Raw genomic sequence first — 105,489 nt, 5'->3', positions numbered from 1 at the left:
TGGGGTATAGTTCCCAATTATAAAAGCCCAGAGGACATTAAACCTTATTATAAGGAAGCTGTAAAATATGGTTCAGGTTTGAATGCGCAATCCGAAAAGCTGTTTAGTCATTTCATGTATCGGGAATCCGTCATGACCAGGCGATGTGTTATCCCTGTAGATGGCTTTTTTGAGCCTCACGAACACAATAAGAAAAAATACCCTTTCTACATAAAAGAAAAGACTGATAAAGGCTTGGCTTTAGCCGGTATATATACTGTTATTGGCACTTATATCACCTTTAGTATCTTAACCAAAAAGGCCAGCCCTTTATTTGAGAAGATACACAATTTGAAAAAACGGCAACCTGTTATTCTAAGTTCTGAAAATATTGATCATTGGTTTTCTGAAAGCCTTAATGAAGAGGATGTAAAGGAATTAGTTAATTTCAATTTTCCTGAAGAACGATTAGATGCCTATACCGTAAGTAAAGATTTGTTTAGCCCTAAGATTGATAGTGATATTGAAACTATTTTGGAAAAAATTAATTATGAGGAATTAGTAGATGATTTTTAATACTTTTTAAACATTTTTTTTCAACCTCTATAAGCAGTGGTGTTTCTCGCAAAGAAAAATATATTTTATCGTTCTTTTTAATTATTTCGATCATCATAAGCGAATAATCATTATTCTCCCCTATAGAAACAGTATTAACACTTTCTTGAATCCATTTTTTATTATCAAGAAACTTCAATTCTTCTAAAAAAGGAGGTATATCATCTTTAAAAGACAATCTAAATATGCCATTTTCATTAAATTTGAATTTAGCACTTTCAAACCTTTCTTTTATAAGATTGAGCATTTTTAACTGTTCTGTTTGCTAATCTACTTTAGATGTTATGGAAGCTCTTTTAACAGTCCATTCACTAATTATTTCTATGTTCTCTATTGGTGTTTTGGTTGTGAAACCAAATAGCAATATGATGGTTTAAAAAAAATCATATATTAAATAACGGTTAGGCTATGGCTTGTGCCGGGCGGTTTTAATGCTGGTTTCGACAGGGAAGGAAGGCCAGATTGTGTTTATGAATTTATTGTTTTTGAAGTAAGAACCTAGCCATGAGCTATAGCTGATGTTGGGTTTTAGTGCATTTTTATTTCAAATAATATATTTTATAATTTGATCAATCATTTTATAATTTAATTGCATAGACTAATCTTACATTCGCATATGCTCCATTATTAAAATTAGAGTTTTCATTTAGCTGAGTTCTATCATCACCAATTGTTACAAGTGGTAATGCTAAATCAATTTTATCATCTTGATTATATTGTTTGTAACTTCTTCCTAAAGAATACCCATATCTACCTTCCACATGAATTCCACCTACAATTTTATACCTGACAAAAAAACCTAAATCAATGCTTCTTCTTTCTATATAGTCATTCTGATAAGCTTCTTCTCCTAAACGATATGAAGTTACCAATCCGAAATGATGTATTCCCAGGTTTAAATTTTTGTTTACTTTGTATTTAATTTTAGAGGAAATTGGAAGTAATCCTGACATAGACCATCTATCAGAAATTTTCCACTCCAGGTTCAACAAAGGAGTAACATTAGCGCCAAATACTTCTTGGTTATACAATACTCCATAGCCGATTTTCAATCTCTGGTGATATATTTTTTCATAAATAAATGTGCCTCCAAATTGGAAGTGTTTATTATTTATATTTTTGAAATCAGTCATTAGCCTGGGAATAAAAACTAATTGAATAGAATTGCCGTTTGAAAGTTTCTGGATCAATCCTGATCTTAAAATAAGTCCATATACATTGATTGGGTTAGCTATATCATTAGCCATCTCAATATCATTATTGACATTCCACTGCATATAGTTGACACTATTATACCAAGTTTGTTTTTCGTTCAATACAATTGGAACATTCAAATTAACCATAGTTCCTCTTTCTGTTGTTTTTCCGGTATAAGTAGATTCGGCTTCAAAAGGTTGTGGTGTAGCAAAATGTCCAGCTATTGTTAACATATCAAACGTTTCTTGAGCAGTAGCGAATGACACCGACCCAATAATCAATAATAAAACTAAAATACTTTTCATATTGACTGTTTTGAATTTTTTCAGGTTACTTCTTTTGTTGTTTTTAAAAGAATTAAACATTCAATTTAATGGAGATTTTAGCATTAAACCCAACGACCAAACTATTGAACTAAAATAAGCAATGTTTTTTAACTCAGTTCTTTGTTACCCACTGGTTTTTTAATTATTTATCTTTTTCCAAGATATTTTTTCAATTCTTTTAACATATTCTATTCCATAATTTTCCTCACGGAGATATGAATCTGAGGTCAGTTTGCCTTTTATTTTACTGTTATAAAAATCCCATGGGCTTGCTGTCATTTTCCAAATCACTCGTGAGTCTTTAAAGTAAAATATTTTCTCAATCGGAGAGTTTTTTCTTTTACCATGATAAAAATTCACATTCAATTTGGCAAAAACTAAATCCTCATTTTGATAGAAAAATTCAAACTTTTGATATGTTTTATAACCAGTTTCGCTGTATTTAATTCGGAAGGGAAGATGGTCATTTTGTTCTTTGTATAAATAATTGGCCTCCCAACTTCCATTTTTTCTAAATATACTTTTGTTAATAATTGAACCTCCTTTAATACATTCGAAGTAGCTTTTTCCGTTTTGTTAGTCAAGTCAATAACAGAGTCAATTCTTTTAATTTCGCTTTCTAGTCTACTAAACCGTTTAGATTCAAAGTTTTGACCATAAATCAAGAATGGAATAAACAGAAGTCTGATAAAATATGTGATTTTCATTGTTTTCAAACTTGTGGCTAACGGTCTCGTATAACCGTCAGTTACGAGTTAATATGCGTGATTATTCAGTATAGAACAGACTTTGGCAATTCCGATTGGATTCGGACGTAGTCGAATTCGCCGTAATTGCGGTTATACATTTTTGTAACATGTGCCATAATCATATAATTATCTCATATTCTCTATAATTTCTTTCCCTAATCCAGATGATAAGATGCTTAACAAAATTGCATAGCTTATAAAAAACCAAAGTAAACCAATTATGGTTGCCCAATACACTTTGCGCGATTTGTAAATGTCATAGATTAATAATGTAAGGAGCAATATTAAGACACCTCCCAAACCATAGATGGCTTCATTCTTCATGAAATCTTCACTAATTCGCATAAAAGAATGTCTGCCCATACGCCCAAGGGCTGGCCCTAACATAGATATAGAAGCTAAAAGAAAGAAACGCTTGTGGTTTTGTGGTTTGTTCCTATAAAGGTATCCCAGAATAATATAAGCCGAAAAAGTTAGTAGAATAAGGTTATTACCCCAAAAAAGTCCAGAAATTCCAAAAGTTGCATCATTTGTTACATAATAAATTTGTAAAGTGGAGTATATTACAAAAATCCCAGATAACACTACAGCTATAGCAAATAAGCTCCAAAATTTACCATTAGTTTTATGTTGGATTATTTTTCCTTTCAACGCTAACCAATTTTGCCATATAAATGCAATGTACCAAAGGGTAAACAAAATTGCATGAAGTATTAGATAATTTGGTAACGGTTCTCTATCAGTAAATGAACGAAAGAAGAAGTGATTTGAAAAACCAAAAAAGACAATCATAAATAGTATTATACTCATAGTGAAAAAAAATGAGTGGTCTGATATTTTCCTGCGTTTATTCATAATTCTCTCTTTGTTAAATTATTAAGCAATCTTTATTGGCATGTCTAGTCCTGAAATATGGCTACAGGTTAAACATAGTTTTAACCAACTAATTTAGCAAATACAAACCAAATAGAAAATCCGCGAGTATTTTTGTAAGCAGGCGAGTACAAGCAATGATATCTATGACATTTTCAAATTAAAATCGTATAATTTTTGATTTTTAGCCATTGCAAATATTCTATGTATCAATTTGTTTCTAATCGTGTTAATTACAGATATTTTGTTTTTTCCTTCTTCTATTTTTCGAATATAATAAACCTTTAAGTCATTATCAAGCTGTATGGCTCTCATAGCCGCCATATGTAATAGCTTCTTTATATTCTTATCAGCTAAATGTGATATTCTGGCTAAAGGTTCCTGATCTTTGAGAGAAAGGGGCAATACCATAGGCCTAAAGCAGGCTAATCAATGTATGCAACTATCCGCGATTGCTTATAACCTTAAAAAGTACCTGAAATTTATAGAAAACACAGTAAAAGTGGAGCAACAAGTCTAAGTTTTTTTTTTATCGCTTTAAAGCAGACATAAAAGGCATTTTAAGCCCTAACAAACAGTTTGAATTTAGATTGTAATCACATTCAAAAACAACAAACGCCCTTAAAATGGGCGCTTATGTATCATGTTTTTACAAAATTATGGGCTTGTGCAACGGCTACCGATGTTAGCAACTGTTTTTTATATAGTCTTCAATTTTCTTTTCATCATTCAAGTCGTAGTATTCGGATTTAAACCAGTCAATGCCAATAAACTCGAATTGCTTTCCAATTTCTTGAAGCCCTTGTTTTAAGTTTTGTCTTTCTTGATCGGTTTCTGTACTACCAGTTATCCAAATATTTTCCAACACCCCTGATTTATCTTCAATTATTACAGCGAATTTGTTGGAGCCGTAACCCAATGGTGCTTTATCTCCTTCTAAAAGTCCAACCCCTTGCATCACTACCTTTTCAATTCTATGTAGGTCGGTTTCACTAAATATTTGCACCACTTGACTAGTTGGAATTTGCCTATCAAATGTCTTGAATGGCTTTTCCCTAATTATTGTGATGTCTGTAAATCCATTCACTTCAAAATGTTCCTGTCCAAATTCGTCAATTCTTTTATTCTCATTTTTAACGAACTCTAAATTTTCTTTTGGAAGCAATTCAATCATAAGATAATCGTCTTCCCACAGATGAAGGACATCTGCATGCTCATATGGTTTTTTATCTTTTGATTGAAGTCCGAATAATTTTCTCAGGTTCATTTTAAAAGTTGCTAACGGTTTGTGTATGAGCAGTAGCGGATTATAAGCAACTACTTTTCATTTTGTAAAATACTTGATATAAAGCAAAACGGTTCAGGAAAACTCCTAAACCGCTATTGCTTATACATTTTGTTGTAGCACGTTATCTTTTTAGTTTAATATTCACTTCTTCTATTTTACCCTGAAATTGGTTAACAGAATATTCTTCGGTAACTGGTGAGCCTGTATCCACACCAATTCCAAAAGTGTCAATGCCAAATCGACCGCCTACGGTGGCTTCTAATCGACCTTCACCTACTTTTCCGTTGTTAACATAAAGAACTACAGTAGCTCCTTTGCCTACTCCACCACCATCATAAATAAAATCCACTTTGATGTTTGATAATCCATCGGGAAGTTTCTTGGACGACTTGATGGTCATGATATCGGCTTCGAAGAAGTTATACAAGAAAGTTGGGTATCCGTCTTTTACAAAAAGCGTATAACCAGCACCTAATCCGCCTATTGCATTAATGACACCATCTTTGGCACCACTTTGAGTAGTAACCATCGCTTCCATGGTCCAAGATGTATTTTTTGTGTTAGGTGCTGCTGTTTCTGGAATTCTTGTAGCTCCTTCATAGAAAGTGAATTCTGTTCTATCTCCCAAGGGTGAAGGTTTAGGCACGGCCAAACGCCCTGCACCACGGTCATCTAGAGGGAAGACATGGTACTTTTCAGCTTCTTGTTCCCAAATTGCCTTCAACTCTTCTAGTTTTTCCGGGTATTGTTCGGCTACATTATTTGATTCGGAAAAATCTTCTGCGATGTTATAAAGTTCCCATGTTTCATCTTCATACCCAGGGGCCAAATCCTGACGCCAAGGGAAGGTGTGTTGATGCGCAGCTACCCATCCTTCATGGTACAAAGCTCTGTTGCTAAAGACTTCAAAATATTGGGTAGTACGAATTTCTGGTGCATCAGCATCAGTAAAGGTGCTCATAAACGATTTTCCGTCAATAGGGCGTTGCTTGACACCTTCAACATATTCGGGCATGTCTATCCCTGTAGCTTCCAAAATGGTTGGAACTACATCTATAAGGTGCAGAAATTGTGACCTAATGCCTCCTTTATCCTTAATAACTTTTGGCCATGATACTACCATTGGATTTCTCGTTCCGCCAAAATGGGATGCAACTTGTTTCACCCATGGAAAAGGTGTGTTTCCTGCAAATGCCCAACCAATCGGGAAGTGGGGCTCTGTATTTGGGCCACCAATTTCATCTGCTTTTTTCAGATTTTCTTCAATGCTAGTTGGAATACCATTTAAGGCTTTAACTTCATTTACGGTACCTTGTAAGCCGCCTTCTGCACTGGCCCCATTATCACCCACAATGTACATCACAAGTGTATTTTCTGCATCTGGAAGTTCACTAATCGTTTTTAATAGACGGCCTACTTCATGGTCTGTAAATGCCAAGTAACCTGCAAAGTTCTCGTACAACAGAGTGTAAAATTTCTTTTCTTCATCATTCAATGAGTCCCAAAGTGGTACGTGTTCATTTCTTTCAGATAATTTAGCTTCTTGGGGAATGATACCCATTTCTTTTTGACGAGCGTAAACAATCTCTCGTTCCTTATCCCAACCATGATCAAATTTTCCTTTGAACTTATCACTCCATTCTTTTCTTACATGGTGTGGTGCATGTACTGCTCCTGGTGCATAGTACATAAAAACAGGCTTGTCTGGTGATATTGATTTTTGGATTCGAAGCCATTCAACAGCCCTATTGGTCATATCCGTTTGAAAATGGTAACCTTCTTCTGGAGATTTTTCAGGTTCAACAGGGACGGTATTCTCAAAGATTACGGGATAGTATTGATGTGTTTCTCCTGCATTAAAACCATAAAAATAATCAAACCCAAGTCCTGTAGGCCAACGGTCAAAAGGCCCTGCAGCTGAAGTTTCCCAGTCGGGCGTATTGTGATTCTTTCCGAACCAGGATGTATTAATCCCATTATACTTCATCACTTTTGCAACAGTAGCTGTAGCTCTCGGAATCATTGTGGTGTAGCTAGGATAACCTGTAGCCCATTCCGCTAAAAAACCGCTGCCAGCATTGTGGTGATTTCGACCTGTGATGAGCGCAGCACGGGATGGCCCACATATAGCCGTGGTATGAAAGCGATTATAGCGCAGCCCTTGATTCGCAAGGGAGTCTAAATGAGGAGTAGGGATTGAGCCTCCAAAGGTACTTGTCATACCAAACCCAACATCATCTAATAGTATTACAATCACATTGGGAGCATCTGCTTTGGGACTTGGCAAATCTGGCCAATCCATTTCTGAATCCTGATAGGTTCTGCCAATCTTACCTTTAAATTCGGGGTCGTCATAAGGAAGTCCTGTGGCTTCTTTTGAGTTTGACTCTTCTTTTTGGGTTTGTTGACATGCCGTCATCATAAAAAGACAGGCAAGAACAAACAGATGAAATCGAATGGTTTGTTTGACTCTCATAATTTTAGTTTTAATGTGCTACAACGGTTTGCATATGGCTTGTTGCGGAAAATCAGTTATGATTTTCCGTTGTAGTACTAAGATAGCAAAAAGTTATGAATTTCCGCAGGAAATTCAGCCGCAATGAGCTATACATGTTGTTAGGGCTGGCCTTTAATTTTTGATGTTCCTAAGTGCTTTCCTAAATGAATCAACAGATCTGTTCACATCTTCCTCTGTAGTTGCCCAGGAACAAACACTAATCCTGATAACATTACGTCCTTCCCAACTGGAACCACCAACCCAGCATTCCCTCATTTCTTGTATCTCTTTAAGAACTTTATCTGTTAATGTATCATTATCACATTGCACAAGAACTTGATTATAAACGACCTGATTCAGCACATAAAAACCCTTTTCTGAATTCAATAATTCAGCAAATTGTACAGCCCGTTTGTGTAAATTATGTATCAGTTCTTCTATACCAGTTCGGCCCAGATATCTCAAAATAGCCCAAAGTTCAATAACTCTGCTTCTTCTTGACATTTCTGGTGCGTAATACATGCCATTTCTTTCATTCTCATTTGGCAGATAAGCAGCATTTATATGTAGAGAGGAAATTAGTGCCTCCTCATCGGTACAAAATATAATACCAGAGTCGTAAGGCGAGTTTAATGTCTTATGTGCATCAACTGCCCAGGAACTTGCATGTTCATACCCGGCAGTAAGAGGTTTGAAATGCTGCGTAGCACCCGCCCATAGTCCAAAGGCACCATCTATATGGATCCATGCCCCTTGTTCTTTAGCTTTCTTACAAATTAATGCAAAGTCGTCAAAAGCACCAGTGTTTACGTTTCCTGCCTGTAGAGATAAAATGGTGGTATTATCAAGTTCAGGAATTTTATCTGCCAATATCCTTCCCTGGTCGTCAACCTCCACTAATTCAATATTGTCAATTCCAAAACCAGCCAGAGAAATTGCCTGCAGCATGGAGGAATGAACCTGTCGGCCAGCTACAACCCTAATTTTTGGGGCATTAAATAGTCCTTTTTTAGTTACGTCCCAGTTCAAATTCTTTAATATCCGATATCGTGCTGCAGCTAAGGCGCAATAATTTGCTGTCGAGGTGCCGCTTACAAATCCAGCTGTCGTTTCACTCGGCAATGAAAGCAGTTGGACAAGCCACTTCTGAACAACGGTTTCTAATTTTGAGGAGATGGGAGAGCTCTGGTATACTGTTGCATTTTGATCCCAAAATGTTGCCAGGTTTTTTGCTGCCAGCCCCACTGGAATAATTCCACCATGAACAAAGCCAAAATATCTACCGCCAATTTGAGCTGTTGTCCCGGGAGCTCCATACCTATTTAAAAGGTTTAGTGTTTCAAGAGGATCCCCGGAATTTTCCGGAAAATCTTCCTCCAATATAGAAAGATCATTGAGAGCACTCCTGGAAGGATATACATTCCTGTCAAAAATGCTTCTGAGGTAATCAATGCCAAAGGATTCCGCTCTGTGAAAGAGTTCGGCATCTTTCAGTTCCAGGAACATTTTACGCTGTAATGAATTGTCTTCCTTCATTTTTTTAATTAAAGTGGTTAGCCCTAACGGTTGGGCTATGGCGCGTTTTTATGCGCTATAGCTATTGTTGTAGGTTGTTTTTATTATTTAATAAATCAATTAAAAAGTCACAAAGAGACATTGTTGCATTTACTGATAGCTTTGCATGATGTCTTTTAGTATTAAAGTTGTTAGCGTGTCTGTCACCCGCATTATTACTTAATCCAGCAAGGCCATTTATAATTGAATCTAAACCTGATAATACTTGAATGACATAATCTGGTAAAGTGGATTTGTCAAGGTCAATTTGTAGAGCTTTTTTAGCTCTACCCCACAGTTTTAATAAGTTGCCATCATTTTTCACTTCATTATTTTCAAGAGTCTCAATAATGTGTATAAGGATAGCCTCAGTAAGACTCCGGGAATTTGTGATTGCCCCATTATAGTCTTCATTAGCTATCTTATTCTGACATTTTTCAATTTGTTCTGAGATAAACTTATGTCCAATTTTTTGTGTTGACTCTGGCTCGATAAAATTGCCCTTGGTATCTATGATCTTGTATACTCCAGAAGTTTTTGATAATTCAAAACCATCATATTTAATCAACGAATTAATTTCATTTTTAATAGTTTCTGCTAAATTTTCATCTCCTCCAAACCTACGAGGGTCAACAAAGTTTTCTAAAATTATTCTTAATGAATCACTTCCATTAGATTCAACAATCTTTTCAGTTGAATATTTCCATCTTGAAGGAAAGCCTTCGCCATACACATCATCAAATCCACATTCGTTATAAAAGTCCACTAATTGCGGTCCACTTAAATATGGGGATGAATGTGTATCACCTGCTATAAGGGTGCCAAGTTGTTTGGTTATTTTGTTTGATATTTTCATTATGGATTATTATGGACATTCAATAATCTCCGTTTGTTGAATTCCTGTTAACCTATAACAAGAATTGTCAACATTAGTATATATCAAATCAAAGGATTGCTGGTACATTTCATTATTGTTTAATTCTGCTTCTGTTGCCGCAGCAATTCTCGTAATTTCATTTATATCAAATTCAATTATTTCTACAAGTTCAATTTGATTAGGTGGAATATGAGGTCTGTTTATAATGTTTTGTAAAGGCATTGTCGGTTCATTAGATTGCATGTCAACACTTATCTCTTGAGTTAAGAAATTATTTAGAATTTGAGGCAATCTTAAAATAGCAATTCTATTTTCAGCATATATTTCAGGAAGTTGACCAATGGCAATCCCATAAAGAATCCCTCGGTCGTTAGTTCTAGAAACGAAAATTCTTCCATCCCTTGGTCTTAATCCATTTTGCTGAATCATATTTTCCCATCTACTCGCTAAAGTGATATGATAAAAGGCTACATTTTCTTGCGTTAGGAATTCTCTCATGATTTTTTTATAACCTACAACAATTGGATAAACGCAATTGTGTTTATTTCATTTATAAATACAACGAATATAAGGTAATTACTTAATTAGTAAAATGATTATTCGTACAAATACCCAATTTATAGATAAACTAATTCTTGAGTTTCGATATCATAATAGGGACGTCGACCAAATTGGTCAAAAGACAAATTATTAACAGGAAAATATCTAGCACCAGCAATTAAAGACTTTAGTTCTAAAATATCTTTTTTGGTAGCTGCTTTTTTTCCTTCTGGGGTTAACAATGATGTAATGCCATTTGCTAGTAAATTTCCAGCTGTAGAGTTACCAACTCCTGCCAAACTCATGGTTTCTTTTTTGGGTGTATTTTCCTGTGTAATTTTAGCAACTGATAAGCTTTCTTCTGAAAGTACAGGCAAGATATTCTTCACCTTTTTTGCATGGTGTGCTTTATTACGACAGGTGTCGCTGCAATACTTTTGAACACGACGTCTTTTGGGTTCGAATTCTTTAAAACAATACTTGCATGTGTAAAATCTACTTTCCATAATTTAGCGTAAAATAAACGTTTGTTTTATGTATAATACCGTTGATTTTGGGTGTTATTTCAACTTTTGGTGACATTTGTAACCTTATTTATGATTAATATTAAACACCGATTCCAGTAAAAAAGCGTCGGCATCAGCATCACTAATGAGTTGTGGCTTTTTTGTTTTTTTCGCTTTTAGTGTCGTTTTCTTAATTGGTTCAGAACCGATTTCATTGACATTAAAACCACCCGTTTTTTCCTTAAATGGGCTACCCGATATAAAACTTGAAAATTTGGTTTTAATCTCTGTATGATGTTTTAAAAAAGCATCTTGTTGTAGCTTAAAAAGTGTAGTAACATTATCCGATACATCTTTAAAATACTTACTTAAATTCACATACATTAAATAGGTAATGTTAGTGTGAATATCTAGGTGCTCCCAATATTTATTCATTAAAAACTGAAATTGGCTTTCTGTTAGTTTTTCTTGTGCATCTATAAGTAAAAAGACATTTTCCTCGAATAGGTTACATTTTGTTGCTATTTCAACTCTGTTGAATTTAGTTTCATTCGTGGTTATCTCTTCTTTACGGTTTCTAAAAGCTATAGTATTTGTAGCTTCAGCAGGAACCAAATCTTTAAACTCCGTTTGTTGGAACTCATTATATATCGTATCTGGTATATAAAATAAATAGGATCGTGTGAGATTATCGCGTATAGTAGTAAAAATACCGTTCATACTTTACTTTAATAAATGTGAATAATCATCCGGAATAGCAGCATCAATACTACGTAAATACTTTTCAAGTGCATCCATAGTAGAATGACCAGTAATATGCATAATCCTGCTTTTTACTTCATTTGGTGGATAATCAGTAATTAGAGATTGATACAACTTAGTGATAAAAGTATGCCTGAAACTATACAAACCATAGTTTTTATCTAAATTGAAATGTTCTTTGACTACCTTTTTAAAACGCTTTGAGAAATAGTTCCTTTTATTATTTTCTTCTGTATCCCAGAAATCACCAAATTTATCCGGGGTGAACAAATAACTATTTGCATCAAAATCATTTAAATCTGGAAGTTCTTCAAGCAACATATCCGGAATACGTTTTGTTTCTAAGGCGTTGGTTTTCGATTTAAATTTTATCAAACTTTCAGCAACATTAATATCCTTTATTTTTATTCTACAAACCTCGATAGGCCTTAAAAAACCATAGGCTACAAACTGGATATAGAGTAGGAGTATAGGGTCTTCCTTTTTTAGATAATCAAAAATTTCAGTTTGGGTCGTTTTAGAATAGGTTTTGTGACGTTCAGGCTTGGTCTTTAATGCTTTTATATTCTTCACCGGATTAGAAGTTATGATATCATTATCCTCCATAGTTTGCATTAAAGCCCCGAGATTGGTTCTATGGTTATTGTAACTTCTTGCACTGGTATTAGAAAGTACATGACTAAGGAAAGTTTGAATTAACGCCTTATCAACTTGGTCTATTGTTTTTATGTCTGGGTTTGATTCCTTAAGCCAGTCCATAAATCTATTCGCATGAAACCTATAATCTTTATGGGTCCTGTCACTAATGACATTCTTTTTAAAGTCTAAACTTAAATCGAAAGCTTTTTCTACTGAAGGTGCACTAGAACTCTTTTCAACCTTATCCGTTGTAGTTTCTATCTTTTCCTCAGTAGTTACAGAAGTAGATTGAACTTTTGGTGTCGCTTTACTTTTCGGTTCATGTAGTTTGGAAGCTTGCGCTTTTTCCTTTTCGAATAAGGCTTCGTTATTTTCAAAAGGATTGTAGCCTTTTTTTAGAAGAATAATCAGTCGTTTTCTATAAACGGTCAGAACGGAAAGCCTATCTTCTTTCTTTTTATACGTATTGGCTATACCGTAAATATTTTTCATTCGCTCTAATTTACCGGTTTCAGGATTGCGAAATGAAAAATAAACATACCAACGCTTGTCTAAATTGCCGTTAGCTGTATAGATTTTTGGGGTTGAAAATTGGGGTCTTTTACTCAAATCGTGTTCCAAATCGTGTTCAAAAACGTGTTCACTTTTGAAATCAAATGTAAGAAATTCATTTAGATAAGACATAAAAAAAACGGTTTAGAAAACCTAAACCGTTAATTGTGAATTGATTACATTTTGTAGCGAGAGCGGGGCACGATCCCGCGACCTCCGGGTTATGAATCCGACGCTCTAACCAACTGAGCTACCTCGCCGTTTTGTGGGTGCAAATATAGAAACATTATTCATACACGCAAACACAAAATGAAAAAAAATATTATTAAAAATTATTGTCACAGGTCTTAATTAATGTATATATTGGGCTAAATAATTTTTTAATAGTACTTTATGGACGATAAAATTAAATTTGAAATAGAATTCTCAATACACGCTTCTCCTCAATTATTATATCAATACATTTCAACACCCTCTGGTTTATCAGAATGGTTCTCAGATAACGTTAATTCTCGTGGCGAATTATTCACCTTTATTTGGGATGATAGTGAAGAAAAAGCTAAACTGCTAAGTAAAAAAACTGGCGAACGCGTAAAATTCAGATGGCTGAATGATGAAGAGGATAATACATCTTACTTCGAAATTAAAATTCAGGTAGATGAAATCACTAAAGATGTTTCTTTAATCATTACCGATTTTGCCGAAGAAGACGAAGTTGATGAAGCAAAGATGCTTTGGGATAATCAAATTTCTAGTTTAAAGCAGGTATTAGGCTCTGCATAATCACTAAATAATATATTTCAATTATATTTGTGTCCTGTTCTCCCAAAAGAGAGCAGGACATTTTTTTTATGACAAATTACAACGGAAATATTTTAGCAGAAACCAATATTCTTTCAATTCAAAATAGAGGTTATGCTTATGGCGACGCTCTTTTTGAAACCATTAAAGCTTCACACGGAAAATTACTGTTTTGGGAAGATCATTATTTTAGATTAATGGCGTCCATGCGTATTATGCGTATGGAAATTCCGATGAATTTCACTATGGAATTTCTTGAAGAACAAATTATGAATACGTTACAAGCAAACGATTTAAACGAAGCTTCTGCACGTGTAAAATTAACAGTTCACAGAAACGAAGGAGGTCTGTATTTACCACAAACCAACGCTGTAGGATTTAATATTTCAGTTAAACCATTGGAAAATGATTTTTATGAGCTGAATGATGGTTTTTATGAAGTGGATTTGTTTAAAGATTATTACGTGTCGCCAAGTTTACTTTCTACATTAAAAACTAACAATAAAGCGTTGCATGTAGTTGGAAGTATTTATGCGAACGAAAATAATTTAAATAATTGCTTAATTTTAAATACCGATAAGCACGTTGTAGAAGCCCTTAGCGGAAATGTTTTTTTAGTAAAAGGAAATACCATAAAAACACCTCCACTTTCGGATGGTTGTTTAAAAGGTGTGATGCGTAAACAAATTATAGAGGTGGTAAATACTTTGGAAGGCTACGAATTGCTTGAAGCATCTATATCTCCATTTGAACTTCAGAAATCTGACGAAATTTTTATTACCAATGTTATTTCAGGAATTATTCCGGTAACAAAATACCGCAAAAAGTCATTTAGCAATGAAGTAGCTAAAACAATCCTACAGAAGTTAAATGTAAAAATCAGATTAAGCTAATTGTAGTTGGGGTTTTCCGGAGCGTTAGACCAAATGCTGTATTCATCACCAAATTCCAGCATTTTTTCTTTCCAGAACGATTCGTAATCTTTTCCAATAATTTCATTTTTATAAATATTTTCGGTTACCACCCAGGAATTCGACTTTAACTCGTCGTCTAACTGGTTGGCGCCCCAACCGGAATATCCTAAAAAGAATCTAATTTCGTCTTCTTTAATGTTGTTTTCGGCTATAAGTTCGGCTACTTTCGAGAAATCGCCTCCCCAATAAATACCTAATGAAATTTCAACACTATCCGGAATAAGATCTGGAATTCTATGAATAAAATAAAGATTGTCCTGTTCTACAGGACCACCATTGTACACCTTAAAGTTAGCTTCAACTTCAGGTACCAAGTCGTTAATATTATAGTCTAATGGTTTGTTTAAGATAAAACCTACAGACCCTTCATGAGAGTGTTCTGCTAATAACACAATAGATCGATTAAAGGAAACATCGCCAATTATAGCAGGTTCAGCGATTAACAGATTTCCTTTTTTTGGTTGGATTGTAATCATACTATCGTTGAGTTAGTACTCTAAATCTAATATTTATTTCTTAAAAAAGCAACACTTTAAGTAGATATATAAAAAAATGCCTTCAAAAAAATGAAGGCATTTTAAATATTAATATGGTATTCTAATTAGTTTACTGCGTTTGATAAATCTGCACCAGCTTTAAACTTTACAATGTTTTTAGCTTTGATTTTGATAGTATCTCCTGTTTGTGGGTTTCTACCTTCTCTAGCTGCTCTTTTAGAAACTGACCAAGAACCGAATCCTACTAAAGAAACTCTGTTACCTTTTTGTAAAGCTCCTTCAATTTCAATTAGTGCACATTCTAAAGCTTTTTTTGCTGCAGCCTTAGTAATTCCAGCATGTTCTGCCATCGCATCGATTAAATCTGTTTTGTTCATAATGTAAAATTTAATTATTAATAAATTGGTTAAACGTTTGTGTTAATTCCTACTACAAATTTAGACGGATATCTCAATAATGCAAGTAATAGCAAGGGAAATGCCAAGTTTTGTTAATAACTTCTGACTTTTGTTAATAAAGAAGGTGTTTTTTGTCGATGTTTTTAAAATATCAGTGTTAATAAGGCTTTACAGCACTTTAGCATTAGGCTCAAACACATATCCATTTAAAAGTGATTGGATATCCATAGCGCGTTTACCAGGAAGTTTTATTTCCTTTATATTAATGTACCCATTTTCTACAGCTACTTTTAGTGCTTTTTTGGAAGCAATTATGGTTCCCGTTTCATGGTTATGTTGTTCTTTTTCTTTTGCAGAAGCATAAATTTTCACATCCAGATGTTCATCACCATTTACCAATGTACACCAGGCTCCAGGATAAGGACTTAATCCTCGAATTAAATTATGAATTTCATCTAGCGATGCTTCCCAGTTAATTTTACAGTTATCGCGATTTAATTTGTAGGCTGTTTTTATATCGGCAGTATCTTCTTGTGGTGTGGCTGTAACATTATCGCTTTCAATTTGCTTTACCGTTTTTAAAACCAAAGCACTACCAATAGTCATTAATTTATCATGTAGACTCCCCACATTTTCTTCCGGTTCGATAGCCACAGATTCCTGAAGAATCATATCTCCGGTATCGATATCTTCATTAATAAAGAAGGTTGAAACTCCTGTGGTGGTTTCACCATTTATAATAGCCCAGTTAATAGGTGCAGCACCTCTGTAATTAGGAAGTAACGACGCATGTAAGTTGAAGGTGCCATATTCTGGCATTTGCCAAACCGCTTTTGGTAGCATCCTAAATGCTACGACGATTTGCAAATTGGCATTTAAACTTTTCAATTCATTTAAAAAGTCATCGCTTTTTAAATTGGTAGGCTGTAAAACGTTTAGGTTTTGAGATACGGCATATTGCTTTACGGCGCTTTCGCTAAGTTTTCTTCCTCGTCCGGCTGGTTTATCGGGTGCTGTAATAACACCTACTATATTATAATTATTTTCAACTAAGGTTTTTAAAGTGTCGACCGCAAAATCGGGCGTTCCCATGAATACAATTCTTAAATCTTTCATTGTATGACTATTTATTGTTTTGAATCATTTATAAAGAAGAAACTCTTTTATAAATGACTTAATTTATATGTGTTTGATTTTGTAATATTTATAATTTGATGTTCGAGTAATAATCGAATCACTTCTTTTAACTCACTTTCGTTACAATTTAAATTTGAAATCAATTCCCTAGACGATTGTTCTTTTTCCTGTAAAAGTTCAATCACCTGATGTTTTAATGAACTGATATTTTGTGGTTTTTGTGACTGCTTCTTTTTCGTAATACAAACCGAACATATACCACAAGGTTCCATTTCTATCTCACCAAAATAAGAAAGCAACTGCATGCTTTTGCAAACAGCATCGTTATTGATATAATCAAGAATAGCGTTTACTTGATCCTCTTTTAATTTATTTTGTTGCTTAATTATAGAAGCGATTCTATTTATTGTTTTATCATCTTCTCGCGGTTCTATAAACGTCACCTGAGCATCTGTTCTGGCTAGGTTTAGTGTAATGATTTCATCGGTTTCTAATTGAAGCAATACTTCAGTTATTTGTTTTTCTGAAACCGATGCTTTTTCGGCAATCTTCCCTAAATTTATTTTCGTGTCATTATCAAAAATTCCACCATACATTCGTAAAATGGACTTCACAATGATGTCGTAATTTTTACGTGTTTCTAGATATTTAAAAAGCGCCGGACTGGAAATGATAAACTGAGCCGATACTTTGTTTTTAAATTGCTTAGAAAGTGTAATGATGCTGTTTCTATCTAACAATAGCAAAGCATTATAGGCTAAAATAGCGTTGAAATTATAGGTTTTACAAAAGGTGTTGTAATCGAAATCGAAGGTAAGGTATTCGCCTTCTCCATAAGACACCTGAAAGTAATTACAAAGCTTACGGTACACCTGTTTCACGAAATCGACCGTTGGTAATATTTTTAAAAACTGATTTTTAACCAATTCTTCATCGCTGTTATTCTTTAAAATAACAGCAAAAGCCTTTTCGCCATTTCGTCCGGCACGACCAGCTTCCTGAAAGTAACTCTCAATACTTTCGGGTAAATTTAAATGCACAACCGTTTTTACATTGGGTTTATCGATACCCATACCAAATGCATTGGTCGCTACCATAACCTGCTTTTGATCTGTTAGCCACAAGTCCATATGTTTATCCTTATCTTCAGTAGGTAAGCCGCCATGGTAATAGGTGGCCGAAATGTTTTTAGAAGCTAGAAATGTACTGACTTCCTGAGTCGATTTTCGGTTTCTAACATAAATGATTGAAGGTTGCTTATATTTTTGAAGAATGGTTTGGAGGCGATAGTATTTATCGTCTTCATGAAAAACCATATATCCTAAATTAGATCTAAAAAAGGACTGCTTAAATATTTTCGGACTTATAAAATCAAGTTCTTTAACTATGTCGTCAATCACTTCTGGTTTGGCTGAAGCTGTCAAGGCAATCACGTTAACCGTAGGATGTAATTGACGTAAAATGACAATGTTTTTATAGGCCGGCCTGAAATCACTTCCCCATTGCGAGATACAATGCGCTTCATCAACTGCAATTAAATTTACATGCATTTGACGAATACGTTCCTGAACAAGTTCCTGCTGCAGTCGTTCCGGCGATAAGTATAAAAACTTGTAATTTCCATAAACACAATTATCGAGCATGGTATCGAGTTGAGTATAACTGATACCACTGGTAATCGCCATAGCTTTAATGCCTTTGTCGTTGAGTTGCTTAACCTGATCTTTCATCAAGGCTATTAAAGGCGATACCACAATGCAAATACCTTTTTTTACCAAAGCCGGAACTTGAAAACACAAGGATTTACCGCCTCCTGTTGGAAGTAACGCAAAAGTATCTTCACCTTCTAAAACTGCATTAATAATAGCTTCTTGCTGCGGCCTGAATGAGGTGTAGTTCCAATAGCGCTCCAGTATGTTTATGGGATGTTCCATTTACATTTTTATAGCATTTAAAATGTAATCTGCACGGTTTTCAATCGTATCAAAAGGCACATCAATTAAATTATAATTGTAACTACTGTAGGTGTTTAATAAATGGTCGTGTATTTGTAAAGCTTGCTCGAAACTTTCATAACGCTCGTTATCTGAGGTGTAAATAGCTTCCCAAGGTTTTAAAATGAATACACCATCATAAATCGAATTTTTGCAGGCCTCAATAAAATGTTGCGGATAGCTGTCGCCTATAAAATTCATATAAGCTATAACATCGTGAACCCCGCGATCAAAGAAAATAGTCTCAGCTGAATACGTTTTGGCTTCTTCAAATTGTTGTGTTCTGCCTTTTAAAAGCTGTTCGCTGAACAATAACGGATTGGTTAAAAATAATTGGTCGATGCCTTCTTTTTGAGCTTCAAGAATAACCTGACGCGAAATTTCCTCAAGGCAAGTATGTCCTCGTTTAATAAGTTCATTTATTAAAGAAGACTTTCCGGTTCCGGGTCCGCCAGTAATGACAATTTTTTTAGTACTCAAACCTGTTCAATTTTGCTGTAAAATTCGGAATTTAACTGTTATAAAAAAAATACAGATGCCGTTGATTGCTTCAGTTCAATTTTTACAACTCAAAATAAGGTGCTATAAAGTTATATAAGCTTATATTTGCAATATATAAGAATGATTATGAGTACACCTTCAAATTCAGAAGAATTTTATAAAAAATTAAGAGAACAATTATTTGAAACAGCAAGCTGGCCGTCTGAATACCTGTATAAATTTATTGTAAAAACTGATACGGATAAAATAGCAGATTTAGAAGCTATTTTTGATAATATGGGAGCTGTTATTAACACAACAGCTTCAAAAAACGGTAAATACACCAGTGTTTCCATTAACTTGTGCATGTCTGATCCTGATGCTGTAATTGCCAAGTATAAAGAAGTAGCAGAAAAAATAGAAGGCGTCATAAGTCTTTAGTTTTTTTTTGTATTTTGCACTAGCATAACAACTACATGCAAAAATTTTTAACTCTACACATATTATTTTGATAATAGACAATTTAGAATACAATACCGAGCGCGAGCACTTAATTATACCTGAGTATGGACGTCATCTTCAAAAAATGATTAACTATGCCAAGTCTCGTGAGACTAAGGAAGAACGAAACAAAGTAGCTAAGGCTATTATTGCTGTTATGGGAAACATGCAACCACACTTACGAGATGTGCCTGATTTTCAGCATAAACTTTGGGATCAGTTATTTATGATGTCTAATTTTGAATTAGATGCCGATTCGCCATACGAAAAGCCTACAAAAGAGCTTTTAGAAGAGCGTCCTGAGCCTATGAAATATCCCCAAAATTTTCCTAAATACCGTTTCTACGGAAACAATATAAAAACCATGATTGATGTGGCTAATACCTGGGAAGACGGTGAGCTTAAAGAAGCCTTAACCTACACCATTGCTAACCACATGAAAAAATGCTTTTTAAATTGGAATAAAGATACTGTTGAAGACGATGTGATTTACGGTCACTTATATGAACTTTCCGAAGGAAAAATCAATTTAAAAAATTCTGAAGAAGACTTGTCTGATGCTTCCAGCTTAATGCGAAGCAAGACAAAGTTTGTCAGTAAAAAAGGCGGACATCACAAAAAGAGTAATACATCAAACCGTCAAAGAAAACGCTTCTAATTATTTATGGGAACATTTAAAATTGAAGGAGGCCACAAATTAAAAGGAAGTATCCAGCCTCAAGGAGCCAAAAACGAAGCCCTACAGATTTTATGTGCTGTTTTATTAACTCCTGAAAAGGTTACCATTCACAATATACCGGATATTGTGGATGTGAATAAACTAATAACCCTTTTAGGAAATTTAGGGGTTAAAATTGAAAAAATAGGAAAAGGGTCTTATACCTTTCAAGCTGACGAAGTTGATTTAGAGTATCTGGAATCTGAAGCTTTTAAAGTTGATGGTCGTGGATTACGTGGGTCTATCATGATTGTTGGACCACTTTTAGCGCGTTTTGGCAAAGGATATATTCCAAAACCGGGAGGTGATAAAATAGGTCGTCGTCGTTTAGATACACATTTCGAAGGACTAATTAATTTAGGGGCTAAATTTCGTTACAGTAAAGAGGAACAATTTTACGGTGTTGAAGCAGACAGATTAAAAGGCTCTTATATGTTACTAGAAGAAGCTTCGGTAACCGGAACCGCTAATATTGTCATGGCAGCTGTTTTAGCCGAAGGACAAACGACGATTTACAATGCAGCTTGTGAGCCGTATTTACAGCAGTTATGTAAAATGCTGAACAGAATGGGCGCTAAAATAAGTGGTGTTGGTTCTAACATGCTAATTATTGACGGTGTTGAAAGTTTAGGTGGAACAGATCACACTATGTTACCAGATATGATTGAAATTGGTAGCTGGATTGGTTTGGCTGCGATGACCAAAAGTGAGCTTACCATTAAAAATGTGTCCTGGAACGATTTAGGAATTATTCCAAGTGTATTTAGAAAATTAGGGATCACTGTTGAAAAACAAGGTGACGATATTCATATTCCCGCACATACCGATGGTTACGAAATTCAGAGTTTTATTGATGGTTCTATTTTAACCATTTCAGATGCGCCTTGGCCAGGTTTCACACCCGATTTATTAAGTATTGTGTTGGTTGTGGCTACTCAGGCAAGAGGTAGTGTATTAATTCATCAGAAGATGTTTGAAAGCCGCTTATTCTTTGTCGATAAATTAATCGATATGGGGGCTAAAATCATTCTTTGTGATCCGCACAGGGCAACCGTTATTGGGCATGATTTTAAATCGACTTTAAAAGCCATGACCATGACTTCTCCGGATATTCGTGCTGGTGTTTCCTTGTTAATTGCTGCGCTTTCAGCCAAAGGGACGTCTACAATCCAAAATATAGAACAAATTGATCGAGGTTACGAAAATATTGATGAGCGTTTACGTGCTATAGGTGCTAAAATTGAGCGTTTAGATTAATTTATAAACTCTAAAATTATAAAAAAAAGGTGCAGTTTTAATTGCACTTTTTTTTAATTAAAATAACCCTGTAATTTCGCCATCGTCATTAATATCGATATGTTCAGAAGCAGGCTGGGAGGGGAGACCAGGCATACGCATGATATCTCCGGTAATTGGAATTAAAAAGCCAGCTCCTGATGCGATTTCAATTTCTCTAACAGTAATAATAAAATCTTTTGGTCTACCTAATAATTTAGGATTGTCGCTTAGCGATTTCTGAGTTTTAGCAATGCAAACTGGTAGTTTCTCAAGGCCTAAATCTGAGATTTTATTAAGGTTGGCTTTGGCTTTAGGAGTGTAGTCTACATGTTCGGCTCCGTAAATTTCTTTTGCAATAGTTTCTATTTTAGACATGACAGGAGTATTCCAGTCGTATAACGGTTTGAAGTCGGCATTATTTGTTTCAACAACTTCAATAACTTGTTTTGCTAAATCTAAAGCGCCTTCGCCACCTTTAGCCCAAATATCAGCTAAGGCAATTTTAACGCCTTTATGCTTAGCAAATGCTTTAATGACATTTATTTCATTTTCGGTATCACTTGAGAATTTATTAATGGCAATAACAGCAGGAACATTAAATTTAGTAATATTTTCCAGATGTTTTTCCAGATTAGGAAGTCCGCTTTTTAAATCTTCAATATTTTCTTCGGTTAATGATTTTAAATCGGCGCCACCATGATATTTTAAGGCTCTAATGGTCGTGGTTAGCACGACAGCTTTAGGTTTTAACCCGGCACTTTGGCATTTAATGTCGAAGAATTTTTCAGCTCCCAAATCGAAACCAAAACCTGCTTCGGTCACGGTGTATTCAGAATGAGACATCCCCATAAGGGTTGCAATTACCGAGTTGGTTCCTTGGGCGATGTTAGCAAAAGGGCCGCCATGTATAATAGCAGGATTGCCTTCTATTGTTTGAACTAAATTTGGTTTTATAGCATCTTTTAACAAAGCAGCCATGGCGCCTTCCGCTTTTAAATCTCTTGCATAAATAGGGGTCTTGCTAAATGTGTAGCCAATAAAAATATTACCTAAACGAGCTTTTAAATCGGTAATATTTTGTGCTAAGCAAAGAATGGCCATAATTTCGGAGGCTGCAGTAATATCAAATCCGGTTTCTCTTGGTATGCCCGAAGTTATGCCTCCTAATCCCACAATAATACGTCTTAAAGCACGGTCGTTTAAATCCATAACACGTTTCCAGCTTATAGTTCTGGGGTCTAATTGTAATGAATTTGTTTTGCTTTGAATGTTATTGTCTATAATGGCGGAAAGTAGATTGTGAGCCTTTTCTATAGCTGAAAAATCGCCTGTAAAATGAAGGTTAATATCTTCCATTGGAAGCACTTGCGAATAGCCACCACCAGTAGCGCCGCCTTTAATGCCGAAAACCGGACCTAATGAAGGTTCTCGTAAAACCACAGTTGTTTTTTTGTTTAATCTGTTTAAACCTTCTGATAGCCCAATAGACATAGTGGTTTTACCTTCGCCGGCAGGTGTAGGTGAGATAGCAGAGACAAGAATCAGATTGCTATTAGATGCTTTTTGTTTGTCAATATATTTTAAAGGAATTTTGGCTTTGTACTTTCCGTACATTTCAATGTCATTAGGATTGATGCCAAATTTTTCAGCAATTTGGGTTATATGTTTTAGAGTAACTGTTTTCGCAATATCTAAATCAGTCATAATTTTATTAGTTTTAGTTCTTCTAAAGTTATAAAATAAAGACTATTTAAGATGTGATTTTTGTCATTTTACACTTACTTTTTAATCTGTCAAGGCTTCTTTATAGACTTTTAAGCAACGTTCACGAGCATATTTATGATCTACTATAGGTTGAGGGTAGGTGAGTTCCTGAAATTCGGGTACCCATTGTTTAATATATTTTAAATTTTTGTCGAATTTTTCAATTTGTGTCGTCGGATTAAATATTCTGAAGTAAGGCGCAGCATCTACACCACATCCGGCTACCCATTGCCAGTTTCCAACATTACTAGCCATCTCATAATCGTGTAATTTTTCTGCGAAATAGGCTTCACCCCAACGCCAATCGATTAATAAGTGTTTGCATAAAAAACTACCCACCAACATTCTGACGCGATTATGCATAAATCCGGTTTGGTTGAGCTGTCTCATGCCGGCATCTACAAGAGGATAACCTGTGTTTCCTTCGCACCATGCTTTAAACTCTTCTTCATCATTTCTCCAGACTATTCTGTCGTATTGGGGTTTGAAACTTTCAGTGACCGTATGAGGGAAATGCCATAAAATTTGCATGAAAAACTCACGCCAAATTAATTCTTGAAGAAAGACTTCATTTTTAGATTGGTTCGCTTTAGTGACCATTTGTCTAACACTTACGGTGCCAAAGCGCAGGTGAGGGCCTAATTTTGAAGTAGTGTCTAAGGCTGGAAAATTTCTTGTATCTTCATAATTAGCAATAAGTTCAGGTGTTACTGTGTATTCTTCAATCTTTTGATTGGATCGTGAAAATCCTAAGGTTTGCAAATCGATATTTAATAGGGAGTCATCATCAATAATATGATTTAAGAGGGATTCACTGGGAAAGGTTTTAAGGTTTTGATTTTTAAATGTGGATTTCCAAACCTTCATATATGGTGTGTAAACTACATAAGGATTACCATCCGATTTTGTTATGTCATCACGCTCAAAAATAACCTGATCTTTAAAGGTTTTAAAGTTGATGTTTTTTGATTTTAAGAAAGTTTCAACTGAAGCGTCTCGTTCCTTAGCATACGGCTCGTAATCGTGATTGGTAAACACCGTTTGAACATGATAGGTTTCGCAAATGGTTTTATAAACCTCTAAAGGTTTGCCGTAGTAAATGGCCAAAGATTTGCCATGTTGTTTTTGAAGTGTTAATCGGATATGTTGAAGTGTATCAAAAATAAAGGTAACTCTGGCATCGTTTTTTGGGAGTTTATCAAGGATTTTTGTGTCGAAAATAAAAATAGGTAAAACAGGGTGTTCGCTGGATAACGCTTCAAACAAGCCGTGGTTATCAAGAAGTCTTAAATCGCGACGAAACCAGAATATATTTATTGTTTTTTTCATTTAAAGTGTTCCGAAAAGGGCTTCTAGTTTTTTAGTTCTGTAAGTGAAAATTTCTTCAAGTTTGGGTTTAACAATTATAGGGTGAACGAGTTGCCCAATAAAACCTAAAGGAAGTTTGTAGTCAACAATATCTTCCATTTCGACCCCACCATTAATGGGGTTTATAAAATGTTTATGATGCCATAAACTGTAAGGTCCGAACCGTTGCTCGTCTACAAAATAATGTTTGTCGACCACATGAGTAATTTCGGTAACCCATTTGGTTTTTATGCCTAAAATAGGCGTGACGATATACTGAATAATTTGACCTGAAAACATGTGGCGATCGGCACCGGAAAGGATATCGAAACTCATGTAATCGGGCGTGATGGTTTTTAGATTTTTAGGATCTGAAAAAAAAGCCCAGGCCTCGTCTACGCTAATAGGGAGGTTTTGCTTTCTATGTAAGGTGTAAATCTTCATAATTTAATTGTAAAGCCAAATGTATAAGTTAAGCGAATTTGCAATAAAGAGCCACAGCATATAAGGTGTTATCAACAAAGATTTTAAACCCAGTACTTTGCGGTAATCATATTGAAAAACACAAACTACGGCTGTTAGTAACAAAATAACCAGTAGCCCAAGACCTGCCATATGTTGGTTGAAAAACACAAAATTCCAGCCTACGTTCAGTAAGAATTGAACGGTAAATAATGATTTTACTTTTTTTGATGAATCGCTCGGCCACAAAAACGCCATGTACACCGAAAAGCATAGCATAATCATGCTCCATGCCGTACCAAAGACCCACCCAGGAGGTGTCCAGGGTGCTTTGTTTAAATTGAGATACCATTCCGATTGCGGTCCGTTTTGCATTAACCAGGCTCCTAAAGCTAACGCTCCGTAATTGACGATCAGAAAACCTAAAAAATACTTTAGAATTTTCATTGTAAATGTTGTGTGATTTTATCGCTTAAAGGCTGTGTGGCTGACAGATAATAGTCAACCAGTTGCCCGTTACCATTCACTAAATATTTTTGGAAGTTCCATTTTACCGTGGTATCCATATTTCCATTTTTTGATTTTTTAGTCAACCATTGGTATAGCGGATGTTGGTTGTCGCCTTTAACATCAACTTTTTCGGTCATTAAAAACGTTACACCATAGTTTCGTTGGCAGAATGTTTGAATTTCATCAGCGGTTCCCGGCTCCTGACTACCAAACTGGTTGCAAGGCACTCCAATAATCATTAGGTTGTCTTGATAAGTATCGTAAAGCTTTTGCAAATCTTCGTATTGTCCCGTAAATCCACATTTCGAAGCCACATTAACAAACAGTATGTTTTTACCTTTAAAGGTTGATAAATTGACGGGTTCGTCTTCAAGACTGTTGATTTTTATATCGTAAATAGATTCAGCAGGCGTGGCCTGTGCGTTAGATTTTGTAAAGAATGAAAACATGGTGATTAGGATTAAAATTGATTTTTTCATCGGATGATATGTATTTGCTTTTTTAAATTTTAAATGTTACGATGCCATTATCCATCTGGAAAATTTGTCCTGACATGGACGACGATTTATCGGAAATTAAAAATACGGCCATTTCAGCAACTTCTTCAGGTTTTAATATTTTTTTTAACGGATGACGTTCCGTAATGGTTTCAACCATTTTTTCATTTCTAAGTAATTTTGAAGCTAATTCGGTATCGGTTACCGATGGGGCTATGGCATTAATTCTGATGCTTGGAGCGAGTTCTGCTCCTAAAGATTTCACTAGACCTTCAATACCCGATTTCGCTGTGGCTACGCTGGCATGAAAGGGCATGCCTAATTTTGTTGCTACCGTACTGAACAATACAATGGATGGGTTTTTGCTTTGTTTTAAAACAGGTAAGTAGTGCTGAATTGCTTTAATAGCGCCCAAAACATTAATTTCAAAATCTTCTCTGAATTCACCAAGTGATATTCTGGAAATAGGCTTTAAATTAATACTACCAGGACAGTATATTAAAGCATCGGCTACCTCAATAGGTGGTAACTCATCTGTTAAAACATTAAACGTAATATGTTGTAAATTGGCGTGTAGAAGTTCTGGAGCAGATCGACTCAGGTTTATAACTTTATGTGTGTCTATAAGTTGATTCAAAATAGCATGACCAATACCTTTACTTCCACCAATAATAATGATTGTTTTCATGTTATATATTGTTTAGTAAATGCTTGCCGTTTAAACGCTTTTCTACTTTGCGCTTTATGGCTGTTAAGCGTTTCATTAAATCCATGATGTTCTCGTCCTTTTTTGTTTTGTAGATTTGGTTTAAATCTAAAATCAAGGCCTTTGCCTTCCTGGATAAGACGATACGATCGTTTGTAGATAACGATTTTAAACTTACTTGTTCAAATTCTAAGGCTTGTTCAATTGTACTCATGGCTTTTAGTTTAGAAGTTTTACATATTTTTTTAGTCTTTCTTATTTATCTTTTGGATATTTTATTTCCGGTAATTTGTTTTTGCCTACTACATTTAAATCGCCCTTTTTCAAAATCTCGCAATTTTTGGTGTTTTGTAGCTCTTCCTTGCACGCGTTTTCGCCAAAGCCTGAAGCTTCCGGGTTTCAGTTCTTTTCTCATAATTTCAATAACCTCTTGTTCTTTAAGTTGAAATTGAAACGTGATAGCTTCAAACGGTGTGCGGTCTTCCCATGCCATTTCAATTATTCGGTCAAGTTCCTGTTCTGAAAATGTTTTAATCATTAATTGATATTGAAATTATAATGCTTAGTGAATTCTAATTTTAGATTTAAAAGCTTATTAAAAAATGCTCTGTTTTCATTGAAAGTTTTGCTTTTTCTAAAACGAATAAAACTACCATTAGCATGAATACTTAGCCCATTGGTTTTGTAAATGCTTAATTTAAAATAAGGGATGACCCAAACAAAGCGATTTAAGCCTTTAGTGATATGTACTAGAATTCCTTGTGGTCGCAATTCAATATTTGCATAGTTTAGGTCGCTAACTTGGTTTAAAATAGAATCGAAGTTGGGACTGGTATCTTCAATAATCATACGTTTAGATCCTATGCCTTTTAGCTTTAAAGAGGTCCAAAAAGAAAATGGCTTACCTACCAAATCATTAATTTGTCGTGTAATTTCATGGTCTTTATTTGTAGTTATAAAAAGCAAATTTTCACATTTATTCAAAAATACAAAATGTTTATGTTTTAATTGAAAAAGTTAAACAAAAAAAATAACAATTCATTTTTAAGCTATTTATTTTTCAGCATTCTTGTTCTCTCGTTTAGTGTGTGGTGTTTTAATATGCGGTAATTTTCTTGTTTTACCAATGCGTTGTCTTTCATATTCCATAAAATAGCACTGGCATGTTTACGTGTTTTTTGTTCATCAATAATAGGGGATGGGTAGTCTTTTCCTATTTCAAATCCGAAGAGTTGTTGGTCAAAATAAGTCATATTATTAGGGTTGTGAACAAAAGATGTGTCTAAATGCGTCAGTTCTGGAACCCATTGTTTTATAAATGTACCATCAGGATCCAGTTCAATACTGTTTTTTAATGGATTGTAGATGCGTAGTGTGTTTATTCCGGTTTCTCCGGCTTGCATTTGAATTTGTGGGTAGTGAATTCCGGGTTCAAAGTCTAAAAACAAACTCGCCAGATACCTGCTTAAATCTTGCCAGGGTTGCCATAAATTGTGTGTGAAAAAAGAAACTACCATAGCACGCATTCTAAAATTTAAATAACCGGTTTCTTTGAGACAGCGCATACAGGCATCAACCAAAGGAAAGCCTGTATTTCCCGATTTCCAGGCTTCGTGGTAATCCTTGTTTTTTGCTTTGTAAAGGTTATGATAACCTTTGTTAACACTTCTAAATTCCATGTCATGCTCCATTTCGAACTTTTGAATAAAGTGCGCTTGCCAACGTAATCGCGATGTGAAGGCATTTAAATGGCGTTTATGTTTTGAATATGTATATGTTGCCTGAGCAGTGTTTAATACCTGTTTAACAGATAAGTTTCCCCACGCAATATAAGGTGATAGCCGGCTGCAGGCGGTTCGTGCTTCCATTGGTTTTGAAATATGAAACATATAGTTTTCATAGCGTTTATTAAAAAAGGATGACATGTATTTTAAAGCCATAGATGTGCCGCCTTTTTGAAAATGACTGTTTGGAGACGTCTTAAGTTGTGAGGTTTTAAAATGAAGTTCTAAAGTGTTGATTTCATTTATAACAAGCAGTTGTTTTGTTTTTGGCTGAAATTTGAATTCTGGAATAGACATAAAATAATTCCAGTCTTCAATCCAGGTGGCACGATTGTGAAGGCCACGTTGAACTCCGTTATTTATGTGTTCTTTCCATAGAATATCGTTTGTTTTACAAAATTCTGCGAAAGCCATGTCTCTTTTGTAGGTTGAAGCTATGCCAGTTTCCTGATGAGAAAATACCTGTTGAATATGATAATTTTTTTGAAGGCTTTGGATAGCGTTTTCAATAGAGCTATAAATTGCCAAAACTTTAGAATTGTAAATGTAAAGAGAACGGTTAAGGTCTTCTAAAGATTGCTTTACAAAATTCCAATGGCGTTCACTATAATGAGGGTCTTGAAGCAAAAAGTCTTCAAAAACATAGAGTAGTAGTACGCGATGATTTGTTGCGATGGCATTTGCTACAGCTTCGTTATCCTCCAGCCGAAGGTCTCTTTTTAACCAGACAACATTTAAATTTTGCTTCATTCTTTTTTAAAATGCATCAGGACATGCGATAATTCGTTGTGCTCTTTCTTTAATTTTTATAAGTTGATTTTTATTTATTTTATCAAGGATGCTAAACATCATGCTCATCCGACGGTTTTTGCTTAACACATCTCGTTTATCATCCAAAAAATTCCAGTATAGACTATTAAAAGGGCAGGCATTTTTGCCTAGTTTTTCGTTTTTATTGTAGTAACAGCTATCACAATAATTGCTCATTTTACTAATATAACTGGCGCTGGATACATATGGTTTTGTGGCAATTTTACCGCCATCGGCAAACTGACTCATGCCTCGGGTATTTGGTAATTGTACCCATTCAACAGCATCAACATAAATGCCTAAATACCATTTGTCAACGTCATCAGGGTGAATTTGGGCTAATAAGGCAAAGTTGCCTGTAATCATAAGCCGTTGAATGTGGTGTGCATATCCATGGTTTAAACTGTTGGTAATACTGTGTTTTAAGCAATTCATTTTTGTGTTTGCTGTCCAAAAAAAATCAGGAAGTGGTTGGGTGTTTTTTAAATGATTCAGTTTTTTGTATTCAGGCATAAATGCCCAGTACATGCCTCGCATATATTCCCGCCAGCCAATAATTTGCCGGACAAAACCTTCAATTTGGGAAATGTCAATATTCTTGCCATGTTTGTACCAGTAATTTAAAACCGTATCGACCACATTTTTTGGAGAAATGAGCTTTAAGTTCATGGCAAATGATAATCGGGAATGGAATAGATTTACTTCTTGAGTGTGCATGGCGTCCTGATAATCGCCAAAATTTATGAGCAAGGTTTCACAGAAATATTTAAGCTGAATTAAAGCTTGCTCTCGGTTAATAGGGTATTCGAAGGTGTTGGATTCAAACCGTCCTATGGTTTTTATCTTTTCCTTTTTTATCAATGTAATAATATTGGAAACCTGATTATTGAACTGTTTATACATCGGAATTTCTGGTTTGTCTTTCCATTTGTTTCTATTGCTTTTGTCGAAATTCCATGTTCCGCCTTCGGGTTGATTCGTAACTATTAGAATGTCATGTTTTTTACGCATATGGCGATAAAATGTTTCCATGAGGTATTGTTTTTTGTCCTTGTAAAACGCCTTTAATTCATGGCGGTTTGTATAAAAATGTTCAGTTGAAAATACTTCGGAAGGTATTTTTATTGTTTTTGTAAATTGGAGTAATTGTTCATTTAAACGATACTCGTCAGGATGTTGGTATTCAAATTTTTGAATGTTAAAGTCTTTAATGAGTTTTTGAAGATTGTTAATAAGGTTTTGAGTATTTCTCTGGTCGTCTAGTGTAAAGTATTCAACTTGATAACCTTTTGATTTTAACAGCTTTGAAAAATCGCGCATGGCTGCAAAAAAGCCTACGACTTTTTGAATATGATGCGTTACATAATCAGTTTCCTGACGCATTTCAAACATGCAATACACGTGGTTGTTTTGCTTGGATTTATACCAGCTGTGTTTACTGTTTAGCTGGTCGCCAAGTATGAGTCTAAGAGTTTTCAAAATATTAAAACAGGGAGTTTTGAAGCCATAAACGTTGGTGTTTACCGTTGGTATCGTAACGCTCGGCTTGCGATTTTACATCAAATTTTCGGTCTCTGGGGTCATTGCCAACACCGGAAACATACATCCAGTTTCCATAATTGCTATGTACATCGTAATCGAGAAGCAGGCTTTCAAAATAACTGGCACCAATACGCCAGTCTATTTTTAGGTGTTTAGCAAAATAACTGGCCACATTTTGTCTACCTCGATTACTCATCCAGCCTGTTTTTCCAAGTTCAATCATGTTAGCATTTACAAAAGGTTCAGATGTTTTTCCATCAATCCAATGCTGAATAGTTTCTTTGTTTTTATACCATGAATAGGTTTTGTTTAGAATGCCTTCAGTTTTAAAGATGTTATTACCATATTTTAGTGAAATGTATTTGAAATAGTCTCTCCAGATAAGCTCAAAAATGAGCCAGTAGGTGGATTGATTACTGAAATATTCATTTTCAAACCGTTTAATTTCATGATATATAAGTTTAGGAGATAGGCATCCATTGGCAAGCCAAGGTGAAAACTTAGAACTGTAGTCTGTGCCAATAAGTCCATTTCTCGTGTTTTTGTAAACGCCAAGCTTTTGTGTGTTAAAGATATAATGTTGCATATGATTTAAAGCGGCAGATTCTCCTCCACTAAAAGGGAATGCGCTTTTGTGGTGAATATTGAAATCCTCGAGACCCAAATCATTTAGTGTTGGAATTTTGGTAGTGTTTTGAAATTCTGGTTGCTGAAAATTTACAATTGTATGTTTAGAGAGAGGTTGAACATTGACGTACTTTTCAACAGTTTTTCGGAAGTTGGTAAATATATTGGGTAGCTGTTCTATTTTAAATGGAATGTCCTCGGGATGAAATAAAAATTGTTCGAATGATGCTGTAAATTGAACATTGTTTGATAGTTGTTTTTTAACCTGATTAAAGACAAAAGTTTCTTCATGAGTCCATTCTTCTTGAAGAAAAATATCGGTTACCTGATGGTCTGCAACCAATTTTGGAATCTGATTTTCGGGTTTGTCAAGGTAAACAAATAGGGGAATGTGATGCTTTTCAAGATTGGCTTTTAAGTTGGTAGCGGATTCAATTAAAAATCTAGCACGATATTTTTCGGTTTTTTTAAATCCGAACTCACTAATTTGAAAATGTCTGGGGTCGAAACAGTAAATTGCAATAACTTTATTGCCCTTTGTAATGGCTTTTGTTATGGACGAATTATCATGAATCCTTAAATTATTTCGAAACCAGATTAAGCTTGTTTTGTTTTCCTGCGTTTGCATTGTTCGCTACAATATATTACATCGTTCCAGTATTTTTTCCATTTTTTTCGCCACGAAAAGGGTCGGTTACAAACCGGGCATATTTTAACCGGTAGATTTTCTTTTTTTACTGTTTTTGGCACAATTAAGCTTTGGCTAATTGATTAATCATGCCTTTAAAAATGAAACCATGAAAAGGTAAAACGCTGTACCAATATAGTCTTCCTGCTAATCCTCTTGGCCTGAATGTAGCGCGCTGGTATACTTTTCCGTTATTCACTCTAAACTCCAGCCAGGCTTCACCAGGTAATTTCATTTCGGCAAACAGTATTAATCTTTTTTGTTGTCTATCGGCTAAAAGCACACGCCAAAAATCTAGGGCATCACCGGTATGAATTTCTGTTTTGTTAGTTCGGCCACGACGTAAGCCTATACCTCCAACGAGTTTGTCGAGAAATCCTCTAATTTTCCATAAAAAGTTACCATAATACCAGCCGTTTTCTCCACCAATAGCCCAGATTTTATCTAGTGTACGTTGTTCATCTAAAACAGTTTGTTCTTTAATATCCTTAAAACAACCAAACTTAGGAACTTTTAAATATTTGCTAGAAGCTCGCTTTTTATGTCGACTATTAATTAAAGCATCTTTCCAGCTAGAGGTAATATGGTTGCTTTCAATTTTTTCAAAGGCTAATGCTACCGCATTTTTATAAGTCATGGGTTTCACATTTAATATGGTATTGATATTACTTGGTTTGCCAATGATTTCAATACCCATACTGTTTACTAAACTTCTTGCCAGTTTGTATGATGTTGAGGTAACAAAGTACAACCAGTAACTGGATAGTTTAGGTGTCATGACCGGAAGCGTAATAATGTAGCGTTTTAGTTTTCGGATTTCAGCAAATTGTAACAACATGGTTTTGTAGGTTAGAATTTCTGGCCCGAATATGTCATGAGATGTCTTGAAGAGTTCCTTTTTGCCTAAAGCATTTACTAAAAAGCTTAAAACATCTCTAATACCAATGGGTTGTGTTTTAGTATTCAGCCATTTTGGAGTTATCATTACGGGAAGTTTTTCAACTAAATCTCTAATAATTTCGAAGCTGGCACTTCCTGAGCCTACAATAATACCTGCTTTAAAAACAGTTAATGCGTAAATATTTGATTTTAGGGTGTTTTCAACATTTTTTCTAGATAATAAATGTTTGGAAAGTTTAGTGTCGTTGGTAATTCCACTTAGGTAAATGACCTGCTTAACGTCTGTGGTTTCAATGTAATTTTTAAAATTAACAGCGCAGGCTTCTTCCATTTTATGAAACTGGTCTACCGAAGTGGACATGGAATGAATCAAATAGTAGGCGGCGTCGATATCTTTTGGGATATTTTTAAGTGTTTCAGGCTTTAAAAAATCGGCTTCAACAACCTCAATGTCATCTTCATCAAAATACTTTCGTTCGGTTCTCAGTTTTCCACGAACAGCGCAAACCACAGTATGTCCTTCATTTAAAAGTAGCGGTATAATGCGTTTCCCAATGTAGCCGGTTGCTCCTGTAATGAGAACTTTCATGATTGTATTCTTTCGATTTAAATGTCAGATAACTGCTTTGGTCTTTGGTATTCCAAACGTTTTTCAAGTTTTGGAATCGTATAGGCGTCTAATCCGTTAATAGAAGCAATCTCTGCTTTTGATAGATTAATGAATCCGTCGTCTTCAAGTAAATCATCTTTTATAAACAAGCCTTCAACTTCTCCAATAAGTAATATGGTGTTGTTTTCTTTGATAAAATATTCTGAAACATATGCCATTTGTAATTGTACCGGTGCATCTTGAACGAATGGCGCGAAACAATCGTTTTTATATTCTGGCATTAAATGGGTTGCATCAAATTCAGATATGTCTTTGTTGTATTTTGCAGACGTGTGATGTGCGTCTTCAATAATAGTTTTATGAATATGATTTATAGTATAAACACCTGTCTCTCTAATGTTTTCGTAGGTATTTCTTAATACCGTAGTTGGGCGGAGTATAAAACCTAAAAGGGGCGGGTGACTTCCCAAATGTGTTACTGAACTAAAAACAGCTACATTTTCTATGCCTTCCTTAGATTTAGTGCCAATAAGATTTGCACTTTTAAATCCCGAACAACTATTAATTAAGTTGATGCGGTACAGGTGATGCATATCATTAATGTTTTTGCTACTGAAATACATTATTGGAGCGTTTTAAAATTGTTGATTTTTATGTCTTTAGCTTTTAAATCGAACATGAGGTTATATAAGCCAAAAAACGTTCGGTTGATGTAAATGAAGTGTTTCGAACCACGATTCCCATTCATTTGTTTAAGTTCTGTGCTTTTGCTGTAACGCTGTCCCATTTCGGAAATAGCTTTAAAAAATTCCGTATTAGAAAAATCGAAAGTTTCAGAGTGAAATGGTTGTGTAAACAGGCTAAGCATATCGAAAAACATGGACGAGAAAAATTCTAATTCTTCTTTACTGTCGTCATCCCGAAGTATTTCTAATTCAAACATTTTAGCCTTAAATACTTCAGGGTTATTGATGTTTTCCTTTTGTGCCAGTTCAAAATAAGGTTTGTAAAAACTATCGGGAACGGTTTTTATACAACCAAAATCGAGAACAATAAGCTCACCTTTTTCAGAAACAAGGAAATTTCCGGGATGCGGATCGGCATGTACTTTTTTTAAGACATGCATTTGGTACATGTAAAAATCCCAAAGAGCCTGACCGAGTTTTTGAGCTGTATTTTCATCAGAATTGTAGGCCGTGAATTCCGAAAGGTGTTCACCGTCCATCCAATCCATGGTAATGATGCGTTCCGAAGACAAGTCCTCATAATAATTTGGGAACTTTAAGTTAGGAATATGTCGGCAGCTTTCTGCAATAAATTTACTTTGTTCAACTTCTAAAATGTAATTGGTTTCCTCAATGAGTTTGTGTTCTACTTCTTTAAAATACTTATCAGAATCCTTTCCTCTAATATTAAACATTTTAATCGCTATAGGTTTTACCAAAGCCAAATCGCTAGCAATACTGCTAGCAACTCCAGGGTATTGAATTTTCACAGCAAGTTTTTTCCCGTCCTTTTCTGCTTCATGTACCTGTCCAATACTGGCGGCATTAACAGAGTTAAGGTTAAAAGAGTCGTAAATCTGGCTTGGCAACTTCCCTAAGTTTGTTTTAAATGTTTTGAGCACTAAAGGGGCCGATAGCGGCGGAACAGAGAACTGCGATAAAGAGAATTTTTCTACATAAGCCGTTGGTAAAATGTTCTTTTCCATACTAAGCATCTGTGCCACTTTTAAAGCACTTCCTTTTAGTTGCTTTAGGCCGTCATAAATATCTTCGGCGTTGTTTTTGTTAAGCGTGTCTAATGCTTCAGCCTCAGATTTTGTGATTTTATCGCCGTAATATTTTAAATAATTCACACCAACTTTAGCCCCCGTAGAAACGAGTTTTGAGGCTCTTTGAATTTTGGATGTTGGTATATGATCGATGGTTTTCATATTTACGATTTAGGACATTTGTACTTTTTCTTTAAACAGAAATTTCCCCAGGTCGATAATACTTTTAATAGGTGTTGTATTGATAATGTCGAAACTTGTATTTACAGATTTTTCAATGAAAATATCGGTTTTTTCAAATTTTGCAGAGCTGTCTTTAAGCCAGAATTCAATAGTGATTAATAGTTGTAACCAAGCCGATTCTGTTATTGCTTTTTGCTGAAATTTATCGACGTCTTTTTGTTTGGTTTCGATGGTTTCAATATTCAGACTTTCAATAAATTCAATAAAGCTTTGTCGAAGTGTTGAAAGTACTTTAAGGCGTTTTAAATCTGTTTTAAATCCGTTTAATACAAAAGCAACAAAACTTCTGTTAGCTGTTAGTATTTCGAAAAACGTGTAATAAAAACTCAAAAGTTTATTTCTCGATTCGAATGAATTAAAGTTTGTGTCTTTTTCTAACAGGCTAATGGTGTTTAAAAGAAACTGATTGAAGATATCTTTCTCCAAACCATCAAAAGAACCAAAAAACTCGTAAAACTTAGATTCTTCTGTGTCAATAGTTTTGCAGAATGAGAAAATGGTTTTAGGACGTTCGTTGTGTTCTAGAACATAATTCATGTAATGCGATAAAATATATGTTTTCGATAAGGATTTCTTTTTAGCCATAACAGAATTGTTTTATTCGTAAAGATACTAAATGTTTATTCTTTTTTAGTGTTAGTTAAACAAAATGTTTTGTTAATTTTATTTTGTAGTTGTCTTTTATAGCATTTGCTTATTTTAGAAGAATGAATAGTCGTATTATTTAAGCATTTATTAATAAGAATAACGACTTGTTTTATTAATTTTAGGAATCGATAATTAAAACAACCATTTTAAAATGAAAAAAATTTTAGCTTCAGTATTATTTTTAGCAGTGTCTTTTTCGGGCTTTTCGCAAATTAAGACACCACAACCAAGTCCGTCATCTAAATTGATGCAAACGGTTGGATTAACGGATATGACTTTAGAATATAGTCGACCAAGTATGAGAGGTAGAGCTGTTTTTGGAGATTTAGTGCCTTACGATAAGCTTTGGCGATTAGGAGCAAATGCGAATACTAAAATTAGTTTTAGTACTGATGTTATTATAGGAGATTCAACAGTTAAGGCAGGAGAATATGCTATTTTTGCCACTCCGGGAAAAGATTCTTGGGAGGTTGTATTTTATAATGATACATCAAACTGGGGAACGCCTCAAAAGTGGGACGATTCTAAAGTCGTTGCTAAGGCTAAAGCCGAAGTTTATAAGATGTCTGAAGATATTGAAACCTTTACGATGAGCTTTGACGATTTAACAAATAATTCGGCGGTTTTAGGTATTTTGTGGGAGAATGTTTATGCCGGAGTTAAGATTGATGTGCCAACAGAATCTTTAGTTTCAGCTTCTATCGAAAGAACAATGAATGGACCAGCTGCAGGAGATTATTTCTCTGCTGCGGTTTATTATTTACAGGAAGGAAAAGATATTAATCAAGCAAAAGAATGGATTGATAAATCGATTGCCATGTCTGGTGATAAAGCACCGTTTTGGCAATTAAGACAGCAATCTTTAATTTATGCAAAAGCAGGAGATAAGAAAGGTGCTATTGCTGCGGCTAAGAAGTCGTTAGCAGGTGCTGAAGCTGCCGGAAATGCCGATTATGTGAAAATGAATAAAGATTCTTTAAAAGAGTGGGGGGCTATGTAATTGCCATTTGAAAGTATATAAAAAAAGCGCCTTATTTTAGGCGCTTTTTTTTATTAATTACAGTTCCCGTTTATATCACAGGAATTATCATTTGCAACAATTGTTAGTTTACTTTGGTGTTTTTCCCAAGCGTCCTGAAGGGCTTGTTTAAAGACTTCAACAGGTTGCGCTCCCGAAACCCCATATTTATTATCTAAAACAAAGAAGGGAACAGAGTTAATACCTAAGTTTCTGGCTTCCATTTCGTCTTGTCTTACTTCATACGCGAAATCATCAGATTCTAACATGTGTTTCACTTTGAAAGTATCTAAACCTATAGATTTTGAAAGATCTAATAAAACCGTATGATCATCAATGTTTTTGCCTTCGGTTAAATGTGCTTGTAGCAAAGCTTCTTTGGTTTTGTGAGCCAAACCTTCTTGTTTTGCAAAATGTAACAGGCGATGTGCATTAAAGGAGTTTGCAGGGATAGAATTTTCTAAATTAAAATCCAAACCTGTATTTGCAGCCATAGAGGTTACGTTGTTAAACATATGTTTAGCGCGTTCTCGGTCAATTCCTTTGCTATCTACAAAATGTGTTAAGGCATCTGTAGTTGTAGTAGTTTTTAAATTCGGATCGAGCTCAAAGCTTTTCCATTCTACAGTTATCTTTTCTTTTTCAGGGAAACTGTTTAAGGCAGCTTCAAAATGTTTTTTTCCGATATAACAAAAAGGACATCGTATATCGGACCATATTTTTATATGCATCTTTTTCTTTTTTATTTTGGGTTAGACGTATGCGGTGAATGAAACTTTCAAAAACAAGAATTATACGTTATTAATATTCTAACTTAATGAGTTTTCTAACCCTATCTAATGTGTTAATCAGATTTCTGCTGAAATCAAACGTCATAATATCACTTTCGGTTTTTCCTTCACGAAGCAGGTTATTAAAGTGAATGGTTTCGAAATTATAACCAATAGTATTGTAATTGAAATCTTTTATTTCCTCTTTACCGTCAATAATAATTGTTACAGTTGAAGGCGCATGAAATTGCGTATTGATTTTAATAGTGGCTTTGTCGCATTCAAAAATAGCTTGCGTTGGAAGGTCTTCAACAAGCGAACTTTTTAATTGACTTGTAATGTTATTATCGTAACTAAAAATCATATCACAGGTGGAATCGGTACCATTTTCAAAAAAGGTAGCGCTAGCTTCAATTTGATTAGGAATGCCTAGTGACGATAAACTGGCAAAAATTGGATATATACCAATATCTAAAAGGCTTCCGCCGCCTAAATCCTTATTAAAAAGCCTGGTGTCGGTATCGTAAGGACGCTGAAATCCGAAATCGGCTTTTAAAGATTTTACTTCGCCATAGGTTTTATCTTTTATAAGTTGTAATACATATCGATAATGTGGTAAAAAGTACGTCCAAAGCGCTTCCATTAATAAGGTGTTATTGGCTTTGGCAATAGCAATCATATTTTCCACTTCAGAGGAATTCATAGCAAAAGGCTTTTCGCATAACACGGCAATGCCTTTTTCTAAACACATTAAGGTGTTTTCTTTGTGAAGCGCATGAGGAGTTCCGATATAAACCGCATCTACCTTAGAATCGTTAACTAAAGCATCATACTTGTCGTACGCAACTGTAGCCTTGTGTTTTTTTGCAAATGCATCGGCTTTTTCCTGTTGTCTTGAGGCTACGGCATATAATTCTGCATCAGCAATGGTCGCTAGGTCGGTAGCAAATTTATCAGCTATTTTTCCTAAACCAATAATTCCCCAGCGTATAGTTCTATGTTGATAATTTTTTTTCATTAGTTATAAATAATTAAAGATCCGAAATAAGATAGTATGCCGATAAGCGCTGCTAAAATACCTTTGTCGAAATGTGTTGTTTTATTAAAATCGATAAGTAAACTTAAAATAATAACAATGATACAGCCTACAAAATTTAACCAAAGAAACGGAAGGTTTATAAAGTTGTAAAGGTTTAGAAAGTATAAGCCTATGATAATGATTTGTGTAGCAATTCCGCTAATAAATACAGCGTTTCCTTTTACACTTTTAAAGAAAAAGGCAACCAAAAAGATACCCAGAAGGTTTCCATAGAAAATAGAACCAATGATATTAACTAACTGAATAAGATTTTCGGCAAGCTCGGCAATACAAGCCACACCAATGGCTAAAATTCCCCAAAGCAGCGTGAACCATTTTGAAGCAGCAACCATTTGTTCTTCGGTTTTCTCTTCTGTATTTCTCTTATATAAGTCAATAGTTGTGATGGAACCCAAAGCGTTTAATTCACTGGCAGTGCTGGACATTGCGGCACTTAAAATAACGGCAAGCAACAATCCGATAAGGCCACGTGGCAGATTATTTAAAATGAAATGAATAAACACATAGTCTTTATCATTACTTTCTACTTTTATCTGTTGTTGTTCTCCGGCTTTTTCAATGAGTTTTCGAGCTTCGCGTTTAATGTTTTCAGAAGCTTGATTCATTTTCGCTAATTGCATCTTGGTTACATCATTTTTAGTATTTAAAAACGAAGAGATAAGACTTTGCTTTTCATTGAAGATGTCTTTTTGTTGTTGTTGCAATGCTTTGTAATCTTCGGCGTATTCTGAATTCAACACGAGTTCGGTTGCTGTAGGGTTAAAGTTTATAGGTGCTTCGTTAAACTGATAAAACACAAATACCATAACACCAACCAGTAGAATGAAGAATTGCATAGGTACTTTTAAAAGGCCGTTGAAGATTAAACCTAATTGCATTTCTTTAACCGATTTTCCTGAAAGATAACGTTGCACCTGACTTTGGTCGGTTCCGAAATAAGAGAGCATTAAAAAGGTTCCTCCAATAAGACCACTCCAAACGGTATAGCGGTTATTCAAATTGAAAGAAAAATCTAAAACTTTCATTTTACCGTTGGCACCGGCAATATCTAGGGCCTTTCTAAAGGTAATATCTTGTGGTAAATCGCCAACTATTAAAAAGAAAGCGACGAGCATCCCGATGAAAATGACTATCATTTGATGCTTTTGAGTTACATTAACAGCACGCGTTCCGCCAGAAACGGTATAAATAATAACCAATGCGCCAATGGCGATATTCAGGGTTAATAAATCCCAACCTAACACAACCGATAGTATTATAGCGGGAGCGAAAATGGTAATTCCTGCTGCTAACCCCCGTTGAATTAAGAATAGAATAGCGGTTAGAGTTCTGGTTTTTAAATCGAAGCGGTTTTCTAAAAATTCATAAGCCGTATACACTTTCAAACGATGATATAAAGGAATAAATACCATACAAATGACAATCATAGCAATAGGTAGTCCAAAATAAAATTGCACAAACCCCATGCCGTCGTTAAAGGCTTGACCAGGCGTTGATAGAAATGTAATGGCGCTGGCCTGAGTCGCCATAACCGATAATCCAATCGTCCACCAATGTGATGTATTTCCGCCTTTTAAATAATCTTTTACATTTTTACTTCCTCTTGTTTGCCAGGTGCCATAGGCTACAATAGCGACAAGGGTAATACTTAAGACGACCCAATCGATCCAGTTTAATGTTTGCATATTAAAAGGCCTTGGTGATTATATAAAAAAGAATAAAGTAAATGGCATTAGCGATTAATACCAGCGAATATAATTTTAACCACTTGGGTTTGGGTTGGTCCTTAGTATTCATAATTAGTCGTTTAGTTGTTGGTTATGCTTTAAATCGTCTTTTCCAATAGAAAGCATGTTGGCAAATAGGCGGTATGCTCCCGAAACGCCTTCAGGAAACTCTCTGAAAAAGCTTAAGCCTGTGTAAATGTAATAGCCTTTTCCGTATTTAGCTACCAATAAGCTTCCTTCTTTTGCCGATTCATCTTTGTCATGCATTGATAGAATAGGCGTAAAGGCTTTATCCCATTGGTTAGGGAAATAAAGTCCGCGTTCTTGTGTCCAGCCTTCAAAATCCTGTTGGGTGATTTTGTTTGGTGTATTTAGTAAAGGATGTTCTGGGTGTAAAATTTGAACCTCTGCATTTTCATCAGTTACACGATCTCTGGAAATCGATAAGCTATAAGGTGCTAATTGCTCTGTTTTTAGTCCATGATTGGTATTGTATTGCACAATCATATTGCCACCAGCTTTCACAAAGTCGAATAATATTTCTTGTTTGAATTTTAAATTGTCTATCGTGTTATAAGCTCTTATACCTACAACCACTGCATCAAAAGGTTTTAAAGACTCTGTAGTGATGTCTTGAGGGGTAATAGTTCTTACATTGTAGCCAATTTGTTCTAAGCTTTCAGGGACAACGTCACCGGCACCAGCAATATAGGCAATGTTTTCACCATATTTTTTAATATCTAATCGCACCACTTTACTTTCGCTAGGCAGCAATACGGTTTGATAGGGAATGTGCTCGTAGTTAATTTCAATAAGTTCTTTCGAATAAGTTTTGTCTCCTATGTGAAGTATAGGACTAATATAACCTTCATCTTGATTTTTAGGAGGAATCACAGTAAAAATTAAGGTTTGCTCTTCGCCTTTATTAAAGATGTTTACCTCTTGTCGCTCTGGGTAAACCGTCCAGTTTTCAGGATGACTAATTTCAGCAAAACCTTTTACGTTATCGTGCCCCGCTTTTACAATCAATGTTATGTTGTGCGCTTTACCGTTATCGAAAATAATAACCTTTTCAGTAATCTTGGCTGAAGCTTCCGGAATGATTTCAAACGGACGGTACAATTCACCTTTATCAGGTTTTGAATAGCGATAAATAACCGGTTTACTTAATGTGATAGGCGTACCGTTGATTTTTAAGTTGAAATTGATAATGACAGATCTTGGTGTTTCCGGTTTACCAATTAGAGATTTATCCTCAACAGTGTACATACCTAAAGAACCTTTGGTTTCCAGCCAGTAAGGTGTGGTATATTTTTCGGTTTCAGAAATATGAAATGAGGTTTCAAATTTTTCCGAATTATTATTTTTTAGTACCAGGCTTTTATTTAATGTTTTGCCGTCGGTTTGGGTTATGCTTTCTAAAACAATGTTTTCATTACTTCTGTTTAAAGCTTCAATATTGATTTTCATAGAAGTATCTGGCGTGCTTGAAGGCGCTTCAGCTGAAGCTTCCAAATACAATCCGGCACACATTTCAATAATCTGTTTTAGCTCTTTGGTTTTTTGAACTTTCCAATGTTTATTTTTAATGTTTTGTAGTAATTTGAAAGCTTTTAAAAGTTCAGGAATGTGAACAGATGGATTGTTGAAGTTGAAATTCTTTTCAATTGGATATAAAATATCTCCGATGGCTTTTCCTCCTTTAACACGATTCCAAGAAGTGTCAATTCCAGAAAAAATATCGGTTTTGTTGGTAATCGGTTCACCTTTTAAAAATTCAACATATTCCTTTTGAGAGCCACGTTGATGCAGTCTACCAAAGCCTTGACACAGGTGCTGACTGCTGGCAATTGACGCAATTTCGTTGTTAGATAAACCTTTAAGCGGATAGTAAACTCCAATATCGAAGTTTAGCATATTGCTTTTGTCTGCTTTATCGAAGTCTTCCTGACTACGATAAAACCAGGAGTTGGTGTTAAAAAATAGGCGTTTTGGTTCCCAGGTTTCAGTAGTCTCTAATTGCTCAGGAAATGCCGCTTTGTCGTTGGCTAAATCGAAAGCATCGTAACTTAGCATAGCTGAAGTGGTGTGATGTCCGTGTGTTGTACCGGGTGTTCTGTGATCGAATCGATTGATAATAATATCGGGTTGAAATTCACGAATGGCTAAAACCACATCGCTTAGAATTTCATCTTTTTCCCAGATTTCTAATGTTTCATCAGGGTGTTTCGAATATCCAAAATCGTTGGCTCTTGTGAATAGCTGTTCGCCACCATCTACACGGCGTGCTGCTAATAATTCCTGAGTTCTTATGACGCCTAAAAGTTCTCTGATTTCAGGGCCAATAAGGTTTTGTCCGCCATCACCACGGGTTAGCGATAAATACGCCGTTCTGGCTTTTACATGATTCGACATGTAAGAGATAAGTCGGGTGTTTTCGTCATCGGGATGTGCGGCAATATATAAAACCGATCCTAAAAAGTTTAGTTTTTGAATGGATTCATAAATTTCGGCAGAGGCCGGAGCTTTAGGTTTTTGAGCCTGTGTAAACGAAAAGGTTAAGAATATAAAAAGGAACGATAAGGTAATTTTTTGCATGGTTAAGTTGTTAGCTAAATCCAAATATACCAAAGTAAATAGCGGTAAACGATGGTTTTAAAGTTTCTTTAACGTTAAAATAGTCTGCATTTACAGCCATTTTTTACGCTTAAAATAAAATAGCATGGCAATGAAAAGCGCAATCATAACACCCCATAGAATAAAATATGAGTATTTGTAATGCAGTTCGGGAATGTAATCGAAATTCATACCGTAAATACCTGCAATAAAGGTTAGCGGGATGAAGATGGAAGCCATGATGGTAAGTACTTTCATGACCTCGTTCATCTTGTTGCTAATGGTGGTCATGTACATGTCCATTAAACTCCAAAGCATTTCACGATAAATATCAATGTTTTCTGTAACTTGAATTAAATGGTCGTAAATGTCTCTGTAATAAGTTTTAGTGCGTTGCTGAATTAATGCGCTTTCGTGTTTTTCAATCCGGTTTATTACTTCGCGAAGCGGGAAAATGGAGCGTCTTACTTTTAACACTTCTTTTTTTAGTTCCTGAATATCTTTGGTGGCTGACTCTTCAATACTTCCTTCAAAAATATCGGTTTCTAAATCTTCAATTTTATCACCTAAAGTTTCAATAACACTAAAATATTCATCAACGATGGCGTCCATAAGAATATAAAGCAGATAATCAGATTGCATGGTTCGAACACGTCCTTTGCCTTGACGAATACGTTCTCTCACCGAACCAAAAACATCGCCTTCAGATTCCTGAAACGATAACACGTAATTCGATCCTAAAATGAAACTAACCTGCTCATAATTGAGTTTTTCTTCGGCATCAAGGTGTAGCATTTTGAGAACAACAAACAAATAATCTTCATATTCATCAATTTTTGGACGTTGTGAAATGCTTACTAAATCTTCAATAACCAAGGGGTGAAGATTGTAATGTGTACCTATTTTTTCAATAGAATCAACATGGTTAAGTCCGTTTACATTAATCCAGGAAACGCAGTCGGTAAGTTTAAATTCAAAAGCTTCTTCAACGCTGTGTAATTCTTTTTCTATGCACTGGTCTTTATTATAATCGAAGACTTCAATAAACAGATTTTTATCTGATTTATCGCCAGTATAAATTACACTTCCCGGTGCTAATCCAGACTTTTTGTGTTGCTTTTTTGTTCTTTTCTTAGCCATGTTATAAATATATAGAATATTTAAACAGCTTCAGCATCATCTTCAATAGCATCCTTTTTTATGAGTGTTACGGCGCGTTGTAACATTAAATTATTAGGATAAGTTACCAGATCGCCATTATCTAATCTTAAATGAAGATGAAAAGCGGCAATATCTTCAATTATTCCAATAATAGGGAAATCACTATCGTGAATTTTAATTTTATCGCCTACTTTGTGCGGAAAGTTAAAAAACATAATAACTCCGGAAGTGATGTTGCTTAAAATAGACCAAACCGCCACAAAGCCAACACCAATAACCGCGAACACCGATGAGAAAATAACGGCTAAATCTTTAAAGTCGGTGCCAAAAATATAGGCCAATGAAATAAGCCCTGTAAAGAAAAGCGTGACATGAATATAGCGTCTTACAAGTCGAATACGGGCATCGTTAAAACCACTTTTCTTGGCGATTTTGGTGACCGCAAAATTTAAAGTGTAGAAGATAACCAGTAATATGATGATAATAATTCCAGAAAGAATAATTTCTTTTTTATTGTCTTGTAGTAAGTCTAAAACCATAATTTGAATTTTTAAAATTAAACATGAGCTTGTTTTTTTATCTCTAAAAGAAATATTTAAAACGTTTCAGCAATACTGTTTAATGTCTTGTAAACTAAGTGTGTTGGTAAACCCATAACGTTGAAGTATGAGCCTTTAATTTCGGTAACGCCAATTTGACCAATCCATTCCTGAATACCATAAGAACCTGCTTTGTCAAAAGGTTTGCAGGTATTAATGTAATACCATATTTCGTCTTCGGTTAACGCTTTAAAAGTGACATCGGTAATGCTATACAAGGTTTTTTCAGAAGTTGTGGTTGTAAAGCAAACTGAAGTAATCACCTGATGGGTCTTATCACTTAATGATTTGAGCATTTCGTAAGCTTCTGTTTCATTTTCGGGTTTTCCTAAAGCTTCATGGTTATGCCAAACAATAGTGTCGCTTGTAATTAAAATGTCGTTAGACTTAAGTTCATCTTTATACGGCAAAGCTTTCAGCTGAGCTAAATAATTACTGATTTCAAAATGGGTGAGACGAGACGGGTAGTCTTCTTTTACTGGTTTCAGTCGAATTTCGAAATCTAAGCCCAGATTTTTAAAGAAATTTTGTCGTCTTGGTGAACCTGAGGCTAATATAATATGGTGGTTTTTTAGTTTTTCGTCTAACATTATTTAAGTAAAATATACTTGTATAAAAGTAATGAAAGCATTCCGAAAAGCATAATTATTTTAAAGAGGTTACTTACCTGATGGAAAGCTTTTTGATCTTCAGCAACAATAATTTTAATAGATATAAAGATTAAAGGAGTAATAATGAAACCAAGAAAATAAAGACTAGCTATGATATTTTTGTACAGACTATTGAATACATAAAAAAAGAGAATACCTGTAGTTATTATGGTTAGCACAAATACAATATAAGTTGTTTTTTTTTGTCCGATAACTATGGGTAAGGTGTGCATACCTGTTTTTGTGTCACCTTCAATATCTTCAATATCTTTAACAATTTCACGAAGTAAATTAATGATAAAGGCAAACAGAGCATAGTTGAAAATAATTTTGAAAAAGAATAGCTGCGTTTGTTGATTTATTTCAGAAACGGCAGGTAGTATATCAAATAAACCAACAATTAAAATACTACATGCAACTAAAATCGAGATGACTAGATTTCCTATTAAAAACAACGATTTTAAGTAAGTGGCATAAATATACAGCAAAGCCGAAATGATAACAAAAATCGCAAAGAACCCACTTTTACCAACGCTGTAAGACAAGTAATATCCTAAACCAACGCCTGTAACATTAAAGGCGATAAACAGGTTGTAAGCCGTTTGTTCTGAAACTGTCTTACTTACAATCAGTCTATCTGGTTTGTTGATGAAATCGGTATTGATGTCGCAAATATCGTTAATGATATTTCCGGCAGCAGCAACACAAATGGTGGCCAGTATCAATATGAAAATTCCTAAACCATCCAAGCTTGTGTCAACACTATAAGGTTCTAAAAGTGCGTATTTTATCAGTAATTGCACCATAACAATCATCAGGAGGTTTTTCCAGCGTATAAGGTTTAAATACTTCAAGAGTGTGGGCTTTAGATATTAGACATTAAACTATCAATAAGTGTTTTAATGAAGTATAACACGCCGATTAAAAGTATTGTAAAAACAGCAAAAATTTTCCTGTTTTGCAGCTTAGCTTCTTTTCTGATTTTTTGTTTTATGGTTTCTTTTTCAGCTTTGCTAAGGGAATGATGATGAAAATCAAGCTGATGATGATCGAGTGTGGTTCTGTGAAGTTTGTCTTTTAAATCAGAAAACGGAATTGCTGATTTTTGGTTAAATACATTCTGGTTATTTCCAAAACCTATGTAACCAAAATTATTAGCAATCCGTCTGCTGATTCTTTTCAAAGTTTTATTGATTTAAGGCTAAAACACCCATTTCCCTTGTACTTTTAAAACTTGTTCAATAACATCGCGAACGGCACCTTCACCACCTTTTTTGTGTGAGATGTATTTAGCAATACTTTTTATTTCCGGAACAGCGTCCTGCGGGCAACTTGGTAAACCAACCAATTGCATAACAGCATGATCAGGAATGTCGTCACCCATATATAAAACATTTTCAGCTTTAATATTATTTGCTTCAATATAGGATTTAAATTGTTCAGCTTTATTACTAGCACCAAGATAAACCGGATTTACACCTAAAGCCTCTAGTCGAACTTTTACGCCTTCGTTTTGTCCTGCAGAAATTATAGCCACATTATAACCGGTATTCACGGCGAATTTTAAGGCAAAACCATCGCGAACATTCATAGTTCTCAATAATTCTCCTGTTGAGGTTACGTTTAATGAACCGTCCGTTAAAACACCATCAACATCAAAAATGAAGGTGGTAATATGTTGTAAATACTCTTTATAGCTTTTTTCTTCCATGGGTATGTTGTATCGATTTTGTTAGCAAATCATAAATCTCTTTATGATGTTTATTGGTTAACAGTTTTGCGTGATTATTCAGTGTTTTTTTATCGTTGCGTTTTGCCGGACCCGTTTGTGCCATGTATGGCGATAGTTCCTGAACTTTTTTAGCAGTTTCTAAAATAAGCGGTTTTAATAAGTCGAATTCGGCACCTTCACTTTCTGTGATTTCATGAGCCACACGGTAAAGTTGATTGGTAAAGTTGTTTACGAAAACAGCCGCTAAGTGTAATACTTTGCGCTGATCGGTATTGACTTTTTTAGTTGGGCTTCCAATGGCAATAGCCATATCCTTGAGTAAATGATAATCTTCACTTTTAATGGCTTCAATACAGATAGGCACATTAGCGAAATCTAATTTGGCCGATTTACTAAAACTTTGCAGTGGATAAAATACGCCTTGACGATTCTTTTTATCAATATCACTGATTTTTACCGTTCCAGAGGTATGAACGACCAGTCTGTTTTCAAACGGAAGCTTTTTTGTTAAACCTTTTACAGCATCGTCACTCACCGCAACAATATACACATCAGCCTCAGCCAATTGTGATAAATCGTCGGTAATAGCAACCTCATTTTTGTAAGTGTTTAAACTATCTGAATTACGGTTGTACCATTGTACAACATTAATAGTTTCTGTTGTTTTAAAAGCTTTGAATAAGTGTGTGGCTACATTGCCTGCACCAAGAATTACTACTGAAATCATATTGCAAAAATAGAGAATATTGCCTGATATAAAAACCGAATCGGTTATCTTTGTTTACTATGGCTAAAAAAGATATTACAACACGTGAAGATGTTTTTTTACTGGTGTCGTCGTTTTATGATAAAATTCGACAAGATGCTGTTTTAGGACCGTTTTTTAATAATGTCATCTCCGACTGGGAGGCTCATATTGAAAAGCTAACTACCTTTTGGGATTCGAGTTTGTTTTTAAAAACCAAGTATTTAGGGAATCCTTTGGAAGTACATGTAAAAGTAGATGCAGCGAATAATCATAGTATTACCAACGAGCATTTCGGGCTGTGGTTAAACTTATGGTTTCAAACTATTGATGAGCTGTTTGAAGGCGATTATGCCGAAAACGCCAAGCGTCGTGCTCGAAAAATGGGAACCTTTCTTTATATGGAAATTTTTAAAGCGCGTCAACCTGAGTAAGTTTAAAGTACGACTATTATTGGATAGGTTTTAAACATTAGGATTTGATTAACAATTCTTTCTAATTTTAACAATTCTAAGTTAATTGAAATACTTAAATTTGCACGACCTCAAAAAAGGGTTCGTATTATGCAAAATAAACTCTCCAAAATTCTTTTTTCAACTCGTCTAACATCTATTTTATTTATTGCTTTTGCCGCAGCTATGGCCATCGGTACGTTTTTAGATGCCGGGCAGGAAACTTCGCCAACAGCGTATACTAGAAATTTAATTTATAATACCTGGTGGTTCGAAGGTATCATGGTACTTTTTGTAATCAATTTTTTCGGAAATATTTTCCGTTACAGGTTACACAAAAAAGAAAAATGGGCAACACTTTTACTGCATTTAGCGTTCATTTTCATCATTGTTGGAGCAGGTATAACAAGATACATTAGTTTTGAAGGGATGATGGCGATTCGTGAAGGAGCAACAGAAAACACGTTCCTTTCCAGAGAAACTTATATAACCACTTATATTGATGGTGACTATGAAATTGATGGCGTTCCACAGCGTTTGCCTCTAGAACGTAAGGTCGATTTTTCAAGTCGCTTGGATAATGATTTTAAAATTGAAACACGTTACGATCAGCAACCAGTAACCATTGAATTAGAGAAGTTTGTAAAAGGCGCAGAAGAAGATATTGTGCCTGCCGAAGATGGTGAGGAATATTTAAAAATAGTAGAAGCCGGAGGCGGGGCTCCACATAACCACTTTTTAAAAGTTGGAGAAGTTCAGAGTATTCACAACGTATTATTCGCGCTAAACAAACCAACCCCCGGAGCGATTAATATTACTTATGAAAACGACCAGTTAAATATTGAATCGCCGTTTGAAGGGGAGTATATGGTTATGGCGACAATGGCCCAAGGGAAACTGGTTAAAGATAGTATTCAGCCATTAATGTTACGTTCGCGCTATGTTATTGGTGATATGCAAATGGTATTTCCTAAGCCTGTTGTGAAGGGGGAATTTGATATTGTTCAGAAATCACAAATATTGAAAAATGATTCAGATGGTGTGGTGTTGAAAGTAACCACTGGAGGTGAAACACAACGTGTTGGATTGTTAGGCGGAATGGGAATGAACAATGCCTTTAAGCAAATAAAAGTCGGCGGGTTAGATTTTGCCTTTAAATACGGTTCTAAAGTATTGGAATTACCATTTTCAATAAAACTAAACGATTTTGAAGCAGAACGTTATCCGGGAACAGAAAAAGGGTATTCGGCGTTTTCAAGTAAAGTGACGGTGATTGATGAGGAGGAAGGAAACTTCGATTATAAAATTTTTATGAATAACATTCTGGATCACCGTGGATATCGTTTTTTTCAGTCGAGTTTCGATCCGGATGAAAAAGGAACGATTCTTTCGGTAAACCATGATTACTGGGGAACGCTATTAACTTACATTGGGTATTTCTTATTATATGCCGGATTAATGGCTATATTATTTGTTAAAGGTTCTCGTTTTGGTGAATTAAAAGTCATGCTTGAGAAAGTAAAATCCAAGAAAGTAAAGTTGTTAAGTTTGGTGTTACTATGTTTAGGAATGAATGCTTTTGCACAAACGCATTCAGACCATGATGGGCATGACCACAATAAAGCATCAAAGGCCCAAATTGATTCTGTTTTAGCAGCCAATATTACGCCTAAGGAAGTGGCTGAAGATTTCGGTCATTTGGTTATTCAGGATTTAAGCGGACGTATGATGCCGGTGAATACTTATGCATCTGAGATGTTGCGTAAACTGAGTAAGAATGATACTTACGAAAATTTTGATGCCAATCAGGTGTTTTTATCCATTCAGGAAAGTCCAATGCTTTGGTATAACGTGCCAATCATTTATTTAAAAGCTAAAAAAGACGATTCTATTCGAAGTCTTATCGGCGTATCTAAAGAAGCGAAGTATGTAGCTTTAGCAGACTTCTTCACAGATCAAGGGCGTTATAAATTAGCACCATATTTAGATGAAGCTTATAAGGCGTTAACGCCAAATGCTTTTCAAAAGGAATTTAAGGAAGCCGATCAACGCGTTAATTTGCTGTACAACACGATAGAAGGAATGTCTTTAAAGATATTTCCAATTCCTGACGATCCAAATAATAAATGGATATCAGCGTACGATTATAAATTCGGAAACTATAAAATTCAGGATTCTTTATACGGGAACTTCATTAAAAATGGTTTCAAAGCTTATTTATTTACTTTAAATCAAGCAAAACAATCCGGAGATTTTTCAGAAGTATCCAAATTATTAGAGGCGTTTAAGAAAACACAACATCAGTACGGAGGTTCGGTTATGTTAAGCGATAAAAAGATTAAAACCGAAATTTTATACAACAAATACGATATTTTTAAGAAGCTGTTTAGCTGGTATATGTATTCTGGTACTTTGCTGTTTGTTTTATTGATTATTCAAATTTTTAAAGAGAAAAGTAAAGCTTTAAACATTTCAGTAACGGTTCTAAAAGTGATTATTGTTGGTCTGTTTCTATTACATACCGTCGGGTTAATTGCGCGTTGGTATATTTCAGGTCATGCGCCTTGGAGTGATGCTTACGAATCTATGATTTACGTAGCCTGGGCAACCGCATTTTTCGGATTAGCTTTCGGAAGAAAAAGTGATTTAACTATAGCTGCTACAGCTTTTGTAACATCTATGATTTTAATGGTGGCGCACTGGAACTGGATGGATCCGGCAATTGCAAACCTGCAACCAGTATTGAATAGTTACTGGTTAATGATTCACGTAGCGGTTATCGTGGCAAGTTATGGTCCGTTTACTTTAGGAATGATTTTAGGGGTAGTGTCGTTATTATTAATGATTTTTACTAATGAAAAGAACAAAAAGAAACTCGATTTAAATATTCAAGAGCTTACCATTATTAATGAAATGGCCTTAACTGTTGGTTTAACCATGCTTACCATAGGAAATTTTTTAGGAGGTATGTGGGCCAACGAAAGCTGGGGGCGTTACTGGGGATGGGATCCTAAAGAAACCTGGGCTTTAATTAGTATTATGGTGTATGCTTTTGTGATTCACATGCGTCTGGTGCCGGGATTACGCGGACGTTGGTTTTATAACTTAATGTCTATTGTAGCTTTCGCTAGTATTATGATGACGTATTTCGGCGTGAATTTCTATTTAGCCGGACTTCATAGTTATGCGAGTGGAGACCAGATTGTGAGTTTAAAATTCATTGGAATCGCTTGTGGAATTGTCGCTGTATTAGGGTTCTTTGCTTACCGTGGTTACAGTAAATATTACAAAAAATAAGAGGTTTATATTCTTTTAAATATTTAAAAAAATCTTGCTAATCTTAATTTAAGTTAGCGAGATTTTTTAGTTTTAAAGGGAACGTAACATTTAAAATGTGAACTTATGAAGAATTTATTGAAAGAATTTAAAGAGTTTGCTGTTAAAGGCAATATGATGGATATGGCTGTTGGAATCATTATCGGGGCAGCATTTAATAAAATCATCGATGTTTTAGTAAAGCAAGTGTTTTTGCCACCGTTATCGTTGCTTACAAATGGCGTTAATTTTCATGACAAACGCATCATTTTAAAACAAGCGGTAATGAATACTTCAGGGCAAATTGTAACAGATGAGGTGTCTATTGGTTATGGAATTCTAGGAGAAAGCTTGATTGACTTTTTAATCGTTTCGTTTACTATTTTTGTGGTTGTAAAATTTATGAACCGCCTTCGAAGTAAATCGCAGGATGTTCAGGATGAAACTGTTGCAACACCAAAAGATATTGAGTTGTTAACAAAGTTGACGAAACTGATGGAAGAGCAAAATAATTTAATGAAATCGAATAAATAATCATGGCAAAGACGGGTAGTGATAAAAACACTAAAAATAAAGCTAAGCATTCCAGATTGGTAGATCAGAAAAAAAATAAAAAGCGTAAAGAAGCTGAATTGCGAAAAGAACGCTTAAATGCTTTGAAACAAAAAATTAAAGAAAGTAAAGAAAACTAAAATAAAATTTTTGTAATGATTTAAGTTGCACTTCGACCACTTTAGAAACTTACTAAGCTTTAATTATGAGAATTTTTAATTTTTCTTTAGTGATATTGTTATTTTTTATTTGGGGCTGCTCAACTTCTTCAGATTCAGAAACTATTTCAGAAGAGCATATGGAAATGAAAGAGATGACATCTACAGAAGCGTCTTTTTCAGGTGATTTTGTTTCCAGTGCGCATCCAACTTCTGGAAAAGCGACTATAGATAAGAATCTAAAAGTATTGTCTTTAACCAATTTTAAAACAGACCAAGGACCTAATCTTGAAATCTATCTCGCCACAGATACTTCTGCATCAACTTATCTTTCATTAGGGGCCATAAAGGGTGTTGAGGGAGATTATGAATACAATTTACCAGATAATGTAGATTACAAGGTGTACAACCACGTGATTGTTTGGTGCGTGCCTTTTTCTGTAAATTTTGGTTATGCTGTTTTAAACTAATTGTTTGACGCGTTCGTAAGGAATTTCACTGAAACATTTCACTACCAAATCAGCTTTACTGTAATCCTGGTTTTTAGAATGCTTGCTGTCGTAACCCGTACAGAAAATACCAGCACCTTTAGCGGCTTCAATGCCGTTGGTAGAATCTTCAATTACCATACATTCATGTGCATTAAATCCTGAGGCTTCAGTAGCTTTAATGAAAATTTCAGGATGAGGTTTCGAAGCTTTTAAGTCCGCACCACTTAATTTAGCTTTGAAATAGGGGTTTAAATCAAAGCGTTTAAAAATACGCTCAATGTTTGGCATAGATGCCGAGGAGCCAAGTACTAAAGTTAACCCATTAGCATGATAATCTTTAATGAGGTCTAAAACACCATCAATTAAATCAAAGGCTTTATCATTATCGAAAATATATTCGTAGTGTTTTCTTTTTATCGAGACTAAAGTTTCGGGAGTTTCCTTTAGATAAAAAATATCACAAACCTGTTTACAGACATTTAAGGTGGATTTTCCTGTAAATGACTCATAAAGTTCGGGTGAAACCTTCACGTTTACTTCTTCAAACATTTTATGGTAGGCCTTGTAGTGTAAGGGTTCACTATCAATAATCACACCGTCCATATCAAATATAACAGCCTTTAGCATGGTTTTTTTGCGCTAATATAAAAGATTACTGTCATAGAATATGAAAAATCCGTACCTTTTATAGAATTCATTAACGATCAATTTTACAACAGGTTACAGCAGGATAGTATTAAGAAAATTTTATACCAACTTTACCTACAACTCTAATTAAATTAACAGATAGCCAATTATTTAAATGGAAAGAATTTTTGCAGCCTACCTAATAGAAACACCCTATGATGTAGAACAGGCAGCCGCAGTTTTAGCGGGAGAACAATCCAGTGGGACTTTTATTTCAACGACTCAGGAGTTAGAGGAGTTTAGGAAGCTTTATGCTGCTCGGGTAGAGCATATAGAATTACAGGAAGAGGTTTCAGTACCTAGTATACCAGGGAATTATAAGGAAGGGACTGTTTTTAAGCGTGCTAAAGTAATTGTTTCCTGGCCGGTTGGGAATTTTGGTTATAATATTCCTACATTAATCACCACACTTTTAGGTAATATTTATGAATCAACCCAGTTTTCAGGGCTTAAGTTAGATGATTTTGAAGTACCTAACTCATACAGAGAGCATTTTAGAGGTCCTAAATTTGGTTTGCGAGGAACGAAGGCTTTAGCTGGTGTGGAATTAAAACAACCAATGATAGGAACAGCTATAAAACCTAGTCTAGGATTGACACCTGAACATACGGCTCAACTGGTACAGAAATTAGCCGATGCTGGTATTGATTTTATTAAAGACGACGAACTCTTAACATCTTCAGCTAGTTCTACATTTGAAGAGCGCGTTGAAAAAGTAATGGATGTTATTAACGCTCAAGCCGATAAAACCGGAAAGAAAATTATGTATGCATTTAATATTACAGGAGATTTTAGAACTATGCAGTCTAATTACGAAACAGTAGTAAATGCCGGCGGTACAAGTGTTATGGTTAGTATAAATAGTGTGGGGTGGACAGCTACAAAACAGGTTTGTAATTGGGGAGGTTTGTCCGTTCATGCACACAGAAACGGATGGGGTATGTTTAACAAACACCCATTTTTTGGGATAAATTTTCCTGCTTACGATAAAATATCCAGATTAGCAGGTGTAGATCAAATGTATGTGAATGGCATAGAAAATACTTTTGGGGAATCCAATGATTCTGCATTGCGCTCTATAAAATCTTGCCTTAAACCCTTCTTAAATAGTGAATCGGTATTGCCAGTGGTATCTTCCGGGCAATGGGGAGGTCAGGCTTTTGAAACTTACAATCGCTTGCAAACGACTGATTTATTGTATATGGCAGGCGATGCGATTTTAGGTCATCCGTCAGGTCTTGAAGCAGGAGTGCTTGCAATTCAGCAAGCTTGGAATGGTGCTATTAACGGTAAGACACTAGAAGAAACTGCCAATGATTATGAAGAATTCAGAGCGTTGGTTTATAAATTTGCTAACCGGGAATTATTGAATAGTGAAAGTGTAAGTTAGAACATAAAAACAATGTAGAGGAGCTCATTATTTTTTGAGTTCCTCTACAGTATCATTAAAACAACTATTAAATATGTTCTTCCAAATGGTGGTGCTCATCAATTAATGGTCCACCTTCCATAATTTGTTTTGAAGCTTGATGGGCAAATTTTTCAAAGTTTAGGTGGAACGAATGTGCCAACTGAATGGCTTTTCCAATATAAGCGCCTTTTTGTAACCATGTATTCATAGGATCTAACATTTCAGAAGGAACACCCGGACAATATTTAGGCATGAATAAGCCGAAAATTGGATTTTGTTCATAGTCTACATCATCTAGGTCGCCATTAAGAATAGCGGTAATCATGGATCTGGTGTATTTTAACTTGATACGAGAACCCACACCATAAGGGCCGGCACTCCACCCAGTATTAATTAACCATACATTTACACCAGCGTCCTGCATTTTTTTACTTAACATTTCTCCGTATACGGTGGGATGTAAAGGCATAAAAGGTTCCCCAAAACAAGCCGAGAATGACGGAACAGGTTCGGTAATACCAGCTTCGGTTCCTGCAACTTTAGCTGTATATCCAGAAATAAAGTGGTATGCTGCCTGACCTGGTGTTAATTTTGATACCGGTGGCAGTACCCCAAACGCATCACAGGTTAAGAAAAAGATGTTTTTAGGATTGTTAGCATATAGCGTTTCCTGAATATTATCAATATGGTGAATAGGGTAGCTTACACGCGTGTTTTGAGTGATGGAGCTATCTAAATAATCCACTTCACCATTAGCTTTAATAACAACGTTTTCAAGCATGGCACCCGGTCTCACAGCTCTGAAGATGTCCGGCTCTTTTTCTTCACTTAAATCAATCACTTTAGCATAACAACCGCCTTCAAAGTTAAAAATAACGTTATCCTCGGTCCAGCCATGTTCGTCGTCTCCAATTAATTTTCTTTCAGGGTCGGCAGAAAGGGTTGTTTTTCCGGTTCCTGATAAGCCGAAGAAAATAGCAGTGTCACCTTTTTTACCAACATTTGCAGAACAGTGCATAGGCAGCACATTTTTTTCAACAGGTAAAATTAAATTCAATGCAGAGAAAATGCCTTTTTTCATTTCACCAGTATAGGCAGAACCGCCTATAAGTGCTACTCTTTGTGTGAAATTAATGATAGAGAAGTTTCCTTGACGAATACCGAAAGCTTCAGGATTAGGGCATACATAACCCGGAGCACATAGAATTAGCCAGTCTTCTTCAAAATTTTCAAGTTCTTTCTCACCAGGTCGTAAAAACATGTTGTAGATGAAAAGATTAGACCAAGGTAGCTCGGTGATAGCGCGTATTTTTGTTTTGAATTCAGGTTCAGCACAAGCGTAAGCATCTCTAGCATATAATTCTTTTCCGGAAAGGTATTCTGTTACTTCATGTTTTAATTTGTTGAAGTTTTCGGTCGATACCGGTTTATTGGTTTTTCCCCACCATACTTTTTTTTCGGTGTACGTGTCTTTTACAATAAAACGATCCTGAGGTGAGCGACCGGTAAATTTTCCGGTGTTTATGGCAAGTGTGCCATTAGCCGTCTCTTTACCCATGTTGTTTTCAAGGGTAATTTGTTGAAGTTCTTCTGGTGATAAGTTCCAGTGTACAGTGACATTTTTTAAGCCATACTGCTCAAGGCTGGTATGAACTCCCATGGTTACTAAATCTTCCATTTTAATTATTTTTTAAATGTTTTGGTATTATAAGGGCCATATTACAGGCACTAGTAAAAGCGTTAGTATAAAGAGTAGTAAAAGCAGTGGTGCGCCTACTTTAAAGTAATCCATAAATTTATAGCCACCTGCAGTCATGACCATAGCGTTTGTGGTTGTACCAATTGGTGTTAAGAAAGCTGTTGAAGCACTAATGGCAATCACAATCATAAACGGATGTGGGTCTAAATTCAATGAACTGGCAGCCAACATGGCAATGGGCGCCATTAAAACTGCTGTGGCCGAGTTGTTAATTACCTGACTAAATGTGGTGGTTAGTAAAAAGATTCCTCCTAATAATACTATCGGGTGAATACTGCCTAAGTGCTCAACTAAACCATTGGCAATTAATTGTGCAGTTCCGGTTTTTTGAAGTGCAATTCCCATAGGAATCATGGCCGCAATCATAACCACACTTGTCCAGCTAATACCTTTGTAGGCTTTAGAAATGGTTACACAACCTGTTAACAGAACAATACCAGCACATAATAAGGCCGCAATGGCTCCGGGAACGATTTTAAAGACCATCAATAGGATCATGAAAATTAAGGTGCCTAAAGCGATGTACGATTTGAAATTCAGATTTTCTACGTTTTTGGCCATTCCTTCAGGACTACCAATAATCACTAAATGTTCGTGTTGTTTTTTTAAATCTTCAATAGACTGCCAGGTGCCTCGTAATAAGAAGGCATCTCCGGCTTTAACAACAATCTCTTTGTCTTGTAAAGGTTTGTTATTTCTGGATGCCGCCAAAAGCTGAATGCCATATCTTTTAAAGTATTCTCCTAGTCTGAATTTTCTGCCTACCAGCATGGAGTTTGGATTCACAATCACTTCGGTCATCCCAACTTCCTGATTGATGAGGTTATGTTTTAACTCGTCGGTGATAGGTTCCAGAGGTAAAAGTCCTAATCTGAAGGTAATCATAAGTTTATTAATAGCTTCGGTGCTACCTTTAACCGTAATGATATCGTGATAGTACAATTCGGTTTGTGGATTCGGGAACTCAATAAAAGGATTGATGCCTTTCAATACTTTTGGATGTCTGCGTTTTATACGAATGATGCTAACATGATAATCTTTTTCAAACTGCCAGTCTTCCATTTTGGTATTGATAAGCGGAGAAATAGAACGAATACGTAATCTGTAGTAGTCGTCATGTACTTTATAAGCTTCTATCCAGTTATGAAAGGTAGATTCAATGTTTACAGGTTTATTATTCGTTTTATTTTTAGGTAATAATTTATAACCTATATATCTAAAGTAGACAAGGGTTATAATGAGTAACGGAATACCAATTAAAGCAAATTCAAAGAATGAAAATCCTCCGTAGCCAGCTTCAACCAAAGCATTACTTGCAATAATATTAGGAGGTGTACCTGTAAGAGTTAACAGTCCCCCGGTGTTAGAGCCAAACGCTACTGGTATTAGCATTTTTGAAGGTAATGTACCAATACTCCAGGCAGACGATATGGTTAAAGGGGTTAACGTCGCTACTGTTCCGGTGTTACTTACAAAGCCAGAAAGTACACCGGCTCCTAAAGTGATGATCACAAGAAGTTTCGGAACACTTTTTCCAGCCCATTCTACAAACTTTTTACCGGCCATAGCAGTCCACCCAGTTTGGGCAATGCCTTCACCTATAATAAAGAGTGCGGCAATCATAATAACGGTAGGATTACTAAATCCGCTTAATGTTTCGCTAACATCTAAAATACCCGTTAAAAACAAGCTTAGCATAGAAATGAGGGCGACGATGTCCGGTGTGAATTTTCCCCAGATAAATAGACCAATCGTTACAACTAAAATGAAGAGCATTAAATAGACCATATCTAATATTTGTTTATTAATTTTACATTCACCAGAGTCTTGAATGGAAGGCTATATCTGGTTTGAATCCTAATTATTTGTTAAAATTACTTTACAATTACTCTAATTATTATGATTAAAGTCATGTTTATCAATAAGTGTCATTTTTTAAATTATTGTTGATTTTAGTAAAAAAAATATACAAAAAGTATAAACGAAAACGTATTCGTAATTTTGTTTTTTTCTGGATTTAAAGATTTTAACAAGTAATTAGTATTTCGATTTTCACATTTTTTGATAAAAAGTGAAAATATTTTAAGAATAAGTGATTTATTAGTAATATAAAGTAGACTATAATTTATAAACTATGAAGTTAGACATACTTGCCATTGGCGCTCATCCTGATGATGTAGAATTGGGCTGTGGTGCAACTCTGGCAAAAGAGGTAGCCAATGGAAAAAAAGTTGGTATTATCGATTTAACACGTGGTGAGTTAGGTACACGTGGTACAGCGGAAACTAGAGATGAAGAAGCAAAAGATGCCGCAGCGATATTAAAGGCATCGGTGCGTGAAAATATGCGATTTGCTGATGGCTTTTTTGTGAATGATAAAGCACACCAGTTGGCATTAATTTCAAAAATAAGAAAGTATCAGCCGGAAATAGTGATTTGTAATGCGATTGATGATAGGCATATTGATCACGGTAAAGGGAGTAAACTGGCCAGCGATGCCTGTTTTTTAAGTGGTTTGCTCAAGATTGAAACTTTAGATGAAGCAGGTGAGGTACAGAAACCCTGGAGACCAAAACAAGTTTACCATTTTATTCAGTGGAAAAATATAGAACCGGATTTGGTTGTAGATGTTTCCGATTATATTGATATTAAAATGCAATCGGTGCTGGCTTATAAAACACAATTTTACAGTGAAGACAGCAAAGAGCCTCAAACGCCAATTTCAAGTAAAAATTTCACCGATAGTGTGATTTATAGAGCCCGCGATTTGGGGCGTTTAATAGGAGTAGAATACGCCGAAGGCTTTACTGTAGAACGCTATGTTGGGGTGAGCAGCCTGTTTGATTTAATTTAGTGAAAAATATTTTTTTAATAAGTAAAAGTAAATGAATAGGTTACTTTAAAAACTGAAATTATTTTTAAAAATACTTAAAAAAAATTTCAAAAAACTTTTGCAGTAACGCCTAAAACGTTTACATTTGCACTCGCATTGCGAAATGCATTACACGGTGGTTGTAGCTCAGTTGGTTAGAGCGCCTGATTGTGGTTCAGGAGGTCGTCGGTTCGAGACCGATCTTCCACCCAAAATTAACAAGCCTTTCAATTTATTTGAAGGGCTTTTTTTGTGCTTTAAATTATCCGGTTGGTCAATATTTTTATGTTCATGCAACCTTCACTGAGGTGATTTCTGTTTAAGTTAGATTTCTTGTAGTTGGCATGAAAGGTTATTTAATTCAAATATTTTTTAATAAATAATTAAAATAACCATTTTGAGATATTCAGAAAATCAATGAGTTGTATAGGAACCTATAAAATACAAGGGATGAAAAGGGGACGGATTTAAAAAAAATGAAAATTTTATTCTATTTTCGCTAACATTAATTTAAAAACCTTGAATCGATGAAAGAATTATTAGAACAAATCAACGCACAATTTGAAGCATTTTCAGCTGATGCAAACGCTCAATTAGAAAATGGAAATAAAGCTGCTGGAACAAGAGCTCGTAAAGCGACTTTGGAAATGACTAAATTAATGAAGGAATTTCGTAAAGTATCTTTAGAAGCTTCTAAAAAATAATTTTCTTTTTATTATTAGTGTTAATCCCTTTAAATTTTAAAGGGATTTTTTTTTGCTTAAAAAGTATAGTTAAAATTTTGATTCTGCGGAGAAAATAATGAGAAGTAGATATGGGGTTTTATATTAATTAAAATCACTATATTTCATTTTAAAACCAATTAACTAAACTAATTCTTTCCTTAACTTAATGAAGCTTTTATCACTAAAACTTGTTGTTTTATTTAGCCTGCTAATATGTATTGGTTGTACAAATGAAAATCAAAAAACAGTAAATAAAGTAGGTTTTTCTCAAACTGGATTTGCAGATGATTGGCGCAAAGCAATGAATCAATCTATGTTAATTCAAGCCGCATTTAATTCTAATATAGAATTGAATATTTTAGACGGAGAAGATAGCGTAGAAAAACAAATTAAGGATATTGATAAGTTAATAAAAGAGAAAGTTGATGTACTAATTGTGTCTCCGGTAAAATCGAAACCAATAACTCCTATTGTTGAGAAAGCTTATAAATCTGGGATTCCTGTTTTAGTTGTAGATCGTAAAATTGAAGGGGCTAATTATACCGCTTATATTGGGGGCGACAATTATCAGGTGGGTGCGGATGCAGCAAGCTATTTAGCATCTGTTGAAAACAATGAAAGTAACATTCTTGAAATAAAAGGGCTAGCTGGTTCTTCACCAGCTTTAGAGCGAAGTTTGGGTTTTAATAATATTATTAATAAAACGCAAAATTTAAATGTTGTAGCTTCTATCAATAGCAATTGGGAAAGTTACTCTATTAAAGATTCTTTAAGAGACCTTTTAAAGGGAAATAAGCACATAAATTACATTTTTGCTCATAATGATAGATTGGCGCTAGGTGCTTGGGAAGTTTTAAAAGAAAAAGGGTTACAGGAAAATGTGAAAATTATAGGTGTTGACGGTTTACCTGGTCCTAACGGTGGTATTCAACTGGTACAACAGGGTATTCTCATGGCTACTATGCTATATCCAACAGGAGGTGATGAAACCATGAAGTTGGTTTCTATGATTTTAAACAATGAAAAAGTATCAAAAAATAACGTACTTAAAACAATTGTAATTGACTCTAGAAATGCTGAAATAATGAAAAATCAATATGATAAAATAGCTCAGCATCAGTTAGATATTGAAAGTCAGCAAGAAAGAATAAATAGGCAGGAGCAAACCTATTCTACACAAAGAAATGTTTTAAGAGTTGTTTTAATTTTATTGTTTACTAGTATAATCTTGGGAGGCTATAGTATTTACTCTGGCTACAAAATAAAAAAGAGTAAACGCGAATTAGAAATTCAAAACAATAAAATTACAGTTCAAAGAAATCAAATAAAAAAAATAGCCGAAGAGGTAAAAACAAGTAACGAGGCTAAAGTTAATTTTTTTACAGGGTTATCACATGAATTTAAAACGCCGTTAACATTAATTTTATCTTCAATCGATTCTTTGTCAGATAGTAAAGTTGTAAAAGAGGGTAAAATGCAGAGTGAAGTAGGACTGATTTTTAATAATTCTAAACGGTTATTACGACTTATTAATCAACTCTTAGATTTTAGAAAAATAGAAGACCGAAAATTTATCTTAAAAGCCTCTGAAACCAATCTTTTCGAGTTTTCCAGAATTGTTTTTAAAGACTTTGAAAGAGAAGCTCAAAAAAGAGGCATTAAGTTTTCGTTGGAGTGTAATAACGAATCTTTAAAAGTGTTTTTAGATCGTAATTTAATGGATAAGGTTTACTTCAATCTACTTTCAAATGCTTTTAAATTTACGCCCGATAATGGAAGGGTTAGCATTAAAATTGAAGACGATTCGGAAAGTAATTTTGTTAAAATCCATTTTAAAGATTCCGGAATCGGTATACCTGACAATGAAATAAAAAATGTGTTTAAAGCATTTTATCACGGTTCCAATAATAGTCAGCCCAGCTCAGGGATAGGCCTTCATATTTCAAAGGAATTTATAGAGTTGCATAAAGGTGATATTGAAGTTTTTTCGAAACATGGAACCGAATTTATAATCAGTCTCTATAAAGGAAAAGCTCATTTAAATCCTGAAGAGATTGTTTTTGAACCTGATGTTATTGATGATTCTATTTTAAAATTTGAAAACGATTATGAAGACGATACTTTTAATCAGCAAAATTTGGAATCGTCAGAAGAGCATTATTCAATTTTAATTATTGAAGATAATCGGGATTTATTAAAGTATTTAAAAGAAAAATTAAAATCAGAATATAAAGTCTATACTTCTGAAGGTAACGATGCGATTGAAAAAGCACTTGAAATAGTTCCTGACATTCTCATCTGTGACGTAAATTTACCAGATAAAAACGGATTCGAAATTTGTAAAATACTCAAACAAGATTTAAGAACTTCTCATATTCCAACCATCATTTTAACGGCACTAAACGATAAAGATTCTTATATAAAAGGTTTGCAAAGTGGTGCCGATTTGTATTTAACCAAACCGTTTAGTTTTGGAATTTTATTTCAGTCTATTAAAACATTATTGTTTAATAGAGAAAAACTACGCTATTATTACGTTAATAATATGCATAAAATAGAGGGCGACCAAAACTTCGGGTTGTTTGAACAAAATTTCATTACAAGTATAAACAAATTAATAGAAGACAATTTAGACAATTCAAAATTTTCAGTTGAACAATTAGCCGAAGCACTTAACATTTCTAGAGTTCAACTTTACAGGAAAATGAAAGCTATTTTAGGAGTTAATATAAGTGATTACATTATGAACATAAGATTAGATAGAGCCAAGGTTTTACTTGAAACGTCCCCACTTACAGTTTCCGAAATTGCTTATGCAACAGGCTTTTCTACACCAAACTATTTTTCAACAACTTTTAAAAGTAAATACAACGTTTCACCTAAAACGTATAGAACCGATTATTTGAAAGATTAAATCGTAATATATTGTCATTTTTAATATATAATACTTTTAAATTACCGAATTTATAATGCTAGTGGGTGTGTTTTATCATATTGTCAATACTGTTGTTGTAAAAACGGTATCAAATTCAAACATTGATGTAACAATTTTATATTAATACAGCCGTCTTAAAAAACATAGTTCCTTATTATTAGTGGATAAATAGGGCTTTTTAAGGGTTTTTAGTTCGTTTTAACAATTTTGTAACATATTGTAACATTAGAAAACGAAGAAATTGCATTTTCCACATAATTTGCAATCAACTAAACTAATTACCACCACAATGAATCGCAAGATATTAATATGGTCTGTTACGGCAGCATTAGCAGGATTTCTTTTCGGATTTGATACTGTTGTTATTTCTGGAGCAGAAAAAAAACTACAACTATTATGGAACTCTTCAGATATGTTTCATGGCATTGTAGTTATAGGAATGGCCTTATGGGGTACTGTAATAGGGGCTCTATTAGGCGGAATACCCACCAATAAAATTGGTCGTAAAAAAACCTTGGTATGGATTGGTATCTTTTATACGATTTCAGCCATAGGTTCAGCCTTGGCAAACGACCCTATAACGTTTGCTATTTTTAGATTTTTAGGAGGTTTAGGTGTAGGAGCTTCTACCATAGCAGCACCAGCATATATCTCGGAAATTGCCCCTGCCAAAGATAGAGGTAAACTTGTAGGTCTTTATCAATTTAATATTGTATTTGGGATATTAATAGCTTTTTTATCTAATTACCTATTAAATAATATAGGTGATAATGCCTGGAGATGGATGATTGGTGTGGAAGCTTTCCCTGCTGCTATTTACACAGTATTTGCTTTAACAATTCCAAAAAGCCCTCGTTGGTTGCTTACCAAATTTAGAAATAGCGAAGCCATAGGAGTTCTTAAAATTATAAGTCCAGATCAAGATCCAGAAAAACTTATGTTAGAGATTAAGGATGAGATGGAAAGCACCGTGCCTAACGAAAACATATTCCTAAAAAAATACAGATTCCCTTTAATTCTAGCTTTCTTAATAGCATTTTTCAATCAACTATCGGGCATAAATGCCTTATTATATTATGCTCCAAGAATTTTTGAAGAAGCAGGACTTGGTGAGAGTACGGCTTTATTAAGTAGTATTGGAATAGGTGTTACCAATATGCTTTTCACTTTATTAGGTATTGTTCTAATAGACAGATTAGGAAGAAAACAATTAATGTATATATGTTCATTTGGTTATATAGTCTCTTTGAGTTTGGTTTCTGCTGCCTTCTTTTTTAGTTGGGAAGGTAGTATTGTACCTATATTGTTATTCATTTTTATAGCATCACATGCTATTGGACAAGGAACAGTGATATGGGTATTTATTTCAGAAATTTTTCCTAACCATTTACGAGGCTTTGGGCAATCATTTGGTAGTTCAGTGCATTGGGTGTTAGCAGCCGTGGTACCTTCTTTGGTTCCCATATTGTTTTCAACAATTGGTGCTGGAATGGTATTTCTCTTTTTTGCAATAATGATGGTATTTCAACTCCTTTTTGTTGTTTTTATGATGCCTGAGACAAAAGGAATTTCTCTTGAAGAATTAAGCAAAACACTAACTAAATAAGATAAATCAATGAAAGCTTTAAAACATCTAGTAGCAATTACACTGGCACTTGTTTTGCTGGTTTCCTGTAAGGAGAAGGTAAAAACAGATAATGATCATATGCAGCAACAAGTTGCTGTTGAATCACATTCAGAAGAAACGCTTTATCGTCCAAATTATCACTTTACGCCAAAGAAAAATTGGATGAACGATCCTAATGGAATGTTTTACTACAATGGCTATTACCATTTATATTTTCAGTACCATCCCGATAGCAATGTTTGGGGACCAATGCACTGGGGGCATGCCGTTAGTACTGATATGATTACCTGGAGAGAATTACCAATTGCAATATATCCCGATGAATTAGGAACCATATTTTCAGGTAGTGCTGTGGTTGATATTGGTAATACTTCCGGTTTTGGAAAAGTAGAGAATTCAGCACCAATTGTAGCCATGTATACAAGTTCAAAACAATTGGAGGGTAAAGACAACTGGAAACAAACACAGAGTATAGCCTTTAGTAATGATGAAGGTAAAACTTTTACCAAGTATGAAAATAACCCTGTTATTGATAATAATGAATTGAAAGATTTTAGAGACCCTAAAGTGTCATGGGATGAAGAAAGAAGCCGTTGGATGATGGTATTAGCTGCAGGAGATCGCATTATGTTTTATGAATCGAAGGATTTAAAAGCATGGAATTATTTATCAGATTTCGGTCGCGGTATTGGCGGACATGGAGGCGTTTGGGAGTGCCCGGACTTTTTCAAACTTCCTGTTAATGGAAGCGATGAAACCAAATGGGTACTATTTGTTAGCATAAATCCTGGAGGTCCAAATGGAGGCTCGGCAACACAGTATTTTATAGGAGATTTTGATGGCACTCAGTTTACTATGGATGACGAATTTTCAAAAGCTTTAAATGAAGAACATACCTATTGGATAGATTTCGGAAAAGACAATTATGCCGGAGTGTCTTGGTCTAACGCTAGAACCAAAGATGGTAGCAAGCTTATGATTGGCTGGATGTCTAATTGGCAATACGCACAGGCCGTGCCAACAGAAACATGGAGAAGTGCGATGACCGTTGCTAGAAAAGTGCAACTTCAGAAAAATGAGCGAGGCTTTAGATTAATCTCTAATCCTGTACGAGAAATCGAAAATTACAGAGGTAAAAAGGTTAAAAAAGAAAATGTATTAATAGCAAATGAAACCAAAATTATAGATTCTGAAACTATTGACTTATCCAGTGTAGAAATTGCTTTTAATATTTCAAACTTAAATCAAGAAGGCGGTTGCACTTTTAAACTATCTAATAAAGCTGGAGATGAATTGCTTTTTGGTTATAACAATGCAAAAAAACTCTTTTTTATAGACCGAAGTAAATCAGGCAAAGTCAATTTTTCAAAAGATTTTGCTAATAAAATATCACTAGCGCCGAGAACTTCTGCAAATCAAAATTTATCAGGAAGAATACTTTTAGATAAAACATCCATAGAACTATTCTTCGATAACGGAGAGTCTGTAATGACGGAAATATTTTTTCCTAATACACCATTTAACCAACTAAGTATTAAACCAACTAATCAAGAGTTTAATCTTGATTATATAGAAGTAAATCAACTAAACTTTAACTAAACTAATTAATTATGAAATGTAAAAAACTTTTACTGCTATCGCTATTTGCACTATTGAGCTATTATGCTCAGGCGCAAATTAGCGGAACTGTTACAGCCAAAGAAGATGGTATGCCTTTACCCGGAGTTTCTATAATTGTTTCAGGAACGACTCAGGGAACAGCTACCGATTTCGATGGGGATTATATTCTGGAAAATGTAAGCAGCGATGCCATATTGGTATTCAGTTATATTGGGTACAAAACTCAGGAGATTAAAGTAAATGGCCAAACCGTTATAAATGTTATTCTTGAGGCTGATGCAAGCGAACTTGAAGAAATTGTAGTAACCGGATATTCTAAAGAACGAAAAGTAGATGTTACCGGAGCAATAACCGTTGTTGAACTTGGTCCTACGGAAGGGGTTAGTCTGAGTTCAGGTAGTGCTGTTCAAGGACTTCAAGGTCAGGTACCAGGTTTGTTCATCGAAAAAAATGGAGATCCTACAGGAACGAGTAACAACGTTTTGATTCGTGGTGCAACGACTTTAGGTAACAATAATCCGCTATATGTTATTGACGGGGTTCCTACCGTGAGACAAGAAGTATTTGCTGGTATAAATCCCAGTACAATAGAATCTGTGCAAGTACTTAAAGATGCTTCAGCATCCTCTCTTTATGGAGCAAGAGCCGGAAATGGTGTAATCATCGTAACCACTAAAAATAGTGCTAAGGCTGCTGGCGGAGAAAAATTAAGAGTTAGTATAAATTCAAATGTATCTATGCTTTCCGAAAAAAAGCAACGCTATGATATGCTTAATGCACAACAAAGAGGTCAGGTGTTGTGGCAAGCATCAGTTAATGATGGAGCCGACCCAAACGCAGGATATGGTGAAATTTATAATTTCGACTGGAATGACGATTATAATAACCCTGTTTTGAATAGTGTTACCGTACAGCCTTATGTAGGTGGAGATACCAGTGTGCCTGCAGGAGACACAGATTGGCAGGATGTCATGTATGAAAAAGGGTATGTGTACAACAATGAAATCTCTATATCAGGAGGAACGGATAACTCGTTTCATTTAATTAACATAGGTCATTTAAAAAACACAGGTATTTTAAAATATACCGGATATGAGAGAATCAATGGAAAGTTAAACTCTAATTTTAACTTATTCAACAATAAAGTTAGAGTTGGTATTAATACACAATTATCGACTTCCGATGAGACTTTAGCTTCACAGGATGTTGGTAGTGCCAGAATTCCAAGTCTATCTGTTACTTTGGCTCCAACGATTCCGGTTTACGATGATAATGGTAATTTTGCAGGGCCACTTGGAGCCGGATATTCCGATAGAAATAACCCACTTTTAATGCAATACATTAACCGTTGGGATAATACCGAAAGAACCACCATTTTTGGTAATATTTATGCTGAGTTTGATATCTTAAAGAATCTAACTTTCAGAACAAGTTTAGGATTAGATTACAGCGATTTTCGAAGAAAAGATATTGAACCGAGAGTATACAATGGATTTATTACCCGAGCGAATAACAGACTTATTCTAGATACTAATAAATTCACCAGTTTAGTGTTTACCAATACTTTGAATTATCAATTAGAATTGGGCGACAAGCATAAATTTGGAGTTTTATTAGGAACAGAATCCATAAAAGACGATCTAGACAGACTCTATGCTCAAGCTGACGGTTTTGCTGTTGAAACAGAATCTTTTTTTCAATTAGGAGCAGCAACAGGAGCCAGAACAAATAATGGAACTTCTACAGGAAGTAGATTATTATCACAATTCGGAAAAATAAATTATGCCTTTGAAGACAGATATTTAGCTTCTTTCACGTTACGTCGTGACGGTTCTTCCCGATTTGGAGCTGATAACCGATATGGGGTATTCCCTGCAGGTACTTTAGGATGGAAAATTAGTAATGAAGAATTCTGGAAAGAAAACGATATTTTAAATGCATTAAAGTTTAGAGTTGGTTATGGAGAAGTAGGTAATCAATCGATTGGAGATTTGGCTCGCTTTGGTTTATTTGAATCAAGATATGGAGCTAACCAAAATCAATTTGTGCCAGACTTTTTTAATATCTACTATAATGTGGGAACTGCTTATGATTTAAATGGTGTTGACACAGGAAATTTACCATCTGGTTTTGTGTCAATTCAAGCAGCAAATCCTGCATTAAAATGGGAAACAACAAAAGAGTATAATTTTGGAGTTGATTTTACGATGTTTAATAACAATTTGGTAGGATCATTCGATTATTTCACTAGAGAAACCAGCGATATTTTAACTACACCTCCAATTGCTTCAGCTATTGGTGAAGGCCAGCAACGTGTTTTAAACGGAGCAACAACCAATACTGAAGGTTGGGAATTAGCACTTTCATATTCAAAAACTTTAAATAACGGATTAAAGTTTACCCTAGCTACTAATTTCGGAGCATTTAAAGATGAAATTACTGAATTACCAGAAGAAGTTGTGTCGTCTTACCCTGGAACGGTTGAAAATTCTATTATTGGACACTCTCAATTTTCAATTTTTGGATACAAAACTGCTGGATTATTTCAAAGTCAAGCCGATATTGATGCTAGCCCAACTCAAGTTGGTGCACGACCAGGCGGTATAAAATTTCAAGATTTAGATGGTAATGGCAGTATAGGACCTGAAGACAGAGATTTTTTAGGAACAACGCTTCCTGATTTAGAATACGGTATCAGAATTAATTTAGAATACAAAAATTTCGATTTATCATTATTCGGTTCAGGAGTAACTGGCAGAATCGGTCAGGATCCGTACATCTTCTGGAACAACTTTGTACAAGGTAGAGAGAATGCTGGGTTGGGTGTTTTAAATGCTTGGACACCAAATAATACAAATACAGACATCCCTTCGTTATCCTTAGCCTTTAACGATCAAAGAATTTCAGATTATTTGTACAGAAAGAACTCTTATTTTAAGTTGAGAAACCTTCAAGTTGGGTATTCATTCCCTGAAGAATTAATTAGTAAATGGGCAGGAATGACAGGTTTGCGAATGTATTTACAAGGTGAAAATTTATTCTGGTTTACACCTAAAAATTACATAGGAGCAGATCCGGAAAGAACCAATGTAGATAATATTCCTAATCCAACCATACTTTCAATAGGACTTAATGTAAACTTTTAAAAATGACAACAATGAAAAATACAAAAACAATATGGTTAGGAATTTTAGCGGCATTTTTATTAGTTGCTTGTTCCAAAGATTTTTTAGAATACGAACCAGAAGGTGTATTATCTAACGAAAATGTAGCCACAGCAGAAAATGCAGAAGCCTTAGTAGTTGCAGCTTACGCTGGAATAGGAAATGATGAAATGGTAGGGCCCTTAACCCATATGTGGGTGTATGGAAGTGTCCGCTCTGATGATGCTTATAAAGGTGGTGGTGGCCGCAGTGATGTTGATATTATCGACCGTTACGAACAGTATAACTTAACCATTGCAGACGATCCTTCAGATTGGATGGGACCTAGAACCTGGACAAATTATTACAAAGCAATTTCAAGAGCCAATTTTGCTCTAAAAGTGATTAATGATATACCTGAAGTAGATTACGCAGATAAAACTTTAAGACAGGCAGAGCTTCGTTTTTTAAGAGCCCATTCGCACTTTGTGTTAAAGCTGTTGTTTAAGAAAATTCCATACATCACAGAAGAGTTAACACAAGAAGAAATCCTTCAGGTATCTAATGAAGTGGATAATGACGATTTATGGAATACCATTGCAGACGACTTTTTATTTGCGTATAATAATTTACCTCAATCACAGGATCAGGTAGGAAGAGCCGATAAAAATGCAGCTGCAGCTTATTTAGCAAAATTAAGACTATATCAGGCTTACGAACAAAACGAAACTCATCAGGTAACTAGTATTAATACATCTCGTTTACAGGAAGTTATTGATTATGCAAATGATGTAACTGGGGCGCTAGAGCCAGATTATGGAAATAATTTTTTAGATGGTTATGATAATGGTTCTGAATCTATTTGGGCTGTACAGTTTTCCATTAATGACGGAACAACAGTAAGCCGCGTGAGTTTTGTGACAGGGTTAAATTCGCCTCACGGGACAGGGTTATACGGATGTTGTGGTTTCCACTTAGCAAGTCATAATATGGTTAATGCGTTTAAAACAAACGCAGCAGGATTACCTTTAATAGACACCTTTAACGATAGTAATATTTTTAATGTCGTAGATGCTTCTGGAAAAACACCTTTGGCAGCGGGGATTACTTTAGATCCTAGGATAGATCATACGGTAGGAATACCTGGGCGCCCGTTTAAATACAGAAATACCGTTAATCAGACGGGAGATATGATTTACAATTTTAGCTGGGCCAGAGACCCTGGAGTTTATGGGTATTTTGGGAATATGAAAGAGCAACAAGCTCCCGACTGTTCTTGTTATGTTAAAGAAGGTCCATTTATTGGAACATCAAAGAATGTTGACTTTATAAGATATGCCGATGTTCTTCTATTTAAAGCTGAAGCTCTAATTCAACTTGGACAAGTAGATCAAGGCGTTACAATTATTAATGAAATCAGAACCCGAGCAGCCAACAGTACACAACGTCCTATAGATGCAGGAGCTAGTGATGTTTATAATATTGGAATGTATCCTATGGGGATGTCTAAAGATGATGCTTTTAAAGCTTTAATATTTGAAAGACGTTTAGAATTTGGTATGGAAGGACCTAGATTTTTCGACCTTGTAAGATGGGGAATTGCTGAGCCTGTTTTAAATGCTTACTTAAATGTAGAAAAGACAAGAAAGGATTTCTTGTCGAGTGCAAAATTTACAGCTGGACGCGATGAGTATTATCCAATTCCTCAACGAGAGATTGACTTTACCGGAGGAGATTTATACAAACAAAACCCCGGTTATTAAATAAATTTAGAATATAGTTTGATTGGTAGTTTTTAATTCGAGTGGGCATAATAACATGTCCACTTGAATTTTTATGAGTAATATAGTTGATGTTTTTCATGGTGATTTCTGTAGAAATTGAATAGCCAGTTTTGCTACTTAAAAACAGACTAAATCTGAAAGGGGAATTTTGAGAAAGATGTAAATTAAACCATTGAAATTACATGATTCAGAGAGGTAATCTAAAATTATAAAAGAAAATAATATGTCGAAAATTGTATGTTTTGGAGAAGTGTTGTGGGATGTATTTCCAACCCACAAAAAAATAGGAGGAGCTCCTTTAAATGTCGCAAACAGATTACAAGCATTAGGTAATGATGTTACCATGATTAGTGCCATTGGTCAAGGCAATAATGGAGCTAAATTGCTTAATTATATTAAAGAAGTTGGTATTGATTCCAGTTGTATTCAAGTACACAATGAATATAAAACGGGTAAGGTAAAAGTCATGTTAAATGATAAAGGATCGGCATCCTACGACATCAAATATCCAAGAGCTTGGGATAAAATCAGATTAACAGAAATAAACAAAAATGCAGTTAAAAATTCAGATGCTTTTGTTTTTGGTAGTCTAGCCGCAAGAGACGAAAGCTCCAGAAATACGTTATTTAAACTTATCGGACTTGCTAAATACAAAATTTTCGATTTAAATTTAAGACCTCCATATTATACTAAAGAGCTTTTAACTAAATTAATGAACGAAGCCGATTTTATAAAGTTTAATGATGATGAACTTTATGAGGTTAGCAAGTTGTTAGATTCAAAGTATTTATCATTAGAGCAGAATATTAGATACATTGCTGAGAAAACAAACACCAAACACATTTGTGTGACCAAAGGACATCATGGTGCTGTTTTGTTGTACAATGACAAATTTTATTATAATAGTGGTTATTTAATAAAAGTGATTGATACTGTTGGTGCTGGCGATTCGTTTTTAGGGTCTTTAATAAGTCAATTACTAAATGAAGTAAATACACAAGAAGCGATAGATTTTGCATGTGCAGTTGGTGCTATGGTAGCCCAAAGTGAAGGAGCAAATCCTGTTTTGCTAAGGTCAGAAATTGATACATTTATAAATCCGTATTAATAAGATATTTTAATCGACTAGACTTGTAGTAAATAAAGTTTATAGGTAATTGTGTTTAATTCGGTCTCAGTAAATCTGTAGAAAAAGTGACACCGATTTAGTCTCGTTTTATTTAGTTTTAAATGAATTTAATTGGGAATAAATAAAATTAAAAAAGCCCGAAATCATAATGTTTTCGGGCTTTTTGGTAGAATTTGATATCTTCTTAGCGGAGAAAGAGGGATTCGAACCCCCGGAGGTGTGACCCTCAACAGTTTTCAAGACTGCCGCATTCGACCACTCTGCCATTTCTCCTTGAGTGTCTCATCAGGTATTCCCTGAATGCGGGTGCAAATATAGTAAGCTTTTCTATTGTTAGCAAACATTTTTTTGTTTCATTTTACACGAATTTTATTAGCTAGTTTAAACAGTTTGTGTATTAGCGAATTGAGCCTTATATAATTCTTTGAAAAAGTATTTTTTGCTATTGATTATTTTGGTTAATAGTCTTTTTAAGGCATATTAAATGTTCCAGGCAATAATGTGTTCCTCGTTTACTAAGCTATCATCAATCAAAACAAAACCTACGTGTGGCGTCCATAGGGCTTTGCTTTCGCGATAACCTTGATTTGTTTTTATTTTTACTAGGTATTGTCCTTCGTCGTTGGGGAGTTGGTCTTTTAAATCTGTATATTCCATATAGCAATATTACTCAATTATGATGTTTTATAAAAATTAAGTGAGCCTCAATAAAAAATCGGCATAAAAAAAGCTTCTCATGACTTTGAGAAGCTTTCTATGTGTTAACGATTGAGTGGTTGTTTAAACTCTTTTTGAAGGAAAAGTCCAACTAATAAAGCGTTATCCGAAGGGCAATACCCAAACGGTTAATCTAATTTTATGCGTTCTTTACGATTGGCCAGTTCCCAAGCCGTATGAAATACTAGGCGAGCACGGGTCTCTAATAAATCGTATTCTATTTTATCAGGAGTGTCCGATGGTCTGTGATAATCGTCGTGAGTACCGTTAAAATAGAATATAACCGGAATGTTGTTTTTTGCAAAATTGTAGTGGTCGCTGCGGTAATAAAAACGGTTTGGATCCTTGTCATCGTTGTACTTATAGTCGAAATCGATGTTTACATATTTTTTGTTTACGTCTTCAGAAATGTTATGCAACTCGGTACTTAACTTATCTGATCCTATCAGGTAAACATAATTACGGTTGTTTTCATGTTTTTTATCCACTCTCCCAATCATATCGATGTTTAAATCAGCAACGGTGTTTTCAAGAGGGAAAATAGGGTCGACATCGGTATAGTAGCGTGAACCGAAGAGTCCGATTTCTTCACCTGTAACGTGTAAAAATAAAATACTGCGTTTTGGTCCGTGACCATTATCGGCAGCTTTTTTAAAGGCTTCTGCAATTTCTAAAATAGCCACAGTACCAGATCCGTCATCATCAGCACCGTTATTAATGTTTCCGTTGCCATTTACCCCAATATGATCTAAATGGGCAGAAACGACAATAATTTCATCTGGTTTTTCGGTACCTTTAATATAGGCCACCACGTTTTCTGAAGCTTTGGCTTTTTTTGAAAAGAAAGACTCTGGAATGTCCTGAAAGTAGTCGCCTTTAGCAATTGGTGATTCTATACCTAAACTTTCGTAATGGTCTTTTAAAAAATTCACAGCCTTTTTCTGTCCTGGTTCACCGGTTTTTCGCCCCTCAAATTCATCGGACGCGTAGGTGTAAAGCGCTTCTTTTAACTCTTCAGAGGTGATAGTTGCAGCATAAGTTACCGATAAATCATCTTTATCTTGTTTTTGATTGTTTTGTGATGTACCACACGATGCAATTAATAAGCTAGTACACAAAAGAACACTTAGTCGTTTCATGAAAGTTAAATTTATTTAGACCTTAATATTACAAAAATGAATTTACAGCCAGCTCGATTTTGAAATTAATTTAACAATTGGTTATTGACATCTGTAAGTAACCGGTGCTTTTGGTTCGCTATTTGCCAGGCTGTTGCAAATATAAATCTTGTGCGCTTCTCCAGAAGCGTGAATTCAATCTTGTCAGGAGTATCGGTGGGTTGATGATAGTCGCTATGTTCGCCATTAAAATAGAAAATAACCGGAATGCCTTTAGCTGCAAAATTATAATGATCAGATCGGGTGTAGTACTGATTTCTGTCTCTCTCGTCGTTATAACGGTAGTCTAAATCGATATTAAAATAGGTGTTATTGATTTTTTCTGAAATATAGTGCAATTCCTTACTAATGCGATCAGCACCGATTAAATAGAGGTAATTAGGATTGTTTTTATGGATATCATCTATGCGACCAATCATATCAATATTAAGATTAGTTACTGTGTTTTCTAAGGGAAAAACAGGGTGTAGTGTATAGTATTCCGAACCTTTTTTGCCAATCTCTTCGGCGGTTAAATGTAAAAATAAAATACTTCGCTTAGGACCATGTCCGTCTTTTTTTGCTTTTTCAAAAGCCTGAGCCATTTCCATTAAGGCTACCGTTCCGGAGGCATTGTCGTCTGCTCCAAAATAGGTTTCTCCTTTATCGTTTACTCCTAAGTGGTCTAAATGCGCAGAGATAATAATGACTTCATCGGGAAATTCAATCCCTTTTATAAAAGCCATGACATTTTCAGTTGGTTTAATGTCTCTAAAGAAAAAGTCTTTAGGAATGTTTTGAAAATAATTAATGGTATCTCCTAAAGGAGACTTAATACCTTTCTTTTGATAGTAGAATTTTAAGAAATTAGCAGCTTTTTTCTGTCCGGGTTCTCCAACACGACGGCCAGCAAAGGATGTTGAAGCAAACTGATATAACTCTATTTTTAGTTCTTCAGCAGTTATGGTATTCGCATATTTTGTAACTAAAGATTCGTCAACCAATTGAATGCTGTCTTTTATGTTTTGAATTTTAGCCGTGTATTTAGGTGTTGCACAAGTACCAACTAAGGTAAGTGCCGAGAGCATGCAGAAGATTTTCATGTGTTTTCTTAATATCACATGAAACTTACATCCATCATTCTTTGGGGCTTAAAAATGTTGAACTTGTGAGTTTCATTTTTGTTTCTGTCCCAAATATATGAAAACCAAGGAAATTACTTACTATTCAATTTCCAAGTTTTCTAAATCTGATGACTCTATTTCTGAATCTATAATCTCGTCAGCTTTAAGTTCAATATTTTCTAATTCAGCGTCATTTATTTCGATAGATTCTATTTGAGAGTCGTCAATTTCAACGCCTTCTAGTTCAGTATTGTCTATTTCTAAATCCCCTAGCTCGGCATCGTCAATTTCAATTTCCAAACCTTCTAACTCTTCAATAGCCGCATCTTGAAATTCTTCTTCTTTAGCCTGAAGTTCATCTGTGTTTTCAACCTCAGTCGTTGTAAAAATGGCTTTGTACGAAGTTAGAGCCAACGCAATAATGGTTAGCAAAAATGAAAACTGAACTAATTTTTTAACTTCTCCTGCTTTTTTGCTTAAGTAAAATGCTCCACCGGCGAACAGAAGAGCGGCTATACCGGGAAAAATAGCCAAATTAGATATTGGTAATACCGAAAAAATTACGGCAAAAATGGAAGCTATTACAGCTAATATGGTTAGCGTCTTTTTCATTGTACAATTAATTTTTTAATCCAGTAGCCGATTTAATTTTCAACTCACCATTACCAACAGGAATTTTAAACTTACCATACACTAAAATTTTATTAGCATCGGCAGTAAGCCATATCAGGTTGTTATCGGTGCCTTGTAAAACATTGTCACTGGAACCAACTGCTAATTTGTAACATTCTTTCTTACCGATGGCAGTGTTAATGGTTTCTTTACCTAAATAAGTAACTTGTCCTTTGGTTTCTTCGCGGTCAAAGATAATAGTAAAACTTTTTTTAGCTCCTACTTTCATAGTACTAAAATCAATCAATCTTAAGTTGTAAATGGTGGATACGATATCTTTGGTGCCGGCATTTATTTTTACGGTTTTATTTTCCTCGAAGTTATTTTTCTTTTTCATTAACGATTTTACTGTTCCGGTACTATGACTAAACGTGTATTTCATGTATTTGTAATAGCCACCTTCGTTAATGTCACGAGAATATAAATAAGGAGTAAGCGTTTTAGGGCTTACATAACTTTCGTATAAATCTCTAATTTTAAAAAAGTTATCCCATTTGCTATAAGTTACCGCCGTACATTTTAATCTTAACAAGGTAGCTTTAGAGGTTTTTACCGGACTGGTTTCCATGGTTACCTGTGCGATATCGTTTAAAACCCCAGACATATTGTAGGAGGCGGTGTAGGTTAGTTTTTCGTTATAACCAACAGCAGTGTTTTGAGCATTGGCCGATACTATTGCTAACAATAGCATGAAAAGAAATGGGATGCGCTTCATAGTATTTAGATTCTAATTTATAACGTCAAGGTTATCATTTATTGTGCCGAAAATACAATGCTTTCATCTATTATACTAATTTTTATTTGTTGTAAGTAATAATGTAGGAGGACTGATAATTGTCATAATTTATAAGTTGAAGTATTTGTAAATTTATGTGTATGAATGTTAATGGTTTATTCTTTAGAGTAAAACAAGAGTGACAAGAAAACCCTTTTAATTATGAAAACGATTTTATTACCTACCGATTTCTCAGAAAATTCGATAAACGCGATTCACTATGCTTTAGATATGTTTAAAGATGAATCTTGCAATTTTTATATTTTGAATGTACAAAAAGTATCGTCTTATGTCTCCGATAATTTAATGATGGGTAGTCCAATGGGTATGGTTTACGACTCCATAGTCGAAGCAGCTAAGGTTTCTGTTGATAAGATGATTGTAAAGTTGACACAAGAATACAAAAATGATAAGCATGAGTTCTTTTCCATGGTGGACTATGATAATTTCACCGATGCCATAAATCAGACTGTAATTAATAATGGTATTGATTTGATTGTTATGGGCACCAAAGGCGCTACAGGCTTAAGTCAGGTGGTTTTTGGTAGCAACACGGTTCGCGTGTTAAAACATGTTAAGGTTCCTGTATTAGTTGTTCCAGAACATTGTAAATACACAGGATTAAAAGATGTAGCTTTTACAACCAGTTTTCAATCCCTGTACAACATGGATGAATTAGAGCTTTTAAATGAAATTATAATAAAAAACAACAGTAAGCTAACTGTATTGCATGTGGTTTTAGAGCATGCTGAAGCTACAGAATTATTTCAGGATGTAGATTTTTTTAATGAGAACTTTGATGATGTGTCTTATAAAATGATTGAAACTAATGTACAGGATGTCTTTGATGCAGTACAAGGATACATCACCAATAACGATGTGAAATTAATTACGATGACTAATAAAAAACATTCGTTTTTAGATAATGTTTTCAAAAAGCATCAGGTTGATGACTTTGCCTTTAGAATTAATATACCATTATTAGTCCTACCAAAGCGAATGTAACTTATGTTACCAAGCGGAGTAACATAAGTTACTGAAAACAAGTTGCTATCAGCCTACTTTTGAAGTATTAATTTAAATAATTATGAAAGAAAAAATAGGTGTATTAATATTTAGTTTTCTTAGCCTTTCTTTGGCGTCTCATGCACAAGAAACCGTACTTATATCTAAAGAACAAGTACTAAGCAGAGTTCAGGAAGAAAACACATCCATAAAAATATCGGAGGAAGCATTTAATTCAGCAAAAGCAGATTTCAGGCAGACTAATGCTGTGTTCTTACCTAATATTACCGCAAGCCATACCGGAATTTCTACAACAAATCCGCTTATGGCTTTTGGTTCTAAATTAAACCAGGAGATTTTAACGGCTTCAGATTTCGATCCAGCATTGTTAAACGATCCTTCTAAAACCCAAAACTTCGCAACTAAAATTGAGGTTCAGCAACCTTTAATAAATGCCGATGGGATTTATCAGCGTAAAGCTGCTAAAACAAAAATGGAGGCGATGTCGTTACAAACGCAGCGTACTTCAGATTATCTTGCATTAGAGGTCGATAAAGCGTTTATGCAATTACAGTTGGCCTACAAAGCGGTTGATGTTTTAGAAAAAGCTCTTGAAGCCGCCAATGCCAATAAAACTTTAGCCGAAAACAGTTTCAAACAAGGCTATTTACAACGCTCCGATGTGCTTAACGTTGAAGTTCGTGTAAGCGAAGTTTTGGCGCAGTTACAAAATGCAAAAAGTAATGTGCAAAATGTGTCAAACTACTTATCATTTTTAATGAATGATGAAACGTATGTCGTGTATAAACCAAGTGAAGAATTAGTGGTTCAGTCGTTACAGTTTCAAGATGCTAATATTTCAGAAAACCGTAGTGATATTAAAGCTATGGAATTAGCCAGTCAGGCTTATAAGGATATGAGCAAAGCTGATAAAATGACTTTTTTGCCGCGGTTAAATGCCTTTGGTAGTTATGAAATGTATGACGATAAAATATTCAGAGCCGATGCGAGTGGTTATGTGGTTGGAGCGCAGTTAAGCTGGGATATTTTTCAGGGATCTAAACGTTTTGGTAAGGCACAGAAAAGTAAGGCCGAATATGAAAAATCGAAGTTAGAATACAACCAGTATATATCACAAAGCAAGCTGGAACTTAACAAAGCGAAACGTATGTTATTGGATGCAGAAAACAAGCTGAACATAACCAAACTGGCTTTAGCGCAATCGGAAGAATCTTTAAGAATACGAACCAATAGATTTAAAGAAGGTTTAGAAAAAACGTCCGATTTGTTAATGGCCGAAACCCAGTATGCACAAAAACAGCTAGAGTACCATCAAACCATTTTTGAATATAATTATGCGAAGGCATATTTAGAATTTTTAACTAAAGAATAAGAGCAAAACATGAAAAAAATATACACATTAACAATACTATCACTAGCCGTTTTATTCGCTAGTTGTGGAAGTGATGAAAAAAAGGCCGTTGCAGATAATAGACCTGCCGTAGCGGTTACAGTAAATCAAGTTTCAGCAAATGGAAACTCACCTTTTTTAGCGGTGAGCGGAAAAATTAAAGCAGAGAATAGTGCTACCTTAAGTACCAGAACTATGGGATACATTAATAATGTACTGGTAAATGTTGGAGATGAGGTTAAAAAAGGGCAGTTATTAGTAGCTATTAATAACGCCGATTTACAAGCCAAAAAAGCACAGGTTAATGCAGGCATTACCGAAGCAACGGTGGCGTTTAACAATGCAGAAAAGGATTATAATCGTTTTAAAAATTTATACGATAATAATAGTGCTTCACAAAAGGAACTGGATGATATGACGGCGCGATACGAAATGGCAAAAGCCCGTTTGGAGTCGGCGAAACAAATGGAAAATGAAGTGAAAGCACAATTTGCATACACGAATATTACAGCGCCCTTTAGTGGTGTTGTAACCAGTAAAATGGCAGAAAAAGGTGATATGGCGAATCCGGGACAACCGTTAATTACGGTTGAAGCACCAAGGAATTATGAGGTGATGGCTATGGTTCCTGAAACCGAAATTTCAGCAATTAAGAAAGGAACTGAAGCTACGGTTTTAGTAAAATCAATCAACCAGACGTTAAAAGGACAAGTAACCGAAGTGAGTACTTCGGCGAGTCAGACTGGCGGACAGTATTTAGTGAAAGTCGTTTTAGAGAAAACCGATGCGAATATTTTATCGGGCATGTTTACTACCGTACAATTTCCGGTGGAACGCAAAGCTAAAACGGCTATGATTTTAATACCAACAGAAGCGGTAATTACCAATGGACAGTTGTCTGGAGTGTATACCGTAAGCCAAAGTAATACGGCGATTTTGCGCTGGTTGCGTTTAGGCAGAATGTTTGGTGACCAGGTGGAAGTATTGTCAGGTTTATCAGCTGATGAGTCCTATATCGTTTCAGCTGAAGGAAAATTATATAACGGCGCAAAAATTTCAATTCAATAACTATAAATCTGCGTTAGGGATGGCAGCGGCATCCTTTTTATTGTCACATTGAGCGCAGTTACAATGTAAATCAATAAAAAAGATACAGCGTACAGCCCGTTAAAACGCCCAAAAAATTAAAACAATGAAAGAAGGTTTAGCAGGAAAAATAGCCAAGCTTTTTATAGGCTCTAAGCTTACTGTGCTTTTAATGATCGTTTTTATGGTTATTGGAGTGTATAGTTCGTTTTTAATTCCGCGTGAGGAAGAACCACAAATTGATGTGCCTATGGCCGATATTTTTGTGGGGTATCCGGGAGCGAGTCCAACAGAGGTAGAATCGCGTGTGGTAAAGCCGTTGGAGCAATTAATTTCGAATATTAAAGGGGTAGAGTATGTGTATTCTACGTCGATGAAAGAACAAGCCATGGTGATTGTTCAGTTTTATGTGGGGGAAGATATTGAGCGCTCGTTTGTAAAGCTGTACAATGAGATTAATAAGCACATGGATCAGATGCCGGAAGGCGTTACCTTTCCGTTGGTTAAAACGCGTGCGATTGACGATGTGCCGATGTTAGGCTTGACACTGTGGAGTGAGCATTACGACGATTATCAGTTAGGGTTAATGGCTCAGGAGTTGGAAGCTGAAATTAAAAAGGTGAATGATGTGGCCATAACTCATAAAATAGGCGGAAGAAACCGAGAGCTTCGCGTGGTTTTAGATAAAGATAAGTTAGCGGCCAGCGGTCTGGATTTCTTATCGGTATCTGAAATGATTAAAGCCAACAATACCCAGTTAAATTCAGGAACATTTGATAAAAACGATACCGAGTTTGTAGTAAACACAGGAAAGTTTTTAGAGAGTGTTATCGATGTGGAGAATTTAGTGGTTGGGGTGCAACAAAATCACCCGATTTACTTAAAACAAGTGGCTTCAATTATCGATGGACCAGAAGTGCCACAAAACTATGTGAGTCTTGGTTTTGGTCAGGGAAGTGAAAAAGCAGAGACATTTCATTCGGAGTATCCCGCAGTGACTATTTCGGTGGCGAAACGCAAAGGAGCCGATGCTATGAAAATTGCCGATGTGATTATTGATAAAGTGGAGCATTTAAGACAAAACTTAATTCCAGAAGATGTGCATGTTGAAATTACAAGAAACTATGGTGAAACAGCATCCCATAAAGTATCCGAATTATTGCTGCATCTTATCGGTTCAATTATTGCGGTAACCTTTGTAGTAATGTTAGCCATGGGATGGCGTGGTGGTTTGGTAGTGTTTTTATCGGTGCCCATTACGTTCGCCTTAACTTTGTTGAGTTACTATATGTTAGATTATACGCTTAACAGAATTACCTTATTTGCATTAGTGTTTGTTACGGGTATTGTGGTTGATGATTCCATTATTATCGCCGAAAATATGCACAGACACTTTAAGATGAAACGTCTGCCATTTAAACAAGCAGCATTATATGCGATTAACGAGGTAGGTAACCCGACCATTTTAGCGACGTTTACCGTAATTGCTTCGGTGTTGCCAATGGCGTTTGTATCTGGATTAATGGGGCCTTATATGGCACCAATGCCCATCGGGGCGTCTATAGCGATGATTTTATCATTGTTCGTTGCCTTAACGATTACACCCTATTTGGGTTATATTTTCTTAAGAGAAAAGGATAAAAAAGGAGGTGAAGAGAAACCTAAAAAAGCATTGGAAGAAACACTTATTTACAAGTTCTATAATAAGTTCGAACGTCCGTTAATGGAAAACAAAACCAAACGCTGGATTTTTTTAGGAGGGACGTTTGTTTTACTGATAGGAACTATGATGATGTTCTTTACCAAATCGGTTGCGGTAAAAATGTTACCTTTTGATAATAAGAATGAATTTCAGGTAGTGATTGATATGCCTGAGGGTACAACTTTAGAACGAACTGCGTTAGTGGCTCAAGAGATTTCGCAATATTTATCTACACGTCCGGAAGTTGTGAACTATCAGAATTATATTGGAACATCGGCTCCAATTACGTTTAATGGATTGGTTCGTCATTACGATTTGCGTGGAGGAAGTAATATGGCCGATATTCAGGTGAATCTTTTAGATAAGGAAGCACGTTCTGCACAAAGTCATGATATTGCAAAGTTATTACGTCCGGATATTCAAAGGATAGCTTCAAAATACAATGCCAATGTTAAGATTGTAGAAGTTCCGCCAGGACCACCAGTATTATCAACGATTGTTGCAGAGGTTTATGGACCAGATTACCATAAGCAAATGCAAGTTGCCGATAGTATTAAAGGCATTTTGAATAATACTCAGGATGTTGTGGACATTGATTGGATGGTAGAAGCCGACCAAACGGAATATCAATTCACTATCGATAAAGAAAAGGCGATGCTCTACGGAGTGACTCCAAAACAGATTGCCTATATCATGAATATGGCTTTGGCTAATCGTCCTATAACAACCTTATATGATGAGGATGCCGTGAATCAAATTGGCGTTGTGTTGGCTCTGGAGGAAAAGGAAAAGTCAACCATTCAGGATATTTCACAGTTAAAAGTGAAATCGCAACAAGGTAATTTAGTGCCAATTGCCGATTTAGTAGATGTTATTGAAACTACAAGTGCAAAGAGTATTTACAGAAAAAATCAGAAACGCGTGGTGTATGTTATGGCTGATATGGCAGGTGAACTGGAAAGTCCGGCGTATGCAATTTTAGGTATGGAAGAAAAACTTAAAGCGATTGAGTTGCCTCAAGGTTATAAGATGAATGAAATGTATTTAGGGCAACCAGAATACGAAGATGATTATACCGTAAAATGGGATGGCGAGTGGCAGATTACTCTGGAAGTGTTCCGTGATTTAGGAATTGCCTTTTTAGGAGCGATTATCTTGATTTACATATTAATTGTAGGCTGGTTTCAGAATTTTAAAGCACCGGTAGTTATGATGGTGGCTATTCCGTTATCGTTAATCGGTATTATTTTAGGACACTGGATGATGGACGCCTTTTTCACCGCAACCTCATTTATAGGTATGATTGCTTTAGCGGGTATCATGGTGCGTAACTCGGTGCTATTGATTGATTTTATCAACTTGAGATTAGAAGAAGGTGTGCCTTTAAAACAAGCAGCAATCGAAGCAGGAGCAGTAAGAACAACACCAATATTATTAACTGCAGGAACGGTGGTTATCGGGGCATTCGTTATTCTGTTTGATCCTATTTTCCAAGGTTTAGCGATTTCTTTAATGGGAGGAACCATTGTATCGACAGTGTTAACCTTGTTGGTCGTGCCTTTAGTGTACTATATGATTGAACGTAAAAATTATAAATAGAGAATAGACTGCTGCGCTTTCAGAATAAAGATTAAAGACAGCGTTGCTTTTCAAGACTAGATAACATTGAAAAATATTAATAAAGATGAAATTAGTAATAGTAACAGCTGTTGAAGAGTTTCATAACGAGATTATAAAACTGTTTAAAAAGGCGCAAATAGAAAACTTTAGTGAGTCGGAAATTGATGGTTATAAAATAACAAATCCTTTAATCGTGGCATCAAACTGGTTTGGAGCAGAGGCTAAAGGCAATGAGTCTAATATGTTTTTTTCGTTTACCGAAGAAGATCGTATTGATGCTCTATTTAAGTTAATTGAAGAATTTAATGGTCAAATGGAAACTAACAATCCAATCAGAGCTATTGTACTTCCAATTGAACGTTTTATTTAAAATAAAAACAAATATAAATTATGAAAAATCGAATAGTACGCGGTATTGCCGGAACTTTTATTCTGGTAAGTTTAATATTAGCCATTTATGTAAACCAGAACTGGCTATGGTTCACCGCATTTGTTGGCGCTAATTTATTACAATCGTCATTAACCAAGTGGTGTTTAATGGATACCATTTTAGGAAAATTAGGCGTTAAAGACTAGTGCTTTTAATTTACAATAATACAGGTTTGGTTGACACTTTAGATTGATGTTGTTTAAGTTGTTAATGTGTTAAGGTTAATTCTTGTAATAATTATTTTTATTGTAAGTAATTAACTATTAACTTTATAAGGTGATCAGCCAAACCTTAAATTTCAATGAGATGTAAGTTCTTTACTTTTGTATGCCTCATTTCTATCTCCATGTCTTTTGGTCAATCGACCCGATTAGATAGTTTAAAAACTAACTTTAAAAACGAAAAATTATCAGACTCTCTTAGGTTTGAATCAGGTCTTGATGCGTTCATGTTAATATTCCGAAAAGATATTGATAGTGCTAGACATTATGCCCAGTCAATTTTAGAATTCTCTACTCAAAAACAAAAGAAAAACTGGGAAGCCACGACATTACGCTTTATAGGTAACACCTATGCCTACCAAGGCGATTCTAATGAAGCCTTAAAGTATTTCATTTCCAGTCATACCATTTTAGAAGACTTAGGTGATATTAAAGGGATGGCTACAACTTACAACAATATTGGTACAACATATTACGAATTAGGAGATTTTGCTAAAGCCATAGATAACGAGTTGAAAGGCTTGAAATTGGCTGAAAAAGTTCACGATACCATGGGCTTAGCTCGTCTGACCAATAATTTAGGGAATGTATTTATACGTCAGAAAAATAATGAAAAGGCTCTGGAGTATTACACTTATAGCTTAAACCTGAAAAAGAAAATGGGTGATAAACAGACCTTGGTTCACACCTATAATAACATAGGTCTGGTATATAATAACCTTCAGGAATTCGATAAAGCACTCGAAAATTTTAAGATTTGTATTCAATTATCCGAAGAACTGGATGATAAGCGTTCTCTTACCCGAGCTTACGGTAATATTGGCGAGTTGTATAGTATGAAAGGTGACTTTCATGAAGCCTTGGGTTATTTAAACAAAAGCATTACCATAAAAGCAGAAATAGGCGATAGCGAAGGGTTGGTTGCTGCGTACTTGGTTCGTGGAATTATTTATTTAGGTTTGAATCAATTTGAAAAGGCGCGATCAGATTGTCAGAAAAGCTTAGATATGTCTAAAGATACGCAGGAACTTTTAGTCGAAAAGGAGGCTTGTGAGTGTTTAAGTGAGGCATGGCAGCATCTTGGAAATTACAACAAAGCTTTGCAGTATTACAAACAATCGGTGATAGCCAAAGATTCCTTATTCAATAATGAAAAAGTACAGGAAATTAATCGTCAGGAACTGGAATATCAGTTTGAACGTGAAAAATTAGCCGATAGTATCGCCTTTAATAAACAAAAAGCCGAACAAGAATTACGTCATGCCGAAAGTTTAAGTAAACAGCGAAACAAGACCAATCTGGTAGTATTTAGTACCATTGGCTTGTTGCTTATCGGATTTATTTACTGGCGTTCCAGACGAAAAAGCATTAAGCTAAAACAGGAACGTGAAGTCATCTCTAAATTAAAGCAGGTCGATCAGCTTAAAGATCAGTTTTTAGCCAACACCTCACACGAATTGCGCACACCGCTAAATGGTATTATTGGTTTGTCAGAATCATTAAAAGATGGTGTGGCCGGGCCATTATCTTTAAAAGCAATTGAGAATTTAGACATGATTGTCAATAGCGGTAAGCGCTTATCAAATTTAGTGAATGATATTCTTGATTTTTCTAAACTAAAAAATAATGATTTACAATTAGCAATTCGTCCGGTCGATTTATATGCGATTACAGATTTGGTGTTGAAAGTTTCTGAAAGCCTAATAAAAGGAAAACCAGTCCAGTTAATCAATTCCGTTCCTAAGGACATTAATCTGGTTGAAGCCGATGAAAACCGGCTTCAGCAGATATTATTCAACCTGATTGGTAATGCCATTAAATTCACTGAAAAAGGGGCCATTCAGATAGAAACCAAACAAGTGGCGGAAAAGATGGTGATTTCGGTATCCGATACCGGAATTGGTATTCCTGAAGAAAAGTTCGAAAGCATTTTTAAATCCTTTGAGCAAGTTGATGGTTCAGTAGAGCGTGAATACGGCGGAACCGGTTTGGGCTTATCGGTAACTAGGCAGTTAGTGGAATTACATGGCGGTAACATTTATGTTGCATCTAAAGTAGGAGAGGGGTCTACATTTACGTTTACGTTGCCAATGAGTAACGCAAAACGACAGGATGTGGTAAATTATAAACCGCAAACTTTAGGGGATACTGTTCAAAAAATTAAAACGGATTATCACGAGGAGGGTGTTGAGGATGTAACTTCTGAAATCAGAAATATTAAGGTTTTGGTGGTTGATGACGAACCTGTTAATCGCAGGGTTTTAGAAAATCATCTTACCGTGGCAGGTTATGGCGTTGTGGAAGCAGGCAGCGGAACAGAAGCTTTAAATCTGATTAAACAGGAAACTTTCGATTTGGTACTGCTCGATGTCATGATGCCTAACCTTTCAGGGTATGAGGTTTGTGAAATTATTAGAAAAGAATATTCGGCGAGTGAGTTACCAATTGTTTTACTTACCGCTAAAAATCGGGTAAGTGATTTGGTTGCTGGTTTTAATGTAGGAGCCAACGATTATTTAACCAAGCCGTTTTCAAAAAACGAATTGTTAAGCCGCATTAAAACCCATGTGAATTTAAAAGGAATTCATAAGGCAACCAGCCGTTTTGTGCCAACGGAGTTTTTAAAGTCGGTAGGGCGAGAAGCGATTACCGATGTGGTATTAGGTGATCATATTGAAAAACACGTGACGGTATTATTCACGGATATTCGCGATTACACAAGTCTGTCTGAAAGCATGACGCCTGAACAAAATTTTAAGTTTGTAAATGCGTATGTAGGACGGATGGGGCCCTTAATACAGAAAAATAAAGGGTTTGTGAATCAGTATTTAGGCGATGGTATTATGGCGTTGTTTCCTGAAAATGCAACTCATGCTCTACAGGCGACAATTGATATGCAGCAAATGATAATTCAATACAATAAACGACGCGTGTCGGAAGGTTTCAGGCCGCTTTCGGTGGGTATGGGTTTACACACCGGTGAACTTGTTATGGGTATTATTGGAGACGTTTATCGTAATGATACTGCCATTATTGCCGATACGGTAAATACAGCCTCACGAATGGAAGGAGTTACTAAGTTTTACGGTGCCAAAATCATTATAAGTGATAGTAGTTTGAGTACAATCACAAATAAAGAAGACTTTAATTTTAGATACCTTGGTAAGGTTCGAGTAAAAGGCAAATACAATACTATGGGAATTTATGAATGTTTTGATGGAGATGAAGATGATAGTATTGTGTTGAAACGAAAAACCCTGAGTAAATTTGAAGAAGGCATGACTTACTTTTTTGCAAAGGAGTTTCCGAAAGCTTCGGTGGCTTTTGATAGTGTTTTATCTATACATCCTACCGATTTGGTAGCTAAATACTTTTTAAACAAGTCAGCTGAATACACTATTTCCGGAGCACCCGAACATTGGGATTATGTAAATACAATTCCTGATAAATAAGATTAAAGAGCTTTAGTCTTTTTTCATTTTAAGCAATTGTTCGTTGGCTTCTTTGAAAATATTTTTAATTACATCTCCATTTGAGGGTTCTTCGATAAGCGTTTCCGGATCCCATTGACTACGTTCAGTAGCAAAAAAATCACCACCATAAATATGCAGTCCTCCAGTAAATCGCTTTAACGGATTGGTTACTGAATGAATAGCATTAGCATTAAGCATAGCTACATCGCCTTCAAACAGACATTTAGCCTTACTGGCTTCTAATCCGTTTTCGGTGCGTTTCCATAAAATATTATCTTCTCGACCAGTATAAATACCAATGTTAGCCCACATCAGGTGGTTATGAGGCATAAGGTTCATTTGTGGTGTCCAGGAAGCGGCAAAAATGGTTATATCTTTAGAGCGAAGAAAGACTTTAAGACCTGCTTCAGTTGGAGGTCCAATGGCTTTCAGCATTTCAGAAGGGTTTGAAACGGCCCTAGCCAAAACTTCTTTTACTGCTTCCTGAGGATTAGAATCTTTATTGGCAGTAATGCAGTCTTCAATAAACTTGTGCATTTCAATTAAATCGCGTTCTTCTAATGGAATAATCGATTCTCCGGGATCTAAAGCCTCTGTTGAAATGTTAACAGATTCAGCAGAAATAAAAGCAGGAAGTGTTGCTAGACTAAGTCCAAGACCTAATGTTTTTATGACGCCTCTTCTGGAATTATCGTTGTCCTCGTTGTTAGGAGTTTTTGTTTTACGTGACATGACTGGCTTATTTTTAGTAAGTTACGTAAAATAAAATGGCTTTGAGATTATTTAGATATTTACTTTATATGTAAGTGTTTCATTTTTAAACCTCTTTAGCCATGTCTACAATTCTTTTAATGGTTTTGTTTAGGTCATTTTTACGCCAGCTTATATATAAATCTATGCTTTCATTCAATTCAATAAATCTCACATTTTCAGGTTTAGCATATTTAAAAGAATGTGGAAGAATAGAAATACCAAGTCCCTGTGAAACCAGATTTAAAATCATGCCTCCAAAGTCTGATTCAATAATCGTTTTAGGTTCGAAGTTGTATTTATTAAACAGATTTCTTAAAAGCGATGCAAAAAATGTAGAATGATGTAAACCTGCAATAATAAACTTTTCATCTTTTAAGTCGTTTAAATTGCCGAAATTGCTGATATTCAGCCAGTGGTTGTTTGGTACAACCAGGCAAACCGATTCTGATGAAAGTTTAACAGAATCGATATGGATGTTTTTTATTTCGTCTCGACTTAATGCAATATCTGTACTGTAGTCCAGCAACAATTTTTCGTGATTTTCATCGGTAGGCTCTGTTAACTCCAGTTTTAAATCAGGGAGTTTGTCATTAATGTGTTTTAGGAAATTAGGCAGAAAGCTAAAAGCAATGGAACCAACATAAGTGATTGAAACCCGTCCGGAGTTGCCCTCGTCTATTTTTTTAGCCTGTGTTTTTACCTGGTTGAATTCATTAATTAAAATTGTCCAGTGTTCCTGAAGAAATTTACCGGCATCGGTAAGTTTCACATTCCTCTTGTCTCTTTGAAAAAGTTGAATTCCTAACTCGTCTTCAAGCGACTTAATCTGTCTGCTCAATGACGATTGTGAAATAAACACCTTTTCAGCGGCTCGCCAAAAATGTAGCTCTTTCGCTAAGGTTAAAAAATAATTGATTTGCTGAATGGTCATGATTAATGCGTTTTTAGCATTAGTTGGTCAAAAATATGTATTTTTTGAGTGTCTTGAAAGTAATTTCTTTGCCGAAGTTTTAATCATGATTTCCTAATACAGAGAAATATGTTTGGTATAGAAAATTTTATGACGTTTGCCCTAACGGCACTATTGTTTGTAATGGCTCCAGGAATGGATACAGTATTTGTTTTAAACAAATCGATTGGCGAAGGAAGGAAATCCGGTATGTATGCTGTTTTAGGTATAAATACAGGGGTTTTAACGCACACGTTTCTTGGGGCAATCGGCTTATCTGTACTCATTGCGAAGTCTGAGTTGGCCTTTGCGTTAATAAAGTATGTAGGAGCTTTGTATGTCATTTATATGGGCGTTTTAAAACTAAAAAGCAAGACCTCATTTTTATCTGACAATCAATCAGAACAGCCATCTAAAATTGCTAGAAGTGACTTTTGGTCTGGATTCTTTACTAATTCATTAAATCCTAAAGTTGCATTATTCTTTCTAGCCTTTTTTCCACAGTTTATTAATCGTAGTGAGATTGAAAACCCAATTCCATTTATCGTCTTAGGTTTAACATTTGCTTTAATAGGTGTGATTTGGTACTTAAGTCTTACTTTGTTTGCCAGTAGTTTGTCTCACAAAGTAAAGAGCCATCCGCAAAGTAGTATATGGCTAAACCGGTTAAGCGGGCTGATTTTTGTTTGTATGGGTTTGAAGATGGCTTTAGGGTAAAAGTTGAGTTATTTACTCAATTTTAAAATTCTAAAAGCACCTTGAATAACCAGTAAAAATACTATGGTTCCAATAATTAAATCGGGTTTGTTAGAATGCAGCCAGTTTACTAAAAGTCCTGCAATGATGACTCCCAGATTAATGATGACGTCGTTGGAGGTGAAAATCATGCTGGCTTTCATATGTACTTCTTCTTTACTTTTTGACTTTTGTAAAATATAAAGACAAATACCATTGGCAATAAGAGCAAAAACAGAGACGATAATCATGGTTGAAAAGTCAGGAAGCTTTTCTACTCCAAAAAAGCGTCTTAAAACTTCAACGAAGCCAATAACAGCAAGAGTCAACTGAAAATATCCGGTCAGTTTTGCAATGCGTTTTTTCTTAATTATTGTTCCGCCAACAGCTAACAAACTTATGCCATAAACAAAACTATCGGCAAGCATGTCTAAACTATCAGCCACAAGCCCCATGGATTTTGAAAATATTCCGGTAGCCATCTCTATAAGAAAGAATGCAAAGTTTATAGCAAGAACAATCCAGAGTAATTTTTTCTGTTGGATATCTTCATGAAATGTGGTTTGTTCGGTATGTTCGGTTGAGATTTTTTTTCCACCTAAATTGAGTTCTACTATAGACTTTTCTATCTGGTCGCTGTTGTATTCATGAAATACGGTTAGCGTTCGGTTAGAAATATCGAAATCCAGATTTTTAATGTGTTTGATACCGTCTAATTTCATTCGGATGAGGTTTTCTTCCGAAGGGCAGTCCATTTTAGTGATTTCAAATACAGTTTTGTTCATTTGTTTTTTAGTTCAATATCTGTGCTAAATCAAACTAAAAGTAATCATTTTTATTTGGAACGTAAACCTTAAATCTATTTTGCTCTGGTGCATGTTAAACAGTAATTTTGATGTTAGCGTTGACCTTTAATAAGTCTGAAATCATTTCATCATTGTCATATGGTGCTATATAAATATCATCATATGTGTTGTATTTAATAATGATTCCGTTAGCCGAAAGTGCTGGTTTTATGCCAAGCCACATGGTTTTGTCTTTTTGAATTTCGGTGATGTTGGAAATTTCTATTTTTCCTCTTAAATAACCAGAACGGTAAATGAGTTGATTGTTTTCAATTTTGTACGAAGTATCAAAATAGAGCCAGAGTAATAACAGCATGGGAATTAAAATCGGAAAGTAAAACAGTAGTTTTTCATTAATGGATTTGTCCTCCAGAATGAATAAAAGGACTGGTAAAATTATAAACCCCAATAAAACATAATGTATAAGTCCTCTTCGACTAGCTTTGTACGTTTTCTTAATACCCATATTTAAATCCATTTGACATGTAATTAATTTAAAGTTTTGTAATGATTTAGTTTATTGGGTTTTTGTTATTTTAAATGTAAGAAAATTAATTTAATTAAGCTGATTTATAACATCATTTGTAATAGTATGTACTTAGTTTTCCTTCGAGTCATGTTCGATATTCCTTCGGGAATGCTTCGGTAAAAGCCTTATTTTACGAAGAAAACCCGAACAATTCCCGAAGAAGTATCGAAGGAAACTATTTTTAGACGATTTGAATTGAAGCTATTTTAATAAGAATAAAATGATGTAATAGCCTTGTTTCACAAGGGTAACGAGAGTTGCATTTGGTGAAAAATAAAAAAAACCGCCTGTTGAGAGCGGTTTTTTTGAATTCAGAATTTTTAAATTGAGTTTTTTACTGACTTTCCTTAATATAACCCCAGCCATCTTTTTGTCGGTTTACAATTTCCATAATGCCATCCGGTACTTGTTTTATGCCTTTTATCAGGTCGCTGTCTTTGGTGTTATGCCGTTTCATCGTGCCGCCACAAATAACAAAATCGATATTGTCTTTTTGTATTAGTTTGGCAATATCTTCGGCTACTACCGATTTGTCTTTTAAAACCATATCTATTGCGCCACCGTACATCACAACTTCAAATTGAGAATCAGGATAAGCCTGAGACATGGCTTTTACATGCCTCACGGTAGCCTGATGCACTTTGGTGTTGTCGCTGGTAACATCGAATACTATTTTTACCGGTTTTTCCTGAGAAAATGCAATTAGTGAAATAAGGCAAATCCAGAAACAGGTGATAGGTGTTTTCATTTGGTTTAAGATTTAATTTTTATTCTCCTGCAAAAATGTAACCGCAGCCATGTTCTTGTGCACGACCTAATGCCCAGACTCCTGAAGGAACAAGTTGAATGTCTGGGAGTATGGCAGCAATCCATTCTTGGTATACCGCTTTAGAGTCTAAGCCCATTTCTATAGCCGCAGCATTACTAAATACTTTCATAGCTAAATCACATACACAAAACAGAGCTCCACGTTCCTGCATGCGTTTTAAGCCTTCAATCATTGGTAAAGGAAAATCGCCTTCCTGAGGGATATAGTAAGGGTTTCGAGTGTATGGAGTACCGTCGGCAGTATTCACATTAAACATTTTTCCTAAATTGTATTTTTTCCATAAAGCATCGTTAAAAGCGAATGCAATGGCTTTATGCCGAAGTACAGTCATGGCGGTCATATCTTCATCAGGTGTACCAGTGCCGTTGTTTGTAAAGTAGAAAGCCCAGTTCCAGATAATAGGAAATCCATGATGTGGCATAGAGCCATCGTAAACAATACGGTGTTTTCCTTTAATTTTTTTGAACCAGTCTTCGGCACTGTATAATTTTTCAGTATCTGGGATCGGTACATCGGCATAAAGAGGATTGGTTAATACCGAGATGGTACTGGCTGTTGCTCCTAAAGCTAGAGCGCCTATAAATTGTCGTCTAGAGTTGTTTGTTGTTGTTTTCATAATTATTTGGTTTTGTTAATGTTATACGTTTTTTTGTAATATGCCATGATAGGTTGAAAAGGGCCTATCTGGTGTTGTTCGGTCGAAAAATTATCAGCATAAGGAGGGTAAGGAGTAGATACGGGTTTTTTCTTTACATCTGGGAAATCCTTTTCTGGATTTGTTTTTAAAGGGCGTTGCTGCTGATTGATATATCCGGCGACATCGTAAGCTTCTTCGTCAGTCAGTACTGGATTGTCGTATGTGGTTCCGAAAGGCATATTAGCTTTAATAAATTCTGCAGCAGTAATCACGCGAGCCATACCGGCACCATGATTGAATGAATCGTCTCCCCAAAGTGGCGGATATTCATAAGTGTAACCGTCAGCACCCATAACTCCCAAACCGCTGCTCGTGTGGCAAACAGCGCAATTAGTTTCAAAAACAGTTTTGCCATTGTTTAAATTAACAGCGCGTTCAGGAAGCTTTAGTTTAGCAAAACCTTGTCCTTCAATATTGCCATCTTTTGGAGCATACCGACTTAAATATTCCAGATATTTAACAATGGCTTTCATTTCTTTACTATCAGCCGGAAGCATATGACCATTCATACTACGTTCCATACATCCGTTTATTCGGTCTTGAATAGTTCCTATTTTATTTTCCCTACCTCTGAATTGAGGAAACCGTTGAATGATGCCAATTAGCGGGACAGAGTATGGCTTCGTCCCCGAGTTAAGATGACAGTTTTTACAAGCCAGTCGGTTGCCTTGGAAGACCATATCTGGGTTGCCATTATGAGGGCCAATATACTTGGGTGTTTCGTTAAAAATTTGATAGCCGTATTTAATCATTGAATTGTTTTCAGAATCATCTAATGCGGCTGCATCATAGTTCATGTAATATATATCAGGTAATCGTTTGGTAGGATGCAGCGAGATGATATCGAAAATAACAAGTACTAGAATGATCGTTAAAACAATAATCGCGCTAAAGCAGACTATAAAAAGCTTGCCTACCTTGTTTAATATGTTTGTCGGTTGGTTATTCATTATTAGGGTTTAAAACAAACAACAGTTAAGCAGCTAGGTCGTGAGAGGCAAAATAAGTAGGAGAGGTGTGGAATGTTACAGAAATAAACTGAGAATATAAGTTTGTTTCTGTTTATATAATCGAGGCGTATTTGATTGGTTTACTTAAAATTACGAAAAAAACAGGTTAGTTGTTAATATAAGTTACTTTGTTGTTTGTCAAATTATTAGAGTATGCCATGTTTAAATATGTTTTAAATTTTTGGTTGATATGATTTTGGTAATCTTCAATTAGATTTTCTAGAGTATTACTATGGTTTTGAAATAGTTTAGAAAACCGTTGTTCCTGTTTTAAATAATCTTCTATATGTACGCTTGGAGCATTAGAGTCCAATTGAAATGGGTTTAGACCGGATTTGATACGTCTGGGGTCATGTCTGTACAATAACCATTGCCCGGATTGCACTGCTGCCTTATGATATTGACTTGGTCTGCTCATGTCGATACCGTGCGATTCACTATGGCAATAGGCTATGATTATGGATGGTCCATCGAAACTTTCAGCTTCATTAAAGGCTCTCAGTGTCTGTTCCTGACTGGCACCTATAGCAATGGAGGCAACATAAACATGGTTGTAGTTCATAGCCATACGACCTAAGTCTTTTTTCTGTTTTTTATTGCCGTTAAAAGTGAATTTAGCTTCAGCTCCAAACGGTGTTGCTTTTGAGGCTTGTCCGCCAGTATTGTCATACACTTCGTTATCCAAAACCAAAATGTTTACATTCTTACCAGAAGCCAGCACATGATCGATACCTCCATAACCAATATCGTAAGCCCAGCCATCACCACCAACAATCCAGATGCTTTTTTTTACCAATGTGTCTGCTAATGTATAAAGTGCTTGATGTTTGGGAGTTTCAGAGTGCTTTATAAGTAATTTAAGCATTTCTATGCGTGATTGTTGTTCTTGTATCTCCTTTTCATTGTCTTGTTTAGCGTTTAAAATGTCGTAAACCAATTTTAAAGGCAATTCAGGAGACAGTTGTTTTAAAAGTTGTCGGGCTTGCTGTTTCTGTTGGTCGATAGATAATTTATAACCTAAACCAAATTCGGCATTGTCTTCAAACAAAGAGTTAGCCCATGCTGGCCCTTGCCCGTTTTCATTTGTACTCCAGGGTGTTGTTGGTAGTGCGCCTCCAAAAATAGAGCTTGCTCCTGTAGCATTAGCTATTAATAATCGATCTCCATAGAGTTGAGATAATAGTTTTAAATAAGGAGCTTCACCACAACCTTTAACACCCATGGCGTATTTAAATAAAGGCTCCTGTAGTTGTTGTTGGCTTACCTTTTTTGCGTCAATTTTAGTTCGATTGAATTCAGGAATCGTTCTGAAATAATCCCAATGGGTTTTATTTGTTTTCTGTTGTTTGGCTGTTAGTGTTAAAGCTTTTGAACTACAGGCATCAACACAGTTGTTGCAACCGTTACATTGGTTTGGGTTGATTTGTATGGTATAATTCAAAAGGTCGATATTCCACTCAGGATCTGTTGTTTTGACAGCTTTAAACTGTTTGGGAGCTTTATTTAGAAAGCCCTCATCAAAAACTTTAATGCGCAGTGCGCCTTGCGGACAAGCCATACTGCAAGCTCCACATTGGGTGCATAATTCTGTATTCCAATCAGGGATAAAAGAAGAAGGTTCAATGGTATTGAATTGAGAGGTGTTTGTTGGGTAGGTGCCATCAACGGGAAGCATGCTCACAGGAATTGTATTCCCTTGATTAGACATTAGTTTGTTTAGTAAGCTTCCAGTAAAAGATAGATTTATTTCATCATTTGATGTTATGGTATTGGTGTCAATTTTATAAATATGTTGTCTTATAATCTGAATCGTATCAGTGTCTAAACATTGCTTTGTAAGTGCTAAAAAACAAGCCTGCAAAGCAGAAATATCAAGAACATTAATGATGGTTAAATGTTTAATGGTTTCAATATTGAAAATGTGTAATGCAATACGTTTTTCAATAATTTTAGTTTGAGATGCTTTTGATAATGCATTCCAGAAATTATTGTTTGTAAGTTCTGAGTTTACTAAAACGGTGCCTCCTGGTTTTATGGTTTCTAAAGCGTTATCATTTTCGATAAAATGGATGTCATCAGCAGCAATGAAATTCGCGTTGTCAATAAGGTATGGTGCTTTAATAAAGTGATTGTCTATACGTAAATGCGAAACACTTCGGGAATTTGATTTTTTGTAGTCACATTCTATGTAACCTTGAATAAAAGCATCTTTTTTGTCAGCTAAACTTTCGAGTAATTGTTTAAAGTTTTTAGCTAATGTGTTGTGTTTGGTTTCATAAAATACAGCTTGATATTCTTTATTAATCGAAAGCGGTTCTTTTAAATCCAGATTTAAATAAGTGATGTCATCGTCAATACCTATTGTAAAATGGTTTTTAGGTTGATGTTGTTTTATGTTTTCAAAGATAGTTTTCACCATAGTAGGCGTAAATGCTTTTGAAGATAGGCCATAACGACCACCAACTATTTGAGGTAAATGCGGGATTGTTTTAGTTTGATAAGCTTCAGTTAGTGTTTGTAATACATCTAAATATAAGGGTTCGCCGGTAGAACCGGGTTCTTTGGTTCGGTCTAAAACGGCTACAGATTTGCAAGTTTTTGGTAAGACTTTAATAAGGTGTTTGGTGCTAAACGGACGATATAAGCGTACTTTAATTAATCCTAATTTTTCACCTTTTTGGTTTAAATGCAGAATTGTTTTTTCAATGGTTTCAACAGAAGAAGCCATAGATATGATTATGAATTCGGCCTCTGGATGTCCCACATAATCGAATAGATGGTAAGATCTTCCAGTTAAGGTTTCAAAAGTATTCATGACATTTTGAACATGCTCAGGACAGGCGTTGTAAAATGGGTTGGTGGCTTCTCGACTTTGAAAAAACACATCAGCACCTTGAGAAGTGCCTTTAATGGTTGGTTTATTCGGATTTAAAGCAAGCTCACGATGATTTTGAATTGTTTTTAAAGGCATTAATTGTTCAATAGTTTCGTCTGAAATGGTTTCAATTTTTGAAATTTCGTGAGAGGTTCTGAATCCATCAAAAAAATGGATGAAAGGAATGCGGCTTTTCAAGCTAGCCACTTGAGCTATAAGAGCAAAATCCTGAGCTTCCTGAACAGAAGCACTGGCTAACATGGCGTATCCAGACTGTCTAACAGCCATCACATCACTGTGATCACCAAATACAGAAAGGGCATGTGTCGCAACACTTCGGGTCGCTACATGAATAACATTAGGTGTAAGTTCTCCTGCTATTTTGTATAAGTTGGGTAGCATAAGCAGTAACCCTTGTGATGCTGTAAATGTTGATGATAAAGCCCCTGTAATTAAAGCGCCATGCATGGCACCGGCAACACCGGCCTCACTTTGCATTTGATAAATACTAGGAGTTGTGCCCTGAAAGTTTCTTTTATGTTCAGCAGCCCATTGTTCCACCAGTTCACTCATTTCCGAAGCAGGCGTAATCGGATAGATAGGCATCACTTCATTCGTTTTGAAAGCGATATTTGCAACGGCCTGGTTGGCATTTAGGATGCTGTATTTTAAAGTTTTCATGTTGTGGTTAAAAATTAAGTGATAAAAAAATGGCCACCAGTTGGTTTTTGGTAGCCATTTTTTGGTTGGCCTATTGTTTTATAATTTCTATTTTAACAGGCGTTGGATTGGTAAGCATGTCGAATACCGGAGAGAATTTCGCTAAGTTTTCAAGCTGTTCGGCTGTAGCATCAGATTTTACTTTTAAGGTAAAAGTGATACCGTCGAAACCTTTTCTAACTTCAGGATCTAAGCCCAGAAATCCGTGTAAATCCACACCACCTTTTAAAGAAGATTCAGCACCTTCAATGGTAATGCCGTGAGCTGCTGCATGGTAAACCATTGCTCCGGTTAAACAGGAACCTAAAGCATGTAACACAACTTCTGGTGGGGTCGCAGCGGTATCGTTACCTAATAACACATTTGGGTGATCGCATTCCATGTTAAAGGATTCGTCGCGAGTCATGTCTTGTCCTACTCCATAATATTCTTTGATGCTGGTTACACAATGTCCGCCGTCAATCCAGTTGGTTTTGGCTTTGAATTCGAATTTAGCTAATTCAGGATTTTGTTGAACTGCACCAATAGTTTCTACTAATTGATCTACGTTTACTCCGTTTTTTACATTTGCTGTTGTAATCATGTTTTCTAAAATTTAATTGATTAATTTGATTAATTGATTCGTTGTCATAGTAAATGCATTTGCCGTGCCAGACTTTTTATATTGCTGTAAATCAGTGTTTTATATATTTTAAAGACATGAAGTTAACTCACTGAAAATCGTATATTTACGATATTTCGTTAGTGTATTTACGATATTTCGTGAATTTAGATAGGGCGTTCTATGCCAAAGGCTTTCATTTTTGAAGCCAGAGTAGTTGGTGGAATTTTTAAAAGCGCAGCAGCGCCGTTAGCGCCAGATATCTTCCATTTAGTTTGTTTGAGTGCTTTAAGAATATTGTTTTTTTCTAATGCAGATAATTCTTCGGCTGTATAGATTTTATCCTGTATTGTCGTTGGTTTGTTTATTATGCTTTCGTCATGAAGTTGGTTTGGAACAACATTATGTAGGTTTAGATGGCCTTTTGATACAATAACGGCACGTTCAATTAAATTTTGAAGCTCACGAACATTTCCCGGCCAGTTATAGTTTTGCAATAGACTTTTGTCGGTTTCAGATAAGGCTATTGCAGGTTTGCCCATTTTTTTAGAAAACTGTTTAATCATTTCCTGAGCAATTAAACAGACATCTTCACCACGATCTCTAAGCGCAGGGACTTCTATAGGAAAGACATTAAGACGGTAATATAAATCTTCTCTAAATTTACCTTCCTTGGCAAAAGTTTTCAGATTTCGGTGTGTAGCTGCAATAATACGAACATCAACCTTAATGGTTTCAGAGCTTCCTACCGGATCGAATTCACCTTCCTGAATGATGCGTAAAAGTTTCGGTTGAAGTTCCAGAGGCATTTCACCAATTTCATCTAAAAAAATAGTACCCTTATCGGCTAATAAGAATCGGCCTTTTCTACTAGATGTGGCTCCGGTAAAGGCCCCTTTTTCATGACCAAACAATTCACTTTCTATGAGATTGACCGGAATAGCTCCACAGTTGATTTTGATAAGCGGTTTGTCGCTGCGGTCACTTGCTTTGTGTATAGCTCTGGCAACGAGTTCTTTTCCTGTTCCGGTTTCCCCTTGAATAAGCACCGTAGCATTGGTTTTTGCGACCTGATGAATGAGTCCTAAAGCTGTTTTCATGCTTTGGTCTTCGGCAATGATGCCATAGCCACTGGTAAGTTCTTCTATTTCTTCTTCAAGGTATTGTGTTTGATTGGTAAGTTGATTGATTTTATTTTCAGCCTGTATACGGTCTTCGGTATTTCTTAAAATTAACGTGTAGTACGAGTCATTCTCTACACCATATTTACTAATAGTACCTTCGTTTAAGGTTTCTGTATTTTTAGAACCAATGACTTTAATAATTTGGGGAAGATACTGGTTTATGGTATTAGTATGTATTTCATTATTGACTAGGGTTTCAATAAAATCGGCGCTATCATCATCAAAAAAGAACAGGACGTTGCGTTGTAAAACGTCATCATTTTCCAATATTTTGTTTGCAGAGGGATTGGTTAAAATGATTTTGAAATTCTGATTAAACATAATAATGGCATCCATTGCGCCATTGATGAGTCCGCTCATTTTAGAATGTGCAATTTCAATATCCTTTTTAGAACTTGCCAGTCGCTCCTGAATAATGTCCAGTTCACGATGTCGTTTTATTAAAACAGATAAAATACCATTGGCGAAACCTGTATCTGTTTTGATTAAGTTGACAAAATTTTTACGATCTATAATTAAGACATTTGTTTTTTCAACCGTCGTCACCGATGCCGATCGCCTTTGGTCATCTATTAAGGCATATTCTCCAAAACATTCACCTGCTTTAAGAAAACAATAAATATGGCTGCCTTCATGTACCTTAACATGGCCTTCAAGAATAACATACATGGAATCGCCAACGTCTCCTTTTTTTAAAATGCTTTCGTTTTTCCCGAAGGTCTCGGTTTTTGAGGTTTTACAAAGTTTATCTAACGAAGGTCTGGAGACTTCGGTAAAAAAGGGAACACCTGTGAGAAATTCAGAAACATTATGATTAAAAATGTCAGGCATATCGGTGTGATTACTTCCATAAATATAAATAAATATCGTTTAGGATCTTGTAAATTAAGTAATTAAGTGAAATGCATTGTTTTTGGTGATAATGTTTTAAATTAGTAAAAGAAACTTTTTTCAATGATATAACATGTCACAAACCAGACAGCTTGTTGCTATAATGTTTACCGATATTGAAGGGTATACAGCCTTAATGCAAAAGGATGAAAAGCAAGCTGTGCTTATTCGTCAAAAGCATCGAGACATTTTTAATAGGTCTACAACAGAATGTGGTGGAGAATTAATTCAGTATTATGGTGATGGCACTTTAAGCGTTTTTAAAAGTTCTATTTCTGCAGTCAACTGCGCGATAAAAATGCAACACTGTTTTCAGCAGGACCCTGTTATTCCGGTACGAATAGGCTTGCATTTAGGCGATATTATTAGAACCGAAACCGATGTGATTGGAGATGCCGTAAATATTGCTTCAAGGATAGAATCATTAGCCGTTCCCGGAAGTATTTTAATTTCAGATAAGATTAATGATGATTTAAGAAATCAAACAGAGTTTGAAACGAAATATTTAGATGTTTTTGAATTTAAAAATGTAAATCAAACCATGCCTGTATTTGCAGTTGCGAATGAAGGTGTTGTTGTACCGCATTTATCAGAAATTCATGGAAAAACCGAAGAACGTATAGGAAAATCGTTTAAAAGTTTTAAACGGAAAGCCGCCGTTTTGTTAGTTATACTTTTGGCGTTTATCGCAACGTTATTACTAACAAGGCCAGCAAATATAGGTAGTCATGAATTAAATGATTTAACTATAGCTGTCTTACCATTTAATAGCCTGAATCAGGATGAAAGCTCTGAAACATTCACTGATGGGGTGACCGAAGATATTATAACCCATTTGTCAAAAATTCAGCATCTTCAGGTGATTTCAAGAGCGTCGGCCATGCATTATAAAGGCACAAATAAGTCCATAAGACAAATAGCTAAGGAGCTAAATGTAAACTATATTTTAGAAGGTAGTGTGCGTGTTAATGATAATCAGGTGCGGATTAATGCAAATCTAGTTGATGCAGCCAGCAATAAGAATTTATGGGCTAACAATTATGATAATACTTTGGTGCAGATTTTTAAACTTCAAACCGATGTATCAAAGGACATAGCAAATGCCCTTAAGATTCGTTTGAGCGAAACTGAAGAATCTCGGTTGAACAATTTGCCAACTAACAATCCTGAGGCTTATAGTGTTTTTAAAGAAGGTCAGGCCTTTTTACATAGAGGAGGAGGTAAAGTTGAAGAACTTAAAAAGGCTGAGCTATTATTTAAACGTGCAACGGAATTAGATCCTAATTTTTGCAGAGCTTATGTAGGGCTTGCGGAAACCTATTTGGAATATATTTTCTGGGGAAGAGAAGCGCCGAAAGAAATGTTGGCTCAGGCTTCAATACCAGCATTAAAAGCCTTAGCAATTAATTCGAATGACGGCGCCACTTTTGGAGCTTTAGGTTCTATAAGCTATTACAAATATCAAAAGGAAACAGCAATGCTTTATCTGAAAAAGGCCATCGAAATTAACCCGAGTTATGTTATAGCTTATGATAAACTGGCATGGATTTATACTTTCGAGGGTAATGTAAAGCTTATGGAAGAGCATTTTAATAAAGTGATAAAACTTGATCCTTTATCTACAAAGTATATTGGAGATATGGCACAGGCATATTATTACTTGGGGGAATTTCAAAAGGGAGTAGATAAAATGGATGAATATTTAAAGTCATTTCCGGGCAACAATATGTTAGTCTGGATGAAAGCCTCCAATTTATCTGGTTTAGGAAAATATGAGGAAGCTATAGAGCTTTTTACTTCCCGAAGTGTTGCCTCCAATACCAACTGGATGCTTGGGTATTGTTATGGCATGATTGGAGAACAAGAAAAGGCTCGAGAAATACTTGAATTTCAGCTTAATAAGAAAAAAATGGTCTATGTGCCTCCATTTATGATTGCCACTATTTACATGGGTTTAGGTGATATAAAGAATACCTTAGATTGGTTAGAAAAAGATTTTGAAGTGGGAGGTCAAGGTTTGTTCTTTTGGGGTTTGAAGCAGGATGTTAAGTTTAAACCTTTAATGAATGAACCTCGATTTCAGGCTTTATTGAATAAGATTAATTAAACCTCAAAAGAATAAAAGCACAACCTAAAATTTCGATTGTGCTTTTACTTGACTAATTTAAAAATGAAATTAAATAAACTTACCATTACTATCGACTTTCAAAGATTTTGTATTTCCGTTAGCATCAATTTTTACTTTATAAATTTTGTTTGTTCCTGAATTTTCATTGTATGAAACAACATAAGTATTTGTTTTGATAATAGCTCCGGGATATACATCGTTAATAGCATCTAAAACTACACGAGGAAGTCTAATATTTTTAAAGCGTTCTAAAGATTTAACTAAATTACCATCAGTGTCAAAAACAGCTGTAATCACCCCGTCTTTTTTATCGCCTTCTTTAAAATCAATTTTATAAGTTGTTAATTTTTCGTCATAAAAACTTTGTTTTGTAACATCATAATTAGCAACAAGGGTCTCTAAAGAACTAATACGGTCACAATCTGACGATAACGAAACAGCATCATGATAAGCATCATTTAAATGATTTTTTGTGGTTTTAGGAGAAGATGCTTTTTCTTTTACAGATTCAAAAATGTAATTATCATTAATCATGAAATTGTCACTTAAGATAACTCTAAGATTTTCTTCAAAACTTGCATTCTTGTTAGATCGAGAAAAATTAGGTTCTCTTTCTCGTAATATTTTATGAACGTTTATTTCTTTTTCCATTGTTTCAGGGGAAGTTTTGAGATATAATTCACCGTCAATAGTCAAATAAAGAGGATGACGCTCGTCCTCAATTTGTGAATAACTTAGGTTGACAAATCCTAATAGTATTATAGCCAATAAAAAATTTTTCATGATAATAGATTTTAATTAAACAGTTTGCTATTACTATTATTCAGGGAGAAAAATTTTGTTTTATAAAATTAACCGGTTTATAGAGCGGCTTATGCTACCTGAGTAGCACTTTTGTAAGTTTTAATAAAGTTTTAACATTTTGAAAATTAGGAGTTATTGAGCTTGTCTAATAACAAAGACATGTTCTTAATTTCTATGTTTTTGTTCTTAATATCAATAATGCCTTCTTTTTTAAAAATCTGTATTTGCCGATTTAATACAGCTCGAGTAGTGCCTATAAGCTGTGCTAACTCTTTATGCGGTAAATCGTTAATTTTTTCTATTTGTTTAGAAGATGTATTCATGTTATTAATTAATAGCCTAGCAAGTTTGGTAGAGGTATCATCTATTGAGGCACTGGTTGCATATTCTTCTAGATCTTTGAGTTTTGCAAGTGTATAATGAAGTAAAGATTTGTAAAATTTAGGATTGTCTAGCATCCAACGTTCTAATAAAAGCGAATTGGTAGTCAAAATATCGGCATTGCTTAACGTTTCGTAATACACTTTATGTCGCGAAAAGTTTAATAATCGGGAAACGTCAAAAACATCGTGTTTAACTAATAAAAAAAGCGTAATTTTTCGGTCTTTAGATTTGTTATAGTAATAGAGTTTTAGTTTTCCGGCTATGATGATATAAAAATTATAAAGCGTACTGTCCCCATCAAATAAACAGGTATTCTTGGGCCATTTTTTTACAGATGAAATTTTAAGAAAAGTATGTATCTCTTCCTCTGAAATCTCTTTAAATAAAGGATTTTCTTTCAAAATAGGGATGATGTAATCTTTATTTTCTTTGGCCATGCTAGGAAACAATTAATGCTAATAAAGATTATTAAGGAGGAGCTAAGGCCTCAGGATGTATAAATTTAAGCATTTTTAATTTATTAACCCTATTTTTTTGATTAGAATTGTTTTAATAAGCGTTTTAAATAAGATACTTTTGGGGTCTAAAACTTGATGTATTCATGGACTTTTCAGAAAAACTAAAATCAACATACGAACCCAATAGATTGGCAGTGAAATTAAATGCTAAAGGCGAACAGTTTGTTATGAAAGGGCATCCGTGGGTGTTTTCTAATAATATTATTAAGATAAAGGATAATGC

At 35.1% G+C, this 105,489-nt stretch carries 95 protein-coding genes and 3 tRNA genes (1 of these 98 only partly in view); 32 read left to right on the top strand and 66 right to left on the bottom strand.

Features of this window, described 5'->3' with window-relative positions; genetic code table 11:
- Positions 1–555, top strand: a 555-nt coding sequence (locus tag ICJ84_RS07295; RefSeq protein ID WP_188215713.1) for an SOS response-associated peptidase, incomplete at its 5' end; no start/stop codon positions are given.
- Here ICJ84_RS07295 and ICJ84_RS07290 read toward each other — a convergent pair.
- From ICJ84_RS07290 to ICJ84_RS07235, 12 genes are all read right to left on the bottom strand, one after another.
- A complete protein-coding gene (locus ICJ84_RS07290) occupies positions 524–841 on the bottom strand; it encodes a hypothetical protein (protein WP_188215712.1) in 318 nt (105 codons plus the stop codon). The genes ICJ84_RS07295 and ICJ84_RS07290 overlap by 32 nt on opposite strands.
- Positions 842–1,172: 331 nt before the next feature.
- On the bottom strand, positions 1,173–2,096 hold the full coding sequence (locus ICJ84_RS07285; RefSeq protein WP_188215711.1) for a DUF6268 family outer membrane beta-barrel protein: 924 nt from the start codon (positions 2,094–2,096) through the stop codon (positions 1,173–1,175).
- 896 nt (positions 2,097–2,992) lie between these two features.
- Positions 2,993–3,676 (bottom strand): hypothetical protein, encoded by a 684-nt coding sequence (locus tag ICJ84_RS07280; protein ID WP_188215710.1) that lies wholly within the window; start codon positions 3,674–3,676, stop codon positions 2,993–2,995.
- A 748-nt stretch (positions 3,677–4,424) separates the two neighbouring features.
- The gene (locus ICJ84_RS07275) at positions 4,425–5,006 is read right to left on the bottom strand and encodes a hypothetical protein (protein ID WP_188215709.1); all 582 of its coding nucleotides are present in this window, start codon (positions 5,004–5,006) and stop codon (positions 4,425–4,427) included.
- A 142-nt stretch (positions 5,007–5,148) separates the two neighbouring features.
- Positions 5,149–7,503, bottom strand: a complete 2,355-nt coding sequence (locus ICJ84_RS07270; RefSeq protein WP_206688686.1) for an arylsulfatase — start codon at positions 7,501–7,503, stop codon at positions 5,149–5,151.
- Positions 7,504–7,656: 153 nt separating this feature from the next.
- The gene (locus ICJ84_RS07265) at positions 7,657–9,060 is read right to left on the bottom strand and encodes a pyridoxal phosphate-dependent decarboxylase family protein (RefSeq protein ID WP_188215708.1); all 1,404 of its coding nucleotides are present in this window, start codon (positions 9,058–9,060) and stop codon (positions 7,657–7,659) included.
- 61 nt (positions 9,061–9,121) lie between these two features.
- Positions 9,122–9,934 carry an abortive infection family protein gene (locus ICJ84_RS07260; RefSeq protein WP_188215707.1) on the bottom strand — a complete coding sequence of 271 codons (813 nt, stop codon included), beginning with the start codon at positions 9,932–9,934 and terminating at the stop codon, positions 9,122–9,124.
- A gap of 9 nt (positions 9,935–9,943) precedes the next feature.
- Entirely contained in the window at positions 9,944–10,453 is a 510-nt protein-coding gene (locus ICJ84_RS07255; protein WP_188215706.1) for a hypothetical protein, read from the bottom strand.
- A 119-nt stretch (positions 10,454–10,572) separates the two neighbouring features.
- On the bottom strand, positions 10,573–11,001 hold the full coding sequence (locus ICJ84_RS07250) for a hypothetical protein (protein WP_188215705.1): 429 nt from the start codon (positions 10,999–11,001) through the stop codon (positions 10,573–10,575).
- An 84-nt stretch (positions 11,002–11,085) separates the two neighbouring features.
- Positions 11,086–11,721: a hypothetical protein gene (locus ICJ84_RS07245; RefSeq protein WP_188215704.1), complete on the bottom strand. Its 636-nt coding sequence runs from the start codon at positions 11,719–11,721 to the stop codon at positions 11,086–11,088.
- Between the two features lie 3 nt (positions 11,722–11,724).
- Positions 11,725–13,086 (bottom strand): tyrosine-type recombinase/integrase, encoded by a 1,362-nt coding sequence (locus tag ICJ84_RS07240; RefSeq protein WP_188215703.1) that lies wholly within the window; start codon positions 13,084–13,086, stop codon positions 11,725–11,727.
- A gap of 54 nt (positions 13,087–13,140) precedes the next feature.
- Positions 13,141–13,214, bottom strand: a tRNA-Met gene (locus ICJ84_RS07235).
- A gap of 133 nt (positions 13,215–13,347) precedes the next feature.
- Between ICJ84_RS07235 and ICJ84_RS07230 the strand changes: the two genes are divergently transcribed.
- Positions 13,348–13,737, top strand: coding sequence for an START-like domain-containing protein (locus ICJ84_RS07230; protein WP_188215702.1), 390 nt, complete (start codon positions 13,348–13,350; stop codon positions 13,735–13,737).
- Between the two features lie 68 nt (positions 13,738–13,805).
- Positions 13,806–14,648 (top strand): aminotransferase class IV, encoded by an 843-nt coding sequence (locus ICJ84_RS07225; protein ID WP_188215701.1) that lies wholly within the window; start codon positions 13,806–13,808, stop codon positions 14,646–14,648.
- On the opposite strand, the gene ICJ84_RS07220 is transcribed toward ICJ84_RS07225, so the two are convergent.
- From ICJ84_RS07220 to ICJ84_RS07200, 5 genes are all read right to left on the bottom strand, one after another.
- A complete protein-coding gene (locus tag ICJ84_RS07220) occupies positions 14,645–15,205 on the bottom strand; it encodes a YqgE/AlgH family protein (protein ID WP_188215700.1) in 561 nt (186 codons plus the stop codon). The genes ICJ84_RS07225 and ICJ84_RS07220 overlap by 4 nt on opposite strands.
- Positions 15,206–15,330: 125 nt before the next feature.
- Positions 15,331–15,603: an HU family DNA-binding protein gene (locus ICJ84_RS07215; RefSeq protein ID WP_188215699.1), complete on the bottom strand. Its 273-nt coding sequence runs from the start codon at positions 15,601–15,603 to the stop codon at positions 15,331–15,333.
- Between the two features lie 189 nt (positions 15,604–15,792).
- Complete coding sequence (gene fmt, locus ICJ84_RS07210; RefSeq protein WP_188215698.1) at positions 15,793–16,740, bottom strand: methionyl-tRNA formyltransferase; 948 nt, start codon at positions 16,738–16,740, stop codon at positions 15,793–15,795.
- A 47-nt stretch (positions 16,741–16,787) separates the two neighbouring features.
- Entirely contained in the window at positions 16,788–18,695 is a 1,908-nt protein-coding gene (locus ICJ84_RS07205; RefSeq protein WP_188215697.1) for a RecQ family ATP-dependent DNA helicase, read from the bottom strand.
- Positions 18,696–19,235 carry an AAA family ATPase gene (locus ICJ84_RS07200; protein WP_188215696.1) on the bottom strand — a complete coding sequence of 180 codons (540 nt, stop codon included), beginning with the start codon at positions 19,233–19,235 and terminating at the stop codon, positions 18,696–18,698.
- Positions 19,236–19,382: 147 nt separating this feature from the next.
- Here ICJ84_RS07200 and ICJ84_RS07195 point away from each other — a divergent pair, with 147 nt between their 5' ends.
- The 3 genes from ICJ84_RS07195 to murA all read left to right on the top strand — a co-directional run bounded on the left by ICJ84_RS07195 (position 19,383) and on the right by murA (position 21,711).
- Positions 19,383–19,676, top strand: coding sequence for a DUF493 family protein (locus ICJ84_RS07195; RefSeq protein WP_188215695.1), 294 nt, complete (start codon positions 19,383–19,385; stop codon positions 19,674–19,676).
- A 70-nt stretch (positions 19,677–19,746) separates the two neighbouring features.
- The gene (locus ICJ84_RS07190; protein WP_188215931.1) at positions 19,747–20,394 is read left to right on the top strand and encodes a DUF4290 domain-containing protein; all 648 of its coding nucleotides are present in this window, start codon (positions 19,747–19,749) and stop codon (positions 20,392–20,394) included.
- Between the two features lie 6 nt (positions 20,395–20,400).
- A complete protein-coding gene (murA, locus tag ICJ84_RS07185) occupies positions 20,401–21,711 on the top strand; it encodes a UDP-N-acetylglucosamine 1-carboxyvinyltransferase (RefSeq protein WP_188215694.1) in 1,311 nt (436 codons plus the stop codon).
- 57 nt (positions 21,712–21,768) lie between these two features.
- On the opposite strand, the gene ICJ84_RS07180 is transcribed toward murA, so the two are convergent.
- The 17 genes from ICJ84_RS07180 to ICJ84_RS07100 all read right to left on the bottom strand — a co-directional run bounded on the left by ICJ84_RS07180 (position 21,769) and on the right by ICJ84_RS07100 (position 36,581).
- Complete coding sequence (locus ICJ84_RS07180; protein WP_188215693.1) at positions 21,769–23,436, bottom strand: formate--tetrahydrofolate ligase; 1,668 nt, start codon at positions 23,434–23,436, stop codon at positions 21,769–21,771.
- 81 nt (positions 23,437–23,517) lie between these two features.
- Positions 23,518–24,825 (bottom strand): cryptochrome/photolyase family protein, encoded by a 1,308-nt coding sequence (locus ICJ84_RS07175; protein ID WP_188215692.1) that lies wholly within the window; start codon positions 24,823–24,825, stop codon positions 23,518–23,520.
- Positions 24,826–25,287: an SRPBCC family protein gene (locus tag ICJ84_RS07170; protein WP_188215691.1), complete on the bottom strand. Its 462-nt coding sequence runs from the start codon at positions 25,285–25,287 to the stop codon at positions 24,826–24,828.
- 3 nt (positions 25,288–25,290) lie between these two features.
- Positions 25,291–25,752, bottom strand: coding sequence for a TspO/MBR family protein (locus ICJ84_RS07165; RefSeq protein ID WP_188215690.1), 462 nt, complete (start codon positions 25,750–25,752; stop codon positions 25,291–25,293).
- Positions 25,749–26,264, bottom strand: coding sequence for a glutathione peroxidase (locus ICJ84_RS07160; RefSeq protein WP_241748726.1), 516 nt, complete (start codon positions 26,262–26,264; stop codon positions 25,749–25,751). Before ICJ84_RS07160 ends, ICJ84_RS07165 begins: the two co-directional genes overlap by 4 nt.
- 52 nt (positions 26,265–26,316) lie before the next feature.
- On the bottom strand, positions 26,317–27,000 hold the full coding sequence (locus tag ICJ84_RS07155) for an SDR family oxidoreductase (RefSeq protein WP_188215688.1): 684 nt from the start codon (positions 26,998–27,000) through the stop codon (positions 26,317–26,319).
- A 1-nt stretch (position 27,001) separates the two neighbouring features.
- The gene (locus ICJ84_RS07150; RefSeq protein WP_188215687.1) at positions 27,002–27,232 is read right to left on the bottom strand and encodes a hypothetical protein; all 231 of its coding nucleotides are present in this window, start codon (positions 27,230–27,232) and stop codon (positions 27,002–27,004) included.
- Between the two features lie 45 nt (positions 27,233–27,277).
- Complete coding sequence (locus ICJ84_RS07145; RefSeq protein WP_188215686.1) at positions 27,278–27,556, bottom strand: TIGR03643 family protein; 279 nt, start codon at positions 27,554–27,556, stop codon at positions 27,278–27,280.
- The gene (locus ICJ84_RS07140) at positions 27,556–28,002 is read right to left on the bottom strand and encodes a hypothetical protein (protein WP_241748719.1); all 447 of its coding nucleotides are present in this window, start codon (positions 28,000–28,002) and stop codon (positions 27,556–27,558) included. The genes ICJ84_RS07145 and ICJ84_RS07140 overlap by 1 nt, the downstream gene beginning before the upstream one ends.
- 65 nt (positions 28,003–28,067) lie before the next feature.
- Complete coding sequence (locus tag ICJ84_RS07135; RefSeq protein WP_188215685.1) at positions 28,068–29,552, bottom strand: cryptochrome/deoxyribodipyrimidine photo-lyase family protein; 1,485 nt, start codon at positions 29,550–29,552, stop codon at positions 28,068–28,070.
- 6 nt (positions 29,553–29,558) lie between these two features.
- Positions 29,559–31,091 carry a cryptochrome/photolyase family protein gene (locus ICJ84_RS07130; RefSeq protein WP_188215684.1) on the bottom strand — a complete coding sequence of 511 codons (1,533 nt, stop codon included), beginning with the start codon at positions 31,089–31,091 and terminating at the stop codon, positions 29,559–29,561.
- A gap of 4 nt (positions 31,092–31,095) precedes the next feature.
- Complete coding sequence (locus ICJ84_RS07125) at positions 31,096–32,409, bottom strand: DASH family cryptochrome (protein ID WP_188215683.1); 1,314 nt, start codon at positions 32,407–32,409, stop codon at positions 31,096–31,098.
- Positions 32,379–32,531, bottom strand: coding sequence for a DUF2256 domain-containing protein (locus ICJ84_RS07120; protein ID WP_188215682.1), 153 nt, complete (start codon positions 32,529–32,531; stop codon positions 32,379–32,381). Before ICJ84_RS07120 ends, ICJ84_RS07125 begins: the two co-directional genes overlap by 31 nt.
- 2 nt (positions 32,532–32,533) lie before the next feature.
- On the bottom strand, positions 32,534–33,958 hold the full coding sequence (locus tag ICJ84_RS07115; protein WP_188215681.1) for an SDR family oxidoreductase: 1,425 nt from the start codon (positions 33,956–33,958) through the stop codon (positions 32,534–32,536).
- A gap of 17 nt (positions 33,959–33,975) precedes the next feature.
- Entirely contained in the window at positions 33,976–34,572 is a 597-nt protein-coding gene (locus ICJ84_RS07110; protein ID WP_241748718.1) for a flavin reductase family protein, read from the bottom strand.
- Between the two features lie 29 nt (positions 34,573–34,601).
- Complete coding sequence (locus ICJ84_RS07105; RefSeq protein WP_188215680.1) at positions 34,602–35,915, bottom strand: ABC1 kinase family protein; 1,314 nt, start codon at positions 35,913–35,915, stop codon at positions 34,602–34,604.
- Positions 35,916–35,924: 9 nt separating this feature from the next.
- Positions 35,925–36,581, bottom strand: a complete 657-nt coding sequence (locus tag ICJ84_RS07100; RefSeq protein WP_188215679.1) for a TetR family transcriptional regulator C-terminal domain-containing protein — start codon at positions 36,579–36,581, stop codon at positions 35,925–35,927.
- A 214-nt stretch (positions 36,582–36,795) separates the two neighbouring features.
- Between ICJ84_RS07100 and ICJ84_RS07095 the strand changes: the two genes are divergently transcribed.
- On the top strand, positions 36,796–37,644 hold the full coding sequence (locus ICJ84_RS07095) for a DUF2911 domain-containing protein (RefSeq protein WP_188215678.1): 849 nt from the start codon (positions 36,796–36,798) through the stop codon (positions 37,642–37,644).
- A 53-nt stretch (positions 37,645–37,697) separates the two neighbouring features.
- Here the strand turns inward: ICJ84_RS07095 and ICJ84_RS07090 are convergent, their stop codons facing one another.
- From ICJ84_RS07090 to ICJ84_RS07040, 11 genes are all read right to left on the bottom strand, one after another.
- Entirely contained in the window at positions 37,698–38,393 is a 696-nt protein-coding gene (locus ICJ84_RS07090; RefSeq protein WP_188215677.1) for a DsbA family oxidoreductase, read from the bottom strand.
- A gap of 70 nt (positions 38,394–38,463) precedes the next feature.
- On the bottom strand, positions 38,464–39,450 hold the full coding sequence (locus ICJ84_RS07085) for a Gfo/Idh/MocA family protein (protein ID WP_188215676.1): 987 nt from the start codon (positions 39,448–39,450) through the stop codon (positions 38,464–38,466).
- A complete protein-coding gene (locus tag ICJ84_RS07080) occupies positions 39,450–41,216 on the bottom strand; it encodes a sodium:solute symporter (RefSeq protein WP_188215675.1) in 1,767 nt (588 codons plus the stop codon). The genes ICJ84_RS07085 and ICJ84_RS07080 overlap by 1 nt, the downstream gene beginning before the upstream one ends.
- A gap of 114 nt (positions 41,217–41,330) precedes the next feature.
- A complete protein-coding gene (locus ICJ84_RS07075; RefSeq protein ID WP_188215674.1) occupies positions 41,331–43,856 on the bottom strand; it encodes a PIG-L family deacetylase in 2,526 nt (841 codons plus the stop codon).
- A gap of 90 nt (positions 43,857–43,946) precedes the next feature.
- Positions 43,947–45,014, bottom strand: a complete 1,068-nt coding sequence (corA, locus tag ICJ84_RS07070; RefSeq protein WP_188215673.1) for a magnesium/cobalt transporter CorA — start codon at positions 45,012–45,014, stop codon at positions 43,947–43,949.
- A gap of 20 nt (positions 45,015–45,034) precedes the next feature.
- Positions 45,035–45,574, bottom strand: coding sequence for a mechanosensitive ion channel domain-containing protein (locus ICJ84_RS07065; RefSeq protein ID WP_188215672.1), 540 nt, complete (start codon positions 45,572–45,574; stop codon positions 45,035–45,037).
- 56 nt (positions 45,575–45,630) lie between these two features.
- Positions 45,631–46,224: a Maf-like protein gene (locus ICJ84_RS07060; protein ID WP_188215671.1), complete on the bottom strand. Its 594-nt coding sequence runs from the start codon at positions 46,222–46,224 to the stop codon at positions 45,631–45,633.
- The gene (locus tag ICJ84_RS07055; protein ID WP_188215670.1) at positions 46,224–47,138 is read right to left on the bottom strand and encodes a geranylgeranylglycerol-phosphate geranylgeranyltransferase; all 915 of its coding nucleotides are present in this window, start codon (positions 47,136–47,138) and stop codon (positions 46,224–46,226) included. Before ICJ84_RS07055 ends, ICJ84_RS07060 begins: the two co-directional genes overlap by 1 nt.
- An 11-nt stretch (positions 47,139–47,149) precedes the next feature.
- Positions 47,150–47,467, bottom strand: coding sequence for a hypothetical protein (locus ICJ84_RS07050; RefSeq protein WP_188215669.1), 318 nt, complete (start codon positions 47,465–47,467; stop codon positions 47,150–47,152).
- A gap of 18 nt (positions 47,468–47,485) precedes the next feature.
- The gene (locus ICJ84_RS07045) at positions 47,486–47,995 is read right to left on the bottom strand and encodes a KdsC family phosphatase (protein ID WP_188215668.1); all 510 of its coding nucleotides are present in this window, start codon (positions 47,993–47,995) and stop codon (positions 47,486–47,488) included.
- On the bottom strand, positions 47,976–48,743 hold the full coding sequence (locus ICJ84_RS07040) for a Rossmann-like and DUF2520 domain-containing protein (RefSeq protein ID WP_188215667.1): 768 nt from the start codon (positions 48,741–48,743) through the stop codon (positions 47,976–47,978). The genes ICJ84_RS07045 and ICJ84_RS07040 overlap by 20 nt, the downstream gene beginning before the upstream one ends.
- Before the next feature lie 59 nt (positions 48,744–48,802).
- On the opposite strand from ICJ84_RS07040, the gene ICJ84_RS07035 reads away from it, so the two are divergent.
- From ICJ84_RS07035 to ICJ84_RS07015, 5 genes are all read left to right on the top strand, one after another.
- Positions 48,803–49,195, top strand: coding sequence for a group III truncated hemoglobin (locus ICJ84_RS07035; protein WP_188215666.1), 393 nt, complete (start codon positions 48,803–48,805; stop codon positions 49,193–49,195).
- Positions 49,196–49,324: 129 nt separating this feature from the next.
- Positions 49,325–52,510, top strand: coding sequence for a cytochrome c biogenesis protein CcsA (gene ccsA, locus ICJ84_RS07030; protein ID WP_188215665.1), 3,186 nt, complete (start codon positions 49,325–49,327; stop codon positions 52,508–52,510).
- 105 nt (positions 52,511–52,615) lie between these two features.
- Positions 52,616–53,062, top strand: coding sequence for a large conductance mechanosensitive channel protein MscL (gene mscL, locus ICJ84_RS07025; RefSeq protein ID WP_188215664.1), 447 nt, complete (start codon positions 52,616–52,618; stop codon positions 53,060–53,062).
- A gap of 2 nt (positions 53,063–53,064) precedes the next feature.
- Positions 53,065–53,220, top strand: a complete 156-nt coding sequence (locus ICJ84_RS07020; RefSeq protein ID WP_188215663.1) for a hypothetical protein — start codon at positions 53,065–53,067, stop codon at positions 53,218–53,220.
- 65 nt (positions 53,221–53,285) lie between these two features.
- On the top strand, positions 53,286–53,708 hold the full coding sequence (locus ICJ84_RS07015; RefSeq protein ID WP_188215662.1) for a DM13 domain-containing protein: 423 nt from the start codon (positions 53,286–53,288) through the stop codon (positions 53,706–53,708).
- Here the strand turns inward: ICJ84_RS07015 and ICJ84_RS07010 are convergent.
- On the bottom strand, positions 53,700–54,356 hold the full coding sequence (locus tag ICJ84_RS07010) for an HAD family hydrolase (protein WP_188215661.1): 657 nt from the start codon (positions 54,354–54,356) through the stop codon (positions 53,700–53,702). The genes ICJ84_RS07015 and ICJ84_RS07010 overlap by 9 nt on opposite strands.
- Positions 54,357–54,531: 175 nt before the next feature.
- Here ICJ84_RS07010 and ICJ84_RS07005 point away from each other — a divergent pair, with 175 nt between their 5' ends.
- A complete protein-coding gene (locus ICJ84_RS07005; protein WP_188215660.1) occupies positions 54,532–55,806 on the top strand; it encodes a RuBisCO large subunit C-terminal-like domain-containing protein in 1,275 nt (424 codons plus the stop codon).
- Positions 55,807–55,873: 67 nt separating this feature from the next.
- Here ICJ84_RS07005 and pckA read toward each other — a convergent pair whose 3' ends face one another.
- Positions 55,874–57,505 carry a phosphoenolpyruvate carboxykinase (ATP) gene (gene pckA, locus ICJ84_RS07000; protein WP_188215659.1) on the bottom strand — a complete coding sequence of 544 codons (1,632 nt, stop codon included), beginning with the start codon at positions 57,503–57,505 and terminating at the stop codon, positions 55,874–55,876.
- Positions 57,506–57,532: 27 nt separating this feature from the next.
- Positions 57,533–59,362 (bottom strand): SLC13 family permease, encoded by a 1,830-nt coding sequence (locus ICJ84_RS06995; protein WP_188215658.1) that lies wholly within the window; start codon positions 59,360–59,362, stop codon positions 57,533–57,535.
- Positions 59,363–59,720: 358 nt separating this feature from the next.
- On the opposite strand from ICJ84_RS06995, the gene bshB1 reads away from it, so the two are divergent.
- The 9 genes from bshB1 to ICJ84_RS06950 all read left to right on the top strand — a co-directional run bounded on the left by bshB1 (position 59,721) and on the right by ICJ84_RS06950 (position 73,400).
- Entirely contained in the window at positions 59,721–60,440 is a 720-nt protein-coding gene (gene bshB1, locus ICJ84_RS06990) for a bacillithiol biosynthesis deacetylase BshB1 (RefSeq protein WP_188215657.1), read from the top strand.
- A gap of 153 nt (positions 60,441–60,593) precedes the next feature.
- Positions 60,594–60,669, top strand: a tRNA-His gene (locus tag ICJ84_RS06985).
- 316 nt (positions 60,670–60,985) lie between these two features.
- On the top strand, positions 60,986–61,162 hold the full coding sequence (locus ICJ84_RS06980) for a histone H1 (protein ID WP_188215656.1): 177 nt from the start codon (positions 60,986–60,988) through the stop codon (positions 61,160–61,162).
- A 187-nt stretch (positions 61,163–61,349) separates the two neighbouring features.
- Entirely contained in the window at positions 61,350–64,097 is a 2,748-nt protein-coding gene (locus tag ICJ84_RS06975; RefSeq protein ID WP_188215655.1) for a hybrid sensor histidine kinase/response regulator transcription factor, read from the top strand.
- A 310-nt stretch (positions 64,098–64,407) separates the two neighbouring features.
- Positions 64,408–65,724, top strand: coding sequence for a sugar porter family MFS transporter (locus tag ICJ84_RS06970; RefSeq protein WP_188215654.1), 1,317 nt, complete (start codon positions 64,408–64,410; stop codon positions 65,722–65,724).
- A 9-nt stretch (positions 65,725–65,733) separates the two neighbouring features.
- Positions 65,734–67,344, top strand: coding sequence for a glycoside hydrolase family 32 protein (locus tag ICJ84_RS06965; RefSeq protein WP_188215653.1), 1,611 nt, complete (start codon positions 65,734–65,736; stop codon positions 67,342–67,344).
- Positions 67,345–67,355: 11 nt separating this feature from the next.
- On the top strand, positions 67,356–70,511 hold the full coding sequence (locus tag ICJ84_RS06960) for a SusC/RagA family TonB-linked outer membrane protein (protein ID WP_188215652.1): 3,156 nt from the start codon (positions 67,356–67,358) through the stop codon (positions 70,509–70,511).
- A gap of 11 nt (positions 70,512–70,522) precedes the next feature.
- On the top strand, positions 70,523–72,271 hold the full coding sequence (locus ICJ84_RS06955) for a RagB/SusD family nutrient uptake outer membrane protein (RefSeq protein WP_241748717.1): 1,749 nt from the start codon (positions 70,523–70,525) through the stop codon (positions 72,269–72,271).
- Positions 72,272–72,515: 244 nt separating this feature from the next.
- Positions 72,516–73,400, top strand: coding sequence for a carbohydrate kinase family protein (locus ICJ84_RS06950; protein ID WP_188215650.1), 885 nt, complete (start codon positions 72,516–72,518; stop codon positions 73,398–73,400).
- Between the two features lie 209 nt (positions 73,401–73,609).
- Here ICJ84_RS06950 and ICJ84_RS06945 read toward each other — a convergent pair.
- From ICJ84_RS06945 to ICJ84_RS06920, 6 genes are all read right to left on the bottom strand, one after another.
- A tRNA-Ser gene (locus ICJ84_RS06945) sits at positions 73,610–73,694 on the bottom strand.
- A 207-nt stretch (positions 73,695–73,901) separates the two neighbouring features.
- Positions 73,902–74,078 (bottom strand): hypothetical protein, encoded by a 177-nt coding sequence (locus ICJ84_RS06940; RefSeq protein WP_188215649.1) that lies wholly within the window; start codon positions 74,076–74,078, stop codon positions 73,902–73,904.
- A gap of 188 nt (positions 74,079–74,266) precedes the next feature.
- On the bottom strand, positions 74,267–75,277 hold the full coding sequence (locus ICJ84_RS06935; protein WP_188215648.1) for a M28 family metallopeptidase: 1,011 nt from the start codon (positions 75,275–75,277) through the stop codon (positions 74,267–74,269).
- A gap of 65 nt (positions 75,278–75,342) precedes the next feature.
- Positions 75,343–76,398, bottom strand: a complete 1,056-nt coding sequence (locus ICJ84_RS06930) for a M28 family peptidase (protein ID WP_188215647.1) — start codon at positions 76,396–76,398, stop codon at positions 75,343–75,345.
- 120 nt (positions 76,399–76,518) lie between these two features.
- On the bottom strand, positions 76,519–77,031 hold the full coding sequence (locus ICJ84_RS06925) for an FUSC family protein (protein ID WP_188215646.1): 513 nt from the start codon (positions 77,029–77,031) through the stop codon (positions 76,519–76,521).
- Positions 77,032–77,038: 7 nt separating this feature from the next.
- Positions 77,039–77,806 carry a DUF3108 domain-containing protein gene (locus ICJ84_RS06920; protein WP_188215645.1) on the bottom strand — a complete coding sequence of 256 codons (768 nt, stop codon included), beginning with the start codon at positions 77,804–77,806 and terminating at the stop codon, positions 77,039–77,041.
- Positions 77,807–78,028: 222 nt separating this feature from the next.
- Between ICJ84_RS06920 and ICJ84_RS06915 the strand changes: the two genes are divergently transcribed.
- The 7 genes from ICJ84_RS06915 to ICJ84_RS06885 all read left to right on the top strand — a co-directional run bounded on the left by ICJ84_RS06915 (position 78,029) and on the right by ICJ84_RS06885 (position 88,793).
- Entirely contained in the window at positions 78,029–78,871 is an 843-nt protein-coding gene (locus ICJ84_RS06915; RefSeq protein WP_188215644.1) for a universal stress protein, read from the top strand.
- A gap of 82 nt (positions 78,872–78,953) precedes the next feature.
- The gene (locus tag ICJ84_RS06910) at positions 78,954–80,264 is read left to right on the top strand and encodes a TolC family protein (RefSeq protein WP_188215643.1); all 1,311 of its coding nucleotides are present in this window, start codon (positions 78,954–78,956) and stop codon (positions 80,262–80,264) included.
- Positions 80,265–80,273: 9 nt separating this feature from the next.
- A complete protein-coding gene (locus ICJ84_RS06905; RefSeq protein WP_188215642.1) occupies positions 80,274–81,350 on the top strand; it encodes an efflux RND transporter periplasmic adaptor subunit in 1,077 nt (358 codons plus the stop codon).
- Positions 81,351–81,474: 124 nt separating this feature from the next.
- Positions 81,475–84,669 (top strand): efflux RND transporter permease subunit, encoded by a 3,195-nt coding sequence (locus ICJ84_RS06900; protein ID WP_188215641.1) that lies wholly within the window; start codon positions 81,475–81,477, stop codon positions 84,667–84,669.
- A gap of 85 nt (positions 84,670–84,754) precedes the next feature.
- Positions 84,755–85,060 carry a hypothetical protein gene (locus ICJ84_RS06895; protein ID WP_188215640.1) on the top strand — a complete coding sequence of 102 codons (306 nt, stop codon included), beginning with the start codon at positions 84,755–84,757 and terminating at the stop codon, positions 85,058–85,060.
- 20 nt (positions 85,061–85,080) lie between these two features.
- Positions 85,081–85,266 (top strand): YgaP family membrane protein, encoded by a 186-nt coding sequence (locus ICJ84_RS06890; RefSeq protein WP_188215639.1) that lies wholly within the window; start codon positions 85,081–85,083, stop codon positions 85,264–85,266.
- 155 nt (positions 85,267–85,421) lie between these two features.
- The gene (locus ICJ84_RS06885) at positions 85,422–88,793 is read left to right on the top strand and encodes a tetratricopeptide repeat protein (protein ID WP_188215638.1); all 3,372 of its coding nucleotides are present in this window, start codon (positions 85,422–85,424) and stop codon (positions 88,791–88,793) included.
- A 12-nt stretch (positions 88,794–88,805) separates the two neighbouring features.
- Here ICJ84_RS06885 and ICJ84_RS06880 read toward each other — a convergent pair whose 3' ends face one another.
- Together ICJ84_RS06880 and ICJ84_RS06875 are read right to left on the bottom strand one after the other, a co-directional pair.
- A complete protein-coding gene (locus ICJ84_RS06880; protein WP_188215637.1) occupies positions 88,806–89,546 on the bottom strand; it encodes a hypothetical protein in 741 nt (246 codons plus the stop codon).
- 85 nt (positions 89,547–89,631) lie between these two features.
- Positions 89,632–90,498, bottom strand: coding sequence for a LysR family transcriptional regulator (locus ICJ84_RS06875; RefSeq protein ID WP_188215636.1), 867 nt, complete (start codon positions 90,496–90,498; stop codon positions 89,632–89,634).
- A gap of 108 nt (positions 90,499–90,606) precedes the next feature.
- Here ICJ84_RS06875 and ICJ84_RS06870 point away from each other — a divergent pair, with 108 nt between their 5' ends.
- A complete protein-coding gene (locus tag ICJ84_RS06870) occupies positions 90,607–91,233 on the top strand; it encodes a LysE family translocator (RefSeq protein WP_188215635.1) in 627 nt (208 codons plus the stop codon).
- 8 nt (positions 91,234–91,241) lie between these two features.
- Here ICJ84_RS06870 and ICJ84_RS06865 read toward each other — a convergent pair whose 3' ends face one another.
- The 8 genes from ICJ84_RS06865 to ICJ84_RS17065 form a co-directional block, all read right to left on the bottom strand.
- Entirely contained in the window at positions 91,242–92,036 is a 795-nt protein-coding gene (locus tag ICJ84_RS06865) for a cation transporter (RefSeq protein WP_188215634.1), read from the bottom strand.
- A 94-nt stretch (positions 92,037–92,130) separates the two neighbouring features.
- On the bottom strand, positions 92,131–92,562 hold the full coding sequence (locus tag ICJ84_RS06860; RefSeq protein WP_188215928.1) for a PH domain-containing protein: 432 nt from the start codon (positions 92,560–92,562) through the stop codon (positions 92,131–92,133).
- 397 nt (positions 92,563–92,959) lie between these two features.
- On the bottom strand, positions 92,960–93,373 hold the full coding sequence (locus ICJ84_RS06855) for a DsrE family protein (RefSeq protein ID WP_188215633.1): 414 nt from the start codon (positions 93,371–93,373) through the stop codon (positions 92,960–92,962).
- A 19-nt stretch (positions 93,374–93,392) separates the two neighbouring features.
- Complete coding sequence (locus ICJ84_RS06850) at positions 93,393–94,070, bottom strand: Tat (twin-arginine translocation) pathway signal sequence containing protein (protein WP_188215632.1); 678 nt, start codon at positions 94,068–94,070, stop codon at positions 93,393–93,395.
- Between the two features lie 2 nt (positions 94,071–94,072).
- Positions 94,073–95,101 (bottom strand): c-type cytochrome, encoded by a 1,029-nt coding sequence (locus ICJ84_RS06845; protein ID WP_188215631.1) that lies wholly within the window; start codon positions 95,099–95,101, stop codon positions 94,073–94,075.
- A gap of 166 nt (positions 95,102–95,267) precedes the next feature.
- The gene (locus ICJ84_RS06840; protein WP_188215630.1) at positions 95,268–98,717 is read right to left on the bottom strand and encodes a 4Fe-4S binding protein; all 3,450 of its coding nucleotides are present in this window, start codon (positions 98,715–98,717) and stop codon (positions 95,268–95,270) included.
- Positions 98,718–98,787: 70 nt separating this feature from the next.
- Positions 98,788–99,339 carry an OsmC family protein gene (locus ICJ84_RS06835; RefSeq protein WP_188215629.1) on the bottom strand — a complete coding sequence of 184 codons (552 nt, stop codon included), beginning with the start codon at positions 99,337–99,339 and terminating at the stop codon, positions 98,788–98,790.
- Between the two features lie 185 nt (positions 99,340–99,524).
- Entirely contained in the window at positions 99,525–101,372 is a 1,848-nt protein-coding gene (locus ICJ84_RS17065) for a sigma 54-interacting transcriptional regulator (protein ID WP_188215628.1), read from the bottom strand.
- A gap of 133 nt (positions 101,373–101,505) precedes the next feature.
- Here ICJ84_RS17065 and ICJ84_RS06825 point away from each other — a divergent pair, with 133 nt between their 5' ends.
- A complete protein-coding gene (locus ICJ84_RS06825; RefSeq protein ID WP_188215627.1) occupies positions 101,506–103,539 on the top strand; it encodes an adenylate/guanylate cyclase domain-containing protein in 2,034 nt (677 codons plus the stop codon).
- 69 nt (positions 103,540–103,608) lie between these two features.
- Here ICJ84_RS06825 and ICJ84_RS06820 read toward each other — a convergent pair whose 3' ends face one another.
- Both ICJ84_RS06820 and ICJ84_RS06815 read right to left on the bottom strand, forming a co-directional pair.
- Complete coding sequence (locus ICJ84_RS06820) at positions 103,609–104,343, bottom strand: hypothetical protein (protein WP_188215626.1); 735 nt, start codon at positions 104,341–104,343, stop codon at positions 103,609–103,611.
- Between the two features lie 146 nt (positions 104,344–104,489).
- Positions 104,490–105,185 carry a Crp/Fnr family transcriptional regulator gene (locus ICJ84_RS06815; RefSeq protein ID WP_188215625.1) on the bottom strand — a complete coding sequence of 232 codons (696 nt, stop codon included), beginning with the start codon at positions 105,183–105,185 and terminating at the stop codon, positions 104,490–104,492.
- 164 nt (positions 105,186–105,349) lie between these two features.
- Here ICJ84_RS06815 and ICJ84_RS06810 point away from each other — a divergent pair, with 164 nt between their 5' ends.
- Positions 105,350–105,489, top strand: partial view of a class I SAM-dependent rRNA methyltransferase gene (locus tag ICJ84_RS06810; protein WP_188215624.1) — the beginning only. Its footprint extends 1,084 nt past the window's final position; the window shows 140 of its 1,224 coding nt (coding positions 1–140); its start codon is at positions 105,350–105,352; its stop codon lies off the right edge, out of view.

Origin of the sequence: Aestuariibaculum suncheonense (assembly GCF_014596935.1) — a bacterium.
In the GTDB taxonomy this organism is placed as follows: domain Bacteria; phylum Bacteroidota; class Bacteroidia; order Flavobacteriales; family Flavobacteriaceae; genus Aestuariibaculum; species Aestuariibaculum suncheonense.
The sequence above is the reverse complement of the archived record's forward strand: the minus strand, read 5'-3'. Positions and strand labels throughout refer to the sequence as shown.

Excerpts from the sequence above, each read along its gene's own strand:
- ICJ84_RS07290 (WP_188215712.1), bottom strand. The coding sequence starts at position 841 with ATGCTCAATCTTATAAAAGAAAGGTTTGAAAGTGCTAAATTCAAATTT.
- ICJ84_RS07285 (WP_188215711.1), bottom strand. The coding sequence starts at position 2,096 with ATGAAAAGTATTTTAGTTTTATTATTGATTATTGGGTCGGTGTCATTC.
- ICJ84_RS07280 (WP_188215710.1), bottom strand. The coding sequence starts at position 3,676 with ATGAGTATAATACTATTTATGATTGTCTTTTTTGGTTTTTCAAATCAC.
- ICJ84_RS07275 (WP_188215709.1), bottom strand. The coding sequence starts at position 5,006 with ATGAACCTGAGAAAATTATTCGGACTTCAATCAAAAGATAAAAAACCA.
- ICJ84_RS07270 (WP_206688686.1), bottom strand. The coding sequence starts at position 7,503 with ATGAGAGTCAAACAAACCATTCGATTTCATCTGTTTGTTCTTGCCTGT.
- ICJ84_RS07265 (WP_188215708.1), bottom strand. The coding sequence starts at position 9,060 with ATGAAGGAAGACAATTCATTACAGCGTAAAATGTTCCTGGAACTGAAA.
- ICJ84_RS07260 (WP_188215707.1), bottom strand. The coding sequence starts at position 9,934 with ATGAAAATATCAAACAAAATAACCAAACAACTTGGCACCCTTATAGCA.
- ICJ84_RS07255 (WP_188215706.1), bottom strand. The coding sequence starts at position 10,453 with ATGAGAGAATTCCTAACGCAAGAAAATGTAGCCTTTTATCATATCACT.
- ICJ84_RS07250 (WP_188215705.1), bottom strand. The coding sequence starts at position 11,001 with ATGGAAAGTAGATTTTACACATGCAAGTATTGTTTTAAAGAATTCGAA.
- ICJ84_RS07245 (WP_188215704.1), bottom strand. The coding sequence starts at position 11,721 with ATGAACGGTATTTTTACTACTATACGCGATAATCTCACACGATCCTAT.
- ICJ84_RS07240 (WP_188215703.1), bottom strand. The coding sequence starts at position 13,086 with ATGTCTTATCTAAATGAATTTCTTACATTTGATTTCAAAAGTGAACAC.
- ICJ84_RS07230 (WP_188215702.1), top strand. The coding sequence starts at position 13,348 with ATGGACGATAAAATTAAATTTGAAATAGAATTCTCAATACACGCTTCT.
- ICJ84_RS07225 (WP_188215701.1), top strand. The coding sequence starts at position 13,806 with ATGACAAATTACAACGGAAATATTTTAGCAGAAACCAATATTCTTTCA.
- ICJ84_RS07220 (WP_188215700.1), bottom strand. The coding sequence starts at position 15,205 with ATGATTACAATCCAACCAAAAAAAGGAAATCTGTTAATCGCTGAACCT.
- ICJ84_RS07215 (WP_188215699.1), bottom strand. The coding sequence starts at position 15,603 with ATGAACAAAACAGATTTAATCGATGCGATGGCAGAACATGCTGGAATT.
- fmt (WP_188215698.1), bottom strand. The coding sequence starts at position 16,740 with ATGAAAGATTTAAGAATTGTATTCATGGGAACGCCCGATTTTGCGGTC.
- ICJ84_RS07205 (WP_188215697.1), bottom strand. The coding sequence starts at position 18,695 with ATGGAACATCCCATAAACATACTGGAGCGCTATTGGAACTACACCTCA.
- ICJ84_RS07195 (WP_188215695.1), top strand. The coding sequence starts at position 19,383 with ATGAGTACACCTTCAAATTCAGAAGAATTTTATAAAAAATTAAGAGAA.
- murA (WP_188215694.1), top strand. The coding sequence starts at position 20,401 with ATGGGAACATTTAAAATTGAAGGAGGCCACAAATTAAAAGGAAGTATC.
- ICJ84_RS07180 (WP_188215693.1), bottom strand. The coding sequence starts at position 23,436 with ATGACTGATTTAGATATTGCGAAAACAGTTACTCTAAAACATATAACC.
- ICJ84_RS07175 (WP_188215692.1), bottom strand. The coding sequence starts at position 24,825 with ATGAAAAAAACAATAAATATATTCTGGTTTCGTCGCGATTTAAGACTT.
- ICJ84_RS07170 (WP_188215691.1), bottom strand. The coding sequence starts at position 25,287 with ATGAAGATTTACACCTTACATAGAAAGCAAAACCTCCCTATTAGCGTA.
- ICJ84_RS07165 (WP_188215690.1), bottom strand. The coding sequence starts at position 25,752 with ATGAAAATTCTAAAGTATTTTTTAGGTTTTCTGATCGTCAATTACGGA.
- ICJ84_RS07160 (WP_241748726.1), bottom strand. The coding sequence starts at position 26,264 with ATGTTTTCATTCTTTACAAAATCTAACGCACAGGCCACGCCTGCTGAA.
- ICJ84_RS07155 (WP_188215688.1), bottom strand. The coding sequence starts at position 27,000 with ATGAAAACAATCATTATTATTGGTGGAAGTAAAGGTATTGGTCATGCT.
- ICJ84_RS07150 (WP_188215687.1), bottom strand. The coding sequence starts at position 27,232 with ATGAGTACAATTGAACAAGCCTTAGAATTTGAACAAGTAAGTTTAAAA.
- ICJ84_RS07145 (WP_188215686.1), bottom strand. The coding sequence starts at position 27,556 with ATGATTAAAACATTTTCAGAACAGGAACTTGACCGAATAATTGAAATG.
- ICJ84_RS07135 (WP_188215685.1), bottom strand. The coding sequence starts at position 29,552 with ATGAAGCAAAATTTAAATGTTGTCTGGTTAAAAAGAGACCTTCGGCTG.
- ICJ84_RS07125 (WP_188215683.1), bottom strand. The coding sequence starts at position 32,409 with ATGCAAACGCAGGAAAACAAAACAAGCTTAATCTGGTTTCGAAATAAT.
- ICJ84_RS07115 (WP_188215681.1), bottom strand. The coding sequence starts at position 33,958 with ATGAAAGTTCTCATTACAGGAGCAACCGGCTACATTGGGAAACGCATT.
- ICJ84_RS07110 (WP_241748718.1), bottom strand. The coding sequence starts at position 34,572 with ATGCATCACCTGTACCGCATCAACTTAATTAATAGTTGTTCGGGATTT.
- ICJ84_RS07105 (WP_188215680.1), bottom strand. The coding sequence starts at position 35,915 with ATGAAAACCATCGATCATATACCAACATCCAAAATTCAAAGAGCCTCA.
- ICJ84_RS07100 (WP_188215679.1), bottom strand. The coding sequence starts at position 36,581 with ATGGCTAAAAAGAAATCCTTATCGAAAACATATATTTTATCGCATTAC.
- ICJ84_RS07095 (WP_188215678.1), top strand. The coding sequence starts at position 36,796 with ATGAAAAAAATTTTAGCTTCAGTATTATTTTTAGCAGTGTCTTTTTCG.
- ICJ84_RS07090 (WP_188215677.1), bottom strand. The coding sequence starts at position 38,393 with ATGCATATAAAAATATGGTCCGATATACGATGTCCTTTTTGTTATATC.
- ICJ84_RS07085 (WP_188215676.1), bottom strand. The coding sequence starts at position 39,450 with ATGAAAAAAAATTATCAACATAGAACTATACGCTGGGGAATTATTGGT.
- ICJ84_RS07080 (WP_188215675.1), bottom strand. The coding sequence starts at position 41,216 with ATGCAAACATTAAACTGGATCGATTGGGTCGTCTTAAGTATTACCCTT.
- ICJ84_RS07075 (WP_188215674.1), bottom strand. The coding sequence starts at position 43,856 with ATGCAAAAAATTACCTTATCGTTCCTTTTTATATTCTTAACCTTTTCG.
- corA (WP_188215673.1), bottom strand. The coding sequence starts at position 45,014 with ATGGCTAAGAAAAGAACAAAAAAGCAACACAAAAAGTCTGGATTAGCA.
- ICJ84_RS07065 (WP_188215672.1), bottom strand. The coding sequence starts at position 45,574 with ATGGTTTTAGACTTACTACAAGACAATAAAAAAGAAATTATTCTTTCT.
- ICJ84_RS07060 (WP_188215671.1), bottom strand. The coding sequence starts at position 46,224 with ATGTTAGACGAAAAACTAAAAAACCACCATATTATATTAGCCTCAGGT.
- ICJ84_RS07045 (WP_188215668.1), bottom strand. The coding sequence starts at position 47,995 with ATGGAAGAAAAAAGCTATAAAGAGTATTTACAACATATTACCACCTTC.
- ICJ84_RS07040 (WP_188215667.1), bottom strand. The coding sequence starts at position 48,743 with ATGATTTCAGTAGTAATTCTTGGTGCAGGCAATGTAGCCACACACTTA.
- ICJ84_RS07035 (WP_188215666.1), top strand. The coding sequence starts at position 48,803 with ATGGCTAAAAAAGATATTACAACACGTGAAGATGTTTTTTTACTGGTG.
- ccsA (WP_188215665.1), top strand. The coding sequence starts at position 49,325 with ATGCAAAATAAACTCTCCAAAATTCTTTTTTCAACTCGTCTAACATCT.
- mscL (WP_188215664.1), top strand. The coding sequence starts at position 52,616 with ATGAAGAATTTATTGAAAGAATTTAAAGAGTTTGCTGTTAAAGGCAAT.
- ICJ84_RS07020 (WP_188215663.1), top strand. The coding sequence starts at position 53,065 with ATGGCAAAGACGGGTAGTGATAAAAACACTAAAAATAAAGCTAAGCAT.
- ICJ84_RS07015 (WP_188215662.1), top strand. The coding sequence starts at position 53,286 with ATGAGAATTTTTAATTTTTCTTTAGTGATATTGTTATTTTTTATTTGG.
- ICJ84_RS07010 (WP_188215661.1), bottom strand. The coding sequence starts at position 54,356 with ATGCTAAAGGCTGTTATATTTGATATGGACGGTGTGATTATTGATAGT.
- ICJ84_RS07005 (WP_188215660.1), top strand. The coding sequence starts at position 54,532 with ATGGAAAGAATTTTTGCAGCCTACCTAATAGAAACACCCTATGATGTA.
- pckA (WP_188215659.1), bottom strand. The coding sequence starts at position 57,505 with ATGGAAGATTTAGTAACCATGGGAGTTCATACCAGCCTTGAGCAGTAT.
- ICJ84_RS06995 (WP_188215658.1), bottom strand. The coding sequence starts at position 59,362 with ATGCTCTTCATTTTAGTTGTAACGATTGGTCTATTTATCTGGGGAAAA.
- bshB1 (WP_188215657.1), top strand. The coding sequence starts at position 59,721 with ATGAAGTTAGACATACTTGCCATTGGCGCTCATCCTGATGATGTAGAA.
- ICJ84_RS06980 (WP_188215656.1), top strand. The coding sequence starts at position 60,986 with ATGAAAGAATTATTAGAACAAATCAACGCACAATTTGAAGCATTTTCA.
- ICJ84_RS06975 (WP_188215655.1), top strand. The coding sequence starts at position 61,350 with ATGAAGCTTTTATCACTAAAACTTGTTGTTTTATTTAGCCTGCTAATA.
- ICJ84_RS06970 (WP_188215654.1), top strand. The coding sequence starts at position 64,408 with ATGAATCGCAAGATATTAATATGGTCTGTTACGGCAGCATTAGCAGGA.
- ICJ84_RS06965 (WP_188215653.1), top strand. The coding sequence starts at position 65,734 with ATGAAAGCTTTAAAACATCTAGTAGCAATTACACTGGCACTTGTTTTG.
- ICJ84_RS06960 (WP_188215652.1), top strand. The coding sequence starts at position 67,356 with ATGAAATGTAAAAAACTTTTACTGCTATCGCTATTTGCACTATTGAGC.
- ICJ84_RS06955 (WP_241748717.1), top strand. The coding sequence starts at position 70,523 with ATGAAAAATACAAAAACAATATGGTTAGGAATTTTAGCGGCATTTTTA.
- ICJ84_RS06950 (WP_188215650.1), top strand. The coding sequence starts at position 72,516 with ATGTCGAAAATTGTATGTTTTGGAGAAGTGTTGTGGGATGTATTTCCA.
- ICJ84_RS06940 (WP_188215649.1), bottom strand. The coding sequence starts at position 74,078 with ATGGAATATACAGATTTAAAAGACCAACTCCCCAACGACGAAGGACAA.
- ICJ84_RS06935 (WP_188215648.1), bottom strand. The coding sequence starts at position 75,277 with ATGAAACGACTAAGTGTTCTTTTGTGTACTAGCTTATTAATTGCATCG.
- ICJ84_RS06930 (WP_188215647.1), bottom strand. The coding sequence starts at position 76,398 with ATGAAAATCTTCTGCATGCTCTCGGCACTTACCTTAGTTGGTACTTGT.
- ICJ84_RS06925 (WP_188215646.1), bottom strand. The coding sequence starts at position 77,031 with ATGAAAAAGACGCTAACCATATTAGCTGTAATAGCTTCCATTTTTGCC.
- ICJ84_RS06920 (WP_188215645.1), bottom strand. The coding sequence starts at position 77,806 with ATGAAGCGCATCCCATTTCTTTTCATGCTATTGTTAGCAATAGTATCG.
- ICJ84_RS06915 (WP_188215644.1), top strand. The coding sequence starts at position 78,029 with ATGAAAACGATTTTATTACCTACCGATTTCTCAGAAAATTCGATAAAC.
- ICJ84_RS06910 (WP_188215643.1), top strand. The coding sequence starts at position 78,954 with ATGAAAGAAAAAATAGGTGTATTAATATTTAGTTTTCTTAGCCTTTCT.
- ICJ84_RS06905 (WP_188215642.1), top strand. The coding sequence starts at position 80,274 with ATGAAAAAAATATACACATTAACAATACTATCACTAGCCGTTTTATTC.
- ICJ84_RS06900 (WP_188215641.1), top strand. The coding sequence starts at position 81,475 with ATGAAAGAAGGTTTAGCAGGAAAAATAGCCAAGCTTTTTATAGGCTCT.
- ICJ84_RS06895 (WP_188215640.1), top strand. The coding sequence starts at position 84,755 with ATGAAATTAGTAATAGTAACAGCTGTTGAAGAGTTTCATAACGAGATT.
- ICJ84_RS06890 (WP_188215639.1), top strand. The coding sequence starts at position 85,081 with ATGAAAAATCGAATAGTACGCGGTATTGCCGGAACTTTTATTCTGGTA.
- ICJ84_RS06885 (WP_188215638.1), top strand. The coding sequence starts at position 85,422 with ATGAGATGTAAGTTCTTTACTTTTGTATGCCTCATTTCTATCTCCATG.
- ICJ84_RS06880 (WP_188215637.1), bottom strand. The coding sequence starts at position 89,546 with ATGTCACGTAAAACAAAAACTCCTAACAACGAGGACAACGATAATTCC.
- ICJ84_RS06875 (WP_188215636.1), bottom strand. The coding sequence starts at position 90,498 with ATGACCATTCAGCAAATCAATTATTTTTTAACCTTAGCGAAAGAGCTA.
- ICJ84_RS06870 (WP_188215635.1), top strand. The coding sequence starts at position 90,607 with ATGTTTGGTATAGAAAATTTTATGACGTTTGCCCTAACGGCACTATTG.
- ICJ84_RS06865 (WP_188215634.1), bottom strand. The coding sequence starts at position 92,036 with ATGAACAAAACTGTATTTGAAATCACTAAAATGGACTGCCCTTCGGAA.
- ICJ84_RS06860 (WP_188215928.1), bottom strand. The coding sequence starts at position 92,562 with ATGGGTATTAAGAAAACGTACAAAGCTAGTCGAAGAGGACTTATACAT.
- ICJ84_RS06855 (WP_188215633.1), bottom strand. The coding sequence starts at position 93,373 with ATGAAAACACCTATCACCTGTTTCTGGATTTGCCTTATTTCACTAATT.
- ICJ84_RS06850 (WP_188215632.1), bottom strand. The coding sequence starts at position 94,070 with ATGAAAACAACAACAAACAACTCTAGACGACAATTTATAGGCGCTCTA.
- ICJ84_RS06845 (WP_188215631.1), bottom strand. The coding sequence starts at position 95,101 with ATGAATAACCAACCGACAAACATATTAAACAAGGTAGGCAAGCTTTTT.
- ICJ84_RS06840 (WP_188215630.1), bottom strand. The coding sequence starts at position 98,717 with ATGAAAACTTTAAAATACAGCATCCTAAATGCCAACCAGGCCGTTGCA.
- ICJ84_RS06835 (WP_188215629.1), bottom strand. The coding sequence starts at position 99,339 with ATGATTACAACAGCAAATGTAAAAAACGGAGTAAACGTAGATCAATTA.
- ICJ84_RS17065 (WP_188215628.1), bottom strand. The coding sequence starts at position 101,372 with ATGCCTGACATTTTTAATCATAATGTTTCTGAATTTCTCACAGGTGTT.
- ICJ84_RS06825 (WP_188215627.1), top strand. The coding sequence starts at position 101,506 with ATGTCACAAACCAGACAGCTTGTTGCTATAATGTTTACCGATATTGAA.
- ICJ84_RS06820 (WP_188215626.1), bottom strand. The coding sequence starts at position 104,343 with ATGAAAAATTTTTTATTGGCTATAATACTATTAGGATTTGTCAACCTA.
- ICJ84_RS06815 (WP_188215625.1), bottom strand. The coding sequence starts at position 105,185 with ATGGCCAAAGAAAATAAAGATTACATCATCCCTATTTTGAAAGAAAAT.